This window comes from Acidiluteibacter sp. (genome assembly GCF_055129545.1).
This window is the reverse complement of record NZ_JBSRUB010000023.1, coordinates 115343-225884: the sequence shown is the minus strand read 5'-3', so window position 1 is coordinate 225884 and position 110542 is coordinate 115343. Positions and strand designations below refer to the sequence as shown.

The following is a 110542-nucleotide window of genomic DNA, read 5'->3' as shown; positions in this document are numbered from 1 at the left end:
CATTTTCATCCATTTTAAGCCAATTGAGCACAAAAGTGACGCTATAGAATTATTCTTCGTTCATCTTCAAATCAATATCAAAAATTCTATATTTACAAAACAGCTAAGTTCGTTTTGAGACGAACTGCCGTTAACGGGCATTAACAAAACGAATTATTGTAATAAGTTTGATAGTATTAAAAAAAAATTGGATTCATCAATTTTATTCCTACACTTTTATCAAGTTGTCTATCATTGAATACCCTTTAATCTGGGAAAAGTTTAGGTAAAGACAATTTGGAAATTTTAGCATCTGGAACTTCAGGAAAATATTCACAAAATTCACTCATAGATGAAGAAGGAGATTCTGATTCAAAACCTATATTTAGCTTAAGAGGACGAATTGGAGTTTTTGATAAAATCGATATCGGTTTTCACATAGATCAAACTTCATTAATTGGTACAAGTTTAAACTATGAATTTATTGATGACGCCAAATCAACTTTTGCAAGCAGCGTGGGATTAGATGTAGGTTTTAACTTTGGTTCTGCCTTGTTTGGCAATTTCAAACATTACATATCCATTCCTCTTTATACTTCTATTCACCCATCGGATAATATTTCAATCTATCTATCAACACGCTATTTGCATGTATCCAAATATATCTTTTTACAACACCAAATGGAGATTCAACAGGACCAAAAGGTCATCGAAATAGATTTGGAAGCTTCTATGGAATAATCGTTGGGAAGAACAATAAAATTGGAATAGAAGTTTCTAATTATGAATCTGAATTTTATAAGCCTTCACAATTTATAATAGGATTTATACATACCATTCGGAATAAATAAAAACGAGCCGATAACGATAAATATAGTACATAGTGAATCAGCATTTTAAAAAACTGCATATGCGCTTTGATACTCCGTAAAATTCGCAAGCGAATTTTGAAGAAAAAGAAAATGTACCTGCGAAAGACAGGATTTACAAAGCCGCTTCGCTGGCTTTTGTAACTTGGTAAAAGCTTATCCGTCAGTTATCAGAAAAGTGTTAATTTCATCAACTTCTTTACGAACTATTCTTGAACAATTAAAGTATTCAACAATCAATGAAACAACTCAATTTTATTAAATTACTTTTAGTTTTTTGCCTCTATTACTCCAATTTACAAGGACAGAATGAACGAAAACAATATGACTTTACGAATGTAAATCTCGATTCTATCGATAAAAAGGAAATAATTGCCAAACTGGATAAGATAAAAGCAATCAATGATTCTATCAATAGCGAATTAAAAACAGATTCCCTTTACTATTTATATTCAAAAGTTAGTAGAGTTATGACTAAAGATTATAGCTCATGGTATTTTGGAATTGGACCATCCTATGCAGATCTATCTGCGTTAAATAATGGCCTACGCACAAATAACTTATCTACCATATCAGAGACTGCAGTTGGATTAACTTATTTGATCTCTTTTGCATATCAAAGAAATCGGTTTGTCCATGACTTCTCGATAGGCTTTGCCCTTGGTTCTAAATCTAATACCAATGGAATATCTATAGATTATAGTTTGCTTGATTTATTTTCATACAAGTTTGGTTATGCCATTCTAAACGAGAAAAGATTTAATTTATTCCCTTTTATCGGAATTAATCCACAACTATCTTCATTGACTTTTGAAAACAATAACGTACCAACTCTCGATAATAATACTTCTAGCTTTAATAATCTTATTGGGTTTGTTGCCAATAATCCTGGTTCAGATGCCCATTACTTCAGTAGATTTGAAATTACAACTGACATAGGTGCACAATTAGACTATCATATAAAATACTCAAAAAGAGCAGGTGGTCTCATGCTTGGAATAAGAGCAGGAAAAACAATCCCAATGGTTGATTTTTCTTGGACAACTGATGGTAATAAATATGCGAATCTAGAAAGTATTAGTTTACGTGAATCTTATATTTACTTTATATTGAAATTTTATTGGAGAAAACAAGATAAAAACAAGATATATCCCTACTCACACCCTTAAGAAACATAAAAAGACACAGAAATTTAACACTAAACTTTGTCTCCATTAATAGAGAGACTATTGAACTGACCCAAGAATTGGTCATTAATTTAACTCCACCTTAGCTAAATTTTGGTTCATAAATATAATCCGTTATTTTGAGATTCAAAAAATACCAAATACCCTTCATTCATACTAAGGGTAATCAGTTTAACTTTAAATGCTGTCTATCTTAAAAGATCAATGATATAGAAATTTTTATTTACTCCATTTTCTCTACTTTCTTCTATCTAATGTTTCAGGCCAAGTCTATATTGATACAGTAATTTATACCCCAATTATATGTGATTCCACATCAAACCCAACTAAATGTTCAGGAGGTGCAACTTATCGACATATGGAAGGGTTCAATAGAGTGTATAATACCACTGGATTTTTACTAATGGAAGGTTATCTGAAAAAAAAGCTAAAACTTGGATTTCTATTTCATTTTGGCACTCTTAAGCATTTAGTTAGAAGTGGACTATGGACTTTTATTGCAATGGAAATATTGTTGGTCACATCGCTTATGATAAAAGAGGAAGAGAACTAGGAAAAATATCTTATTATGAAAATGGGCAGGTTCATGAAAAGAAATATCGAAAATCTGGAAGTGATGGTTGGGAACAAAGTGAAACGTATGTAAAAGATGGGCAGACTTTAGTTACAGATAAGGACTTGGAGAGATATATTAATGAATTTAAAGAAGATGATTGTTTACGCTGATAAACCTGAGTAGTTTGTAAGAAGTTTTTATTAAATAAAAGCGATGTTTCAGATGAGTATAATTCATCCTATTTATTCCTTAACGTCTATGCTATTTTCATTAATTGGAACTACTCCCCATCAATAATGAAGTAACCAATTCAGCCGTTAATGGTTTGTTATTTGCTTTTTCACGGATGGCATCAAAACTATACCTAAAATCACAACCATCTTTATACGCACTGCATCCATAGGCCGTTTTTCCTTTTATCACCGTTCCTTTATTGCACAATGGGCAATTTAGGCTAGCAGTTGCTTTTTTAGTTGCTACAGCGATCTCTGTTTTCTTTTCTTCCAATTGAAGTTGAAACTCATCATTGAAACGGATCAATCCTTCCTTATCGCCTTCTGATGTTTTAAATCCTTTTAAGTTGACTGTGCTCCCTTTTTGCAACAATCGCAAATACTGATTCTCAGAAATACTCTTTCCTTCGAAAGCGAATGGAAGTAGAAAGTTGCACCCATCTTTATAAGCGCTACATCCATAACTCGATTTTCCTTTGAGTAATGTTCCCTCTTTACATTTTGGACACGATTGACCAACAATCTCTGTTGTTGATTTTTCTTTTGTTTTTTCAGTCTCCTTTGTTTCTGTAGTGTGTGAAATCTTTACATTGGTCTGCTCCATGCGCACATCGTAAACCAGATGCTCCACCATATTCTTCATGTTCTTCACGAAAGAACCAGCATGAAATTTTCCTTTTTCTATTTCTTTCAATTGTTTCTCCCACTGCCCGGTTAGCTCTGCAGAGGTCAACAAATTATTCTTAATGATATCAATCAGTTGCACACCAGTTTCTGTAGGCAAAATTTGCTTCTTATTCCGTTCAATGTATTTTCGTCTGAACAAGGTTTCGATAATATTCGCACGAGTAGAAGGTCGACCAATGCCATTCTCTTTCATTAATTCCCGCATCTCTTCATCGTCCACTTGTTTTCCAGCGGTTTCCATACCTCTTAATAAAGTTGCTTCAGTAAATTGGTTGGGTGCTTTGGTTTCTTTCTCTAAAAAGGAAGGTTCGTGAGGCCCCTTTTCCCCTTTCTTAAAGTTAGGTAACTCATCTTTCTCCTTTTTATCCTTACTGTCAGGTGTTTCAAACACAATCCTCCACCCTTTCTCAAGTATTACTTTTCCAGTTGTTTTAAATGGAACTGTATCCACTTTGCCTAAAACGGTGGTGTTGGCCACCGAACAATCGTCATAAAACACAGCGATGAAACGCTTTGTAATGATGTCGTACACTTTTAGGTAATTCCCGTGCAAACTAGCATGTATTCCAGTGGGAATTAATGCATGGTGATCGGTTACTTTTTTATCGTTAAACACCTTGGCGGATTTTTTTAACTTCTTCCCCAATAGCGGTTGAGTCAACGACTGATAATCGGTCAATTTTTCTAATATTCCAGGCGCTTTGGGGTAAATATCATTGGGTAAAAAAGTGGTGTCTACTCTTGGGTAGGTAATCACTTTCTGTTCGTATAATTTTTGTGCTATTTTAAGCGTATCATCGGCCGAAAGACCAAACTTATTGTTGCAATACACTTGCAATCCAGTCAAGTCAAACAGTTTAGGGGCGTATTCCTTTCCCTTTTTCTTGGCGATTGAGACGATTTCAAATTCATTTTCCTTTACCACTTTGGCAAAGGCCTCTCCATCTTCTTTCTTTAAAAATTTTCCTTCTTCACAGTTAAACAGCGTTTCTCTATAAACCGTTTGCAATTCCCAAAATGATTGTGGCTGAAAGTTCTGAATTTCTTTAAACCGATTGACAATCATTGCCAATGTTGGCGTTTGAACTCTACCCACAGACAATACTTGTTTGTATCCACCATGTTTCACGGTATACAACCGAGTGGCGTTCATTCCGAGTAACCAATCCCCTATTGCTCTGGAATATCCAGCATAATACAAATTATCGTACTTGGCAGAAGGTTGCAATTTTTCGAAGCCTTCCTTAATGGCTTCTGTGGTCAAGGAAGAAATCCACAAACGCTTGACTTCCCCTTTGTACTCAGCTTGTTCGATTACCCACCGTTGAATCAGCTCTCCCTCTTGGCCCGCATCACCACAGTTGATAACAAGTGTGGCCGTTTCGAATAACTTCTTTACAATTTCAAATTGCTTCTTGATTCCTTGGTTGTTAACGACTTTGGTTTTAAACTTTTCGGGAAGCATCGGCAGGTAACTGAGGTTCCAGCTTTTCCAATGTGGTTCATAATCGTTTGGTTCAAATAAGGTACACAGGTGTCCAAAAGTAAAAGTCACCACATATCCATTCCCTTCAAAATATCCATCGTGCCTATTATTTGCACCTAATACTGAGGCTATTTCACGGGCTACACTTGGTTTTTCGGCAATACAAACTTTCATCTGAAACAAAAATAGTTAAAATAGAAGAAGCTAGGCGGACAGATGGAGCAATAAAATACTAGAAAAAGTAAGAAAGGCAACAGTAAAAATATTCAACGTGATCGAATAGAAACACAGAAAACGCAATATTTTAACAAAAGTGAATTGTAAGTCAATAAATTAAAATGTTTTATTACTTTTAACCTCCAAGTTATTAAGTATATAAAACGAATCCTATGAAATTAATTTACCTACTTGTTCTCCTCCTTCCATTTGGTCTTGTTGCGCAAAAAATAAAAATCCTTGACCTAAAAGTTAATGATATAGTTTACAGCAAACTTGACGATAAAATCTACGCTACATTACCCAGCAATGCAGGTACTTTTGGTAATAGTATTTGTATCATTGATCCATACACTGCTGCTATTGATACTACTATATTTATTGGAAGTGAACCCAACAAAATTGCCGTTTCTGACAATGGCAAAATGATTTATGTTGCTTTAGATGGAGCTGGTTCTATTCGCCAATTTGATGTAAAAACCAGAATTCCGGGACAACAATTTTCTTTAGGTATAAATCCATATTATGGTCCATACAACGTAGAAGATATGGAGTTTATCCCAGGTACTGAAAATAGTGTTGCTATTTCTAGAAAATCATCCGGCATAAGCTCTAGTCATAGAGGGGTTGCCATTTATGATTCAGGTAACCTCAGACCTAATGTCACTTCAGATAATAATAGGATTAATGTGATTGAAATGGTTCACTCCGGCTTCATAATAGGTTACAATAACGAAACTTCTGGATTCCAGATTTCAACGATGAGTATTGGACCGACCGGCGTATTACTTCAAAACCAATACAGAAATATATTTAATGGTTATTATCAAAACATTCACTACTCTGAAAATAGATTATATTCATCCGCAGGAAGAGTTGTAGATGTTTCAACCGGCATCCCAATTTTACTAGGAACATTTTATAATGCATTAGGACCTGTTGTGGCTGACACTTCAGCAAAACTAATTTGTTTTGCACATAAAGAAAGTCAATCAAAGGATGTTTATTTAAAGAGATATTCTAAAAATAATTTCATTTTACAAGATTCTGTCAAAGTAAGTAATGTATTGGTTACAAGCAATTATAATGCAAAGGTATTGAACTTAATTTCTTGGGGTAAAGAACAACTCGCATTTAATACTTCTAATGGCAAATTGGCAATTATAAATTACGAACCTATTGGCATAACCGAATCTAAAATAAAAGTAAACTTTAATATTTCGCCAAACCCAACGACTGATTTTGTGACTATCAATGCTTCAGGTCTAACTGAATTTTCTGACTTTCAACTTATTTCAATTAATGGAGAAGTTTTACAAAAGAAAACGATCAATCAATTTCCATTTTCTGTGGATATGTCAGCTGTGGCTCCAGGCACCTATTTTATCGTCATCACTTCTAAAGAATTTAGTAAAGTTGAAAAAGTCATAAAACAATAGCTAACTTTCTAACAACAAGCGGTTAGTTGTGGAAATAAATCTTATTCATTTGTTAGTAAGAATTGAAAAATGAGAATTCAACTTGACCATTGGAGTAAAAATTAAGAAGCAAAAGGACTTTTTAATGCCAAAGGATTCGAGTATTTCAATCACCGAATGAAAAAAATGCTAAAAGAGTAATTGAAGTTATTTCAACACACCATTTTTCAACAACTGATTTTAATTATAAGATTATCTATTATCTTGGTATTCGTTAAAAGTTAATTACTTAATAAGAGAATAAAGGTGTTTGTGGTTCAATTCATTTGCAAGCCAACTTATTAAAAACCAAAACTAATTGATATGACAAATTGGTTAAAAAATACAGAATTGGAAGGCCAAAAAATAAGGTTGGTTCCGATGTCGAAATCGCATAAAGACGAGTTATTAAAAGCAGCTGCAGATGGAAAACTGTGGGAATTATGGTATACTTCAGTACCTTCAATAGAGACTATTGACCGTTACATTCAAAAAGCAATAGACGATTCCCAAAAAGGAACTGCCCTTCCATTTGTGGTACAAGATAAAAATAGTGGGGAATTGATTGGCTCAACACGGTTTTGCAATGGGGTGCCTGATCACAAAAGAGTAGAAATAGGCTTTACGTGGTATGCCAAAAAATACCAACGAACAGGTGTAAATACAGAATGTAAAGCCCTTTTGTTGAAATATGCTTTTGAGGAATTGGGTTGTATTGCGGTTGAGTTTAGAACCAACTGGTTTAATATCCGCTCTCGGGCAGCTATAGCAAGACTTGGCGCCAAACAAGATGGAATTTTGAGAAATCACTTATTGAACCCAGATGGAAGCTATAGAGATACCGTTGTTTTTTCTATCACGAATCAAGAATGGAAAGGTGTGGAACAATCGCTAGTATATGAAATGAAAAAATACAATAATTTACATTGAATATCAATACACTACGCTAAATTCCCGAAAAATTAAAAACCCTTACTTTTAAACAACTGATAAAAGTAAGGTTAGTTTCACACTGCCTTATCCCTTCTCCCAACAGCAATGCACATTCTTTCCAAGTTTGCAATGCCCCTTTTCATTCCTCATCATTTGATTTTTCGTCTTAAAACGCTACTTGCGTATAACTACCTGAATTTATAAATCAGGTAGTTTCTACCTATGGAGTCCTCTAAGAACAACGGACATTTGACACATCATCAAAAACAAATAAAATCAATATTCCCATCAGGGATTTTAATTCATTCGCTACACAGTAGCATAATCTTACAAATTATCATGTCAAATTTAACAACCAACTTTATTCCAACCATCAAAAAAGCTGCAGGGCGTATTGAAGAACTACACAACTTTCTATTGAAGTTGGCGGAGCTTGACGGTCCTTATGAAAATCCAATCGGCGATGCAGAGCCATTAATCTCCTTCAACGGTTACTATTCGCTGAATGATACAGGCGCATTTCTTACGGTTGATACCAACCTATTGGTAAAAAACGGTGTAGCAACTCCTCACGTAGCACTCATCTATTCAAAAGATGGTGTTGCTTCTAAAGTGTATCACCTTACTGGACCTAACCGGGATTTCGAAAATGTAACTTGGTCAGGAACAACCCTAACAGCTCAAGCTGGCATTGATAGTGGTGTACCGAATTTTACCCTAACCTTTACACGTGAAGACAACGATCAAGAAATTACCTCTACCTTTCAAGGTACAATAACAGAAGGTGCCGCTGAAGTAATCGTGTCGATTAGTGGGAAAACCTACAACAACCCTATTCCGATGGCCATGTATGCTGGTACATACTACAAAGACAAAGGACAAGGGGTAAAAATCCTAGAGATAGGAACGGACAACACCCTTCAATACAACTACACCAACACCATTGGCAGTGGAGGAGAACTTCAAGAGGTTAAGACTTTTATTTACAACCTTAATATGTATGTATTCTCTTTCAGCGCACTTTTCGACAAACTGAATTACAGCATCATTATGGGCACCTCGGCAGAAGGAGGCATGGTGTGCAACGATCTATTTTCGATGACTAACCCAAAAATAACCATCCCCCGCTCATTGCAGACGGTGACGACTCCTGCTGTAAAGAAACCGGTGAATGGAACAAATCCCATGAGCGAGGCGCTAGCCAATTTTGCAGGGTTCTACCACCTTTCTTCCAATTCCGAAGTCTTCAACAATGCTTTTATATCCATTGAAGGAGAATACAAAACCACAGTAGTCGACAATAAGATAAATAAGGCTTATACGGTAACCATTGGCGTTTCTTTGGATGGCACCTCCTCCACTGTGTACACTTTTGACAGCACCATGACATTTGCACAAAGTGGAAACAGTTGGGTACTTACTATTCCGATTACTGATCCTGTAGGCGGAAATCTAACCATCAATTTTACACGACAATACGAAAGTGCTTACCCAAATGCAGGTAGCTATTATGGATCGGTAGTGAGTATTTCAGGCAGCTATAACGTTGCTAAATTTACAGGAACCACCTTGCTAAACGTAGTGCCTTTAATGGCTTTTTCTGGCGCTCCTTTGAAAGTAACTGCGGCATCAACTGGAACTATCGTGATTAAAAGCGACTCAGAAATCGAATACTTGGGCGTATCGTATAAAACGTTATCCATTGTGCCTTTGATGTACATTGTTGGCTTTATCGATCAAAACGAAGACGAAGTAATCCTTTCTTTGGGAACGGACGGTGGCAAAGGAAATACCTGCATCACCACAGTAACAGGCACCAAACTAGTTGATGGAAAGCGAGTGGCAACAGGCTTCCCAAAAAGCATTGAGCTATATACAGCCATTCCTGATGGTGACTCAGGTGCACCTAAGCACTAATAACCGAATAAATAATTGAATGAAAAGCTTGGTCTTGTGCCAGGCTTTTTTTTGTTTCTGCTAGTCCCTAACCAGTTCAACACTTTATTTTTCAACAAGCTGTAAATATTTAGAGAATTTATTCTATATTGGCGGTTTGAAATAGACAGTTTATTATTTAAAATACTTTTACTACCCCTCCACCCACATAAAATTACTTTCAAAACGTAAAGACAATTTGATATTAAGTTAATATATTTGCGCAAAACACAAATAAATTGGCTAAAGTGGAAATTAACAGAATTAAAGTAGCTCTTGCCGAAACCAGACGAAAAAATAAATGGTTGGCAGAACAAATTGGCAAAGATGAATCTACTGTTTCTCAATGGTGTACAAATGCTCGTCAACCGTCTTTAGAAAGTCTATTAAGAGTCGCTAATGCTTTAGAAGTAGACATCAAGGATTTACTATATTCATCAAGTAATGCAAATAAATAATCATGATTGAAAAGAAAACATATATAGATCTCTTTGCAGGTTGTGGTGGCTTATCACTTGGGTTACATAATTCAGGAAAATGGAAAGGTTTATTTGCAATTGAAAAAAGCGGAGATGCATTCAAAACCCTAGAACATAACCTTATTGATTCTAAAAAGCATTTTAGATGGCCAACATGGTTACCAAAGAAAGAACATGATATAAATGAAGTAATTAGTAACTACGGAACAAATCTTAAAACACTTAGAGGAAGCATTGACCTAGTAGCGGGAGGTCCTCCATGTCAAGGATTTTCAACCGCTGGAAAAAGACAAGAAAGCGATAGTAGAAATAAGCTAATTGATTCCTACATTGAATTTATTCAACTTGTTCAACCAAAAGTAATTTTCTTTGAAAACGTAAAAGGCTTCACGCAAAAATTTGATAAAAATAAAGCAAAAGGACTTGTCTATTCTGAATATGTAAAAAAGAAACTTTCTGAAAATGATGACAATGGAGATTACAAAGGATACGATGTTTTTGGAAGGTTAGTAAATTTCTCTGAATTTGGAATACCACAAAAACGTACAAGATTCATTTTAGTTGGAGTTCGTAAAGATTTGAATTCACCTCAAACACCAGAGTTGTTTTTTGAAAAGATATTTGAAAATAGAGATACTTTTTTATCTAATAAAAATTTAAGTCTCACTACATCTTTAAAAGATGCTATTTCTGATTTACTAAGAATTGAAGAAACTGTATCACCAGATACACCATCATTCCAAGCAGGAATTTATGGCAGTATAAAGTCTCCTTATCAGCAATTATTGAAAGGAAAAGTAACTAATGAAATAGCAGATAGCCACCGTTTTCCTAAACATACAAAAGTAATTACAAAGCGACTTAACTTCATATTAAAATACGCCGAAAAGGACAAAACAGTATCTCCAAAGATTAAAGAGAAGTTTGGTATAAAAAAACGAACTCTAATTCCACTATCAGGTGACTCTCCTACCCCAACCATAACTACAGGTCCAGACGACTATGTTCACTATTGTGAACCAAGAATTTTTACCGTTCGAGAATATGCTAGAATTCAATCATTTAATGATTGGTACGAATTCAAAGGAAAGTATACAACAGGTGGTAAAAGAAGAAAAATTGACGTTCCAAGATATTCCCAAATAGGTAACGCAATACCACCTCTTTTTGGTGAACAAGCAGGTATTACTCTAAATCAAATTCTTACTTAATGAATGTAGCAAACGAATTACATTTTAAAACAAATGTTCAGTTAAAAAGCATTATCGGTAAAGACCTTATCAATGATGATAATATTGCAATTCTTGAGCTCGTAAAAAATTCATTTGATGCAGATGCTAAAAGAGTTGACGTAAAATATTTAAATCTAAAAAATAATGATGATGACATTACTTCTTCTTTTTCAAATAATACATCTAGATTAATTATTCATGATAATGGTCTGGGGATGAATCTAGAGGATATTCAAGAAAAATGGTTAAATATTGCATATTCAGAGAAAAAATCAAATAAAACACAGCATAATAGAAGAATGGCTGGTGCTAAAGGAGTTGGTAGATTTTCGTGTGATCGCCTAGGAGAATATCTCAACTTATACGCTAAAACAAATAATGACAATCGATTTCTAAAACTGACAATCAATTGGAAATTATTTGAAATTGAAGATAATAAAAAAGAAATCCAATCTATTCCTTTAAAGTATGAATATTTATCAATAGAAGATATTGTCGATTTAGGTTTTGAAACATTTGAGCATGGAGTTTTATTAGAAATAATAAAACTTAGGAGTTCATGGGTATATCCTATAAAAGATAAAAAAGGCCATATTATAAATTGGGACACTGAAAAATTTGTTGATTTAAAGAAATATTTAGAAAAACTTATAAACCCAAATCAGGCATTTCAAGATGATGATTTTGGTATATATATGGATGCTCCTGAATTTCGAAAAGAAAATGAGTTAAAAAGAGAATATGATAAATTTATAGGCAAAATAGAAAATAGAATTTTTGAAAAGTTAGATTTTAAATCAACAAGTATTGAGTCAGAAACTCAAGAAAATGGAAAAGTAATTTATACTGAACTTAAAGATAAAGGAGATACCATATTTTGGTTAAAAGAAAAAAATCCATTTTATCCACAAGTCAAAGATGCTAAGCTAAAAATCTATTATTTAAATCCATACGCTAAAGCTTTTTTTACAAGACAAACAGGAATACAATCAGTTAATTATGGTTCAGTTTTTTTATTTATTAATGGTTTTAGAATTCCTCCATATGGAGATATTGGAGATGACTGGTTAGCGTTAGATCAAAGAAAAGCTCAAGGACACAGTAGATACTTAGGAACTAGAGATTTAATTGGACACTTAGAGCTAAATGATGAGAATAATGATTTTCAAATAATCTCAAGTAGAGAGGGTATAGTTAAAAATGAAAACTATATAAAATTGACATCTAAAGAGAGAAATGAAAGTTTTTATTTTAAAAATCATCGAAGATTAGAAAAATACGTTGTCGATGGTCTTAATTGGGATAGTGCTATATATGATGGGCAAAACAAAGAAGAGGCAAAACTACTGAAAGAGTTAGAGCAAAAAATTGTAGATGGAGGGATTGAAGAGTCTGAGTTAATTTATAGAGAAGATATTCATGTTAAACAAAAAAGAGTTTACAACGTAATTCATTCAATAATCTCTGCAAAAATTGATGATGTAATTGAGTTATATATAAATGAAAATTTAATTACTCAGAAGATTGAACAAGAAAGACAAAAGTCAGAGAAAGAATTCCAACAACTCATTGAAGATTTCGGAAATAAAAAAATTGACTCAGAAACATTAAGTCGAATTTTACAACGAAAGGCGGAGCAGAATGCTGATTTAGATAAACAACTAAAAGAATTTTCTAAATACTCTACAAATGAAGCTACAACAAAGGCAATTTTAGAATTACAGCATTATAAAAAGACAATAGAAGATCAAACCTTACTAATTGAAAAGCTCCAATTTGAACTTGAAAATCTAATAACTCAAAAACAAACTGCTGAGAAAACAGCTGTCGAATATAAAGTAAAAGCAGAAAGAGCAGAAGTAGATTTATCGATTGAAAAAGAAAAAAACTTATATCTTCTAGCAACAAGAAGAACATTAAGTCCTGATGCTGATGGTTTAATTCATACCATAAAAATCAATAATATTGAAATAAGAGATGGAATTGATAATATTATTGACGATTTAACTGAAGATGATTTTGATGTATTAAACTTAATTAAGAGGCTTGGTTTTCTAAAAATAAATGCAGAGCGCTCTTTAAAAATGGCCGAATTTGTTACAAGGTCAGACCTTAAAGAAGATATTGAAAAAAAAGATGTTGATCTAGTATCTTATATTCAGGAATACATCTCACTATATGGAGAAACATTCTCTGATAAAGTATCATTTAACTTTATTGTTAATGACTCATACCTTAACAAAAATATTAGTGTATTAAATCTTTCAATAATACTAGATAATCTTATAAGTAATTCAATAAAGTGGGGAGCGGAAAACATTTTAATTGAGTTTAATAACACAAATGAAAAACAGCTCGAATTAACCTTTTCTGATGATGGTCATGGCTTATCTAATAAATTTTTAGATAAGCACAAACGTATTTTTGAGCTATCAGTTCGTGATACCCCTTCTAATGGCATGAATGGGTCAGGAATAGGATTATTTTTCACTAAGAACCTTTTAAATGATATGAATTCTGAAATTGATTTTATAGGGAATAATATAAAATTACCAGGAGCCTCTTTCAAACTTATTTTCAATACAATATGAGCGTAATTAGATTATTATACATAGATGATAGTAAAATAAATTCTCAAATAGATAGACTAAGAAAAAAACTTAAAAATGTAGGTTTTGACCTCGATGAAACCTTCTTAGATCTTAGTAATGAAGATTTTAAGAAACGAGACGATTCTTCTAAAAAGGTAATCCTTGATAAAACTAAAATCCAATCGTTTGTAAATAATAATTTTATGAATGAAAATTTCGATTTAGTTGCATCAGATTATGATTTTAAAGATCCTAATTTAGATGGATTCGAATTACTTAAATGGATTAAAAATGAGTGTAATTCTAAAAAACATAAACTAAGAAGAGCTAAATTTTGCCTTTATTCATCGGAGCAAGATAAAGTAGCAAAAACATTTGACACACCAAAAAAAGTCAAAAGTTTAATAAAACTTAAGATTGATGAATTTATTGATAGAGATAAAATACCAGAAGAGCTAACAAAAATATCTATCGCTCCAAAAGAGACATATAAACATAAAGATCATCTGATAAATTTTTTAGAAAAATACCCTGACTTAGTTTTCAATAATGTTTATCCAAAATATAGCGGTAAAAAACTTTCTGATATAGCTCATGAAATCGATAAAGATTTACCAAATGGAATTGACTTCCAGAAGAATTTGATTGAACTTACTATATCACATCTAATTAATTTAAATAAATACGAGGTCTAATGATAATTATTATTATTTCAATAGATCCCTCAACAGACTTTCTATTTGACATTGTAAAAAGTCTAAAATCAAATTCGATAATCTTTAGATTGATTGAAGTTCATCCAAACAATGAGTCCTACAATACTTGCCTAGAAAGTATCAAAAAACTTTCAGGAAATTCCACAATTCTTTTTTTCGGACATGGTCAAGAGAACCAAATTTATGGAGGAGAGTCACCAGACAATTACCCTAAACAACCTTTAGTAAGAAGAAATGAAATGGGAATTTTTAAAAATCAGAACTTATTTTTGCTGTCTTGCGATTCTGCTAGTTTAATAAAAAGTTCATTCCGAATTTCCAAAACAAAAAAAGCTATAGGTTTTGGACCACTTCCAACAGAACTTAAAGAAGTAAGAATTGATAAAAAACTTGCTAATGAAGGCATAACAATAGATACTATTGAAATCTTCAAACAAGCGATTAATGAGATAGTAATTATAAGCTTAATAGAATACTTTAAAGACGAATCTAAAGGCTTTACGTTTTTAAAGGATTACCTCTACTTACAACTAAACAAAAGAATTAACAAGGCAATACTTGAAGAAGGTAATAGAAATTTAGCTGACTTATTGTTCAATATGAAAAATGATATGGTAATATATTAAGCTATTAATTAATATATTAAAAATATGATCAGACCTTCTAAAAACCTTCCTCCTATTAACTTTCATGAATGAGCGTAGCCTAGATATGATGACTAACTTTATAAATATAAAATGAGTTAAATTATAAAAATATACCGATAACGACAAAAATAACTTATTTCTAAACTTAGTCTAGTCAATAAATTTCCAGCCTTAAAGATACTACTAATGCTAAAACACTCATTACAATCACTTAATAATGTGTTGGTTCATAAACATTGAAATTATACCCAAAGAAGGACTTAAGATTTTTAAGGCTGATTTTTTGAAAAGTTTAAATCCAAAAATCTCTTTCGATGGAAACTTCCCAAGATACAGTATACATGATGGACATTGCCTTTGTGACTATTTAATAAACCAATCAAATTGGGGTATAATTACTCCCATGATTGAAACCATTTCAAAAAATGAGCAAGTCAAAAGAGTCAAAGTGATCAAATACTGGAGCGAAATACCACAAAAAACTGTTGAACATAAGTTATCTCAAATAGAGTTTAGCCAATTGGATAGTAAAGTACAATTACTAGACAATACTTGGTACAACATAATTTACTCTAATAAATTCCTTTATTGAAGAACTAATCAACCTACAAATCACCCCCTCATGAATCACACCCAATGGGTACAACTCTACCAAGATTCGCAGCAGCTCAAAAAGCCAGCTCGGATATCAGCGCTTATTTCACCAACCGATGTTGAAGTTCTAAAAGTATTATTACTGGAGGTTATCCAAGCTTACATTGAGAAAGGAGAACTTCATTTGGGTTTGAAAACTTACATCAACAGTGAGTTAAGAAACGACTACAATGAACGCCTCTTGTCGCATCCACCCAAAAAGAAGGACACCCTAGAATCATGGTCGAGCGAAGTTTTCGGGGAAGAGAAATTTGGTCTAATTTTTAACTATTTGGAAGAATTTAGCAATGATTTCGCTGAGAAAGCAGCTGAAGTGGTTCGTCCTTTTATAGCATTGGCAGGATTGCCTTTGGAAGGCATTTCGTTTTTGTTTTTCATGGGAAATTATGGGTTTACTCCTTTTGGGATTCACAAAGATGCCGTCGGAGAAGATGGGGTATTGTTTCACCTTGGGCCCGCCAATAAATTGTTTTACACTTGGGACGATCCGGAGCACAATGCGATTCAACACCACAGCAAAGTATTTCACAATGTGAAAGAAAAGCTTCCTGAAGCCCAATGCTATGAATTAAAAGCCGGTGATGCTCAATTCATTCCTCATGCAGTTTATCATATTGCAGACACGCCCGAATTTTCTGTGAGCTTTGTGATGGATTATGTGAGCCCTCCGATAGATCAATTTGAGAATCGCCTACTCAAAGAGGCCGGAGCAGAAAATAGCATTGGTCAAAATAGTTATGTATCACCAATTAATGCTGAAAATCCGCGAAGTGAGTGGAAACAATTGTTGAATCAACAATCACTTCAGCAAAAAATAGAGATTGCTTTTGAAAGAAAGGTATTGGCTTTAAAAAGTAATGGCGGGATTCAGAGAAAATCGAACCTGAAAAGGGATTTTCAATTGCCGAACGGCCCATTTGCTGTAAAGGGAAAAGCCATTTTCCCACTAGTTGTAGAAAATATAAGTGAGGAGAAGAATCTCATTTTCGCCAGAGGACATCGCTTGGAAAGACCCCACCACTCCAACTTATCGGAGTTGATAGAAAAAATAAATAGCGGTGAAACCGTAAAATTTGAAACAATTAAAGCATATTTGGAACCTGCTTGGGATTTAATTGAAATCTATGGCTTTATTAGCGAATTAATAAATGTAGAAGCGATAGTCCTAGCGGAATAAAATACCATGACTGCTAAAAAGAAAGGTGATTAAATTTAGCTGCGATGCACTCCAAACCGTATTTACCCATTTTTTCTAGCTAATAGTAATTGAATTCAATTATATCAATTATCTTGCTCCCTTCTTAAAAACATAGAGTTAACCTAAACTACTACAACATGAAAGGACTATTACTAGGGATTGCAATTATCTGTTTATCCGTCAATTTGAATGCACAAATTACACAGGGGTCGGTTCTATTCAGTGGAAAAGCTCATTATAACAAATCGCAAGAGAGTCATTCTATTCCATCCAATCCAATTAGAGAGTCAAAATTTGAATCCTTTTCTGTTCTTCCAAGTTTTGGACTTTTTGTGAGTAAATCCATTCTAATGGGTGTAGGCCTAAAAGCCGAATTTAACTCAAATAGTTACCTTGTTCAATCAGTTCAAACTAATTTCCTAGGTCAATTCAGTACTATAAGTTCATATGATGAAAAATCTAAGATGTTTTTCATCAATCCATTTTTTACTAGGTTCAATAGTTTAACCGAAAAACTTTACTTCACTACAGCGTTTAATTTATTAATCGGAAAGGGAGAAGTTAGAGGGGGATACAACCCCACTTATACATCAAAAATTAAAGAATTGAGTCTAAATTTTACTCCTGGTTTAACTTATTTCTTTTCTCAAAAATGGGCTATTAGTGGTACCATTGGACGTATCTATTACAGTGAGAGAAAAAAGACAATCCCTAAATCAAATACTGGCTTTATTTCTAACAGCGAGTCTGAAGATACCGGTTTTGGAGTAGATGCTAGTTGGAATTCATTTTCTATAGGGTTACAATATTTAATAAATAAAAACAATAAAAGTAAAGATTAGCGATCACGCTCCCTCCCCATTCAACTCTTGCATAATTTCGGCAAATAGTTGGTAAGATTTAATGCGGTCTTGTCCATCGTAAATGTTGGTCACTGCGATTAATTCATCCACTTGTGTGGCTTCCATAAAGCGGTTAATTTGTTGTTTCACTGTTTCTTTGCTTCCGATAAAGGAATACTTCAACATTTGCTGCATGGAAGGATGTTGACTCAACTCCCGCAATTCAGGCGTCATTTCAACAGGTGCTTGCATTCGATCTCTTTTACCGGTGAGCAAACTAATGATCATTTGATACATAGAAGTTGAAATGCGTTCCGCTTCTTCATCTGTATCTGCCACTATTATATTGACCCCAGCCATTGTATACGGCTTTTCCAACACATCAGACGGCTGAAACTCGCGTCGATAAATGTCGAGTGCATTCATTAAATGGGTAGTTGCAAAATGACTTGCAAATGCATACGGCAATCCTTTTTTAGCTGCCAAATGAGCGCTGTCGGTGCTCGAGCCCAATATGTACAGCGGCACATCAATTCCTTCAGCTACATTTGCACGCACTTTCTCGGTTGCATTGTCGGTCGAAAAGTAATCTTGAATCTTTTGAACTTCCGCTGGGAACGACATCGCAGCTTGATAAAAATCAGAACGAATGGCATTTGCTGTTGCTTGATCGGTTCCTGGAGCTCGTCCTAAACCCAAATCAATACGATTGGGATACAAAATACCTAAAGTTCCAAATTGCTCTGCAATGATTAAAGGAGAGTGATTGGGCAACATAATTCCTCCTGATCTTACTTTGATTCGTTCAGTTCCTTCTGCAAGTTTTCCTATTAAAATAGACGTCGCACTGCTGCCAATGGCATCTGAATTGTGGTGCTCTGCCAACCAGTAGCGGGAGTATCCAACTTTCTCGGCAGCTTGCGCCAATGCCAATGAATGATCGAATGTTTGGCTTAAAGATGCTCCTTTGGATACTATAGCGAGGTCCAATATAGAATATGCTATTTTTTTTGTGGACATGAATTAATTCATTTATATATTTAAAAGTTTCAATGTATTTTAGCAAAAAAATACTAGAGGTTTTCCAAGGTTCGTTTGTACAAATCCCAAACAACGTGGTTCAACGAATAATGATAATTTCGTCCTACTTTATGCTGGTTAATCAGCTCTGCTTCTACCAACTTTTTAATGTGATGACTGATGGAAGGCTGAGCAATGGTTAATAAATTACACGCTTGTGTACATTCTACTTTTCCTTGATTTTTTTGCATGTACTGCAAAATTTTTAAGCGATTAACATCACTCAACGCTTTGGATATTTTCTCAACTTGTTTCAGTTCCATAACTCAAAAATACATTGATGAATGCAAATGTATCGATTGTTTTTAATCTGTGTGTTCATTTGACAATACTTAACAGTTCCGCCATTAATTCACCACAAACCGATACCCTACTCCTCTTACGTTTATGATTTTTACATTGGAATCCGCCTCTAGCTTCTTGCGCAATTTGGGGATAAACACATCCAACGTTCTTCCGACGTAATCGCCTTCGTCGCCCCAAACCACATTTAGGATGTATTCCCGCTCTAGCGTTTTATTCTCATTAGAGAAAAGCAAATACAGCAAATCAGTTTCTTTACTCGAAAGCTCAATGGTTTGTGCTTTTAAATTCAGCCGCATGCCTTTTTGATCAAACTGAAATAGGCCAATATTCACGACATCGGCATTCTGTTTTGACCTACGTTTTTGTTTGATTAAAAATACTGCCCATCCTCCAACCGCTACTATAATGAGGAGGATGATCCAAAGTTCCCATCCTGTTGTGGCCTTTACTTTTGGTTGTTCATTTTCGATCACTGTAAAGTAAAACACATAACAATCAGCAGGAAATGCTCTTAGTTTACACGCAATCCCTTCTTCATCTTTAGTTAAACTGGCTTCAAAACTGTGAATCACTTTTGGAGTATCGCATTCTTCTACCTCCACGATATAGCTGTCTGTTATTTCGGATTCTTCCAAAACTTTGAAAGTGGCAAAAAATAGAAAGTCTGGTTCAAAGGAAAATTCCTTTTCAAATTTTAGGGCGTAGCGTCCGTCTATTAGTTCAATAGGCAACACCTGAGAAGTGCTGTCGTTTAGTTGCAATAAAAATTCGTGACCAATGGTTCGAAGCGCAACTTTGATGTGTTGATCTTTCGTTTCAGCCTGAAGGGCAGAAAAAAGAAAAACAGCAAGCAATAGCAGAAATTGGTGTTTCAGGGTTTTGATCCAGTTCATTTAACAAATCTATTTGAATAGATGCTGGTTTAAAATTGTTTTGGAAATAAATTACACCAAATTTACATTAATTTACACTTTTTAAAACGAATTCAATTGAGCTCCAACTACTTTTATGACTGTAATCAAAAAACACACATCATGAAAAACTACACATTCAATGCACTTGTCGCCATCAGTATCACTGGATTAATGGCTTGTTCGCAGAACAATAAAGCAAGCAATACGAAAGAGGCTGAAGCATCAACACTGAAATATCAACCCATGAAGGTGCCCACACACCGATATGGTGGATGGTATTGTCCCGATAATTTAAATGGATTTCCGGCAGTAGACATTGCCGAATGGAAAAATGTACCAGTTATCAATGGAAGATTAGCAACGAAAGAAGAAACACAGACTGAAGCTTCACTTATTTTGGTGGATACTGAAAAATATCCCAATGCAAAACCGTTGGACATGACCATGCCACGATTGGCTAAATTTAATAGTCCCTATTCTAAACGAGAAGAATTGATCATTGTGATTCAAGCCTTGAATATAGACAACGACTCGGTGGTTGGATTTAGGTATTTAAATGGCGGAAACGGCAGTTCTCGTTTGGACGAAATCACTTTATTGGATGAGAATGAAACGACCAATTTGGAAAATGCCAAATTCTATTCACAAACGATCAGCATTAAAGCCACGCCTGCTGCGATAAAAGCAGTATTAGTGAAGCCTGACAATTTACTTCAATTTCAATCTATTTTGGAAAAAGGACTGCCGTTGAAATCCGATTGGAGAAATACCACTAATGTCAATTACCATTATCCAAAAGCCGGAAAATTAACTTCCTCATATGCCGATGAATTGTTCGGAAACTATTACATCCAAAACGATTACGACACTCACTCTTTTACCGAGAAGTTTTTGGTGTTGGGAAATGAAGAAACCAATGAGACCGAACTAAAAATAATGTGTGGTCCTTTTGTAGAAGATTTTGAAACTCAAAAGCAATTGTTAGACCAATGGGCGAAGCAATTAAAAGCGATGAGCGAAAATGGTTAATCAATTTTTATCCGATTTTATTAAATGATTTAAACGGTTTGGGTAAAGGCTGATACAAAGAGATTTCTTATTTGAAATACTAAATGTTTATACTTAGTTGTCCCATGAATTAATTTCCCGAAATTTTCGAAGGTTTTTGGTTAAATGATATGGCCTGAACGAATTTCGACATTAGTCGAAAAAGATGCCATATCATCAAAAAATCTAGAATTAAATTTTTAGAAATTAATTCAAAGGACGAGTTTTTCTTTGTTTCGTTTCTTTTCACGGAGAAAAGAAATGAAAAAGTAGTTTAGCTCAATTTAGATTCCACATTCTTATCTTAAAACGGTTTGGGCAATGTCTCAGACCGTTTTTTGTTCCTAAAACAAGCGCTTTATCACTAACTTTGAAACGAAATAGATCCATTCTCTCCATGACTCACCGCCATTTCATCGTTAATAAACCTGCAGGGATGATCAGTCAGTTTATAAACAACCGAACCCGCAAGAAGAAGTTGTTAAGTGAACTACACAACTTCCCAGAAGGCACCATGGCCATAGGAAGGTTGGACTCCAAAACGGAAGGGCTGCTTTTACTCACCACAGACGGAAAGGAAAGTACTCGAATAACAAGTTCTGCGGTGGAAAAAGAATACTGGGCTCAAGTAGATGGAACCATTACCGACGAGGCCATAGAGGCGCTTAAAAATAGTGTCACAATAGGCAACCAAGGATCATTGTACGAAACGAAATTGGCTCAAGCCAAACGGCTGCAGAACGTGAGTGATTTGCCCAATTCTGAATTCAGAATAAGAGACGAACGACACGGCCCCACATCTTGGGTTTCGATTACTCTGACAGAAGGCAAATTCAAACAAGTCCGTAAAATGACTGCTGCTGTGGGATTTCCAACGCTTCGATTGGTGAGAGTGAGAATTGGCGATTTGCATTTGGGTGATTTAAAAGTGGGCGATGTGTGTGAAGTGAATGCGTTAAAGGTGTAATTTAGTCATTGATGACAACCTTATACAAAGAAGTTCAGAATTTCTCCCAATGGTGGCTGTGGCTGATTTTATTAGCCGTTGGCGCTATTCCTGTTGTTGGAATCTACCAACAAATAATCTTAGAGAATGAATTTGGCGATAACCCCATGACAGATGAAAGACTGCTAGTTTTTGCAGGGTTGACTTTTCTCATGATTATTCTATTCGCTTTTATCCGATTGATCACAATTATCAATGAAAAAGAAATCAAAATCACTTTCTTTCCTTTTGTGAGCAAACGCATCAAATGGGAAAACATTCAACAAGTGACTATTGTAGATTATGGTTTTGTAGGCGGATGGGGAATTCGGTGGTTTACCCCTTATGGAACGGTTTACAATACTAGTGGAAGTATGGGTTTGGCAATAACCCTCAAGAATGGAAAACAGCTTTTAGTGGGCACTCAGCAACCAGAAGAATTGAATAAAATCATTACTCAAATGACTTCCAAGAAGTAATCTTGGTTCCTCAATGGGGTAGTTGAAAATTCTATCTTTGCCATTTTATGGATAACAATAATTAAATCATTACACCCTCAAAACAAAATTATTATGAAATACATCTTGATAATAATCACCACATTACTCGCCTTTGTTTCATGCAAAAAAGAGGATTGTCAAACCTGCACAAAAACGATAGGTGGAGTTGCCGGTAATTATACTGAAGAAGTTCGAGAAGTTTGTAATGATAATGAAGCTGTCCGACTTGAAGAATCCTCTTCCGGAACAACAGTTTGGACTTGTGAGTAGAATTTTGAGGTGGAATTAGATTAAGAACAAAATACAACGCTTTGGCTCAGTGAAAACTTGAACTTTTATCATTTTCTTCTGCCCTACTTGCCATATAATAAACGTTGGCGTGCATTCCCCACATTAAAAAAAATCAATTAATAACTAATATTAACGCCATTTTTTGAAGATTTAATACAATAAAATTATAGTTATTTTTATGACCAAAATAGTTGACTTTTGACAATTAAATTAAGCATTCGTAATCATTGAGAAAATTGCAATGAATAAAATCTACCTAATTATCACTTTTATATTTTTGGGCTCATTCCAAGTTTTAGCTCAAAAAGAAATTACCGTATTAACCAACACAAAGGCAGTTGGACAAATTTTTTTGACTGGCGAACCAGTTCAGGCCAAAGAATACACATTCCCAGAACGAGTACATGATTTCCAAATAGATACAGCAACCAACGAAATCATTATTCAATTAAGAGGATTGAAAAAAGAAAAATGGCTTTCAAACAAGGGTCAAGTGATTAGATATGATCTCGATAATAACAAAGTTCTTTGGTTTGATAAAATCATGTATCAAACGGAAAGTATCGAACAATTCGGCGGAGTAACTCTTCGTTCAACTGCTGGTAAGAGCTATTGTTTAGATAATGAAACAGGAAAACAACTTTGGGAAGTTAAGAATTCTCTAATATTTGCCGATCCTATAGAAAATATTGGCATTGGGTATAAATTCCAATCTTCTAAGGGGAAGCAAAACACACTTGAAGGTATTAATCTCAAAACAGGCCAATCAATTTGGGAAAGAGAAATCAATCGTGAGTACAGCTGGAACAGCTCCTTCTATTTAAATGATTCAACTTTATTAGTAAGCGCTGCAGGACTTCACACAGTAAATATTTTTGACGGTACTGGTTGGGATTACAATACAGTAACTGGAGAAAAGGATTATACTGCTTCTGCTGTTGGAACAGGTTTAGGAATTGCCGCAGGTTTATTAACAGGAATGTATTCAGTCTCTACCGGTAATAATCTAGTCAGAGATGTGGTCTCAAATATCATAGTGGATAGTCTTCACATTTTTTATGCTTCAAAAGAACACATTGTTAAACTTGACAAACATGGCCAAATCATTTGGCAAAAAACTCTTCCCAATGATTTAACAAGTAGATCATGGATCTTTAAATCTAACGATAACCTAATCATGGTCAATAGAGGTTACGCTTATATGGGTTATCGACAACTGGATTTTGGAACGCCATTTATTGCCTCTTTTGATTTAAATTCTGGTGATCAGAACTATCTGTTAACGGTGTCTAATGAAAAAAAGGAAATCATAAAGGGACTGGATCAGTATGATGACGTATTACTCTTTGTCTATGAAGACCATGTTTCAAAATACACTATACGCGATGGTCAACAGATTATTGATCGCCCATTTAACACAGAAGAATACGGGAAACTCAATTATTTCATTGGTGACCAAGTTTTAGTCCTGCAAGACTCTTTATTTCTAAGCTTACCTCAATTGGATTCTTCCAAAAAATACCTCTACACCAATAATGGAACTGTATTAATTTTAAATTCTGACTTAGAAATTGAGAATAAAATTGAATCGAAGGATTTCTATATCCACTATTTGAACAAGAATGGTAAGAAGTTTATTGCCAAAGAAAATCAAACATACGTTGTAGATGTCAGCGGCAAAAAAATAGCTGTATTTTCAGCTTCTAGCAAGTCAACTTTCTTGAACGGTAAACTCTACAATGCTCTAGGAAATAAATTTATAGAGATCGATTTAGAAAATGTTTTAACCGAATAAAGCACCCTAATCAAGCAAATAGCTCCAACTAAAATAGCCGGAGCTTATTATTTTTAGAAAATCTCTCAATCCTTACAACTTAATAATCTTCTCCGTCTTCACTTCTTTTCCATCTTTAAATTGAATGTGGTAAACTCCAGGAGCTATTGGTCCAAACTGTTGGCTGTTCCATTCTAAAATTGTTCTGTCTTGGCTTTGCTCTTGGTAGATTACTCTTCCCAATTCGTCTACCAAAGTAACGGTTGTATTCTCCTCCATTTCGGCAGGTACCGTTAAGTTGATTTGATTGTAAAATGGGTTCGGATATACTGCTGCATTATTTCCCAATGTTGCTATGGTCGTAACAAACTGACTGCAATCAACCGTTTGATTGGTGTTCAATACAAATGGTTGATTGGGCGCTCCGGTCAATCCATTCTTTTGGTAAGCCAATGTTTCTATTAAATCGAAGGCTTCATTCGTTTTAGGGTTCAACAGTACAAAATTGAATTCTTCCTCCGCATTTCCATAAACCGTCATAAAGTATTGAAAACCGATTTCGGCATTCAATTTATCGGCTTTACTCACCCACCCTCTCAACTCGTTGTTGTAAAATGCTGCCAATCCAAAATCTTCATTTGCTACCAATGCTTCACAGGTATTAACGGCAATAATGGCCGACGTACTGGCTTCGTATTCGTTCGGGTTCAAATTGTAATTCACTGGTAAAGTACTTGATAAGTCTGCATCCAACTCAGGTGCTTTTAACCTCAGCAAACCTGTTCTAGGATAAGTAAACGTGGCGTTAGTCGCTGACTTTAATAAATAACCTTTAGTCGGCTCTAACGTCTGCAAACTACCTACCCAGCCGATCTGCTGATCGTAATATGCAAAGCGCTGCAGACTTTTTAGTAGATCTCCATTAGTTGCATTGAAATTGGCCAATGCCGTTTGAATGGATAAGTTTCTCAGTGAAACAAAACCAATTCTATTCCAGCCCGCAACTACATCAATTGGCTCAGTTGATGGATCAATGGCAAAACCTCTCAAATTGAGCGTATCCAATTGACCAATTTTTATCAAGTAGGATTGAGCAGGAGAAAGACCTTGAGTGGTTAAATTTCCAATCCATCCGTTTGTAGGGCTATACAGTGCATTGCTATTATTGCCAATGGTTTTAACTACATCGCCTTCTGCGAAAGTGATATCGCTAAAAAAGTGATAAAAGCTATTCATATTGTCTGTCAACAATGGAAAAGAAACCCAATTCCAACCCGGATTCAAGACAATTGGTTTAAACACTTTATCTTCTACATCAAAAATCTGTGGGGCAGCAGGTGTCCCAATAATGCTATCACTTGCAAAAATGATTCTAGGCGTCACATCGATGTGCAATTCTCCTTTTGAAGCATTCCACACTTGGAAGTCGATACTGTCGGCAGTGTTGCTGTATACGTCTAAATAAGCAATGTATTTATCGTACCCTGCTTGGTATTGCAGATTTGCCACACCGCGAACTTCACCATTTATCAACGCCACCAATTGATCATCTGGATTGTAAGACACACTTCCATTAATTCTAACTTGCCCAATGATGGACATATTACTCTGATACAAATTGGGATTAAAAGCAAACGCCGGAGCAGTTTTTGAAACCTTTAAGTTGACCGCCAATTTCTCATCAAATCCAAAGTTGGTGGACAACAAAATGTCTTCCCTATATTGACCAATATTGATTCCTGAATTCACCGTAAACTTTATTGTTTGAGTGCTCAATGGATCTATACTTCCTGAACTGGGCTGAGCCGTCAACCAAATAGGAAGGTTGGATAAATTGAAGCTTTTAATGTCTCCTCCGCTGTTTATTATTTTAGTGGTGAAGGTTAACGTATCGTTAAACTCCTTAGTCAGGTTCTTTTGTGCATCCTGCCACAACACTTGATTCTTATTGACAAAAGCTATCCAAGTTTTAGGAGACTGCATTTTATTCCCTCTTAAATCTTCGATATTCTTTATCGCCACGTTAAGGGTTACATTTTCAATAGCTGCAGGAGCGTCATTTAGATTAAAGACGATTTTATCGTTGTTGACAATCCAAGAAAAAGCTAAATTTTGCACTTGGCGTTCCAATGCAATGGCTGCAGATTCTGTTGTCACAACTGATCCCATTGCAGTCAAATCTAAATCATTTGCCGTTTTATCCTCGAATGTTGGAACTGGCACCGCTTGCAAGCTGACAAATTTCTCAAATGGATAATACGCCAACAATCCAAATTCATCTCCTTTTAATCGATTGTATTGATCCAACACGAGGTTGTCTCTCAAGCGAGCAGAATTCCAGATTCTGACCTCATCTATGTTTCCTTGAAGAGGTTGATCGTAAGTAAAGAGTGTTCCATTTTGAAGCAATCGACTTCCTATCACCAACTTCTCAGCTCCAAAACCATATAAAGAATCCGAACTAATGCTATTTTGCTGAACTCCATCTACAAAAGCCGTGGAATTGGCCAATCGATTGACTACTAAAGCAAAATGATGCCAATTGTTATCCGAAAAATTAGTACTAACGGCCTCAAAGTCTTGACCATCGTTTTGAACTCGAATGGTATTATTGGCTGCCAACTCAATGTTCCAACCACTTCTATTGATATCATTGGCACTAAACAATCCAGAGCCATTGGATAAAAATGACATGGTATGATTCCCAACAGTTTTGAACCAAAACTCTATGGTCATGTCCATTTCTTGTGTAATGCTTAATGTCTGTGCCATATCTAGCACTAGATAATCATCAATGCCATCAAAGCTAACTGAAGAACTCTTTGGATTCAATTCCCAGTTGGCAAATACTTGCGCATGTCTATATCTTGCCACATCTCTTGCGATGGAACCTCGTCCCTCATTCATTGGCCAATAACCCACCAATCCGGCTTCTCTCCCTGTTAACGACTCCGCTTTTCTTGAATTCACTTCAATTGGAGACAAGGCTTTGTTCCATATTCTAAATTCAAATAAAGAACCATTGAAGAAGTCAGCATCATTCAACGCATTCTTACCGAAATAGGTTTTTCCGCCACTCAGGAAATTGGCGTAAAAGTTATTATTCGTGCTGGTTTCAGTGGTTACTCCAAATCGGTTGGTAAACTCTGCCGTTGTGCTGTTCTTATCAAAAGTAAGGGTGTAATGGTGCCAGCTACTTAAATCAGTTACAATAAAAGTAGACGCGTAAGTTTGATCTTTTAGTGTCACTTCTAATTGATTGGCTGCATTAAATCCTAAGTTGAAAGTGTTATTGCCATCTATTCCTTGCGAAAGAATACTTTGCGGTGTACCCATAACATTTCGCTTGGCCCAAAATTCGATGGTAAAGCTTTCTGAAGCAAAATCAAATCCATTGGCAATCTCTAAAAAGTCCGCCATTCCATCAAAAGAGATGGTTTTGTCATAGCTTAAAGGACTTCCATTTAAAACTCCAGTCACTTGAAAATTATCTGGGCTTAATTTTCCTGAATTGATTGTTTCATTGAATTGAATAGAGATGTCGTCATTTGGATCTAACACTCCATCACCAGGACTAGGCGTTCCAAACGGTTGCGGATACACTCGATCCACTATCCCTCCAATCACTCCCGAAGGTTCATCTTTATCCGGATTGCCTGGTATTTTACAAGTTGATACTGCTCTGAACTGATAATTTTGATCAGGCAACTGATCCACCAAAAAGTCGTAATTGATATACGCTTGGTTGGTGGGAATAATGATTGGCGCTGGGTGAGGCGGAACTAATCCTTTAAAGCTGCTTGAATCTTTAAACCATTCCTCTACTGTAGGAATCCATTGGGATTGAGAAGAAGGACGATACTCTAAACGCAATTTCTCTAAACCGCCATAGTTAATGTCATAGTTTGAAATTTCTATTGGAATGACATTGTTAAAATTAGTGTTGATTACAAACAAATCATCAGGTGAACTCACCTCAACCTCAGTACAAGAAGGCAAGAAATGAACCGACAAATAAAGTGTATCAGCAATATTCTCAGAACCAATCGTTCCAATATCATACTGACATTGGGAATGCAACACCAATGCTAAACTGTCGTAACCAATGTGAGTGGCTCCTTTTCGGATAGTGACCTGCTTATTTACGGGTGCTAACTTAGGTACTATAAAGGCTCTATTCGGATTGATCCCGTCTATTCTAATTTCTGCACCATTTGGGTTGGAAGATTCCAATACTCGTAAATCGAAAACCACATCTTCTTGCCCAAGGTTAGCCAACTTAATGTTGAAAGTCGCCACTGCATCTGCAGGAACATTGTAGAGGCTCGAACTACCAATAGCCGTTAATTGAGGTTCTTCTAATTGAACGGTTTTCGCATTGATAACTGCTCCAGGTCGGTAATATTTGGTCACATCTTCATCTTCATAAGGACAAGAAGATTCTCCTCCTCTCGTTTTAAAAATAGGCCCATATCCATCCTTTGGATTGAAGATATCCACCGTAAAGTTGTTGGCGATATCTGGCTCATCAATGGTGTAACTAAATGTATTTTGTGTGGTATTGGTGGTTGAGTTATCCGCAATGCGGTTATAATCTAAATTAATGGCTTGAGTAACTTCAACCCCTACGCCACCTATTTCAGCTCCAATTTTTAACGCGACTTCTTCCGATAAATTAAAATGAACCACTGTTGCATCAGTAGTGTCTCTAGTGGTGCTTTCTGTGAAAGTTACGGAAGGGCCACCGATGAATGATTTATTGCTCTTCAATGGAAACAATAAATCAGCCAATACTTTTTCTCGCTCATTTCTTTCTATGGCTTCTTGCCATATTTTTATTTGTCGATTATACCACCAAACACTGTCTACACCTGTTACAATTTTGATGGTTTTGGAAGTAATCGGCAATCCCAAAATTGAAGTGGTAATCACTGTGTCTTTTAAATTATATCCACTAAAGTTATAACTCGGCCCATACCCATCTGTAGGTGTATTTCTCAACGGATCTGGCGTTTGTAAAATATTACCTGTAAAAGCTTCATCATCGTTGCTTTTTCCATAGTTGGGATCAGTTGAAAGAGTGACTAGCGTATAATTGCTATTGGTAGTCAATTGTTGAAGTTTTAAACCTTCTAACCTCGGTATAATCGTTTCCTCTATGCCTTTTTGGGTGTAAAAAAATTCAGTTCCGTAACCTCCAGGAACAACGGTCATTGTTTTTGTAGATCCCAACCGAAAGCTTCTGTTGTTATAGGTAAATACACTCCCTGTGCAAGTGGCGTTACCACCTGAGCATTGTGCTACATCAATCAATGTAATCACTTCGGCTAACCCAAAATCCATGTTGAACGATTTTCCATAAAATAAATCTGCGTCGGGTCCAACGGACTCTCGAGAACTGCCGGTCGATAAATTGATACTATTGGTTGTGGTTTCAATAAATTCTTCTTTGTCATTTATCTCAGTCCGAGAAGTAGTGATTGAATTAATATTGTTTTCAACTTTCGTCTTGGTGGAATAACCCAATCCAATGGTAAATTCTGTTCCTGCTTTTATCACCTTATCGAATTTACCACCTATTCCACCGGCATTTTCAATAGTCGATTTAGTGGTAAACGTGGTGTTTTTTTCCCAAGTAGAAAAGCTATTCGACCCTGGAGGATCTCTTAAGATCATAGTGACTACTTGTGGTCCGGCTGTTGCAAAAGAATTCCCCAAGGACTTCCCTCCAAAAATAATCCCCCTAAATAGACTTGGTGTTCCCATATCGTCTATTTTATAAGAAACTACAGACCCTGTAACCGGAATTAAATCCAATTCAAATGTTTTTGTATAACTCAATCGAGGATCTACATCTGGTGCCGTATTCGCTTGGCCAGCAGAAAAAGTATATTCCTGAATTCCTGAAAAGTTATCATTGGGACTGATTACAAATTCGGCTGAAACATTACTTGCTAAATTGTTGGTTATTTTTAGTTTGCCATCGCTAAAAGGAACACTATCCAAAACAGATCCACCACCATCTTTATTTTCATACACCTCAAAAGCAGTGATCTGCCACGTGTATTTATCGTTCTCCTCAAATATGGGAAATGGAAATCCTAAGATGGCTGTAGGAACATCAAATTTGGATACTTTATCGGAATACTCCACTTTAGCAGCACCATAGTTTGACCCAAAATTTTCGTCCAACACATTTATTACAGGCGACTTTGTATAGGTGTAATCATTTCGAATATGATACTTTGTTGAGTCATTTTGTTTGATTCTTTTCACCCCTGCTATTGTCTCAAAAATGGTATCATAATGAGTGATTAGCGGTCTAATAATCGTTAAGTCTTGGGTTTTACTAGCAAACTTAATCCCTAAATTTGAATTTACCTTAAACTCAGGAATGGTATAACGCATCGGTGGTAACTTAATCCGATACAATCCTTCATTCACAGAGGTGGAAATTGTGGTATCTAAACAGCCACCGCCTTGTTGTGACACAAAATTGATATCTGCCACTCCAATATTGTTCTTCCCTCTTAAACCAGGAGGCATGGCTTTTTGAATTCCTCCACCAGCAACTCGACCAATAACCGTGATTAACGTACTGTCAATAAAATAAGGCCCTAGATTAACATTGTTTTGAAAATCGGTGGAATAACTGCCCACCTCAAAGGAGTGCCCTTGCAGTTCTACGCTTACCGTATGTTGACCTATGGGCACACTAACTACAAAACCAGTATTGCCCAGTGCATCCGTTTCAGTGACTACCAAACTTTTGTCGGCTTTAAATTGCCGTTGCCCATCCACTAACACATATACATCCTTTACAAAACAAGATGTATTCTTAAACTTAACTGACCCTGTTACCGTAAAATTAGATTCATCTGAAAAGTTAATGTTTGAATAATTGGGTGAACTACCGCCGATATACAAAGTGGTTGTTTTGGGTAAAAATTCGTGAATCCCTAAGAAAGGGCTAATGATAAAATTATCTCCATTACCCAAATAAGGCACAAATGGAATAAAGTAACTCCCATTTACATCCGTATAAGCACCTGCCGACAATTGAGTTGCTGATGGTTTATCAGAATTGAAACTAACTGCATTTAGTACCGCATGATTTCTGTTGGAACTCAAGAACGTTTTCGAATAATCATAAGCGGTCTTGCCAAACCCTTCATCAAATCTCCAATAGCCCACCAACCCATTCATAGACGGATTGATATACACATCAAAACTTTGCTTCACCTCTTTTTTATTCAACGGTCGGTCGAACAACTTTACTTCGTCGATTAATCCATTAAAAAAGTGAGTTCCATTTGTTCCAATTTTTAAATCATCAACCGTATTTAATGCGGTTTGGGCTGAAATCTTTCTCAAGATTGTGTCTCCGTTTACTAACAATTTAATGCTATCGTTACTCAATATAGCTCCAACAGAAATCCAATTACCCGCAACGATTGCCGCATTGGAAAAGGAGTGGATTTGTGTACCTGCCTTAAATTCTAGATTAGCTCCGTTTAAACTCAAGCTCCATCCTGTAGTTCCACTCAATTTTGAAACAATGGGTTGAATCCCCGTCAATGTCGTTGGTTTTACAAAAGCGAGTACACTTAACTCATTGGTTTGTATTGAAACTGAATTCGCAACAGTTGCATAACTTGTAATTCCATCAAATTGACCTGATTTCCCACTAGAACCAGAAGCTGCTTGGGCAATAACTTTCACACCTTCCACTGCGGTTCCCGAAGCTCCAGAATAAGTCACTTGTCCGTTTATGGTTCCAAACGCCAATCGAAACCCAATGTCTTCCGATTTATTGGAAGAATCAATATTATTGGCGCAATCTACTACCCCTTGAATGATGTATTTGTATAAGGTATTTGCATTTGCAGTTAAATCTGAATACGATTTTGTTTTGCCATCCACTGAAGGTAATGGAACTGTATCCAGCGTCAATGGATTGATTCGAATAATGTTCCAATCATCATTTTGTCGGTTCAAGGTGCTCCATTTTAAATCAATTCGTTCACCAAATTCCCCATCAGTGGCTTCTATTTTATGAGTGGCATCAAAAGTGGTTTTTATATCTACCGGAATGTAATCTGAAAAACTCGTGGTGGATAAAACACCCGACTGTTTACAGAAATTATAGGTTTTTACCAAATAAGTGTAATTGGTGCAAGTTTCTGCTGAATTATCGGTGTAGCTTGTTTGATTGGCTGCCACATCAAACTCCACTTGACCAGTACCAGATTGGCGAACCACTTTAAACCCATCTTCCATATTGGAATTGTCTATCCAATTGACCGTAATTGATTTTCCTATAATATTTTTTGAAATAGAAGTTACTACCGGAATTGGTGGAATCCCTAACCCAATTACATTTTCAGTAGCAGTTGGTGCAGAAGCAGACTTTATATTGGGATCATTCGGGCAATTATCTTGAGCATAAACTCTATAATAATACTTGGATCCAATGTTTGTTGAAGCATCTCTTGTTGATCGATCTGATCCTGAAACTTGAGTGGTGGTTAGGTTAGAGCTAAATGCTGAATTATCTGCTCGCTCTACAATAAAATTGTCCGGATTTGATGCGCTGCTCCAATTCCAATCCACTTTCACATCTCCATTGCAATTGACTTGATCTAAAAAAAGTCCAGCCGTATTCCCGGGAGGTCCATAAATCCGACCATCAACACTTTTTTCTGCACCATAAGCCCTTCTGCCATCTAGATATTTAATAACCGGTTGGATGTAATACGTCTGGGTAATTCCTTTAACTGCATTCACATCATAGTAATGCTCGGAAGTATACTCTGTTGCAATTTTAGTTCGAGTGGCTGCATCCCCTTTCTTTTCGCGATAGATATCGTACAACAGATCATAATAGGTTGAAACATTTGCTCCTCTAGTATAATAGATATTAGTTCGGTCGCAATAGGCATCAAAGTCTGCGGTTAGATTTGTTACAGCATCTACTTTATTCAAAAGTGTTTTAACAATGCTTACCACTTGGGTTGGTTCTCCACCACACGCAGATCCGGATAAATTAATTTCGTCATAATTCCCCGTTAACCTTACTTCAGAAGTTTGTGAGTAAAAAGCCGCGGGTAAATTGCCCACCACTATTTCCCGTTGTATATTTCCACTTGCAACTGTTGACAATGTTATGACACCTGAATACCCATTTCTTAAAGTTGCGTAAGCAGATGAGTACAATGTAATCCATGAACCGCTTGTTCCTACTCTGTATTCAACCTTTTCAGAAGTAAGAATATCATCACATCCTGTCACATTCTTATCTACATAAGTAATGGTTGTAATTCCATTGAACATATCGACAGAAACTAGAAACCAACCAGCATCGTAAGCTGGACTAGGTTGCGCATTACTGTAAACAGATAAAAAAGACAATAAAATAAAAAGTAACTTCTTCATAAGAAAATAATTAAGATCTTATGTGAAGGTCGTTTTTGATTAAACTGTAAATGGTAAAAATGTTGTATGTCTCACTTTATTGTAGCTTACTTGCATCAACAAGTTGAATAGTGAGGCCTCCTTTTACATCCGATTCAACAAGTCTTTTTTGAACGTTCTGCTGAGTGGAACTTCTATTTTATCAATGAAAACAGTGTTGGCATTCAATTTACGAATGTGCTGAATATTTACCGCATAGGTTCGATGCACTTTTATAAAAGCAGTATTGTTCAGTAGTGCCAGAAAATTCTTGATTGAATCTCTATACAAATAGCACTTCTCTTTGGTGTAAATCTCAATGTATACATTGTCCGATTTTAAATACAAAATTTCGCTGTGACGGATGCGGAAGTAATTCCCCCCATCTTTTATCGTTATGAATGGATCTTCTTTTTGGGCTTGTTTTCCGATCGTCAATTCGATGGCACTGTATATATTCCCTTGCATAAAAGGCTTCGTCACATAAGCTCCTGGAGCGGTTTCTAATGCTCGATCTAACGTGCTTTTATCGGTATAGCTAGAGATATAAAAGAAAGGGATATTCCGATCCCAACAACCCATTGCCAAATTGATTCCCTCTTCTGCTCCATTCAAGTTGATATCGAAAATCGCTAAATTGAATTGATGAGACGACATAAGCTCCAAGGCCTTACTTTCTGAATGGGCCAGTTCTATTTTTATATAGCCCAGCTTGATCAAAATCTTTTTGATAGTCAGTGCAATCAATGGTTCATCATCAACTACCAAAATTCGGAGCATTGCATTTTCTTTTATCACAATTGAATGGTTATTTGAGTGAACTCATCCTGCTTTTCAATGATTAAAGTTGCGTTTAATTGCCCAATAAAAGTCGAAATCAATTCAAACCCTAAACCAGTAGAAATGACTTCTGGGTCAAATCCAGGTCCGTTATCAGAATAAATCAAGGCGTTATTAGCGTATTGAATGGAAATTTTTGGTGCATTTACATTCGCAAAAGCATACTTAAAACTATTGGTAATTAATTCATTAAAAATCATCCCTAAAGGAACAGATTCTTTTAATTCAGGTTCAAAACCGTTCACCTCTATTTCTGAATTGACTGCTCCTTTTCCTTGCCAATAAATTTCTTTCATGTGTTCTAGCATACTTTCCAAGTAATCTTGAAAGTTCACTTTTTCCATGTCTTCCTGCCGGTACAAACTTTCGTGAATTAGAGAAATGGAATGTATTCTCAATTGACTATCATTCAACGCATTCTTCACTTCTTCATTTTCTGCACTATCATTTTGTAAAAACAACAAACTAGACAATACGGTCAGGTTATTCTTAACACGATGGTTCATCTCTTTCAGTAGACTTTCTCTCTGATTCACCAAATCGTTTAACTTCAAATTGGCAACGACGATCACTCCTTTTTGTCGCTTTTGATTTCGCACAAAATAGATGGAAATGACGACAATTAAAAATGCCGCAAACAGCAATAAGTATAAATACCTTTTTTCATTTTTAGCGGCAGCCAATGCGGTTTCACTCAGTTCAATTTCCAATTGCTTTCGGAGCAACTCTTCTTCCTTCTCCTTAACCTTAAAACTGATGGAATAAGCCGTTAGTTTATCGTGAAATTTAGCCGTTTCTATCTCTGTTAGTATTGCATTTGATTGCTGTATAAAATGCATGGCTTTTTTATATTCGCCCTTCTGTTCATACAACCTGCCCAACGCCCCATAAAAGCCTCCTTTTTCCCATCCCCAGTCTGAGCTATCAACAAGCGCCAATTGAGGAACCAACAACTCAATTCCTTTATCGTATTGGCCATTCATTTGATAGTAGCGCACTAAATTTATTCGAGCATTGGTCGCATAAATGGCATAACCAATTTCATCCCAATTGGCGATGGCTTTTAAAAAGTAAAATTCTGTCTTGGAATTTGACGAATCAGTTTCTAAATACAAATAGCCTATAGAATTACATGCATTGGCCAATAAATCTTGATCCTGATGCAGTTCTGCCAATTCAATAATTTGCTTGGTTAATTTTTCTACCGAATCAGGAAAGACTTTAGCTTGTAGAAAAATAGCCGCCCGTCGGTCATACAGTCGAGCAGTTAGCCGCCAATTGTCCTTCTTTGAAAATTGGTTGAGCAATCGTTCTGCCTCTTCCAAATTCTCATGGCCTTGTTTATAATTCTGAGTAGCTCGAAACAGTTCACCAATGGAAATTTTTGAAGTAATCAAAGCGATAGTGTCCTTGTATTTTCGTGCCAAAAATGCCGCTTTTTCAATACTTTCTAATGAGCCTTGGTAGTCTAGCGAACTAATCTTCTTTTGTTCTGAAAGCACCATCAAGAATTTCATGTACAGGACGGAATCCTGTGAGAAATCCATTTCATCAAAAGCGATTTGAATGATAGAATCTACTTTATCGAACTGACCCAACCTTTCAAAAATGAAAGCATTCAAATAAGCTTGTTGGATCCCACCAAAATGCCGAAAATCATTCGACTTTAATTTTGCAAAAGCTTCATTCGGATTTTGCTGAGCCAATTCCTCTGCTTGAGAAAACGAAACCTTGCCTTGGGCAGTATTGGATGACGGCTGCGCAACAATTGTAGGAAAGGATAAAAGTACCAGAAGGCAGAGCAAAAGCACCCGTAATGTCATGGGCTAAAGATTGCATTTTAATTTGATTCTACCTCATTTCTAACGATAGAATTGAATTCCGGATCTAACGATTTAATTTTAAGCAGTCCAAGACTATGCTTTCGTTTTTTTTGGATTATATTCGGGATTTACAATTGGAAGAAATCGTGAATTATGCGATTTATTGCCATCAGAAGTATTTCGATTGAGTATTAACTAAAAATACAGTATCACGATATAAAGGAGATGAATGATTCTTTTCGCTTTATTCGGATATTTGGCAAAATAGTAAACAATATGAATTTTGAAAAAATAGCACATAATATTAAAAAAAACGAAAACGGTATTTATTATTCGAAATCTGATTCCAGTTTATCCTATCCTGAAGATGGTAATGAAGATAACGATGCTGGTCATTTTAAAAGATATACCACTACTGAATTAAGTGAGCTATTAAAAAAATGCGGATTCAGCATAATTCAATCAACTTATATATTTTCTATTTTACCTCTTCCCGTTTTCCTACTTAGGTCACTTCCCAGCAAATTAGGATTTAATAAAAAATCCAATGAACTACAAAAACATCAAAATGAGCACAAACAAAAAAAGGGTATCCTTAACGCCATCAAGCAAAGAATTTGGAAATGGGAATTGTCTAGAGTTAATAGAAATAAAAACATACCAATAGTCGGTAGTTTTTTTGTGATTGGAAAAAAAGTGGCTAACAATATGTAAAAGCATTCTATTCCCTATTTACAAAGTTTTGAAAGCAGTAGGCAGTCAGTTACACATTAATTCAATGCCTTTTACTTTAAGTTAACAACTTAATTGACTTTAAAACTTATAACTTTTCAGACTGACAATAAGAATGAAAATAACATTTAATAGAAGGCTATATAATACACTGTTTGTTTGGTAGTTTGATTAACATTTCTCCGCTTTCCAATCATACAAAAGATAATTGCGATTTTTAGAAAATTAAATAGTTATAAAACCACTTCGCGGCTTTTGTTATTTAGTAAATTACCCGCCCGCCTCTTTGGTAGGAAAGTTTTATCTTTGTCTACTATACAAAGCTGACAAAAGAAGCGCATACAAATCCCTTATAAAAGAAAGTTTACAATGAAATTAGCATCAATAGACAACCAAACCAGAGACGGACAATTAGTAGTTGTTAATAAGGCCTTAACAAAAGCGGTAAAAGTAGCACACATTGCAGAAACCATGCAGACCGCACTAGATAATTGGACAGATACTGAAAGCCAGCTTCAAGCTATTTACGAAGACTTAAACTCCAATAAATTAACAGATACTTTCGATTTTTCTTCGGTTAAAGTAATGGCTCCATTGCCAAGAGCTTATCACTGGGCAGACGGGAGTGCTTATGTGACTCACGTAGAGTTGGTGCGCAAAGCAAGGAATGCCGAATTGCCAGAATCTTTTTGGACTGATCCATTGATGTACATGGGAGCTTCTGATGCATTCATTGGCGCCAATGACGACATTGAGATTGAAAGCGAAGAATGGGGAATTGATTTTGAATCTGAAGTGGCTGTTTTTACGGATGATGTTCCTCCAGGAGTCGATTCAACAACTGCTTTAAAACACATCAAATTGATTACCATTATCAATGATGTTTCTTTACGGAATTTGATTCCGAATGAATTGTCGAAACAATTTGGATTTTATCAGTCTAAACCTTGGACCGCTTTTGCACCAGTAGTAGTAACTCCTGATGAATTAGACGGTAGTTGGAAAGATGGAAAGTTACATTTACCATTGAACTCTACTTTAAATGGCAAGCTGATCGGCTCTCCTAACGCAGGAGTTGACATGACATTCAACTTTGGACAATTGATCGCTCACGCTGCCAAAACTCGCTCATTGATGGCAGGAACCGTTATCGGATCAGGAACTGTAGCTAACCAAGGAAGCCCAAGTGGTTCGAGTTGTTTGGCTGAAGTGAGGTGTCTGGAAATCATTAAAGACGGAAAACCTTCCACTCCATTTATGAGTTTTGGTGATAGAATTGAAGTAGAAATGAACGATAAATCAGGCCGTTCAATTTTTGGAAAAATAAACCAAGTAGTGAAAGAATATAAAAAATAGAAAAAACTTGATAGCAGTGGTCGGATAAAATCCGATCGCTGTTGTTGATTGCTAATCCGTTCATTAAAATAACACAATCATGAAATTAGGAGCATTCTCAGTAAGCATTAGCGTAAAAGACATACACGCCTCAAAAGCATTTTACGAAAACTTAGGATTTTCAGTTTTTGGAGGAGACATCGAACACAATTATTTGATTCTAAAAAACGGCAGCACACTGATCGGTTTATTTCAAGGGATGTTTGAAAACAACTTATTGACCTTTAATCCAGGTTGGGATGAAAATGCTCAAAGTTTAGAAGAATTTGATGACATCAGAACCATTCAAGAAAAACTAAAACAAAAAAATATAGCCATTTCTAAGGAAGTGGATCCAACGACATCCGGACCAGCTAGTTTTTCAGTAGTCGACCCCGACGGAAACGTTATTTTGATTGATCAACACCGATAAGTGATTATCCTATTTAATTACCCCAATACCCTATTATTCGAGTAAGAAAGCGCCTACTTACCCCTATCTTCCATTATTACTCTATAAAGGCCATCGTTTACATTCTCTTAATTTCTACACCTTGTGCAGGAGTTTCAACAGGTTTTTGCAAAAAATAGGGCTCTATCCTTCAATTTTCGTTTTGGAACACTCTTTTCACTAACAATGGAAACTAAAAAACGAAAACAAAATGAAAAATTTAAGCGATAAAAAAGTAGCAATCTTAGTAACAGATGGATTTGAACAATCTGAATTTACAGAACCAAAAAAAGCAGTAGAAACAGCTGGTGCAAAAGTTCATGTAATTAGTTTAATCCAAGGTCCAATCAAATCTTGGAACGATGGAAATTGGGGCAGCGAATTTCAAACGGACAAAACCATTGACGAGGTTTCTGCCTCAGATTATGATTCCTTGATCTTACCGGGTGGTGTAATCAACCCAGACAAATTGAGAAGAAACAGCAAAGCGATCGATTTTGTGAGAAGTTTCGTGGAGCAAAAGAAACCTGTGTCAGCCATTTGCCATGGTCCATGGATGCTGGCAGAAGCTGGAGTATTGAAAGGTCGTAAAGTGACTTCATTCTCAAGCATCAAAACAGATATGATTAATGCGGGCGCCAACTGGGTAGATGAAGAAGTGGTAGTAGACGAAGGACTAACAACCTCCAGAACGCCCAATGATTTGCCAGCTTTCTGTAAAAAAATAGTAGAAGAAATTGCTGAAGGAAAGCACGCTCAAATGGCGGAATCGGCATAAGCAAAAATGCAAAACGAAAAGAAATTTACTCATCAAAAAATAGAAATTATGGAAACTGTAAAAACATTAAATAGCTTATTAAGTAGAAATTATGATGCAGAAAAAGGATTTCAGCTAGTTGCTGAAAAAACGGATAATGCAGTATTGAAAAACTACTTTGAAAAGAACAGTAGAATGCACAACAAATTTGGGCATGAATTAAAAAAAGAAATCACGCACTTAGGTGGCGATATTGACAAAGGCACGTCTCTAGAAGGCGACTTGCATAGAGGTTGGTTGAGTGTAAAAGCTGCAGTAGCTAATAATACCGATGAAGCATTGATTGAAGAATGTGAAAGAGGACAGTCTACTGCGATGGAAGATTACCAGAATGCAGTGAATGAATTAAAAAATCATCCATTGGCCACTAAACTTGCTGAACATAAAGCAGAAATAGTGGACGTTGTTTCAGTACTAAAAACATTAGAACTGACAGCGTAAGCTGATTAGAAATAAAGTAAAAAAGGAGAGTTGCACTACTCTCCTTTTTTAATCTTATTGTATTCAATTGCGAAATATTCAATTCAGGCAGCATTGATTAACTTACATTTGAAAAAAATAAAAAGTTTCCAATTGTTACTCCTTTATCCTTATTAATTTTAATCCAAAAAAAACTTGACGAAAGGAATTTTATCAAAAATATTATGGAGCGACATCAAAAGTAATGGAAAAACGCATCCATCACAAAAGTCATTCTTCCTGAACAATTTATACACCTATTGAACAGCTAAAAAAACTCCCTAAACTCTTTTGTAATGAATAAATTTTGCATCCTTTTTATCGGAATTCTCTTTTTTTCATGTCAATCTACCACTCCAGAATTGAAACAAGAAGCTATTTTAGAAACTACGGAAGAAATCGAACAGGCTCCAAACTTTGATTGGCTGATCGGGCAATGGGAACGACTGAACGAAGAAGAAGGCAAACAAACCTATGAAAATTGGGAAAAAATTAGTTCAACTAGCTATACTGGGATTGGCTTTACCATGCAAAATGAAGACACCGTGAAACAGGAATGGATGGAAATAACCAATGCCAACGAAACTTGGACTTTGACAGTTGAAGTGCCAGAAGACAGCGGAGCAGTTTCTTTTCAATTGACCAACCTTACTGCCAACGAATTCACCTTCGTCAACAATGAGATTGATTTTCCAAATACAATCAGATATTGGAGAAATGGCAACAAAATTAACGCAACCGTTGCCAATACAGAATTTGAAATTCCATTTGAATTTCAAAGGTTAGATTAGTTCTAGTTTATAGTAAAGAGTTAAAAAGAAGTATTTTTGTAAAATCAAACATTCAATTAAATTAAATACCTATTAAGCAATACGATAAAAATAAACTACTTAAATAGAAGCTGTTGAGCAATTGTAATTTATATCAAGCAATCATTCTCAAATTTAAAATCCTTTTATCATTAAAAAAAATATCATGTACACAAGTAAAATAAATCTATCCATTGTTTTAATTATTTTATTAAGTCTTTTAACCATAACTTCTTGCAAGAAAGATGATGATAAACCAACTACCAATATTCAAACTTCAATGTTGAGTAATATTCAAAGTGGTACTTGGAGAATTACTAAGTTTATAGACTCGGGAAAAGATGAAATAACACATTTCACAGGTTACAACTTTACCTTTAAAGGTTCAGGTGTTTTGAATGCTAACAATGGAACCAATAACTTCGACGGTACTTGGAGCATCACTGATAGCAATAGTAATGATGATAGCCAAGATGATTTAGATTTCAACATCTATTTCAACCTGACCAATGATTTTGAAGAACTAAACGACGATTGGGATTTTATTTCTAATTCATCAACAAAAATTGAATTGATAGATATTAGCGGTGGAAATGGTGGAACCGATTACCTTACTTTTGAAAAAAACTAATACCTAGAGATTGTCCAACGAACAAACAGCCATCCGAACCACCTACTTCAGTATAGCAGGAAACACCTCCTTAGCATTAATAAAAGGGGTGGCAGGATTTTTTGGAAATTCGTATGCTTTGATTGCTGATGCCATTGAATCTACCACTGATATTTTTGCCTCTATTTTGGTGCTCTTTGGTTTCAAATATGCCAAACGGCCGGCGGACGAAAATCATCCTTACGGGCATGGAAAAATTGAACCGCTAATAACCTTTGCCGTGGTGGCGTTTTTAGTGATTTCGGCAACCATTATAGCAGTTGAAAGTATTCAAAACATTCAGACACCGCACGAATCGCCAAAATCGTGGACACTCCTCGTTTTAGGAGGCATCATTATTTGGAAAGAAATCTCTTTTCAATTTGTAATCAAGAAAAGCAAACAAACCAATAGTTCTTCTCTAAAAGCGGACGCTTGGCACCACAGAAGCGATGCGATCACCTCAGTAATGGCATTCATCGGAATATCCATTGCCATTTATTTGGGACCGGGATATGAATCCGCTGATGATTGGGCAGCCCTATTTGCTTCTGCCTTTATTTTGTACAACAGTTACTTGATTATTCGGCCTGCTTTTGGCGAAATAATGGACGAGCAATTGTACGATGATTTAATCCTACTCATTCGCGAAAAGTCTGTTGAAGTGACAGGTGTAATCGATACAGAAAAGTGTTTTATTCGGAAAGCTGGAATGAAATACCACGTCGATTTACACGCCATAGTGGATGGAAAAATCACAGTAAAAGAAGGACATGACATTGCTCACCGCTTAAAAGATTATTTGCGGAGTCAATTGCCCCACCTTGGGCATGTGCTCATCCACATCGAACCAAATGATTAACCGTTAATAAAAGCATTTTAACTTAATGATTATTAAGTTCTTTTATCAATTACAATTTTAATGCCTACTAAATTGGTAGGCATAATAGATTTATTTTTATATTTGTCCCAATTAATGGATAAGCTGATGAAAAAAATTGGAATCATTGGAGGTGGGTTTTCAGGTGCAATGACCGCAGTAAACCTCATAAATAAGATCAATCAACCGTGTGAGATTGTTATCATAAACCAAGGTATAAACCTGAATAGAGGCATTGCCTATACCCCCTATTCCGACAAACACATACTAAATGTTACCACTGGCAAAATGAGTGCATTTCCAAATGAGCCCGATCACTTCTTGAATTGGGTCATGCAAAAAGCGCCCTATTGCACAACGGATCGAACCTTAATTTCGAACTCATTTCTTTCTAGAAGACTGTATGGAGAATACTTGAGTGAGGTGTGGAAAAAGGCAAAAAGAAGAGCGAAAGAAAAGCAGATCAAATTAGTCATTATTCACCAAATGGTGAGCGAACTAAATGTCGAGGAGCGCACAGTAGACCTATTGCTGAACAATAATGCTAAATTAAACTTGGATTACTGTGTATTAGCAACAGGCAATCAATTGCCAAGAAATCCGAGAATAAAAAACCCCGATTTTTACAACAGTTCAAAATATTTTCAAAATCCATGGAAAATTGAATCGGTGCTTGATGTTCAAGAAAGCCTACCTCTTCTGATTATAGGCAATGGACTAACAATGGTAGATACCGTTTTTGGATTGATCGAAAACGGATTCAAAGGAACGATTTATTCCATCTCTCCCAATGGATTCAATATTCTACCCCATCGACATAGCGGCTTAAAGTATTCGAAATTAATTGAAGAGTTGCAATTGGATACTATCACTTTGTTGCAATTGGTTCATTTGGTCAATAAACACATCAAAACAGTTCGAGAATATGGAGTTTCTGCAGAACCGGTGATTGATTCATTGCGTCCATATACCCAGCAAATTTGGAAATCCTTTTCAGATCAGGAAAAGAAAATTTTCTTGTCTCGATTACGCCATTTATGGGGTGTAGCAAGGCATCGAATTCCACTTCATTCTTACGATAAAATCCAAGAATTACGCATCAATGGGAGTCTAAAAATAGAGTCAGGTAAATTAATTAACCTCAAGGAAGACGCACAATCAATTGCAGTGGAATATTTGGATAAAAAGGACAATGCATTGAAAACCATTCACGTTTCACGAGTAATCAATTGCACAGGACCTGAAACCGATCTATTGAAACTCAATGATCATTTTCTAAATGGCTGCCTTAAAAAAGGCATATTGATTCAAGATCAGTTAAAATTAGGCATCCGTGCCAATACAAACACCTACCAAGTGTTGGATGATAATGAAAAGCCGCACAACAACTTATTTACGATTGGTTCAAATTTAAGGGGAGAGTTATGGGAAAGTACTGCAATCAATGAGCTGCGGCAGCAAGCTGAACAATTGGCTGACAGATTAACCGAACTAATATTAGAAAATAATTGATAGCGTGTACATTGCCCATGCACAAGTAAATTATTTAAAGAAACACAATGGTTTAATCCATAAGCACTGCCACTCTATTGTCCCTTTTTTTCGCTTATCTTCGGGTTAATTATTAATGAGTCAATTCTATGAATATAACTCATGACGAACAGATTTAGGGAGAATCTCTTTTATCCACTTGCAGGAAATTATTTGTGACTAACTTTGATTTAAAATAGCATTTAACAGAACAATAAATAAAGCCTATAATTTGAATACAAAAATTTTACTATCAATAAGTGCGATTTTTTTAGGATTGATTGGGATTGGATTTTCCTTTTTACCAAAAGAAATAGTGGAGTTTTTAAACATCGACTCCCAACCGATTTTAACGCTTCTATTTCAACTATTGGGTGCGCTCTATCTGGGGTTTGGAATTATGAATTGGATGGCTAAAGGATCGTTAATTGGAGGGATTTACAATAGACCTATTGCGATTGGCAATTTTATGCATTTTTGTGTTGGAGCAATTACTTTAATTAAATTATCATTTGGTATACAAGCACATGCAGCGATTGTAATTTCACTAACCGTTTTGTATACCATTCTTGCTGTATGTTTTGCTTATGTATTTCTAACTAATCCCAGTAAAATTACAGACCAAAAATAAAATTATTGGCTATACTAGCTATTGGTTATAATCGAAAAAGTTCTCAGCATTTGAGTTCAACCACTTTTTCATCTGGATTCCTTATCGAATTGGATGGCGGTTGCACCACGCCATTTTAGATTTCACTCTCTTTAAAAGGATTAGAAATCCAATGTACTGCTAGTTATTTCAAGTAAAATGCAGTAAAATCCGTATAACTTTCTAATTTTATGCGCTCTATTCTTTGGATTATCTTTGGGGTTGGAAAAAAGAAAATAAAAATGGTGATTTATCCGTTTTTACGCCTCTGCTGAGGAGGAAATGAAAACGACTTGTCCGCCGCGGAGGAAACGTTTTTATAACTAGATTTGAATTAGACAAAAATTTTTACACTAAAAATACAATAACTATATATTGCAACAAATAAAAAATCATGAATCTTAAGACACTAACTTTAATTTTAATCTCTATTACATTTTTTTCTTGTAAATCATCAAAATTTACAACTAGAAGTGACGATTACTCCAAGTTGAATTTAGATTTTAAGTCCGATAATATTTCAATAATTGATGAACGGAACACTATTTCGCAAGAAGATGATATAAAATTACCATTAGTCTCGCGCCCCGGCCAACTTTATGACTTTCATCCAAAATTAAAAGAAGCATATAGAGACATCATAATAAATACTATCAAAGAAAACTTAGATAATACTTCTGAGAAGACTTCAAGAATAACCGTATCAATTATAGAAGCAAGAAAAGAGTTTTCAGCAACGTTCTCTACAGAACAAGAATTAGTTGCTATTAAATTAAAATTAGTCATAGAAATCAACGGAGACAAAACAGAAGTAATTGAATCGGGTGATTTTTATAGAAGATCAATGGATGCCACTTATAAAAAGTTCGAGAAACTATTTCGTAGATCACTTAAGGAAGTTATTTATAATGCACTTAAAAAACAAAAGAATAATCAGTGACTAACTCGGCATATAGCAAATAGGGCGATCTGTGGTTTACGAAAGTTCAGTGCTATTTACAAACACTGTTGAACATTCATATATCTTAATAAATGAAGATACGACTCTTCCTTATGGCGACAAATACCGGGCAAGGTTAAGTTTTCAAAACATTAATCAAGAAGGTTATAGACATTATCAATCGAATTTCAAGCAACCTATAGTTAATGAGATTTTAAAACTATATCCTGAATTTTAAATCAAGAAAATTAATTTTAAAGTTGGATGCGGTGTTACTTGTTATATATTGGATTTCTTATTATTTGATACTCCGTATAATTCGCAAGCGGATTGAAAGAAAAGTAAATCATGTATCTTAAAGATACAAACCAGGTAAAGTCTTACCCCAAGGTTACCCAAACTTACCATTCAGCTCCTCAACAATTTGTTCGATCTTTTTGTTCTTGGCTGACTCATCCAACAAAATAGCCGGCGCTTTTCTGACCTCACAATTTTTAACGGCACATCGCTGACAGGTCACACCTACATCTTGCGTCACAATTTTCTCATCGCCCAAAAAGTTCAGCTTGCGCTGAAGTTGTTTATTGATTAGCAACCCAATACTGATGCTTCGGTAGTGGTTTTCTTTAAATGGATCTTTAGTGGCCGATGAAAGCACCAGGTATTTCATTCCATCGCTTTTGTAATTCAAGATTTGAATATCAAATACGTGCTCCTTTTTGCTTTTACTGATTTCGTTCAATACTTGCAACGAAACCCAACGTCTGCAGTAATATTCATTGGTTTCATTGGCGTGTGGAGAATGCTGGTGCGACAAATGCAGCTCTTTCTTTAAATTATAAACATCGCTTCCTGCCTCATGCGTAAACCTCAAAAAATAAAGATTCTGTATATTAAACTCTTTTGGCAAAATATTGGTCAATCGCTGATAAAATGATTCTGGAGAGGCATTAAAATCATTGATTGCCTTTAAGAACAAGGCAGTATCGAAGGTTTCCTTTTCAAAGATTTCTATTAATTGTTTCGTCACCTTAGCTTTTGAAAGAATCAACGCTCCTGAAAAATAGGACGCATAAAAGTTATTCAATACCTGATCAAAAGAGTCAAACTTGATCCAAGGAAACGTATACAGGCGATCTGTGATATTCAGAAAATTATAAGCAATTTCTTTGGCATAAATAAACGTGCATTGAGCTTCATCTATTTCGTTAGACAATAAAAGTGTTTTGGTTTTCGGAATGAAAACCGTTCGCAAGTTTCCCAGTGCTTCGTACTTATCCAACTCATTGGCTTGTATCGTATAGCCGTATTCTTCCACTAAAATTTCTTCCAATTCTGTTGAAGTAATGGGTTGATTCAGATCGATTTGATAAGCTTCTACAAACTTTAATACTTGCTGTTCTAATTCGTCAAAATAGTTGTTATTGGCTTGCTGAAACGATCGCACAGAAGCCAAGAAAAAACTTTCTCGACTAAAACTATAGTTTTGAGCAATTTCGATGACCGTACTGATAAAGGCATTCACCTTGGCTGGTGCATTGGCTACAATATCAATCAGGGTGCTTTCTTTAATTCCGAAAAGATCCAGAGGAATCTCCTTCAAAATTTTAGATTGCAATAAATCGCCAATGGGTGCTAAGTTTTTATCCAATTTCAGAGAGACCATTTGGTCGTAAGGAACATCTAATTTCTCGGAGAGAATTGAAATTTTATCAGGTTTTGGATATTTTTTTCCATTTTCTATTTCATTCAAATATGACTTTGACAAACCGGATAATTTAGACAATCCGAATAATGATAAATTCTTCTCAGTCCTTATCTGCTTTAGCTTCAAGCCAAAAATAATTTTAATGTAATCTTCCTGCATAAAATCAAATATAAGCTTTTTTGCGAATCTATTTATTTTGCGAAAATGTATATTTAACGAACGTTCGCTAGGATTTATTACTTTTTTGATTTAATATTGTTGAAACAAAAATTACATCAGATGGATTCAACACTTTTAAATCGTTCAACAATTAATTTTTCTAAGAAGGTTAAAAACAAGTACCCAGAAATTCTAACGGATGATGCATTGGCATTTCTAACGGCCTTGCACATTAAGTTTAACGGAGATCGTTTAAAATTGCTGGAAAGGCGCGACCACCAACAACAGGTTTTTGATACCGGAAAGTATCCTGAGTTTCCAAGAGAAACGAAACACATTAGAGAAAGTGATTGGACCGCTAAAAATATTCCTACTGATCTTCGAGACAGAAGAGTAGAAATAACTGGCCCAATTGATCGAAAGATGATCATCAATGCACTCAACTCAGGCGCCAAAACCTTTATGGCCGATTTAGAAGACAGCAACTCCCCAACTTGGCAAAACGCAATGGAAGGTCAACAAAACCTAATGGATGCCAATAAAAAAATAATCTCACTAACAGATACCAAAAAAGGTAAAAGTTACCAATTGAATGCTGAAACGGCTGTCTTGATGGTTCGTCCGAGAGGCTTGCACCTCAATGAACGACATCTGCTAATTGATGGTGAAGAATCTTCTGGTAGCTTGGTCGATTTTGGCTTATATGTATTCCACAATACTCAAACACTATTGGCCGACAATACAGCCCCATATTTTTACTTGCCAAAACTAGAACATTACTTGGAAGCTCGGTGGTGGAATGAGGTGTTTGAATTTGCACAAGAATATTTGAATGTAGCGATTGGCACTTTCAAAGCCACGGTTTTAGTAGAAACCATTACGGCTAGTTTTCAATTGGATGAAATCATCTACGAACTGAAAGACCACATCGTAGGATTAAACTGTGGCCGATGGGATTACATCTTTTCTTACATCAAAAAATTTAGGAATCACCCCAACTTTGTCGTTCCAGATCGAGATCAAGTCACCATGACTACTCCTTTTATGGATGCGTATTCCAAACTGGTGATTCAGCGTTGTCACAAAAGAGGTATTTTGGCCATTGGTGGAATGGCGGCACAAATCCCCATTAAAAACGACGAAGCAGCCAACTCTGCAGCGTTAGAAAAGGTGCGCAAAGATAAAGAGCGGGAAGTATTGAATGGTCATGATGGAACCTGGGTAGCTCACCCGGCATTGGTGGATGTTGCAATGGAAGAATTTAACAAGCACATGCCCGCACCCAACCAAATAAACGTCTCTAGAGATGATATTCATATTACAGAACAAGACTTAGTAGAATTGCCAAAAGGAACAGTGACCGAAGCAGGTATCCGAAAAAACATCAACATCGGGATTTTATATACCGAAGCTTGGCTGAGAGGTTACGGTGCTGTGGCGCTCTATCATTTAATGGAAGATGCAGCTACTGCTGAAATTTCTCGAACTCAAGTGTGGCAATGGCTTAGAAATGAGGTAAAGCTAAATGATGGAAGACGATTCAACATGAAGCTATACATGGAGTTGTATCACGATGAAGTGGACAAAATCATTTCAATCGTTGGTGATAAAAACATGCCCACTACCCGATTTACGTTGGCCTTTGAGATTTTTGACAAGCTTGTTCTGTCAGAAGAGTTTGAAGAATTTTTAACGCTACCGGCATACAAATACCTGTAAAAAAAGCAATCCTGCAATTGCGGCAACAATTGACAGGATCTAATTATTAATAATCAATAACGTTTTACGAAATTATGAAAAATTTAGCACAAAGCAATTACGCTTCCGCCTTAGAGGCAGTAAGAACACTTAAAGAAAAATACGGTACTTCTTGGAATACCATAAATCCTGAGAATGCGGCCAGAATGATGGCTCAAAATCGGTTTAAAACCGGATTAGACATTGCTAAATATACGGCTACCATTGTAAGAAAAGACATGGCAGACTACGATGCAGACTCTACTCAATACACCCAATCCTTAGGTTGCTGGCATGGTTTCGTAGCACAGCAAAACATGATAGCAGTAAAAAAGCACCATCAAACAACCAATAAAAAATACCTCTACCTTTCTGGTTGGATGGTTGCTGCTTTGCGCTCTGAATTTGGTCCACTTCCCGATCAATCCATGCACGAGAAAACGGCCGTTTCTGATTTGATCAAAGAGATTTATGATTTCTTGCGTCAAGCTGATTCCATAGAATTAAATGACTTATTTCGAAGATTGAAAAATGGTGAGGACGTTCAGGATCAAATTGACAACTTTGAAACGCATGTAGTTCCCATCATTGCAGACATTGATGCAGGTTTTGGAAATGAAGAAGCCACGTATTTATTAGCAAAACAAATGATTCAAGCTGGAGCTTGTGCCATTCAATTGGAAAACCAAGTTTCTGATGCCAAGCAATGCGGTCATCAGGATGGCAAAGTAACGGTGCCTCACGAAGATTTTATTGCTAAAATAAATGCCGTGAGGTATGCCTTTTTAGAGTTGGGAATTGAAGATGGAATAATCGTAGCAAGAACGGACTCAGAAGGAGCTGGATTAACTCAAAAATTACCAGTTAGTCAAGATCCAGGAGACTTGGCTGCACAATATTTAGCTTTTGTAGAAGCAGAAGAAATCGCTATTCAAGATGCACTAGAAGACGATGTTTTACTGAAAAGAGATGAAAAATTAGTTCGTCCTGTTCGATTGCCAAACGGATTGTATAAATTTAAGGACGGCAGCAACATCGACCGAGTGGTTTTAGATTGCATTACCAGCCTTCAAAATGGAGCAGATTTATTGTGGATTGAGACACCTACGCCTAATGTGAAGCAAATTGCGCACATGGTCAACCGAATTAAGGAAGTCGTTCCAAATGCTAAATTGGTGTACAACAACTCCCCTTCTTTTAACTGGACGTTGAATTTCCGCAATCAAGCCTATGAAGAACTGTTCACTTCAGGAAAAGATGTTTCTATGTATGATAAATCTAACCTGATGGATGTTCGATACGATGGGTCTGAATTGTGCCAATTGGCAGATGAAAAAATTAGAACGTTTCAAAGAGATGGAGCTAAAGATGCTGGCATTTTTCATCATTTAATCACGCTACCAACCTACCATACCACGGCGCTTCACATGAATGATTTAACCGCTGGATATTTTGCTGAAGAGGGCATGTTGGCTTATGTAAAAGGCGTTCAGCGACAAGAAATCCGCAAAGGCGTTTCTTGCGTGAAGCATCAACGCATGGCTGGTTCAGACTTGGGAGATGATCATAAAACATTCTTTGCAGGAGAAAAAGCAATGAAAGCTGGAGGAGAAAAAAATACTTCCAATCAGTTTGAAATAAACGCAAATAAACCTAAAGCTGAGCTTGTTTAGACCCATCATCATTTTCATTGGTTGATTGCGATTAACAAATTATAGTACAATTGTTATTCGTCGAACCCATAAAATGGACTACATTTAATTTTATAAAAAACAAATCGATGCAAAATAAAATTTCAGGAACAGGAAGCTATATTCCTACGGTAGTTCAAAAAAATGAAGACTTCTTAACTCAAGACTTTTACGATGAGCGTCAATTAAAAATACCTACATCAAATGAAATCGTCATTAAAAAGTTCCAAGGGATCACTGGAATCGAAGAACGACGGTACGTTTCTAATGAATTAAAGTCTAGCGATATTGGAACAATTGCAGCGCAAAAAGCAATAGAAGACGCGGGAATAGATCCTGAAGAACTCGATTACATCATTGTGGGTCAGAATTTTGGAGATGTTGATTCAGGCAATACGCAAATCGATATGTTGCCGAGTATCGCTTCCAGGATTAAATTCAATTTAAAGATCAAGAATCCGAATTGTGTGGCTTATGATTTAATTTTTGGATGCCCTGGTTGGCTGCAAGGAGTAATTCAGGCCGATGCTTTTATTAAAGCAGGCATTGCCACTAAATGCTTAATTATCGGTACGGAAACTTTATCGCGTGTGGTTGATCCCTACGATCGTGACTCCATGATCTATTCAGATGGTGCAGGAGCTTGTATTTTAGAAAAAAGTGAAGGAGGTTCTAGTGGAATATTGAGTGCTGCCAACCAGTCGTTTACTCACGATGAAGCCTATTTTTTATTCTATGGAAGTTCTTACAACCCTTCAGAAAATCAGCAAACGAAATACATCAAAATGCACGGCCGGAAAATATATGAGTTTGCACTCAATGCTGTTCCTTTAGCGATGAAAACAGCCGTTGACAAAAGCGGTGTGGGGATAGATGACATTAGTAAGGTATTGATTCATCAGGCCAATGAAAAAATGGATGAAACCATTATTAAACGATTCTATTTACTTTACGACAAGGAAATGCCGAAAGACATTATGCCTATGAGCATTCATAAATTGGGAAATAGCTCAGTCGCTACCGTTCCTACTTTATTTGACTTGATTGTGAAAAACAAACTAGAAGGACATCAAATTGTAAAAGGCGATGTATTGCTGATTGCTTCTGTAGGTGCCGGTATGAATGTAAATGCAATAGTCTATCGCTATTAATGGATTCTGATCAAATTCAAAAAAGTTAGCATTCCACTAACTTCTTTTTATTAGTTAGTACAGAAATAGATTCGCATGAATACAATTTCATGTGTAATTTTCGGTGGAGTAAACTACCTTTCAAATTGTAAATGGAACCGATTAAAACATACCAGAAAGTCAACCCGAACGATGCGTTTGTCAGTTTTAGCATTTCCAAAATGGAGGATATTTACCTCAAAAGAAATGGACGCGTTGACGAGCCACACCGCCATAACTTTTACACCGTATTGGTAGTCAAAAAAGCCAATGGGATTCATAAAATCGATTTTAACGCTTATGAAATGGGGCCTCAACAAATCTATTTTGTGGCGCCAGGTCAAGTACATCAAGTGATTGAACACGAACAATCGGTTGGTTTTGCCATGACATTTTCGACTCAGTTTTTGATCGAAAATTCCATTCAATTGTCCTTTATAGAAAGCTTGAACCTGTTCCAAAATTATGGACAGAGCCCTCCCCTTTTGCCATCTAAAGAGCAGTTTGAAAAAATAGTTGGATTTGCCAATGAAATTTACACTTTGTACAACGGCAACAGCAACATGAAGGCGCTTTCGACTGGAGCGTTTCTAAAGTTACTGTTGATTGAATGCAATAATATTTGTTCCATTAATCCAATAGAATCCAACATTGACAGTACTGGAAATCACATTATAAAAGCGTTTAAGCAACTGGTGAATGAATCGTATAAAAAAGAACATTCTACCTCTTATTATGCAGAACAGCTCCACATTACGCCCGACCATTTAAATCGAATCATCAAATCGAGCATTGGCAAAACAGCCAAGGAATACATTCAAGCGCGAATCATCACAGCAGCCAAACGATTGCTTTTCTTTTCGGATTTATCCAACAAAGAAATTGGTTTTGAATTGGGCTTTAACGAGCCCGCTAATTTCAGTGCTTTCTTTAAAAAATGTACCGACCTTTCCCCTTCTCATTTCAAAAATAAAGAACACATCGCCTAGCACATCGGATTTTCATATGTCTATCCCGATTTCTCATATTTCAGGTGCTTTCAAATAGTCTCAACTTTGTTTCAACAATTAAAACAAGGGCTTATGGAGCGCAAAGAATTTATTAAAAAGTCGATAATGACTGGTGTCATTGGAGCAATGGCTCCCCAACTGCTAAAAGCAGAAAATACAGCAAAATCCAGTTCCACTTATGATAAATTAATTGAGCAAGTAGGCTTCAATCATTTACCCAATAAAGAATATAAAACGATGAATACAGTCATTCACAAAGCAGCAACAAGAGGACATGCCAATCACGGTTGGTTGGATTCTCACCATTCTTTCAGTTTTGCCAATTACCACAACCCAGATCGAATGAATTTTGGAGTGCTCCGTGTATTAAACGACGACCAAGTAAACCCAGGAATGGGATTTGGAACACATCCACACGACAATATGGAGATTATTTCTATTCCTTTGGAAGGTGATTTAGAGCACAAAGACAGCATGGGAAATGTGGCAGTAATCAAAGAAGGTGATGTGCAAGTGTTGAGCGCAGGAACCGGAATCTACCACAGTGAATACAACAAGAATGCAGATAAAACAGTAAAATTTCTGCAAATCTGGGTTTTCCCAAAAGCGAAAAATGTAGCACCGCGTTACGATCAGATTTCAATTAGAGACATTGAAAAAGAAAACACATTCTATCAAGTGCTTTCGCCCAATAAAGATGATCAAGGCGTTTGGATCAATCAGGATGCTTGGTTCCATATCGGGAAGTTTAAAAAAGGAAATGCCGACGAATACAAAATTAAAAAATCAGGAAATGGAGTTTATGCCTTTATCTTGGATGGGGAAGTAGAAATCAACGGTGAGAAACTCTCTAAAAGAGACGGGATGGGAGTTTGGGACACCACTTCTATTCAAGTTAAAGCTTCCGAGGATGCACGCGTTTTGCTGATGGAAGTACCAATGAGCTTATAATTAATTACAAACACTAAAATATAAAACCACATGAGCAATTCAACAAACAACTGGAAAATAGATGATACGCATTCAGAAGTAGCATTTAAAGTAAAACACATGATGATTTCAACAGTAACCGGACATTTCGGTGAGTTTGATGCTTCAATTGAAGCTGCGGACGATAGCTTCAAAAATGCAAAAATCAACTTTAGTGCAAAAACAGCTTCTGTAAATACAAAAAATAAGGATAGAGATGCGCACTTGCAATCGGATGACTTTTTCAATTCAGAAAAATACCCTGAGATGACTTTTAAGTCCACTTCTTTTGATGGTGAAGAATTGATAGGAGATTTGACCATTAGAGACGTTACCAAAAAAGTTACTCTAGAAGTTGAGTTTAATGGGATTGCAGAAGATCCTTATGGTCAAACTAAAGCAGGTTTTGAAATCAAAGGAGAAATCAACCGAAAGGATTTTAACTTGACTTGGAGCGCTGTAACTGAAGCGGGAAGCATCGTCGTTTCTGATAAAGTGAAACTGATTGTAGATGCTCAATTTGTAAAGCAAGCATAGAAATGAATCAATAATTGGTTGTCAAACTACACAACGACGTAACACAATTTTGATGACCTCGAAACCTGCCTTTAGCGATGCTAAGGGTGGGTTTTTTAGATTATGTTTTATGCATTCTATCATTCAAAACGAGTAATTTTAATGATTCGGATTTTTTCAACATTCTCTCATGAAAAGAAGTGATTTCATCAAAACCATGGCATTATTGCCATTAATTTCCAAATCTATGCAACTAAATGCCTTGAGTAAATTAGCTGATTCATTTATGAACACCGAAAAAATGCCTGTACTTTTCCTTGGACACGGCAGCCCGATGAATGCAATTGAAGAAAATGAATTTGTCCGTTCATTCCGAAAGTTGGGAACTGAGATACAAAAACCAACGGCCATTTTATGTATTTCGGCACATTGGGAAACCAAAGGCACCTTCGTTACTGCCATGGAACATCCTAAAACCATTCACGACTTTGGAGGCTTCCCACAAGCGCTATTTGAAGTGCAATATCCTGCACCTGGTAGTCCAGAACTTGCCATGGAAACCAAAAAGATAATTACTTCTACAGAAGTTGGATTGGACGATAAATGGGGATTGGATCATGGTGCTTGGAGCGTAATAAAACATTTGTATCCCAATGTTGACATTCCTGTGATACAAATGAGTATTGACTACACTCAATCGCCTAAATACCATTATGATTTGGCAAAACAATTGAGCAAACTTCGTCATAAAGGAGTATTGATTATTGGCAGTGGAAACATGGTTCACAACCTTGGCCTTGTGGCATGGAATAAAATGAATGAAGAATTTGCATTCGATTGGGCCAAAGAAGCCAATGAGAAAATGAAAAGTTATATCCTAAGCGGAGATCATGAAAAGTTGATCAACTTTAAAGCACAAGGAAAAGCGTTTGAGTTGGCCATTCCCACACCAGAGCATTACCTTCCACTAATTTATGCTTTGGCCTTAAAAGAGGAAAAAGAGAACCTTCACCTATTCAACGACAAACCCATCGCCGGTTCATTGACCATGACTTCTGTAAAAATTGGATAATTGTACCATTAAAAAAACCCTTATATTTGATTGAAAACTCAATAACAACTTCTAAAAACTGAAATATGAACAAATTAATACTACCAATCAAAGCATTCACTTTAGGTCTTTTCGGAATATTTGCAACCCTTTCTCTGATACACTTTCCATTATTAATAGGTAGTTCTAATTCAAATGACTCTATTATTGGTTACTCTTATCTAGCGCTTTTATTGATTTCAATTTCTGTGATTTATAAGATTGCCAAGAAGATTTAGATCACAATTGTGTTTAAATGCACCAAAGCGGGGAAATGTTCATCCACATCGAAAAGAATGATTAATATTTTTATATAATCCTTTCGTTTTTAAGCACTCCTACTCTATTTATTAAAACTTTTAGATTATCTTCGGGTTTGGAAATACAATTTGACGAATTGATAGTAAACATATATCCGTTTTTACGCGTCCACCTTGGTGGAAACGACAACAAACGACTAATACGTGTCCGCCGTGGTGGAAATGTTTTTACTACTAGTTTTAAGATAGATACAACTTTTTAAACTAAAATAAATATCATAACTATATAAAAGATATAAGTGCCATTGCACTTATACAGTTGTTGTAAGCAATTGAAAGAATGAAACTATTACTAACCTTAATACTTTTTACAGCACTCATCTTATCATCGAATGCGCAAACATTTGATAAGAATATTAAGGGTACGTGGAAGTTAATTGAAATTATGATTGACCCAGGCGACGGGAGTGGAAAGTTTCACGAAGTTAAATCTGAAAAATATTTAGAAATCAAATCAGACGGATTTATTGAATCCAACGGTAATTTATGCAAGCTATCTAAAGAAAGTATGAAAACCACAAATGGCCAATTAATTCAAATTGAAGATAAAATTACCTTACAGGGTTGTCAAGAACACTTCAAAGTATCATATAAATTTAAGAATGACTTGCTATTTGTTTACTACCCCTGTAAAGAAGGTTGTGCTGAGAAGTATGAAAAAATAGAATAACATGAAAGTCAAAGTTGGAAATTGGAGAGTAGACTCAAGGACTTTGATTAGGTTAGAATGGAGAAAATATTATCCAAAACTTGTTATCCATGAAAAATATGAAAACCATGTAAAGTGGACTCTAAGGATATTAACATTTTTAGGAATCATTCTATGCTTTCTTGTGTTTCCATACTTAGTTGGTATTATTGTTTCTCTTAGTTTATTAGCAATTCAGACTCTAATAGAAAATACTCTTTTTGAGTATACTATAATCATAGTTCAGCCATTTCCAGATTTTGAAATTGATTATGACCAATGGCTTACCAATGGTTATTTTCTTGTCAATAATGATGTAACCGGACATGAAGAATATCCAAACTATTTTGGCCCAGCATATAAAGATGAAGAGTATGCTTTTAAGTTCTTCTCCTACCTCAAAGAATGGAATCAAAATAAAGATATTGACACTGAAAATAATATATGCATTTCTTTCATTTACGAGAGTGACATTAGTTATACAACTTATATATATGCTAACCAAAATAGAAAATGGTTGAATGATGCTTTTCAGAGCTCTGAAAAAAAATCCCAACTAAAAAAGTACGGAAAAAGTCAACAATCAATGGTTTTTCAGATGATTTATTGGAAAAACTTAAAGTTTAAAGAAGGAATGTTTTTCACGCAGTTTATTGATTCACAGAAAGACAAGAAGAAAAAAGATTTCTACTTTGCTCCATTTATTCTCAAAAATGGAAAACTTGGATATATAGACTCAATGAAAATTCTAAAAACTTCCTTCAAAGTTAAGGGTAGATCAGAATTAACTGAGAATGATATTGAGTATCATCATAAATAAAAAACTGCTTACAACATTAAATATAGTGCATAGTGAGTCAGTAAGTTAAGACGTTTTTGTGGCTCTTTGAAAGTCCGTAAAATTCGCAAGCGAATTTTGTAAAAAAAGAAAATGTACAAAATCGCTCTGCGATTTTTACTATTTAGTTTTAAGCAAATTGTATCTTTACTTACCTCACTACGCACCATATTTGGGCGCTAGGCAACCAAAAGAAGATGACGAGTAAGTACGACAAAATAGGAATCAATTAGAATCTGATATTAATTCTAAAAAAATAGTTAAAATTATTGATTCTTTTAAAGACGATATTGGAGATTACTTTTTCATAAAGGCAGACAAATTAAATGAATAGTGGAAAAAAACATATTGGTGTATTTGGAGTAGGAGCAATTGGAAGTGTCGTTGCATTCGAACTTCAAAAAAACAATACACCAAACAGATTGCACTATTATAGTCGAACTTTAAAAAATAGCATCAAACTAATTAACGAAAGAAAAAGGCACGAAATCCCAATTCAAATAAAGATACCGCCTTTCGAGAATGATTATTTAGATTGGCTATTGGTCTGCATCAAAGAACACCAATATCCTGATGCAATTGATTCAATTTCAAAACTAATCAATCCACAAACTAAAATAGCTGTGATTAGAAATGGACTAAGATTGAAAGATCCTTTTTTAAATTTTACTGATAAGGAGAATATTTTAGAATGTTCAATTGATTGTCCTACTCAACCTGCTAAAGATGGATTCTATGAGGTATTTAAAAGTCCCGTGATTACAGTTCAAGACTGTAAATTGGCAAATGATTTCAGTAAACTATTTCAAAATACCGAAACTAAAGTCAAACAAGTGATTGACTATAAAACTGAAAGTTGGAAAAAGGTTTGTGAAAGTTCTGCTCTTGGTTCGATACTTTGTTTAAGCGGTGAGACTTGTTGGATATTTGAAAATGAAAAACTTAGAATTCTTTTCACTGACATTTTAAAAGAAGGAATAAAAGTAGCTCAAGCAGATGGAGCAAAAATTGAAAGTGATTTTGAAAATAAAATGTTGACCAAGCTTTATAATTATCCAAAAACAAAAGGGAGTTCAATGTTAACAGACCGATTAAATGGAAATCCAATTGAATTAGGAGCAAAAAATGAAATCATATCCAAAATAGGAAAATTAAAAAATTTAGAAACTCCCTTAAATGATTTAATCATAACATTATTAAGTCATACAAATAAGGAGGCAGCACACAATAAAACCCATAAGCAATAGCACCCATCGGTACGCTACTACTCAATGCCAAAGCGTTGGCAGTAGGTTGAAAAACAATAAGTATAAACATGAATCAGAAATGTCGGAAAAAAAATTTATCATACTTAAATCGAACGATACAGAACATTTTGAACTGATTGCCAAATGGTACCTGAATGAATGGAATATACCAGTCACTAAGACAATGGAGAATCTTAAGAAAATTACGAAAGATAAATTCCAATTTCAGGTTTTAATGACACATAACGGATTGCCCATTACCACTGGCGGAATTTATAATCATGTAGGATTACTTGATAAAGAACCCAGATATAAAATTCATAAGAATTGGTTAGCACTAATTTATACAATCCCAGAGCACAGGAAAAAAGGATACGGAGCATTAATCTGTGATTTCCTTCAAAACTATTCACAAGAATTAGGACTTGAACAACTTTATTTATATACAGACACAGCGGAAAGACTTTATGAAAGACTTGGGTGGAATATGATTGAAAGACTTCAAATTGGAAGTAGAAATATTATTGTAATGGATAAAAAATTGAAAAATAAAAAACCTACTACCAATCGAGTAGATGGCTCCGACTAATTTCGATAGCTAACGACATACTGTATTTGACTCTAAATTAAATTATTAAATAAATACCTAAATTACTACAGAACATGAGTTTTTTCTACAGAGAAAAGAGTGGATTAGAAGAGCAATTGATAAAATATGCCGTCAAATTTCAACCCAACCTTATCAAATTAGAGGTTGTAATTCTATTCATTCTACTAATCGGAATGATGCTAAAAAGTATGAATCTAGGAATAGGATCACAGCTAATAATTGTTGCATTTTCAATTTTGTCCTTAGTGTATGCCTTAATGTCTTACAAAGGGTATCAGGTTGAAAGTAAATTTGATTCATTGTTAATTCGTTTAATATACTGGTCATATAGTATGGCTATTACAGGAATTCTTTTTTCAATTCAAAGGTGGCCTGGGGCGTATATGATGTTGTCAGTAGGATTGTCGATGATGGCATTAGGATTAATAGGGTTAGTGGTAATAAAAAACAAAAAACGGATGGATCAAAAAATGATTCATATTGATTTTTTAAGAACCATCATCATTTTATTCATTGGTGTTGGCTTTCTATTATATGGAAATTTAAAAGAATTAGATAATCCAAACAAATTAGCTTATTTTCACACACTACACTCACAAACAAACCGTTGACATTAATATGCCAAATGAGATAATCACACCCCGAAAAGCAATTAGAAGAGGCCAACTGCTAGTTAATTTCCCTGTTATGATTATAATGTTCGCTGTGGCGGTTGGACTTTATTTTCTATCTAGTACAAAACTAATCCACCCTTTAGTATTCTTACCTGGATCGTTTTTATTCTCACCATTAGTAGCATGGATCTATTGGAGTTTCGCTATAACACATTGGCGAATTTGGGCATTTAGCAGAATAGATGACCCTATTGAATTGAAAGTATTAGCAGTGGAAAGTGGGTTAATATGGTCTGATGGTAGTTTTTTTGAAAAAACCGAAATTCGAACATCAAAACAAAAGGCTATTATTATTGAACTCGAAAAGAGAATTAAGGAAGAACGAACAAAGAAGTTTAAAGACGATTCCAGTATTCCTAGGTTTTCAGATTTCAAACATTCAAAATCAAGTCTTTATTCCAAACTATTTCAGAACATTTTATTCATTGTTGCAGGAGCATACTTCGCATTAACATTTGAAAAATCATACATCGGTTGGATTTTCGTTGGAATTGGAATTCTCTTTTCAATACGTCCACTTAGTAAACTCTCAAAATTATTACCAGTTCTAACTATAAGTAATGATGGGATAATAGTGGACGAACACCTATATAAATGGAACCAAATTAAAAATGAAAGTGCTCAAATGAAAGGAATTGGAAAGAGAAGATCTGCTTTTTTATCATTTCAAATGGACGGAGTAATTCACCAATTTCCGCTTGATGACTATGATGTAACACTTCCTATACTTCGAAAACTCTTAAAAATTTATAGGGGACGGAACACTATCAACAACAGTAGCTACGAATAAAGTAGCCATTTCTCAAAAAGGTTAAACAAGAAATCCTTTTCTCATACGAAGTAAAAACTCCCAATCGGAATACCTCTCCCACTCCATTTGCCAATTCTTTGAAACTTCACTACTTTTAAAACCTATCCAGTTTTGACAAGCTCAAAGCTTCACTAAAAGTAGATTCAATGTTTCGGAAAATTCTAAAATGGTCACTCAAAATACTAATCGGTACACTATTATTCTTTGGAATCCTGTATGGTGGATTTCACCTTTGGGAATATGCTTCAGGTGGCAAATATATTGAGTATTTAACTGCGAATAGCGAGACTGTCCATTTGGATGAAACGTTCAGTTATGAAACCATAGGAAAGGACATAGCAGATAAAAAAATGATTTTAGTCGGTGAGATTCACGGATTTGATGAGCCTTCAAAATTCGATGTTGACTTCTTCAAGTATTTACATCAAAACCACCAGGTCAACCACTATTTGGCAGAATTGGATTTTGTACAGGCTACGCTGCTCAACGATTTTCTGAAAACAGGTGATGAGGAAATTCTAAGTGCTGTATTAGCCAAATGGGTAGTAATACAAGGAAGAAACAACCAAGATTATTTTGACAAATACCTCTCACTGCACCAATATTACCAAGAACAGTCAGAAGGCAATAAATTCGAATTTATCGGAATCGACAAAATTCAAGATCGCTCGTTACTGCAAGAATACATTCAGTCACTTGCTCCTGAAAACACTTTAGAACCTTCTGAAACCGATGAAATGGGTGCGCTTTTAAATCAGATTGAGCAACTAAGCGCTGTATACAGCCAATCCCCCGACACTTTATTTCTACTTTCTCACTTGAAATCTAATGTACAATATGTTCTAGAAAAGCTAAACCGAGAGGAAGTACTGTTTCAGAACTTTAGCCACTTATACAAAGAATGCAATTTAGAGGATCATAAATTATATGGCTTTTTTGGTCTGTATCATGTGTTTCAGTACCGTATAAATGGCAACCATCCATTGGCTTCCAAGATAAGAGAATCTGACTTAGGGTTAGCTGACAAAATTCTCTCTATCAACATCATGATGAACGACAGTTATATGGTGATGCCAAGCAATCAGTTGCCTGAATTTATGAGTGATGGAAGTGACTACGTTAAAATGCCTGTTTCGGCTGACAACATGCTTTTTATGTACATCGTCGGTATTAGTGATTTCAAAAGAATGACACCGGAGCATCATAAATCATTAATCAAAATGAACAGTGACAATAGTCCTTATTCTAACACCATACGTTTGAGTCAAACCATCCAATTGTTGCCAGTGACTGACAAAATGGAAATGACCGATGAAGGAAAACCTTATGCGCAGTATACATTGTTTGTAAGAAACTCGGATTGGGCGGAACCGATGGAAAAGTAGCTTAAATAATAATCCAAATTCCCAATTATAAACAATATGACCTACTCCCAAGTAATTGATCGACTTTACGAATTGAAGAACCCCGACAAGGTGATCTTCAAAGAGCAAAAATTTGGCATCATTTCAAACAATTCGTTGGGGATTTATCACAAAGATTTAAAAGTAATCGCCCAAAGCATAGGCAAAGACAATGATTTGGCGTTGAGGCTTTTTGACAGTGTCATCTATGAAGCTCGGTTGCTGTGCAGCAAAATGTTTCGCCCAAAAGATGTGACTGAACCATTAATGGAAAAGTGGGTAAAATCGTTCGAAAACTGGGAAATCTGTGACAGCTTCTGCATGGGATTGTTTTCTAAAAGTAACTATGCCGTTCCCAAAATACTGGAATGGTCAAAGCTAGAAAGTGAGTTTGAGAAAAGAGCAAGCTTTGCCACATTGGCTTCCTACTGCATGGCAGATAAGAATGCTAAAAATGAAACATTCGAGCAGTTTTTTACCCTTATAAAACATGAAGCAACCGATGAGCGGCTGTACGTTAAAAAAGCCGTTAATTGGGCATTGAGAAGTATTGGCAAACGAAACCTTGACCTCAAAAAAAGAGCAATAACAACAGCTTATGAGATCTTAGAATCATCAACCGTTGGACAAGTTAGTCCATCAGCAAAATGGATTGCAAAAGACGCATTAGCAGAGTTGGAAAAAGAGCAAATTAGAATGTCGGATTATCCAAGAAGCATCTATCGAAAAAGTTAATCTTTCAATTATTAAGATAGTTAGCGATTTAGTTGTTATTTTTAAAGCCATAAATTAGTCACTACTGTCCGATAAAATTTCAATAAAGTTTTATGTAATGTTGAAACGAATGATTAAATAAATGATATTCAGAATATATAATCTCAATCATTTTGTATGAATCCGGATGTTTTTATTGTAGGACTGCCATTTAGCAAAATGCAAGAAAATCAGAATAATTGCCTTAGAGAAACCGGAAAGCTTCGAGGTGGACCGAGAAGATCATCCGACTGAACTTAGGTAATTAGAATATTTTCTTTCATTTTGATAAGGGCTGAGTTTTTTGCTTTACTTTTTGCTCACCAAAAAGTGAAATAAATAACCCAATAAAATGTCAAATTAAAAGATTGTCGGTCAATACTATGAATTAATAATTAATATAAATCACTTACCATGTCTACCAACTACTCTTTTGGACTCCCACTCAAACACAACTTTGCAGAATTTGTATACTATCAAGGACTGTTTCTTCCGCATGAAGTGGATCGAATCCTGAACTTTTGGGACGATGAAAAAACGATAAAAGCCACAGTAAGCGGAGAAGAAGAATATGACGACGAGCTTCGAAAAAGCTCCGTGATGTTTATCGAGAATAACCAAGAAAATGAATGGATCTACAGCAAACTAGCAGGACTTGCAATCAACTGCAACAACGAGCGCTACTATTTCGATTTGTTGGGTTTTCATCAAGAATTGCAATTGACAAGGTATTCCGAAGGGGATTATTTCGATTGGCATTTGGATTTTGGCAACGGAGAAATCTCTGCTCGAAAGTTGAGCATGACCATTCAATTATCAGATCATGATGACTATGAAGGAGGCGACCTTGAGTTTATGATCAATCAGAAAATAGTGAAAGCCCCACGAGCAAAAGGAACCATTGTTATCTTTCCTTCGTTCATTATTCATCGGGTCACTCCAATAACTAACGGCACTCGCCAATCCATTGTGGGTTGGGTTTCAGGACCTCCGTATAGATAAATGTAAATCTCTATCAATTATCTAATTTTTAATAGCTAAACAACACCAACTCCCCAACTTTTGATGATTCAAGAAAAAATACTTACCACCATTCAAAAATTCACAAATTCAGTTCTAGAGGACTCAATAAATCAAGCGGAAGCTGAAAAAAGTCTCAATGAAATTCATGCTTACTTTCAACCCATTACTGAAATATCAGGTTTTGAGACAAAAATAGAATTCTTGGCTGCTGTTCCTGCTGCTAAAGGAAAAGCATTGGGACTAAACCACGCTGCTCAGTGCTTATTAGATTACAAAAGAACGGTTAAGTTTGTAAAAGCGATAGTGCTTGCTATCCGTGAAAAGCAAAAGACAAATCCGAACGAAGTAATCTCTATCTTCTATGCAGGATGTGGTCCTTACGCTACTTTACTTACTTTGGTTGCGCCTCTTTTTCAAGCTTCTGAAGTGCAATTTTCTTTGCTGGAAATCAATAAAAATTCCATTGATTCAGCTAAAAAGTTGATTGATTCTTTGGATTTATCTGACCACATCCAAGAGATCTATTTAGCCGATGCGGTAACTTTTGAGGTTCCTAATCCTGAATCATTTTACATCCTAATCAGTGAAACCTTGGATGCGATGCTTTATCGAGAATGTTATGTCCCTATTCTGTTCAATTTGCTGCCGCAATTCAATAAAGAAATTATCCTAATTCCTGAGAATGTAATCATAAACCTTTCTTTATTAACCCATTCTTCTGAAAGTTCAATTGATTCTGAATTTGATTTGGGTACTGTTTTGAATGTACGTGAAGCCATTTCATCTAATCCGATTCAGTCAACATTACCGGACAAAATAATAGATTTTAGCACATTAGAAATGGAAAACTATACAGCTATCCTACTCGACACGAAAGTTCACGTCTATGATACCATTTGGTTGGAAAGGAATGAATCTTCATTAACGATACCTCTTGAAATTAAATTGGAACAACCATTTAATCACCAAAGCATTGTTTTTACCTACTTTTTAGAACCAGAAGTAGAATTGAAATGTCGATTTGAATAATAAACCTACGCCCTAAAATTCTTTTTTACAGCGATTTATAAGTTTATTAAATAATCTAAGCAGCGTTTACTCTTCCTCTTCAAGACCTTTAACTAAACCGATTACCTTTATTTCCGTTCGTCTATTCTTAGCTCTTCCTTCCGGGTTATCTGTTCCATCCGCATTCTCATTCAGTGCGATAGGCATAGATTCTCCATAACCTTTCGCTTTCATTCGGTCTTCTCGAATTCCTTTTTGTATCAAATATTTCACAATACTTTCTGACCGCTTTTGCGATAAATGCTGATTGTAAGCCGTCGTTCCTCGATTATCGGTGTGCGATCCCAACTCCACTTTTATTGTCGGATTATTCTGTAATAGCGGAAGCAATAATGAATCAATGGATCGTTTTGCTGTTTCCGTCAAAAGCTCCTTATCAAATTCATAATTGATGTTTTCAATCACGAATGCTTTGTCGCTAAATGGCATCAAGTTAGCATCCCAAATTAAATTGGTTTCTGTAAACCCATCTGATATTTTCATTTCGTGGGTTTCTGTAAATGCATCCTCATAGGTGGCTTCTACGGCATATTTTCGTCCTGGTTCCAATCGAAGTTGGTAATTGCCATTTGCATCACTTCTCGTTCGTTTATTGAATACCTTCTCGCCTTCTGAATCAAAATAAAATAGCTCCAACACCACGCCTGATGTCACTTTCCCGTCTAAAGTCGCTTTTCCACTTATCACTACTTGAACACTATCGATCTTTTTGTAGGCATACAAATCATCACAGCACGTTTCATTTTCTAATGCTACTCCTCCAGGCCGATTACTGGAAAACCATCCATCTATTCCATTGGGAAAAGCAGTAAAAAACAACTCATCTGATGATGAATTAATTGGCATTCCAATGTTCATCGGTTCCACCCATTTACTTTTAGCACCTTCGGTATAAAAAACATCCAATCCACCCAATCCAGGATGGCCTTCTGAACTGAAAAACAACTTGCCACTTTCATTGTCATAAAAAGGTGTCAACTCGTCCTGTGAAGTATTTATTTTCATTCCAGCATTCCGCGCTTCTCGATAGGTATTCTTCCGACCATCATAAATGCTGTACCAAATGTCCTTGTCGCCCTTTCCATCCTTTCTGTCACTCACAAAGTAAATGATCGTTTGAAAAGCTTTACTTCCATCGGCTATCGTGGGCTGTGTATTGGAAGTTCCTGTAGCATTTACTTCTTTGGGCAATGCTTGAGGATTGCTCCAATCAGATCCATCTCTGGTCAATTCAAATAATTCACAACGCATCTTCCGATTTTCATCTGGTTTGCAAGCAGAAACGATCATTCGGTTGCCATTAGGCGCTATACTTCCACTTGATATTTCATAGGTATCAAAAAACGAATCAAACTTCAATTGGCCTTCAAAACTCCATTTTCCATTTACCAGTTTGGCAATGTAGAATTTCCGTTTCGGAATGTCTTCCCCTTCTTTTCCTTTAAATGAAATCAAGGAATCGGCCCTCAGTGCTACATAAATCACTGTATTTTGATCTATAAAAATCGGGGACTGTTCGATGTATGCTTTATTAATATTTCTATCTAAATGCTTTAATGCAAATTTTGGCTCATTCTCTAAAATCGATTTTGCAGTGTCTATGGCTTCAGCTTTATCCTTTGCCAATTTCCGCCATTCTCGTTCGTCACTTTCGCCTTTGTATATCTTTCTAAAAGCCTCGTAATTTGTTTTAGATTCATCGTATTTGCCCAAACGCATTTCCATCTCGGCTTGATAAAAAAGTGCCTTAGGATATTCATTCAATTCCACTTCAGCGACATACTTATAGGTATTGTATGCTTTTTTATAGTTTCTTGAAAGTCTGTATTGGTGTCCCAATTCATAATATAGCTTGATGTCTTTGGGCTTTTCTTTCAAGTACAATTCGAGGTAATGAACGGCTGCATATGAATCATTTAGTCGGATGGCTTCCTTGGCACTTCTTTTCATTGAAGCCGCTGATTCATTGCCACTTTGCGCGACACCACAAAACGAAATAAATAGACAAATGAGGAAAAAAGGAAGCTTATAAACGTTCACAAGGGATGGTATTAAAATTCAATAATGTGGATGGGCCTTTCAGAATGACAGAAAATTCTAGTGCTCCTCTATATCCGGAAACTGATCGCAAACCTGATAAGTTGATGTCATAACTCACGCCTGCTTCTACTCGCTTAAAGCCCAAGCCAACTTTTAGAATTGCTGCATCAAAATTTCGATTAAATCCCATTCTGCTATAGATTCCGCCAATGACATACTCCATTTTTTGGAGTTGATTTTCTAATTTCATTTGCACATCTGATCCAAGTAATAATTGAGAGGCTTTCGACTCAAAACTATAAGAAATAAATGGCAAAATGGTGTATTTATAATTTAAGGAATACCTCCCAAACGATTGCCAATTGTAGTATGCTTCTCGCTTATTTTCAGTTCCCGTAAAGGATTCATTGGGCGTATTGATATGATAATTGGTCCAACCAATTCCCAACTCCAACTTATCTGATAACTTTCGGCTAACCAGCACCCCTAAAGTTATATCTAAATAACTACTTGAGGCACTAGCGAACGATTCATTGCTAGTAAATTGATTGTTAAATCCACCTTGAGTTCTATCGTATTGATCTGGAAAGGTGAGTTTATTCTTATCAAATTGTTTCATCACAAATCCTGTTTGGAATCCTCCTCTTAACTTGAACCCAGCAATATTTTTTTCATAAGCCGCATTCAAATAAATCGAAAAATTTTCTAACTCTCCTGCTCCACTTCTATCATTAATGATTACTCCTCCAAGTCCAATCTTTTGATTGAGAATATAAACACGTTTATCTGCTGCCAATATGTTGGTTACAAATGGGTCACCCAAACTTCTCCATTGAGTTCTGTAATTGTCCATTAATCTCCAATTGGCATTCGAATTGGCTGTTTGAGCAGGATTTATGAAAAGTGGGTTGGTTAATTGCTGAGAAATATGCACGTCCTGTGCTTTCATTTGATATGAAAACAAAAGTAAAAAGGCCGTAAGTAGTAGCTTACTAGTATGACAATAGGGATTGTGCATCGACTAAAATTAATAAATTAAAGTAGTTGTGAAAGAATACATTGATTTTTTATTCGGTTTCAGTTTTTAATATGAAATTAGGACGTGACAAAGAACAAATTAGTTGTATTGGTGGTTAATTAATTAGACAATGAAACCAATGATCATTCAATTCTTCCTTGCAAATCTTCTTTTTATGAATTCAACACTGGTTAACCTAGATGTATCCAATTGGAAAATAGTAAACGACACAGTAATGGGTGGAGTTTCAACTGCCGAAATCAACAATTCTAAAGAAGGAAGTATCGTTTTTACCGGAGTCGTTTCACTAGCTAACAATGGTGGATTCTGTATGACGCAATCCAATTTAGAACAACCCACTGCTAACAACGTGTCAATTTGTAAAATCGAGCTGAAAGGAGACGGCAAAAAATATCAAATCAGATTAAAGAAGAGCCGATTTGATCGTGAAAGCTATGTGTATGAAATCCAGACAACGGGAAAAAATCAATCAATTGAGTTGAAAATAAATGAGTTTAAACCTCAATTTAGAGGACAGTCACTAAATTTACCTCCATTGGTGAATGAATCCATCGCTCAAGTTGGGATTCTCATAGGAAATAAAAAAGAAGAATCGTTTGAGCTGACCATTCAACGGTTCAGTTTAGAATAACTTTCCCAGCCCATTATTGCAAACAATTTTTTAACCTATATCACTAAATTCCATTGACTTAAAATTTAATCTCTACTTGCATTTAGATATTAAAGGACAATAGTGTATATTTTTTAAAACTCCGAGTAAACTAATTCAGCATTATAAACGTCTGCAAAAAGAATGTTGGATTGATGGAGTTTTAAGTGACGGATTAAAAATCAATTACAGAAAGTATAGCTGATTGTAAAATCTTCAATAGTTCCCCATTTTGACATTCAAATCAATCAAAAATGGTATATTTAGTTTCCTAAATGACAAGAACTTTCTATGAATCTTATTGAAAAACTTTTCCTCACTCTTTTTATATCGATCCTTTCCACTGCTAGTTATGCGCAACTTTCTGCTAACTTTTCAGCGAATAAAACCCAAGGATGTGATGTGTTGGGAAATGTCAACTTTACCGATTTATCAACAGGTTCTCCGACATCATGGTTGTGGGATTTTGGAAATGGAAACACCTCTACATTGCAGAGTCCAACTGCCAATTTTAGTAATGTGGGGAACTATAACATTAAACTTACTGTTACCAATGCCAATGGAAGCAACAGCACCACAAAATCGGCCTATATAAATGTATTTAAAAGCCCCGAAAGTAGATTGGTAGCAAATCCTTCTGCAGGATGTGGCCCACTGACGGTAAATTTTCAAGACAATTCAATCAAAGGGAGTGGCACAATCAACCAATGGCTATGGGATTTTAATGACGGTAGTCCTGCTGGAACTTCTCAAAACCCAACGCACACCTATCAGACTGTTGGGAGCTACAATGTGTCATTAAAAGTCACCGATAATAATGGCTGTTCCAACACCAAAATAAACAACAATATGGTGACGGTGACAAGTTCGCCAGTTGCCCGCTTTAATGCTACTTCACCTACATCAGCCTGTTCTGCACCTCACAACGTAAATTTCGTAAGTACTTCCACCGGAAATGGATTGACCTATTTATGGGATTTTGGAAATGGTCAAACTTCCACACTAGCAAATCCATCAACCACATATAATGCATTTGGTGTATATACTGTTTCACTCACTGTTAGAGATGCTTCAGGCTGTACAAACACACGAACAAGCAATGGTTACATCAGCATTCAGAACATTGAGTCTAAGTTTATAATTGATCGAGATAGCATCTGTCAAGGACTCACAGCTACTTTTACCAACAACAGTTTAGGTTCAAATTTTACACTATGGGAATTTGGAGATGGACAATCAGCTGTTGCATTTGAACCAACTCACGTTTATAAAAATTACGGAACTTATCGTGTAAAACTAACAGCTAGGTTTGGTTCTAGTTGTGTCGATACAAGCTCCAAATTAATTTACATTGATAGCTTGGATGCCAAATTTGGCATTAGCCCAGTTTTTAGTTGTCAATTGGCAGGAAAAGTAAATTTTACAAATCAATCATTTCACTCAGATTCTACCCATTGGATCATAAATTCCAAAAATTTATTCAATAGAGATACCTTTTCCATTAATAATTTAACAGATGGATTTTTCACAGATACTTTAATTGCCACAAATAGGTTTGGATGTATTGATACGGTGATTCGAACCGATAGAAATTCTTCTATAACGCAAGTTTCACTTAGTTTGGAGCCAAAAGATGGAGGCTGTATTCCACTTCCAATAGTCATTAAATCTAATACTATTACAAGCTCTTCAATAGTTAGTTACAGATGGCTAGTGGGTGATAATGGTGCTTTTGGAATATTCACATCTAGAGATTCTTTGAATTATACGTTAACTAAAGACACAACTCTTTTTGTGACATTAATTGTGACAGATGCTAATGGATGTACCGCCTCCGCAACCATTGAAATTAAAGGTGGATATCCAGCCTTTTACGATTTAAATCAACTTCAAGATACTGTTTGCGCGTCTGATACTTTATTTGCGATTTTCAAATTCCCTGAAGAAGAAATGTATGTAGATAAAGTTGTCAACATAACAAATCAAAGGGATATTCCATTTATCTTTAGTGATACCTTACTCAGCGTATTTAATTTTCAAGACACAGGAACAACGCGTATCAAGTTGGTTATTGACTATTTGGGCTGTAAGGTAGATTCGTTCATTACCGTTCATGTCAATGGCCCATTAATTAAACCATTAAGTGATTCAGCAGATTGTTTTGATTTATTGACGCATTACTTCAAATCTGAAATGAAGGATTATCAACGTTTCTATTGGGATTTCGGCGATAGTACTGCACTGGATTCAATTCAAATAAATCCCTCTCACACCTATGCTTATCCCGGATTGTTTACTGTTACGTTAACAGCATATAATGATTCTACTGGTTGTAGTTATAAAAGAGCAATAGACGTTTCTTCATCACCTTACAAAACTTTTATTAGGGCCAGTCAAGCAATCATGTGTGCCCCATTTAATTACGTTTTAAGGCCAGTTTTCCCAAGCCCTGTTGATGATTTTTATTGGCTGATTGGAGGAAATACTATTCGTCAAGACAGTATCTCTGGTGGTTTTACTGTTCCTGGAACACGGTTGGTTCAATTGGTTTCAACCAATTATTTGGGTTGTATTGATACCGCTTCTTTAAATCTAATCGCATATGAAGTAAAACCTACCTTTTCAGGAATCCCTACTCGGTTCTGCGATCCAAGCACGGTAGTTTTTACAGACACTACTACTGGTTATCAGCAGCTAGTTGAATGGACATGGAATTTTGGAAATGGAAAGTCATCTAAAAAAACAACCGACTCATCTAGGTATTCACTTGAAGGCGACTATGATGTATCGTTAACTATTCGAGATACTTTGGGATGCATCGGAACCACTAAAAAGAATAATTACGTTCGATTTCTTAGAAATACACCTCGTTTCATCGCTTCAGATAGAACAGCTTGTGTGGGAGAAATCGTATCATTCTCAAATATAAGTACTGGTGACTCTCTCTCTTACTTGTGGAATTTTGGAAATGGAAAAACAAGCACCACTCGCAATGGTTCGGTTGTTTATGATTCGCCTGGGGTATATACTGTTTCCTTAAGAACGACCAATACATTGAATTGTTCTGAAATTCTGACTCAACCCAATTACATTACAGTGGAAGCCAAACCTACCGCTGACTTTACTGCAGATACCACCTTCAGTAGCTGCTATCCTTTAGCTGTTAATTTTACAAATACCAGTCCAGACAATAATTTAGTCAAATGGAGTTGGGATTTCGGTGATAATTCTTCAGGATCATTGTTTGAAGATGCATTCCACAATTATACCTCATTGGGCGATTTCGACGTCACACACAGAGTAGAAACTAACTCTGGTTGTAAGGATACCATTGTTAAAAAAGCATACATTAAAACTCGTGGTCCTTCAGCTGAAATTCGTTTTTATCCAGATTCCATTTGTATCAATGAGGAAATTACATTTGAAATTGTTAATCCAAAAAGTGTCGCTTCCTATATTTGGGATTTTGCCGACGGACAATCAGCAACTACAAGCCCTGTGACTCATCGATATACCGACAGAGCAGGAACACTCTACCCTACTCTGATTTTAAACGACAGTGCCAATGAATGTAATATTGGTGTTCGAGATACGATTTACATCAAAGAAATGATTGCTTTAATTGGTATTTCAGACTCTAGTGGCTGCGAACCATTAAAAGTAGATTTTAGAAACAATACATTGGGCGACGATGATTCTTATTGGGATTTTGGAAATGGAGAAACATCAAGACTCGATAACATCACCAAAACATATAACGCTGGAACATACCCGATCAAACTATTTGCGAAAGGACTAGGTTGTGTAGATACGACTCAAGTGAACCTAGAAGTATATCCTACCCCTGTTATTTCAGTGAGCAACGACTCCTCCATTTGTGAAGGTGATAGTCTCCAACTATTTGGAAGTGGTGGTGATACCTATCTATGGACTCCTAGTACAGGACTAAATGATGCGACTTTACCAAATCCAATGGCCTCCCCTGATTTTACAACCAATTATCAATTGACCATTACAGATACTAATTTGTGTACCGCTTCTCAAAAAGTGAACTTGATCATTTACAATCAACCACGAATTACCCTGTTTGATGACACATTGATCTATTTAGGTGAAGATTTAAAATTGATTGAACGAAACAACAACGCGAACGTCATTTACAGTTGGACACCAACTACAGGTTTAAGTTGTTCCAATTGTCCAAACCCTACAGCAAAGCCATTAGTGACAACAAAATATACCTTGAGAACTACTGATCTATTGGGTTGTTTTGAATTTACTGATTCAATTACTGTAGATGTATATGATGGTTTTACGGCTGATATCCCAAAAGCATTTTCCCCAAATGGCGATGGAACAAACGACATTATTTATGTGCGAGGTTGGGGAATTAAGGAGTTAATTGTATTCGAAATATACAACCGATGGGGAGAAAAAGTATTTGAAACCAACGACCAAACCATTGGTTGGGATGGAACTTACAAAGGTCAACCACAAGCAATAGACACCTACATCTTCGTCATTAAAGCTTTGGGCTATAACGATAACATCATCGAAAAGAAAGGAAACATTACATTGCTGCGCTAATGAACTTCTACTTCATGCGCATCTTTTATGTAGATTAAACTTCCTTTTACTGTTTTATTTTCAACGGATTGAATTAAATTCATATAATTCTTTAACTGAATTTCATGTTGTTCTGAAGCTTGACCGGTTTTGAAATCGATCACACGAACGTGATCATCAAAATAAACCACCCGATCAGGACGAAAGGTCGTCCCATCAGAAGTCAAAATATCACATTCTACTTTCACTTTATTGTTAGGAGCAAAATACCGCGAGATCTTTTGATCACCTAGAATTCGCTCAACATCCATCTGATAATCCATGCGTTGAATAGCTGAAATTGATCCTTGATTTTGCATTCGATCCAACACCTTATTTACCTCACTCGCCGATTTTATCATTGCCAAAATCAAGTGGATGGTACTTCCATATTGACGAGCAGTTTCACCCATATTGATGTCCCAATAATCAGGTGCTTGCAAACTCAACTGCAATTTATCTTTCCAGTCGGTTGAAATAAAAGTATTCATCTCAATGGCATTTACTTTCAACGCTTCTGAAACTGTGGCAACTGAAGCTCCAAATTCATAGGTCGATTCGTTTAAACTCCACATGCCCTTTTGAGATAAAAATCCACTTAAAATAGTAGATACACTATTATTGTTGGGTGTTTTAGGTGGCTGATCTGTAAAAATGTACAATCGATCTTTAGGTCGAGTAACTGCTACATAAAACGTATTAAAAAAGTCGATCAAGGACTTGCGCTTCTCCTCTTCATAAACGGAAGCATATTCCGTTTGTTCCAATGATGTATTTAACGTGAGGTAATCCGTTTTGTAAATCGGTTCTTCTGCAGAGGTATTTTCAACCCATTTTCCGCCGTCAATTTTCACCCTTTCATTGGAATACGGCATGATAACCACTGGAAATTCTAACCCTTTTGATTTATGGACGGTCAAGATATTAATGGCATTCAATCCATCAGGTATAACAATTGCCTTCTTAGATTTATTGGTTTCCCACCAATCCAAAAAGCCTTGAATATCATTGTTGTTGGTCTGTGCATACTGAAAGACTTCATCCAAGAAAAACTGAATGTATGGATCAGCAGTTTCAAATAATCCCACCATTCTAAAAACCCCTTCTACAATCTCATACAATGGTCGTTGCCTAAATTGATCGATGGATGTTTTTGATCCAGACAAATTCAATTCCACCCAAAACGAGTGTGCTTTATCTTGAATTAAAAAGGTTTTATAGACTTCATGAAGTGATTGATCTCCAAAATAATCATTGAAATATAAGGCATCTAAAATTTCCTTTTGATACATCAACTCCTGTGGATAAGCAATGTGATACAACACATTAACTGCCAAACTTACAGCAGCAGAGTTGGAAATTAAAACAGATTCTGCAGATGAAATCGGATAATCCAATTCCAATAATTGTTTGGCAACTGTATTGGCAATTCTGTTGTTTCTAAACAACAAAGCAATGTCTTTATACTGATAACCATCACTTAAGCAATTCTCAATGGTGGTTAACGTTTTGGTAAAATGTTCCGATTCCTTTTCAGAACCATCTTCCTCCTCTTCATCAGAGTTAGAAGAACGAGCTGCCTTTTCACAAAAATGAAGCTGAACAAGTCCGCCGGTATTGTTGGGATTGGGTTCTTGTGCCTGCCCTTCGTACAAGCTAGCAATCTCTGGAGCCACCTCCTTGCAATAGTCAAACAACTCATTGTTAAACAACACAACCTCTACTTTGGATCTAAAATTCTTCTTTAAAAAAGATTCATCTATTTGGTCATCAAATAATCCTTGACTGGCGGCCACACTTGGATTTTCTTCCGATTTATAAATTTTGGGCAAGGCGGTAAACTGCTCCACTTCTCCACCTCTAAATCGATAGATGGATTGCTTGGCATCGCCCACCAACATATTGAAAAACCCTTCACCCAATGCGTTAGTAAACAATGGAATCAAATTATGAAACTGCATAACCGAAGTGTCCTGAAACTCATCTATTAGGTAATGTTTATACTTTTCACCAATTCGCTCATAAATAAAAGGAGCAGGTTCTGAAGAAATGACCTTAGAAATCCGTTTATTAAATTCAGAGATGTGAACTCGATTCTCCGTTTTTCGAATTTCTCCTATAATTTTATCCAACTCATTGATTAAAGCCACTGCGTAAAGATTTTTCAACGCAATATCTCGCACAATAAAAGTGGCGTAATACGTATCTACTAATTGTTGCGCTTTTAAATGCAAATCCAATAATTGGCCTGAAATTCCTTCAATTGCCGCTTTCTGTAACTGATCTTTTGCCGCTTTAGCGCTCAACCATTTATCTTCTTCAAAAGAGGCTTTGTGGTAGGAGTTTGGCTGTAACTTTTCTGACTCAAAACTAGCTAAGTATTCAAAGTATTTAGGAACACCTGAATTGCCTCTTGCAAAACTCTCATTATTAATTCCATTAACTTTTATCAATTCTAAACCTTGTTGCCCAATGGCTTCAATTTCTTTTCTAAACTTTTGATTTTCTGCCTTATAAAACTCTATTTTTCGCTGAAAATCATTAAACTGAAATCGTTTAAGATTGTCTAGGTATTGCTCACCCTCTTCTTGTAGCAATTGCTTTGCAATGGTTAAAATATCGCCTTCCAATTGCCATTTTTTCTCTTCTTGGATATTGCTTTTCGTGAATTCAACCAGCAATTCTGTTAATAATGGATCTACTCCTACTTTTGCAATTAAGAGGTCAATTGCTTTATTCAATAATGGATCTGACTCCAACTCCACTTCGAAATTTGTAGGTAATTTTAAATCTCTTGCAAAGGTTCTTACGATTCGATGTGTAAATTTATCAATGGTTCCAATTGCAAAATCAGCATAATTGTGCAAAATAATTCGAAGTACTTTACCAGACTTTTCTTTTAGCTGAGCAGCATCCAAGCCCAATTCTTTTATCAGATCTTGTTGTAGAAAAACAATGGAACCTGTCAATTGCTCGTCAGAAGACAATGCAGAAAGAGCCTCCACCACTCTAGATTTCATTTCATTGGCGGCCTTATTTGTAAAAGTGATCGCCAATATTCGCTTGAAGTGAAACTCACCACTTGAACTTAAGGCCAACTTTAAGTATTCCTTTACTAAGGTGAAAGTCTTACCGGATCCTGCCGAGGATTTATATATCTTAAACTGTTTCAATTTCTTTTATTTTTTGTTGAATTACAGCAATCTTATCAGCTAATGAAAGCTCCACTGGAATCCAGTTGATTTTAGTTCCCTTCTTTTCCATCCGTCTATACCAAGTCATTTGTCGTTTGGCGAAAGCAGAAATGGCTTTAAACAATTCTTCAAATAACTGATTTTTATCTATCTCTTGAAGTAAATACTGACTGACAAATTTATATTCTAACCCGTAGTATTGTAATTTTTCATGTGAAACTCCACCAGCAATTAATTGTTCTACCTCTTCTATTAATCCACCCTCCAATCTTTCTTTCAAGCGATTGTGTATATTTTGTTTAATCACCGAACGTTCAGCTTGAATCCCAAACACCAATCGTTCAAAGTGTGGCATGGGTTGAACAGGGTTTTTAAGTTCATATTCAGCTATTTCTATGGACCGAATTAATCGTGACCGATCTTGTGTATCGGACTGATTGTGCAATGATTTTAGCTTTTCTAAATATTTTACTAATTCTTCCATTGAGAGACTTTCCAATTGATTTCTCAACAACTCATTTTGATCTACTTTCAAAAATTGATGCTCACTCAATGCGGCCTCTAAATACATTCCTGTACCACCACATAATATCGGCCAAGCATTTTTCTGTTCAATGGCTTCCATGACCCTTAAAAAGTCTTGTTGAAAAGAGAATACATTGTACTCCTCACCAGCTGATCTAATATCAATTAAATGATATGGAATCGTTTTCCCATCTATTGTGAAATCTTCTAAATCTTTACCGGTTCCAATGTCCATTCCAATATAAACCTGTCTACTATCCGCAGAAATAAGCTCTCCTTCAAGGGTATTTGCCAAATGACAAGCTAATTTAGTTTTCCCAATTGCAGTTGGTCCCAGAATTACAATAAGTGGTTTTTTCATAGAAAATCATGAAATGTAACTTTTATCACATTTCTAATGTAAAATTAAAGCTAACTTTGAATGAATGTTAAAAGTACTCCAAATATTAGGCACCTACCTATTACTACCACTTTTTTTAGTGGGTACTCTCCATTATTCCATCGTTACATTCAATTTTCAGCTGAACCAAGAATCCATCACTGAAGAGTTTTGTGTGAATAAAGACAAACCTGAGCTAGCTTGTGGTGGACAATGTCATTTTATGAAACAAATGACTGATCTTAAAAAGGCGGATGAAGGACAACATGGAGATAAAAAAGCCACTCATGATGACCGAACCGTTATTCTTTATTATGACACCATCTCCAAGATGGTAAATTTTCAACTATTCAAGAAATTCTTATTCCCTTCTTTTGACTCTAAATTGTTAGAAGGTCATACTTATTCTGCACTTGCACCTCCGGACTCTAATTTTCTAGTATAATCCGGAGTGGTTATTTAACCACTAAATAGTTCGTATACAGTAGAAATGAGTAACAATGAAAGTTAAAAACCAATTGAGTGTTTTGGCTTTTGTGGTATTTCTTTTGATTTCCGAGGTAGCACTATCCTGCGACTTATGCAGTATATATGTTGGCATCCGCCCTGATGACTATAAAAGTTCATTCGGCATGGTGCACCGCTACAGAAGTTTTGCGAAAGATTTTGAAGCCACTGTGCCTATAAGTACACTTGATAAGCATGGAGCACAATTCTCCACAGAGCCTTACAGTTTAGAAGAGGTTTACAACAGCTATGACCTTTGGCTCAAGTATTTTGTAAACCCAAGAGTCCAAATAGATGCTTCATTGTCATTCTCAGATAATTATTTGGGAAAAAATGACAGCATGACCAATTCCATTTCAGGACCAGGAGATCTTTTAATACTAACTAAATATCAAGTATATAACAGCAAGCTATGCAAAGATACCAGCGATTGGGTAAAACGATTTACGGTGGGAGCCGGTATAAAATTACCGACTGGAACCTACAATAAATCGTATACCAATTACCCTATTACTAGTAAAACAAAAGGCATCTCATATGGAGATCCAGAAACAATACTAGATCCTCACATGCAATCTGGTTCAGGATCTGTTGATTTTATTTTAATGATGGAAGGTATTCTAATGATTCATAATGTGGGAATTAACGCCAATGTGAGTTATAAAATAAATACCATTAATAAAAATAATTTTCGCTTTGCCAACCGATTCAATTTTAATCCGTCTTTGTTCTATATTCAACAAATCAAAGACGCGAGATTGATGCCAACCCTAGGAGCAGCTTATGAAAGAAGTAATAGAGATACTGACAATGGTCAGGAGTATTTTGCTTCAGGTGGTGAGACGTTATTTGGAAATATGGGATTAACTTTATTCTATAAAAAGGTTTCTATTGGAGCAACTTATTTCACTCCCCTTTACGAGTCGTTGTATGACAACCAGTTGAATAACAAAATGCGATTAATTACTGAATTGAACTATTATTTTTAAACCTCATGATGAAATCAACTTTTCAATTAAAACACATTTTTGGGATAGTAATTGTTTGCTTAATCTTTCTCCTACAGGGATGTTCACCAGATGATGAGGACGATGATGATATATATGTTGAACCAATTTATTCCACTTACATGTGCTAAACTTTGATCATCAAGTGGATGGAAAAAAAATGGAGTTAAATAGCACTAATAAGCCGTATACCAACGCAATGGGTCAGTCGTACAATGTTTCTAAATTAAGGTATTTAGTGTCAAACATTACATTGCACCAAGTCAATGGCGCTCAGATTAAATTAGACGATTACTTTTTTGTAGATCTTTCTAAACCAGAAACATTCGAGTATACTCCATCAATTCAGGTACCTTATGGGAGCTATAGTGGAATCTCCTATACTTTTGGATTTGATGAGCAAGCCAATATCAGTGGAAAATACACAGATCTGAATGCTGCAAATTGGAGTTGGCCGGAGATGTTAGGTGGTGGATACCACTTTATGCAGTTGGAAGGACAATTCATTGATTCAAAAAATAATAGTGCTCCGTTTGCCACTCATATGGGGACTGCTAAAAAAGTAGATAGCTCAGGTACTTCATTTGAAGCAAATCATTTTACACACTTCATTCGAAATTCAAATTTTGAAGCGAATAAGCCGTTAAATATTGTTTTAACAATGAATATAAACGAGTGGTATACGAATCCAACAAATTGGGACTTTAATAATTACGGAGCAGGTGTTATGCCGATCTATGAAGCCCAAAAATTATTAAACTCAAACGGTAAAAGTGTTTTTACCGCAACAATCAATTAAATTAACGACAATAAAATTATAGATATGAAAACTTTTAAATTCAAATATTTAGCAATATTTCTGACAGTAGGAGCTCTAGTTTTTACGGGTTGTAAAAAAGAGGATAAAGATACTCAGTTTTACAAATCAACAGTTTCTTTCAACCATGTGTCAGGAAGCAATGCAGTAACATTGAATGCAGCAAACACTCCATACACCAATGCGATGGGACAGAAATACAACGTTTCTAAATTGAGGTATTTAATCTCTAACGTTACCTTACATCATTCTAATGGATCAAGTGTAGAGTTAGCACAGTACTTTTTTGTTGACATTTCTAAATCCGAAACATTAACGTTTTCTCCTTCTGAAGACATTCCAGAAGGAAATTACACTGGAATTTCATACACCTTTGGATTTGACAAAGAAGACAATGTAAATGCGGCTTACCCTGAATTAAATGTAGCCAACTGGAACTGGCCTGACATGTTAGGTGGAGGATATCACTTTATGCAGTTGGAAGGAGGTTTCATAGACAGCTCTAATTCAAGTGCTGCACTTGCAACACATATGGGAACTGCTCGAAAATTCGATTCAAACAATGATCCTATTTTTGAAGAAAATCACTTTACTGTTACAATTCCTAATTCAAGTTTTGTAGTAAATGGAAACTTTGAGATCGAATTTACAATGGACATCAATGAATGGTATACCAATCCAACGAATTGGGATTTCAATCAATATGGAGCAGGGATTATGCCAATTTATGATGCTCAAAAATTGTTAAACACCAACGGCAAGGATGTTTTTACTGCTGTAAAAAAGTAAGTTAGAAGTCGCTCATTTATAAAGCATAAGTGAGCGACTTATTATTATCACAACCAATTGAAATGATCTTTGTTATATATAAAAAAGTTTATATTAAATGAAGTAATCTTACATTAGTTAGAGTAATTAATTTTTTGAACATGAAGATAGTCGATACTAAAATACCCTTAATAATGGCGATGATCGGGATACTATTCGCGGTGAGTTGTGTAGATGATGATCCGATTGAACCAATTCAGCAACCTCCTTGTGATACATGCGATCAGAATTATGTTCCGACTCCGTATAATTTGAAATTACCACCTTTCTTCTCTGTGGTTCCTGATCCAAAGATTCCAAAAGATAATCCATTTACAGTGGAGGGAATAGCTTTAGGAAAGAAGTTATTTTATGAAAAGAAACTATCCATAAATAATACAATTTCATGTTCTAGTTGTCACGATCCTAATTTTTCATTTAATGATCAAGGGGTTGCATTTAGCCTTGGTGCGATGGGACAACAAGGTATTATCAATGCTATGCCCCTGTTTAACCTTATTTATGCTGACAGCTACAACTGGAATGGAAATGCAGAATCATTAGAGCAACAGATTTTTGGACCAGTTAAACATCCTTTAGAAATGATGGAGTCTTGGCCAAATGTTGCTAACAAACTTCAGAGTGATCCTGCGTATGTCAATTTATTCAAGAAGGCATTTCCAAATCAAGCCATTGATTCCAATACAACGGTGAAAGCTATTGCTCAATTTTTGAGAACCTTAATCAGTGGCAATAGTCCTGCTGACAATGAGTTTGGGAGTCAATTGGGTTACCCTGTAACAGGAAGATTGTTAACTGCTGAGGAAAAAAGAGGCTTTCAAGTTTTTAGTGACCAAGAAGGTGGAGATTGTGAGCATTGCCATGGAAATCGTTACAACCCTTTATGGACAGAGTACACTTTTAAAAACAATGGATTGGACGCTTCCCCAGATTCGGGACGTGCTGCAGTTACTAAGTTAGCCTCTGATGTTGGAAAATTCAAAGTCCCATCACTGAGAAACCTTATTTACACTGCACCATACATGCACGATGGTCGATTCAATACACTGGAAGAGGTGGTTGACTTTTATGATCAAGATGTTGAACCAAATTCACCAAACATTAGTCCAGATATGTTTCACAGAACTGGAGCTAATGGACACATTATAAACTTATCCCCTCAAAATAAGCGCGATTTAGTGGCTTTCTTGAAAGCATTGTCTGATCCTTCTTTTGTAACAAATCCTGATTACAGGCCATAGTCTCTATATAAACAATAAATATTAAAACAGGCTGACTCATTTGAGTCAGCCTGTTTTGTATAATAGCTTAAATATTATTTTTCCTTCTTTTGAATAAAGTAGTACATTTTAATTGAATATCTTTATCAAAATCAGACAATCTATTAAAGGATAGAGTCTAATAAGTATGATCTTAAAAAAAGGATTTTCCAAATTTATTTTCACGTCAGCAATAGTATTAATACTATTTACCAGCAGTTGCATAGATGACGACCCTATTGAACCAATAGAAATTACTCGTTTAACAAATTGTGATACTTGTATAAATGAACCAACACCATATACTTTAAAGACACCTCCATACTTCGATGCTTTTACTACAAAACCAAAAATCCCAAAAGAGAATCCATTTACATTAGAAGGAATAGCTTTAGGAAAGAAACTATTTTATGAAAAGAAACTATCCATAAATAATACGATTTCATGTTCTAATTGTCATGATCCTAATTTTGCATTTAATGATGCAGGAAAAGCATTTAGTTTAGGTGCAATGAGACAGCAAGGCATAATCAATGCTATGCCATTATTCAATCTCATCTATGCCGAAAGTTACAACTGGAACGGTAGTGCTAAAACATTAGAAGAACAGATTTTTGGACCTGTTAAACATCCATTAGAAATGATGGAATCTTGGCCAAATGTTGCTCTAAAACTTCAGAGCGATCCTATCTATATCAATTTATTCAAAAGAGCATTTCCTAAAGAGGCCATCGACTCCAATACAACTGTGAAAGCTATTGCTCAATTTTTGAGAACCTTAATCAGTAGTAACAGTCCTGCTGACAATGAGTTTAGTGCTTATGAAGGATTCCCCGTAAATGGAAGGTTACTAACGTTAGAAGAAAGAAGAGGTTTTCAAGTGTTTATTGATCCAAATGGTGGAGATTGCACACATTGTCATGGCGACCAGTATAATCCTTTATGGACGGACTTTTCTTTTTCTAACAATGGTTTAGACACCTATCCAGATTCAGGAAGAGCAGCAATTACTAAGTTAGCCTCTGATGTTGGAAAATTCAAAGTTCCATCACTGAGAAACCTTATTTACACTGCACCATACATGCACGATGGTCGATTCAATACACTGGAAGAGGTGGTTGACTTTTATGATCAAGATGTTGAACCAAACTCGCCTAATATTAGTCCTCAAATGTTTCACAGAACTGGAGCTAATGGACACATTATAAACTTATCCCCTCAAAATAAAAGGGATTTAGTGGCTTTTTTGAAAGCATTGTCCGACCCTTCTTTTGTAACAAATCCTGATTACAGGCCTTAGGAACATCATTTACCATATATCAAAACAGGCTGGCTCAAATGAGTCAGCCTGTTTTGTATAGTGAAATAAATTAAATTTATTTGCTATTGTCTAATTCTGCAATATCATCCACCACCTTATGATGAGCGATTACATTTAGTGGAATCCGTTCTCCATTTACCAATCGGTAACACTTTAGTTTGTCTTTAAAGACCGAGGACTTATAAATACTTTTTCCTAAAAGCATCCGAACACATTCTTGAATTCCTTCTACAATGGATGGATGAGGGTGAATCATATGTGCCAATTCTTCAATCCCTTTACCCATATACATTAATAAAGCGATAGACTGAATCGCACTAGAGGCATGTTCACCGACAGCACGCATCCCTAATACTTTCATTTCATCGTCATCAGAAACTATAATTTTAAAAAATCCATTGGTTTTTCGCATGGCAATCGCTCGAGCGATGGTGGAATAATCCACTTTAGAAACTCGTATTGGAATATTCTGTTCAACTGCTTGTTGAACATTTATTCCAACCGCTGCAACTTCAGGATTCAAAAACATTATGGTAGAAATGTTGGAGTATTGGATTGGTTTTACTGCAAAATCTGCAAACATCCGCACAACAGCATGACGAGCTTCTCTTTCTCCAACATTTACCAACGCCAAATTTCCTGATACATCCCCAACTGCATATATGTGTGGAACATTTGTTTGTGTATCTGTATCTCCGATGTGAACTCCACGTTTGCTCATTGCAACACCAGCATTTGAAAGATTTAAATTTTCAATATTAGGCACTCGTCCAATTGAAAGCATCGCCTTATCCACTTGGATTACTTCTCTTGTTCCATCATTATTTTCTAATTCATACTCTACACCGCCATCCTTGTGTTCCATACGAATCAACTGAGAACCACGGTGAATAACTACACCATTCTCTTCCAAGTTTGTAGCTACCATATCGGCTACATCATCGTCTTCAAAAGGAAGAATTCGTTCAGCTTTATCAATCAGGTATACCTTCGTTTGTCCAAAGTTGGAAAACATTGCTGCAAATTCACAACCGATGACCCCTGCACCCAGAATTACCATGCTTTTAGGGAAACTATCAATGTGTAAAATACCATCAGAAGTCAAGATGTTCTTTTCGTCAACATCAATATTAGGGATGACTCTTGGTCGGCTACCGGTAGCAATAACAGTATAATCTGCGAAAACTACCATTTCATCACCATTTGGCTTTTTGATTAGAATTTCTTTGGATGTTTGGAAACTGGCATCTCCTCTTTCATAAGTAATGAGGTCTGTTTCAGAATGAATAATTCTTAAATGACAAGAGAGTTGGAACTTTCGTTCAAATAATGCTTCTTCGATTATATTTTTGACTTCATCAAAAGTCATGTCAATCCGTCTATCCTGACCTATGGTTTCTCTAACTGTTCTTATTTTGTTAGAGAGTTCCCACATCGTTTTTGAGGCTAGAGCTCCATCATAGATGCCATATCCCCCTAATTTAGATTTCTCTATTAAGATTACTTTTTTACCGAAATCTATTGCTCTCATGGCGGCGGCATAACCTGCAGGCCCTCCTCCAATAACGCATAAGTCATATTTTTCCATGAACAAATAAGCTAATTCACATTAAAAAAATCTTCTCTTTCAAAGGTATGCATTCATTTTTAAAATCAATAAATTGAAATTAAAACATTAAACACTTAATTGTTGATAGCCTTAAAAGAAAAAGGTCTTGGTTAAACCAAGACCTTTTCATTATTTTATATCCACCAATACGACATCAAAAATTAAGGTGGCATTTGGCGGTATCACCTTGCCTGCTCCTCTTTCGCCATAAGCGAGTGATGCAGGAATTATTAATCGTGATTTATCTCCTTTGTGCATTTTTAAAATGGCTTCATCCCATCCTTTAATTACACTGCCGTTACCAACAGGAAACTCTATCGGTTTTCCTCGGTCAACAGAAGAATCGAACAATTTACCATCTACTAAATATCCAGAATAGTCTACAGACACCATTTGACCTCTATTGGGTAAAATACTATCTGTATTCTCTATTATTTTTATCATTTTGAGACCTGAAGAAAATGAGGTTGTATCTAATCCTTTTACAATAAAAGGTTTCGCTCCATCTTTCACATTCAACACATCGACATCAAAAATCAAAGTAGAATTTGCAGGAATACTTCCTTGAGCTTTGCTTCCGTAGCCAAGTTCAGCAGGAATAGTGAACGTTGCTTTGTCGCCTACTTTTAGGTAACTCAAGCCTTCATCCCAACCTCCGATAACCATACCACCACCAACTTTAAACGTAAATGGCTCATTTCTATCTTTAGATGAATCGAACTTTGTACTGTCCGTTAAAAAACCAGTATAGTGAACGGTAACCACTTTACCAGAATCTACTGACTCTCCTGTACCCAATTCATTTAACACATAACTTAACCCCGAAGGAGTAGTGATGACTTTACCAGTTTCTCTATTTTCTTTCTTGGTAGAATTTCCTTTGAAAACACTACAAGCAGTCAAAACTGACAAACCGATTGTTAAAGATAAAAATGTTATTTTTTTCATTAGTCTACTACTTCAATTAATTCTACTTCAAACAATAAGGTAGAAAACCCAGGAATTGGGCCGTTGTCTTGTGGTCCATATGCTAAACTTGATGGAATAATCAATTTTGCTTTTCCACCTTCTTTCATCATGGCTACACCTTCATCCCATCCACGGATAACGTTTCCTACACCCAATTGAAATTCAAATGGCTCACCTCTATCTACAGAAGAATCAAATTTAGTCCCGTCTAAGAACATACCTGTATAATGTACTTTCACAGTTTTACCTGATTCAGCAGCTTTTCCTGTTCCTTTAGTTTCAGAAATGAAGTATAAACCTGAAGCAGTTGGTTCTACTGTAACTTGATTTGCTTCAATGTAAGCGGCCATAGATTCTTGTTCTTTCAACGCTTTTTGAGCATTTCCAGCTTCTGCTTTTTGTCTTGCTTCTTCTTCTGATTCTACTTCGTTCAATTTAACAGTAAAGTATAACACTTCAGCTGAATCAATAAATTCAGGCATTGGCGCTCCAACTGTTTTTGTGAAGAAGTCATAAGCACCAGCAATAATAACTGCACTATCTCCTACTCTTAGGCTTCTAAATCCGTTCATAATATCGCCAACGAAAGCTGCAGTATCCAATTGCAATCGGAATGGTGCTCCATTATCTGCGGTATTCATTAACGTAGAATCTTTAGTACCGTATTTCAAACTCATTGTCAAGATATCACCTTTTTGGGCTTCTCTTGCGCCTTCTACTCTACTTTCATATTTGATGTATAAACCATCTTCTAATTTTGTAAAACCGGGAAATTCTGATTTTTCACCACATGCTACTAAAGCTGATGATACTACTAAACCTGCTGCAATACTCTTTAAAAATTTGTTTTTCATTTTAATTTGTGTGTGTTACTTTTTTAACGAAAATTTTATAGGCTACTGGAGTATAAGGTGGAACGATTCCTTTTACCGATCCCTCTGCTCCAAAAGCAAGATGCGAAGGTAATATAATTTTCACACTTTCTCCTTCAGATAAACCATTAATTCCTTGCTCTATTCCACTGATAACTTGATCGCTCATTCCATAGGTAATCTCCAGAGAATTATCTCCTTTTTTTGAGTCAAATACATAACCATCAAGAAACTGACCATCATACTCTAATGTCACTATATCGCCAAATTTAATAGGTGTTTGGGTACTCTTTATTTCTGACTTTTTATATATGCCTTTATCCTTAATATAAGCATCTCGATCTGGTTGTCTAGAAAGGTAATTTTTGATGTCAACATCTTCATTATTGAAACGTTTTTCTAATCCTTCCAGCAACTTATTTTTTAAATTATCTTCAGTTATAAAATCCAATGCTCTGATTCTTAATTCAAGTAACTTTTCACTATTTTCAGTTAATCGATCAAACCCAAATGCCTCAAAGAGTAATTTTTCTTGAATAATCAAGTGAAAAGAATCTCCTAAATGCAAATGATTCAGCGCTTCATACAATGGTGACTCTTTATAGTATTCAACAAAATAGGGAAAGTTCGGTACATAATGTATCGTATCGCCCATAGTATCTGCAATAGTGATATAACACAACAAGTACTGAGTCAATTGAATGGAATCTATATTTTCACCAAATGCCATCAATTTAAATTGGGTACCATCTGGCAAAATATCGACCTCTTTCTTAGGCTTTTTGCACGCAAGGACACTTAAAATAATTGCAAGAATTAATAGAAATTTTTTCATCTTAAAGCTAATAATTCTATGGTGTAAATTAAAGTAGATTGTGGTGGTATTCCATTCCTGTCGCCACTCATGCCAAATGCTAAATGAGGGGGGAGAATAAACTCTGCCTTCTCTCCCACTTTCATCAGCTGCAGCGCTTGATGCAATCCTGTTTCCACATCTGATTTCTCAATAAAAAACTCCAAATTCCGACCCTGCTCGTATTCCATTACTGGCTCTCCATCCAAAAATCGAATGGTGTATTTTATCTTGACCTGATCACCTACTTTGGGAATGACTCCAATTCCTTCATTTATTACTGCATGTCGCAATCCGGTTCCAGTGGTTTCAAATGTGTATTCGGAACTCTCAATATAGGTCGCAATCTCATCGTCTGATTTCTGAATAAATTTCTTGTGCGATTCAATCATTGCCTCCTCAAAATTCTTTTTGCTTGAATACTGCAATTCTTGCTTTTGCTCCTGGCTATTGCACGAAGTAAAAAGAAACCCAAAAACAATAAAAATCAGAATTGATTTCATTCTATTATTTAGTAACATTTGGAAATTCTTCCTTTAATATGGTTATTAATTTTTCTATCGTTTCTTCTAAAGAAATATAAGAGATCCCGCCTGCAGCATTTACGTGTCCGCCGCCTTCAAAATAGGTATTGGCGATTCCATTTACAGCAATATCTCCCTTAGATCGAAAAGACATCTTCACTTTATCATCTTTGGATGAAAGAAAAACAGAAACTTTAATTTCTTGAATAGACAATGGGTAATTCACGATCCCTTCAGTGTCTCCTTTTTGATAATTGAATCGTTGCAATTCTTCCTCAGAAAGTCCAATAATTGAAAACCCGTGTTCTTTGAATAATCGCATTTTATCACTGATGGCATACCCCAAGAGTCTCAATCGTTGCTCAGTAGAGCTATCATAAATATTTCGATGAATGGCTGCATTGTCAATTCCTGTGGCAATTAGATTCGCAATAACATGATGTGTAGACGCTGTTGTAGACGAGAATCGGAATGATCCTGTATCAGTCATAATGCCCACATATAACGCTTGAGCGATGGCTGGATTCATCAAATCCAAGTGTGGAGTTTGAGCAATTAACTCATATATTAACTGAGCAGTTGAGCTGGCATCTGTTTCAATGTATTCGAATTCTGCAAAATGCTCTGGCTCTTGATGGTGATCGATGTTAAATTTCTTGGCTTTTGAATTGGTCAACAATTCTGTCAAATCACCTACTCGATTTAATCCATTAAAATCCAAACAAAATAACCAATCTGCATTTTCAATAGCAGAAGTTGCTTTCCCTGATTGATATTCGAAATTGATAATTTGATCACTCCCTTCTAACCAATTCAAAAAACTTGGTGGGCGATCAGGAGTAATCACACTAACTTGATGACCCAATTGATTTAGAAAATGATACATTCCTAGAGAAGAACCGATCGAATCTCCATCAGGAGATTTATGAGAAAGTATACAAATCCGTTGTTTTTTTCCTATTAATTCACTGAAATGACCTAAGTCAACGTTTTTAAAATCCATTCTTCAAAAATAAGATAAAATAGAGTAATTCAGGAATCGAAGTTGTAAGTTTCAACTTTCTACTTGCTTCAATCTCCAAGATTTTTTTTATTTAAAATCAATTAATGGGATTGAACTGAATAGATGCTCTATCTAATGAATTATCCGTAATTTCACTGCAAAAATATTTGCACTTTGAATTTTACTGATTTTGGCTTACATCCTACTGTAAACGAGGCCCTCGAAGCGATGGGTTTTGAAAACCCTACTCCTGTTCAAGAAAAAGCCATCCCCGAAATATTGAAAATGAAAGACGTTATTGCTTGTGCCCAAACAGGTACAGGTAAAACTGCTGCATTTTTGTTGCCCATTATTCACAAAATCGTGAGCGGTGAAGGTGGTAATCTAAATACTATAATTATAGCGCCAACAAGAGAATTAGCGCAACAAATCGACCAGCAACTGGAAGGTTTTAGTTATTTCAGCGGCATCAGTTCTATCGCCATTTATGGTGGTGGATCTGGAAGTGTTTTCGACCAAGAAAAAACAGCGTTAACTACCGGTGCTGATATTATTGTAGCGACTCCGGGGCGATTGTTGTCTCACTTAAATTTAGGTTATGCTAAATTGGATAATGTGAAACATTTGATATTAGACGAAGCGGATCGCATGATGGACATGGGATTCAACGATGATATTAAAAAAATTATTGAATACCTTCCGAAGAAGAAACAAACCATTATGTTTTCGGCGACTATGCCTCCTAAAATTAGAAGTCTGGCAAAAGAAAGCATGATTGATCCTGTAGAAATTAGCATTGCGATTTCTAAAATGGCAGAAGGTGTAGTTCAAGAAGCATACTTAATTGATGATTCTCAAAAAATTGGATTACTTGAGACCTTAATTAAAGGAAAAAAAGACTTGAGAAGCATTGTCATCTTTACTTCACGAAAAGTGAATGTGAACGACATCAAACGAAACTTAAGAAAATTAGGATTAGATGCGGATGGGATCCAATCTGATTTGGATCAAACACAGCGAGAGGAAGTATTGAGACGCTTCAAAAATCAAAAATTAAAAATTCTGGTTGGTACTGATATTATTTCAAGAGGAATAGATATCGACAGCATTGATTTGGTAATTAATTACGATGTTCCTGGTGATGCTGAAGACTATGTACACCGAGTAGGAAGAACTGCAAGAGCTCAATCTACAGGAACTGCATGGACATTTATCAATAGTAGAGATGTTTACAACTTCAAGAAAATTGAGCAATTGATTAATATGGAAGTTCCGAAGATTCCTTTACCAGAAGGTTTTTCTGCAGGACCAGCCTATGATGCTAATTCTGAAAGACCAAAGAGCAACAATAACAACAAGAAAAATAACAACAACCGAAATAAGAAGAAGAGCTTTAAGCCGAAGAGTGATCAATCAACGACTCCTTCAGGTGAGAAGAAGATTGCCTATCCGATGAAGAAAAAGCCGGAACAAGAATAAACGAAAAGCGCATTGAAAAATGCGCTTTTTTGGTTTTAATTACCTGTTTCTTTTTTCATTAATACCACAATCGCATTGCTGTTTTCGCTACTGATAGAGACGGCTATCCATCCTTCAGCTGCTAAATCATTAATGCGTCCTTCAAACTTTTCGATGCTTTCGAAGAGTCCTTTTTTAATGATTCTATAGGTCAGTTTCGGCATTGTAAGATATCTTTAATTGAGCATTAAATGTAGAACAAATTCTGAATATAGAAGCGTGTTAAATGGTAAAATATTTCAATTAAACTATTTAATTCAATTACCTTCGAATTTGAATTAATAAACACTTTTTAAACTTAATTCTTCAATAAAACTGTGATATGTCAATGCTAAATTTGGAAGTTATAGAAGAGAACAACGATTACATTGTTGTAAATAAAACAGCAGGTCTAATTAGTGAGAAAAGTCCATTCGAGGACATCACAGTGGAGAACCAAGTTTTTCAATACCTTTTAAAGCATAAACCCAAGCCTTATGTTGGAGTAATTCATCGATTAGATCGTGTGACGAGTGGAATCTTGATTTTTGCGAAGAAAAAAAGTGTGTTGGTCAAATTTAATGAGCTATTTAGCAGCCGAAAAGTCCAAAAGACCTATTTGGCAATTGTGGTAAAAAAACCACCAAAAACCAAAGGGACTTTAACCCACCTTTTGGTGAAAAACCAACTAGAAAAAAGAGCGGATATTGTCAAAACAAAATCAAAAGAGGCTCAAGAATGCATGCTTAGCTATGAATTAATAGACCAAAATGAGTTTGGCTATTTATTAGAAATAAAACCCAAGACCGGCAGGTTTCATCAAATCAGAGCTCAATTGGCTCATATTGGATCACCCATTATTGGTGATGAAAAATATAGTTCGGATAAAGAATACATGCCACTTTCCATTGGTCTTCATTCTTGGAAATTGACTTATCAAAACTCAGCATCTAAAGAATTTAAAACTTTCAAAGCTCCTTTACCCAACAACGACTATTGGCAGTTTGGGGCTGTTTGATTCTTTTAAAAATTACTTTTAGTATTGAATGGGTGATATAATCTTCCCTACTTTTACAAAAAAATAAAAACCATTGCAGTTTACAGATGCAGAGCTTCAGGCGATACAGAACCAATCCTTTTTTAAGGTAAAAGCAACTGCCCTTGAAAAAATAGAGCAGCAATTTGCAGAAATAGTGAATGAAATGGAAATCATTTATTCACAACATGCCACTTCCATTTCGTATGCTCCCAAAAAGGTATTTTCAAAGATTAGTAGGGGAGAAAATTTAAATCTACTGCCTTTTTTGATTCTTGACTTTCCCAAAAAATTTACTAAATCCGAGGTCTTTTCATTTCGATTGCTTTTTTGGTGGGGAAAAGGGTTTACTCTTTTTCTACATTTAAAAAATAATGAACTTCAATCTGTTATCGAAAAGGCGCTGCACTATTCCGATCAACTGGCAAAGTTGAAAACTAAAATTTCAACTCGAGGAGACGAATGGAGTCACGATATAGAATCAGATAATTATCAAACTTTAACCAACGTTTCTACCGTTCAAGATATCGATTTTGTTAAATTTGCATGGTTCCTTCAATTCTCTCATTATTCTGAATTAAAGGACTTTACCAATCAAAGAATATCACAAATTTTAAGTATAATCTCTCATCATGAGTAAAATAGACTTTTCGCTTTTCAAACATACCACTGAATTCACTGTCCGATTTATGGACATAGATGCACTCAACCACGTTAATAATGCGCGTTACTTAAACTACTTAGAAGAAGCGCGTATCAATTACTCTAGAGATGTATTGAACACATACAAAAACATTAGTGATGTAACTGTATTGGTTGCTCGTGTTGAAATTGATTACCTCTCTCCAATTATGTTTGGCAGTATCGCCAAAGTCTACACCAGAGTAAGTCGTATGGGGACTAAGAGTTTTACTTTTGAATGTGTCATCGCTGGCATTAGAGATGGGAAAGAAACCATTGCAGCGCATTCTATTGTCACGATGGTTAGTTTTGATGCAAAATCTGGCAAGTCTGTTGAAATACTGCCTGCTGTAAAAGAAAAAATAAAATCGTTTGAAGGTAATTTGGATTAAATTTTATTTTTAGCCAATTATTTTTATCTTTCTATCCATTATGAAGTATAGATACTTAACCGACGAAGAATTAAAACTACTTGAAAAAGATTTCATCCAATTTCTTGTCGCTAACGGAATTGATAACGACGAATGGGTTCGAATCAACAAAGAGAGCAAAGACAATGCGTTGGAAATTGTTGGGCTGTTCAGCGATGTAGTCATCGAAAAGGCATTGGAAAATGTATCCTATTTAGAGCATAGAACGCCAAAAAGCTTAAAACTATTTCATTGTAAAAAAGATCAGATTTCATTGATAGGATTAGATATTGATGAGGCGAGCAGTTTAGATTTTACTGTAAGAGATAGCGCTGAGAATGCATTAACAACAGGAACAGACGCCATTAAAAGTTATAAAACATCAAAAGAATACGCAGGAAGCAGAGCAGAAGAATTGTTTAAAATGATGGATGCCGGCTGCTACATTGTAGATGGTAAATTCTACAACAGTCTAAACCACTTGCGAAAAGCGCGACAAAATTAATTGTTGTCTACTTTCCTATAAGCCAGTAATAAATCATGGCTATTATTTGGATTATTGGCCACCTTCAGTACCGTCAATAATTCCTTTGCCACTTGATGGATCGACTCATTTGGATAATGATGATCTCGAGCAAAGTGTACATACTTTAGCAATTGAAAGGCATCGAACCACGCATAAAATCGCTTGATAAAAGTAGGTTCACTCGCCGACTCTCGTTTGATTTCTGTCAATTTTGTCACCAAATACTCCTTGCCAAAAAAGGAAATAATAGACTTTGGCAATTGATCCACTTGATCGAAAGATTGATAAAAGCCCGCCACACGACAGGTCAGTTTCTGCAAATCGTAAAACGATTGCATGCTATAAGTTAAGAATTGAATTTCTTTAGAGGCTACTCGTTCTCCAATGGCTCTACCAGTCCCAAAAGGCACTCGATCAGAAACTCGAGGAGAGGGATAAACACAAGTGGTATTTAACTCATAAATAGGCCCTAATTGAATAAACTTCTGAAGAAAGTAAAAATCCTCTCCTGCTTTGCGCTTATTCATTCCGCCTTGCTTGCAATAATCCAATACATTTACAGCCATAGACGAACCAACCGTATGGTATCCGTATGGCAAACCAGCATAGGTAATTAAATTTTTATACACTCTTAAATGCAGTTCATAATCAGTAATGTAAGCGTAAATCTGAGCACTGTATTCTTCTCCATTTAACGGATGCTCAAATCGAATACTCATTGCCGTTGGAGAATGCTTTATAAATGCTTTCTCAATCTCTTTTAAATAGTTGGGAGCGCATGTACAATCGGCATCAAAACAAACAATGATACCTTTTTCTTGATTGATTTTAGCAAAACGAGCGACCGCTTCATCCATTCCTATTTTACGGGCCAACCCAACTCCTGCATGTTTTTTAGGCAGTTCGTTATTAAGAATACAGTGAAACTTTAGCTGTCCATCATACGTTGAAACAAAATCATGGAATACATCCCTCGTTAATTGATTTTGCTGTTTTATTGACTTTTCGGCCATTTCAGATGCATTGATCACCAAAATTACTTCGACTCCATTTTGGGTCGGGTCGCAATTAGCTAATGCATTTAGAGTAGGAAGAATATCAGGTTCATTGTGAACAGGAACAACCACAGACAACAATAAATTGTTCTCAGGAGCTGACTGAATCAAATCGGAATACAACCGTTGCTTGGAAAGGTAACGCTCTAAAAAAGTCATAAATTAGGGAGCCAATCGATCAATTGTCCATTTACCATTCACTTTCTCGAAATGCAAACGATCGTGCAAACGAGAAGCCCTGCCTTGCCAAAACTCATACCTATCCGGTATGATACAGTATCCGCCCCAATGTTCTGGTCGTGGAACTGGTTGTCCTTCAAATTTGGTTGTAAAGTGGGCTACATTCTCTTCTATCGTTGCTCTTGAAGCAATTTTTGAACTTTGATTGCTTGCCCATGCTCCAATCTGACTTTCTCTTGGTCTGGAGTTGAAATAGTCGTCACTAACTTTAGCGTCTACTTTTTCTGCTGTTCCCGAAATCCGAACTTGACGATCTAATTCTATCCAATAAAAATTAACCGCTACATCTTGTCCATGAGCAATGTCATTTCCTTTTTTTGAATTGTAATTGGTAAAAAAGGTCAATCCATTCTCATCAAAATCCCGCAATAACACCACTCGAGAATCAGGTTTCCCATTGTGCACTGTAGAAAGTACAAATGCATTTGGGTCTTTGTGTTGTTTTTCAAATGCATCTTTAATCCATTCTTGCATTATCTCAACTGGATTATTTGGAACATCTGAGAAATCCAATGTTCCAAAATTAAAGTCGCGGCGCACCGTTTCTACTTCTTTTCTTATATCAGCCATCATTTTTAATTTTAGTCTATTCTTAATCTAGAAATGATCGATTTATCACACTTGTAAAGGTCGGAAGAAATAAAAACTGGAAGAAATTAAAAGCAATAAAATTCAGAATTATTACATTTGAGAAAACCTTGAAAATGGAATTGAATCCTTTAAACTACAGTATCAAGAAATTGAATGCGTTGCCGATCGAGCAAGGAAGGTTATTAATTGCAGAACCTTTTATGCAAGACCCTCATTTCAAACGTTCAATTGTACTTATTTGTGAACATAACTCTGATGGTACTGTAGGAATGGTGATTAATAAAACGGTTGGACTTAAAATAAACGAGGTCTTAGAAGACTTCCCTCCTTTTGATGCTGAAGTATTTTTGGGCGGACCTGTGCAAGCTCAGCGATTGTTTTTCATTCATACGAAAGGCGATTTAATTCCAAAAAGCATTCACATTCAAGAAGATCTGTATTGGTCAGGAGAATTTAATTTTTTAAAAGAACTGATTAAAAAAGAATTGATTACAACGAAAGACATTCGATTCTTTTTGGGATATGCGGGTTGGGAACCAGATCAAATCAAAGAAGAACTGAAAGAAGAATCGTGGTTAATTATGTCAGCAACGAATGAATTGCTTTTTGGAAATACAGATGCTGACGATTTATGGGCAACTGTTTTAAAGGAAAAAGGAGATCAATTTGCGATGATGGCTAACTTCCCCGAAGATCCATCATATAATTAGCAATTCATTTGATTGCTTTAAATTTGCTTTTATTTAACCTCCATTGATGTCCATTTTTCAAGTTATTATTGCTTCCATAAAGGATTATAGAAATTACAATCCACTTGCATTGGCATCCTCTACTGCGTTTTTCTCTTTGTTTGCCTTACCTCCTATTTTAATCATAATCAGTAAAGTATTAGGTACGTTCACTACTCCAGATTTGATTAGTGGAGAATTATTTGGCCAATTATCTAGTTATTTTGGCGACAAAACTGCTAACCAAATTAAAGTGGTATTTGAAAACTTCCAATCCATTGCAGACGCACCCCTTACTTCTATCTTAGTGTTTGTGTTCATGATGTTTGTAGCGACTACCTTATTCAAATTGATTAAGGATTCCATCAATTTATTATGGGGATTTAAACCAAAAGCGAATCAACCCTTTTTAACAGCCATTTTTGAGCGATTACTCTCTTTTTTTTTATTAATTATTGCAGGGGTTATCTTCCTGTTTTCCCTAGTATCGGACACCTTTTTGACTTTTCTAGGCAGTTTTGTCGCGCTATACAATCCAGATTGGAACATCTTACTGATTAAAAGCATCAATGCACTATTTTCCATTCTCTCCATCTCATTGTGGTTTAGCCTACTGTTTAAGGTTTTGCCAAATGCCAAAATAAAAATAAAACCTGCTGTTATAGGCGGTTTCTTTACTTCTATTCTTTTTACCATTGGAAAATTTATTCTAGGGAGGGTCTTAATCAACAGCAACATTGATTCCATATTTGGAGCTTCAGGAAGTGTCGTTTTATTGCTATTGTTTGTTTTTTATTCCTCTTTAATTTTCTATTTTGGAGCAGTTTTTACAAACAATTATGCTGCTGCAATAAACCAAGAAGTAAAACCAGGATTTTATGCAGTAAAAGTAAATACTAGCGAAGTGAAGTTGTAACTTTATTGGCATTTAACTTGCAACGTATTGCATTCATTTAATACCACGTTATCCTTGGTCATCCTTAAAAAAATCGCCCGTATTCTCTTTTTTGTCCTCTTTGCGGTGATTGTAATTTTTGGAGTTTTAGTATTGGCAATTCGAACCGAGAAAGCACAAAACTTTATTACTCAAAAGGCTATCGCTTTTGTTTCCGATAAAACGCAAACTAAAATTGAGTTGGATCACATTTATTTGGGATTTTTCGATTTGATTCAATTACAAGGGCTCTACGCCGAAGATCTTAATCAAGACACGTTAGTTTATGCTGGAGAGTTGAATGTTTCCATCAACCTATTTTCTTTAATGGGGAAAAAAATCAACATTTCGTCTATAGAGTTAAAGAATACAACTGCTAACCTGAAGACCAATCCTGAAAACGGAGATTTTAACTTTCAATTTTTTATTGATGCTTTTGCGAGCGAAGATACAACCGCAACAGAAGAATTGCCCAATGATACATCGGCCGCCTGGGGTTTTGGTGTGGATGAGTTAAAACTGACGAATGTTCGGTTTAAAATGGACGATCCGTATAATGGAATCACCGTAAATACTACCGTTGGAGAATTGGCAATTGAGATGAATCAATTTGATCTGAATGAAGAAATCATAAAAGCAGACCACATTGAAATTAATCAACTTCAATTAGCGCTTGAATTATTTCAAGGAACATCCACAGAAGTTTCAACAGACTCAACAGAATTGACGTATCAATTTGGAGCAAATACCATTGCAATTAATGAAAGTAATGTCACTTTTATCGATCAATTGGGAGGAATCAATTTGAAATCTGCCATCGGAAACCTTGAATTGGAGGTCAATGATTTTGATTTAATCAACCAAAAAATAGATGTTAACTCTTTAAAAGTAGCAGCAACCAAATTTGACTTCAATCAAGAACCAACAGCAACAAAAGTTACTGATGAAGTTTCGCCCAACGACTCCACTTCCCAAGATTGGTTAGTGGATTTAGGAGAAGTCAATTGGACGGATTTTGAATTTAACTACAACGATAACAATGCAGCACCAACTAATGAAGGCATAGATTTTAGTCATATAGGAATAACTATCAGCAATTTGGAAGGAAGTAAACTCCATTACAATGGCATCTCTGATATTAAAGCTTCTTTTGCTGAATTAAGCGTTTCCGAGAAAAGTGGATTTGAAATCGATCAATTGCAAACTGATGTTACCTTGGAAGCGCAAAAAGCGACACTTTCAAATCTGCTATTTAGAACTAAGAATGGAACAGAAATCAAGGAATATGCTTCCTTGTCATTTAATAGTTTGGAAACCATTGGCGATGATTTAAACGCATTAGATTTTGACATTCAATTGAACAGTTCAAAAATTGCGGTAAAAGATTTGTTCTATTTCAGTCCGGAGCAAATCAACAATGAGCTCATTGCCAAAAATCGGAATCAAATCCTGACATTGAGCACTGATGTTAAGGGAAATCTGAAAAAAATTTTCATCAATCAGCTTTATTTAAGTGGATTAAGAGATACCCGAATTTCGATAAATGGAGTTGTGAAAGATATCTTGAATTTTGAGAAATCGTATTACGATTTAAAAATTAACACCATTAATACCACTCAGTGCGATTTAAAATCAATGCTTGGTGACAGTTTATTTCCAACCGGAATTACCTTACCGAAACGCATCACTATCAGCGGATATGCAAAAGGAACTCAAAATGATTTAACTTCAAAAATCAATATAAAGAGTGATTTAACAAATGGAAGCATAGCATTAGACTTAAGCAATTCAACAGATAGTTTAGAAAATTTGGCGTACAAAGCAGCACTTAAATTATCTAAAATAGAATTGGGTAAAATCATACAAGACACCACTTTTGGCACCTTAAATCTAGAAGCTTTTCTCGATGGAAAAGGGTTGAACTTTGAAAGTATTGAATCTATTGTTCGAGCCAACATTAGTGACTTTACTTACAAAAATTACACGTATAGCGATTTAGTGATTGATGGAAAACTCATGGATCAAACATTTATGGGCAATGCATCCATGAACGACACCAATTTGATTTTTAAGTTTGATGGGCTTGTGAGCATGAATGATTCTATTCCAGAATATAAATTCAAGTTTGATTTGGAAGGAGTAGATTTACAACGACTCCATATTACAGACAAGGATTACCGCATTCAAACAGCGATAACTGCAGACCTAATCGGGAATAATATTGATGACATGATCGGAGATTTCCAAATCCGTAAATTTCAGATTAAACAGAATGATGAGTTTTATAAAATAGACTCCTTACTTTTCGTTTCGTTTAAGGATACTTCCAATTCGAATATTTCCATTGATTCAGATTTATTGACCGGAAACTTCAAAGGGAATATTGCCTTTTCTGAATTGGGTATTTCGATGCAAAAATTCTTTCAAGAGTATTACAACGATACCGTTAATTCTAGTTTAACGAAAGAGAATCAACAATTCAGCTTTGATTTGACCATCCGAAACAACCCCGTTCTTAGTGAAATATTGCTTCCAGATTTACAAACTTTTGAAGGTGGATACATCAATGGAGAATTCAATTCCAATAAGGATTTATTCAATATCAACTTGTCTGTACCCAATGTTAATTACAGCAATATTCAAGTTGACAGTCTGGATATCAATGTCAGAGCAAACAACAGACAACTTGATTATGAATTGAGCTTAGATCGTGTATCCTACGACCAATATTTGTTGAAAAACATCGCCCTCTATGGAAAAGCAGAGAACGATACTTTGACCAGTACTTTCCAACAACTAAACGATAATGACACGCTCAACTATTTCATTGAAGCGATTAGTTATCGAGCTAAGGATGCTGTTATCGTTCAATTTTTAAATGACAATGTAATTCTTGATCAACAAAAATGGAAAATCAATCAAAACAATAAATTTACTTTCGGCGATTCTACAAAAGTTGAGAATTTCAAGTTAACGCATGGAAAAGAAACCTTTAAGATTAGTAATCCACAAGAAAACTTAGCTGCTTTAAAATTTGATTTCAATGGATTTAGAATCGAAAACCTGCTCAATTTAGTGGAAAATACAAAGAATGATTCCATTGAATTATTGACCGGATTGCTCAACGGAACGACTAGTATTTGGACTAAAAAGGAAAGCTTCCAATTTGAAGCCAATTTAAAACTGGACAGTTTATACTTTTTGAATCAACCAGCTGGTAATTTGAGTATTTCTTCCAACAACACAACGGATAAATTAGCCTTCAACGGTGCATTAACAGGCCACGAAAACGACGTTACCTTTAAAGGCAGCTATTCTGATTCCATAGCCCCATTTGACTTATTAATAGATATCAAAAAACTGCAGCTAAAAACGTTGGAGTCTTTTTCTTTCGACCAGTTGAAAGAGTCTGAGGGCTATCTTTCAGGGAAAGTATCAATGAAAGGAGGCGCAGAAAACCCCGATATAACCGGTGAGATACAAATGAACAATGTAAAACTTCGTTCGACATACTTGAATAGTTTTTACGTGTTTGGTAATGATAAAATTGAATTCAATAAAAATACCCTATTGTTTAAGCAATTCAGTGTGAAAGATAGCACAGGGAACTCATTTTCTATCGATGGCAACATCGCTTTCGAAACGATTGACCAGTATAATTTTGACTTGGTGATCAAGAGTAAAAACTTCCAAGCTCTGAACACAACTAAAGAGAGTGACAATGATTTATTTTATGGAAAAGTATTGTTTAGCAGCAATATAAAAATAAAAGGAGATCAAGATAAACCAATCATCGAAGCGGATTTAAAACTGAATGAAGGCACCGATTTTACTTTTGTACTTCCTAGTGATGATCCATCAGAAATTAGTCGAGAAGGTGTGGTCGTATTTGTTGACAAAAGTGAAGATCTTAACTCCATTTTTGGAAGAGACAAAACTTCTGATACTGCTACTTCTAGTATTCTTGGACTTGACGTTACAGCGAGAATTGAAATCGATGAAAAGACCAACTTCAATATTGTAGTCGATCCAATAGCAGGAGATAAACTAAACTTATTGGGTGGTGGTGTTATTATTGCTCAAATAGATCAAAGCGGAAAAGTGACATTAATTGGAAGGTATGTGATCAATAGTGGTTTTTATGACTTGACCCTTTACGACGTTGTGAAACGGAAATTTGAAATCAAGCCAGGAAGTTCAATAACATGGTCTGGAGACCCACTAGAGGCAGAAATGGACATCTCAGCAATCTACAATGTAAAAGCATCTCCGTTGGATTTATTGAGTCAGCAGAGTTCAGCATTAAGTGAAAGTGAGCGATTAGCTTATCAAGAAAAAATTCCTTTTGATGTGTATTTAATGATGAAAAACGAGTTATTAAAACCTGAAATTTCATTTAAAATTGAACTGCCTGATGACAATAAATCCGCTTTAAACGGCATTGTTTATGCGAAATTACAAGAGCTAAATGAACAAGAAAGCGAATTGAATAAGCAAGTATTTGCATTGATCATTTTGAGACGATTCATTGCATCGAATTCATTCAACGATCAAAATGATGGTTCAAACTTAGCACGAAACTCAGTTAGTAAGGTTCTAAATCAACAACTCAACAGATTGTCCGATAGATATGTAAAAGGAGTCAATTTAGACTTAAATGTCGATTCTTATGAAGATTACTCAACTACATCTGGAGGATTTGAAGGAAGAACTGAATTAAATTTAGCAGTGAGTAAATCATTTTTGAATGATCGAGTTTCTGTGAAAGTAGGCGGAGATGTAGACTTAGAAGGAGAACGCGCCAAAAGAAATACAGTAAGTGACTTTGCTGGAGATGTTACCATAGAATACTCCATTACTGATGATGGCAGATACAAAGCAAAATTGTATCGAGACAATCGATTTGAAGGAATTATTGAAGGTGATATCGTAGAAACAGGTGTAGCACTAATTTATACAAGAGATTATGAAACTTTAAAACAACTGTTTAAAAAACCTGAAAACATAAAAAAAGAAGAGGAAGTAGAAGTTCCAAAAGCACCTTTAAATGAAACAGAAGAATGAAAAATAAATCTCCATACCTATTCCTTTTAAGCATTGGATTGTTGTTTTTATTTGGCTGTAGTAATACCAAGTATTTGAACGAGGGTGAAAAGTTATATACTGGAGCCACCATTAAAATTAACAAATCAGACGACAGTGAAATTAAAGGAAAAATCGAAGAGGTAATTGTACCAGTGCCGAATAAAAAAGCGTTTGGTGCATTGAGAGCGAAACTTTGGATTTATAACGTAGTTGGTGAACCCAAAAAGAAAAAAGGAATTCGATATAATCTGCGTACAAAAACTGGAGAGCCTCCAGTACTGCTGAGCGAACTGAATGCGGAGCGAACCACTTCATTAATAGAGAACAGATTGTATAACAACGGCTACTTTTTCCCAATTGTAAAGTATGATCTAAAAATAAAAGAAAAAAAGAAAAAAGCGAGTATTACCTATACCATTACACCTGGAAAACAGTATAAAATAAATTCTGTCACCTATCCTGAGCCGGTGAATGTAATTTCAGCTGTAATAAAAGATGCCCAAAAGGAAAGCATCGTTAAAACAGGAGATGCATACAACCTAGAAAATTTGAAAAATGAACGTTCTCGTATAAATGTATTCCTAAAAGATCGCGGTTTCTTTTATTTCAATGAAGAGTTTTTACTTTGGGAAATTGATTCTACCATAAATGGAAAAGTAGATGTGTTTTTGACCTTAAAAAACAATGTCGATAAAAAGAACTTAGAAGTTTATAGGATCAATCAAGTATACATCAATCCTCAGTATGACCTAACAAATGAAGAAAATTTTAAAAATTACGATACGCTGAAGATAGATTCAGTTTATTACTTGGAAAAAGACAGCACATTTCGACCTGAAATCATCGTCGATGAGTCTGCATTCGAAAGAGGAAGTCTTTACTCTAGAAAACTTCACGATCGAACCATTAGAAAGTATACTGGATTAGGCCCTTTTAAATTCGTAAATGTTAAATTCCTAGAAGATTCTACAGATTATCATTTCTTGAACACTTATATTAACCTTACTCCACTACCGAAAAAATCCATTCGATTGGAAGTGTCTGCTACTTCCAAGTCAAACAACTTCGTTGGGCCCGGATTTGAAGCTACTTTCAGAAATCGAAACTTACTAAAAGGCGCAGAACTCCTAACAGTGAATTTGAATTCTGGATTTGAAACTCAAATCACTAAAAATGCCAAAGGATTGAATTCTTATGAATTAGGAGCTGAAGTGGAATTGAGTTTTCCACGATTTATTGTTCCGTTCAATATTAAAAGTAGCTCAACTAGATATACCCCTAAAACAAGTTACAAATTCAATTACCGATTGTTAAATCGAGTTCAATATTATAAAATGAATTCATTCGGTGTTTCTTTTGGATACCGTTGGAGGGAGACGGAAACAAAATCACACGAATACAATCCCATCAACATTAACTTCTTAAAGTTGTCAGATACAAAACCTGATTTTGAACTCATTCTAGACAAAAACCCATTGATTAGAAGAAGTTTTGAAGAGCAATTTATCATTGGATCCACCTATTCCTTCAAGTACGACAGCCGATTAGAAAAAGAGAAACGACACAACTTCTTTTTTCAAGGAAATATAGACCTTTCGGGAAATATAGCTCAAATAGCAACCGCTATTACTAAAGGAGAAGCTCCTTCTGATTCAAGTAATTATAAGCTTTTCGGCGCTACATTTAGTCAATATGTGAGAACTGATTTAAATTTCAAATACTTATTTAATATTGATGAAAACAACCAAATTGTCACTCGATTAATAACAGGAGTTGGTATTCCAATTGGAAATTCTAACGCATTGCCCTACATCAAGCAATTTTTTATCGGTGGTTCAAACAGTATTCGTGCATTTCAAGCAAGAACTTTAGGGCCGGGAACTTATTCTATCAGTGAACAAGAACAGCGGAACTCTTTATTTCTAGATCAATCTGGTGATTTAAAATTAGAGGGGAACCTAGAATACCGATTTGACATCATCAGCTTTTTAAAAGGAGCCATATTTGCTGATGCAGGAAACGTATGGTTACTGAATGAAGATCCCAATAAGCCTGGTGGTAAATTTGAAGTTGATCAGTTTCTAGATGAAATAGCAGTTGGCACAGGAGCCGGTCTTCGAGTTGATGCTACTTTCTTCGTCATCCGCTTCGATTTGGCTTTTCCAATTCGTAAGCCCTTTTTACCAGAAGGTGACCGATGGACATTTGACAGTATTCAATTGGGTTCTAAATCATGGAGACAAGACAATTTTGTGTTCAACATTGCCATTGGTTATCCTTTCTAGACTTTCAATTTAGCATCTAAACTAATTTTCCCAGGACCAGAGATCAATAAAACCAAAAACGGAACCAAATAGAGAATAGCCATTTCTTTTTGTGCCAATGGATCTGCTCCATGAATTATAAATATTGCAACAAACATGGTGATAACAACAGGAATGGAAGCATATCTTGTAAATAATCCAAGAATTATCAATACAGGACAAAAGACCTCTCCGAATAGTGTCAATCCATAACTGATCTCGCTACCCACCCCTAGTGGATCTGGAAACGAATGAAACTTCTCTTCAAAAGACAACACTTTGGGCCAACCGTGGTTCAAAAATAGTAATCCTCCAAAAGTCAATCTCAATAGTAAAAGACTAAAATCGATGTATTTAAGTTGAAAATTTTTCATTAGTCAATGTATTCTTTTTTGATTACCAAAGCATAAGTCCCATCGTCTAATAGCAAAAAGCCTTGATCGTAAACATATTTATAAATTGCACCATTCTTGGTGATGTACTCACTTGTGAAATAATTGAAATTAAATCCTTTTGATTTTAGTTTGGCTGCTGTACATTTCGACTTTCCATTGGGATTTAAATCTGCCAGCACTCGTCTATTCTTTCGTAAAATATAGTTGGTGCTTCGAACTATTGAATTGGCATCCTTATTTTGTCGGTTGTTGTATGTATTTCTGCATTGGTCTGAACAGAACTTCTTATCCACTCTACCTTCAAATTCATCTTGGCACTCCAAACATTGCTTTACTTCCATTTTCTAAATATATGATATATCTACATAGAATGCAACCACATAAGAACTTTAAATTACTTTAAGATGTCTAACAATTCACTCTTTTTCTTTCTAGAAACAGGAATAATTGATTTATCAGACATCACTAACTGACCATTATCACCTCTCAAATATTTATTGGCATGATTTAAATTAACCAAATGTGAATAATGCACACGAACAAAAGTGTTCCCTTCCAAAATCTCTTCGAAATGTTTTAGCTTCTTGGTTACTAAGATAGGTTTACAATTTGTTAGAAACACTTTAGAGTAGCTTCCATCTGCTTGTATATGAATAATATCATCTAAACTAACTAACTCTAGACCAAAGTTAACCGGCAATGCGATTTTTCTAAATTGATTTCCATCAAACATGTCCTTCAAGTATCTTTCTTTCACTGTTTCGGTTTCCTCTGTTTGCTTAATGACTTTACAAACTGCATCCACAAGTTCAACAGGATCAATCGGTTTTATTAAATAGTCGGTTGCTGAATACTTAAAAGCCTTCAAGGCATAATGGTCGCTCTTGGTTGTAAAAATAATCTTGAAGTCACGACAGTTTTTACATACATCACTATTGAGCAATTCAAAGCAATCACCATCTGGAAATTTAACATCTAAAAAGACAAGGTCGACTTTTTTACAAACCAGCATCTCAGCTTCTTTGATATTAGAAGCGACTCCAATTATTTTAATATCAGGACAAAAATCTGTAATAATAGTGTTTAGGTAGTTACTAGATTTCTCATCTTGATCTATAATTATCGCTCTTAACATGATGGTAGTAAATCAAAAGATGAACTTAAAATGGAGATCATTGATTGGGATTTAGTTTCCTCAAATTTATCATAATAATTTGATAAAAATTGTCATAAAAACCTTGATTTTATTGCCTACTTGTTAGATACCGTCTAGTATTCTCATCAATCGAACATTGAATTGAAAAAAAATAATCATAAAATTAGCCTAGTAAAAAAGGGTTATTTACTTTTAAATATTAACCCATTTTAACTCAACCCCTATTGATTCCATTACGCAGAGATCGTGTTTTCATTGTATTCTCTATTATTACTGCAATCCTGCTGTTTATTTGGCTCGCTATTCATCAAAATTTAGCAATTGACGACTATTATTTTGCAGATCAAGTCCGAAGATTAGGTGTTTGGAAAGCCATGCTTTTTGAAAGAAATACATGGAATAGCAGATGGACTTCATTGCTCTTGAATCATTCCATTCTTTGGGGTTATCTCAATGCATCTCAATCTATTTTAATCGGATATAGCCTATTCAATGGTTGGTTACTGTTTATGCTTACCAAACAATTGCTTTCTACCTTTAAAATTCAATCTAACACCCTTAGTTTTTATGTCACTTCACTACTATTCTTAGGTACTTTTCAAATAGGAGAAGTTTGGTTTTGGTTGGCAAGTTCCACAACCTACCTTACCACTACCCTATTATTAGCAATTCTCTTCTTTAAAATTCGTGCATCCGAGTTGACTAACAAGACTGGTTTGGCATTTATCCTACCAAGTATTTATATTGGAGGTTCTAGTTTGCCCATCGCCTTAATCGCCATCTATCTGCTGTTAAACACACTCATCAAAAATTTGAAACGAGAAAAGCCCATAAATATTCAATGGAGTATCCTATACTTGATTTTGATGTTACTGTCATTGCTCCTCTTATTGAATGGAAAGGGAAGCAACAATAGAATGATGCATTTTGAGCAGATTGGGGCAATAGACGCTTTTCTACTCAATTTTAAATTGACAGCACTCGATATTTCGCATTATCTATTGCCCATCGTTCCAAAATTGTTGTTGCTAGGTTTGCCATTGATTTTTGTTCAGATGGAAGGTGAAGCAATCAATTCAAGAAAGCTAACAGCTGAAATCATTTTTATTTCAATCAACTTATTGGGAATTCTATTTCTCTATCAATTGATAATTACATACATCACTCAAGATATTGGAGCCGCAAGAACGCTTTTCCCCATCAATTTGATTTTATTATTTGGCTACCTAAAAATTTTATACTTCATCAATCTATATCTAAAAGGTAAAAACATAAATAAATACGTTTCCACTGCAGTAGCAGCAATGATTGCTTTTATAGCGATTGGATACATTTCGATTCAATTCAGTATAATTTCTACCTATTCAGAAGGATTACAAAGCAGAACAAGGATGTTAGAAAAAAATACCAACGAGCCGATAGTTTTAGATTCTCTGCCGCCCTCAGGGTTTCTTTATTCTTCCGAAATATCAGTGGATACCACTCATTTTAGCAATCAACATTTAAAATTGTTTTACCAATTGAAATACTCTCCAACATTGAATAATCACTAAATGAAAGAAATCGATTTATTTTACGAAAATCAAGAGGAACCACTAAAAGGTTGCTTTTTAGCTTTACGATCTATTTTAAAGGTTGCTCACCCAGCCATCACTGAAGAATGGAAATACAAGCTCCCATTTTTCTATTTGAATAAAAAAATGTTCTGCTACCTATGGAAAGATAAGGTGACAGAAGATGCCTATGTCAGTTTTGCTGATGGATACCGACTGCATCATGCAGCCTTAGAAAGTGGTGATCGCAAACGATTTAAAATCTATAGAATTAATCCAAAGGAAGATATCGATGTTGTGGAATTGGCTGAGATTTTAGAAGAAGCATTCGCCCTGTATTCGTAGTCCATTTATTTATTCTGCAAGCATAATAGTTAGTCAATTATTACATGCATTTACTTATTATTGTATGCAGAAAGATATAAGCACTAACTAGCTTTAACTAATTATTTCAGGCGTGATGGATCTCCATCACGCCTTTTTCATTTAACTGTTCAACTTTTATAACTCGAATACTTGAATCCAATAATAGAAATGTGCTTGATTTTTGATGAGAATAATTCCTGGGAAAAGGACTTGATGATCAAAAGAAATCAATACATAAAACAAGCCGGTGATAAGGAAACTCATGTATATTTCATCGTTTCAGGAGCCGTTCGTGTGTTTTATTTGGATGAAGAAACAGAACACAGCATTCGATTTGGCTATCAAAACAACTTCATCACACTATTGGATTCTTTTTTGAGTGGAGAAGTGTCCAATTTATCCTTACAAGCATTAAAGAAAACGGTGGTAAAACGAGTCTCCAAATCAACCATTGATCAATTAATCTTGACTCATCCTCCATTTAAAGATTTATGGTATTCGACGTTAGCTGGTTTAGTTCATCAACAAATGGAACGGGAAATTGATTTGTTGACTGCATCTCCTCTATTGCGCTATCAAAGAGTCTTGGCAAGAAGTCCACAGCTTTTTCAAGAGATTCCACATAAATTTATCGCTTCCTATTTGCGCATGACGCCAGAAACGTTGTCTAGAATTAAAAAGCTTGATTTGAATCAAGATTTATGAATTGTATTGAGGCCAACTTTGTAGAAAAAAAATGATGACTCAAAAATCAGAAGACTTAATTATAGATTTGACAAAAAGGGTGAATGAATCCATTGAATCGGTAAAATCATTGCAGCAACTCGATCAAAACCTCTTAAATGCCCGATTGAATGAACAATCATGGAGCGCATTGGAATGCATTGAACACTTGAACCGATATGGAGAATTCTATATTCCAGAAATTAATGATCGATTAAAATCTGCCAAAAAAGAAAACGCCGAAAATTTCAAAAGTACTTGCTTGGGAAATTATTTTGCAGTTAGCTTATTGCCAAAAGAAAAGCTAAACAAAATGAAGACCTTTAAGTCGATGAACCCAATGGGCAGTCAACTAGATCATTCAACAATTACTACTTTCTTACAGCAGCAAACTGAACTTTTAGGGCTGCTAGAATTGGCTAAAACTGTAAATTTGAATCGAGTTAAAACCAATATTAGTATTTCGAAATGGATTAAGTTGAAATGTGGAGATACTTTTAGAGTGGTCATTTATCACAATCAACGACACCTCGAGCAAGCACAAAGAGCAATTAAAAATGGTAGAAAATAGTTTTGAAGATCAAATATTTAAAAATAAAACACACCTAGAAAAAGGAGAATATGACAACTGCACTTTTGAAAACTGTTCCCTTTCTCATTTTGATTTGGCTGATTTCGTTTTCGTAGAATGTACCTTCATTAATTGTGATTTAAGTCTTTCAAAATTAATCAACACGGCCTTTAAAACTGTCGCCTTCGATAAATGTAAATTATTGGGTTTGCACTTCGAGGATTGCAATAAATTCCTGTTGGACCTTGAGTTTACTGATTGTACCATCAACCTCAGTTCATTTTATCAGTTGGTGCTCAAAAAGATTCGCTTCACCAATTGCAACTTGCATGAAGTAGATTTTACCGAAGCCAATCTAACGGCTGCTAATTTTACCAACTGTGATCTATTATCCGCTATTTTTGAAAACACCAACCTAGAAAAAGCCGATTTTAGAACGTCTAACAATTATGCCATCCGCCCAGATATGAACCGCATAAAAGGAGCTGCTTTTTCTCGCGATGGATTGGCCGGTTTACTTTATCATCATCAGATTAAAATTTCGTGAAGTAAGAAAAATTAGATTCATTATAAAACGATGTAATATTCTTGCCTTGTTGTATAGTTCGCACGAAACAATTTCTCACATACTGAGATAAAAAACACTTAATATAACACCCTTCTTGACTACTACAATTTCAATTGTTTATAACTTTTTGACTTGATGAACCTTAATGTTTGTAAGGAATCTAATATTTTTTGATCGTTTTGTTAGCGGTTAAAAATTAAACACTTGCAAATGTATTGGTTTTTTAACTATTTTTAGGTTTCAAACCTAACCTACTTTTATCAAGTTGAATTTTAGCCCCTTCATTCCAATTAACTTCTCTACTCTTAAAGGGCTGAATCTTAATGTATCCTTCACTTTCTCTCCAATTTTTTACATTGAATTTCTAGTTAACAACACCACCAATTATCTCTTTTTAGGTAAAGGCAATTATGTTTAACGAAGGAGATACTAGTAAAAAA

The 110542-nt window shown here is 35.5% G+C and carries 93 protein-coding genes; 69 read left to right on the top strand and 24 right to left on the bottom strand.

The window, feature by feature from the left end:
• Window positions 1-276: 276 nt before the first annotated feature.
• The 3 genes from ACTB0X_RS11720 to ACTB0X_RS11710 all read left to right on the top strand — a co-directional run bounded on the left by ACTB0X_RS11720 (window position 277) and on the right by ACTB0X_RS11710 (window position 2761).
• Window positions 277-720 carry a hypothetical protein gene (locus tag ACTB0X_RS11720; RefSeq protein WP_463025211.1) on the top strand — a complete coding sequence of 148 codons (444 nt, stop codon included), beginning with the start codon at window positions 277-279 and terminating at the stop codon, window positions 718-720.
• 367 nt (window positions 721-1087) lie between these two features.
• Window positions 1088-2017 carry a hypothetical protein gene (locus tag ACTB0X_RS11715; RefSeq protein ID WP_463025210.1) on the top strand — a complete coding sequence of 310 codons (930 nt, stop codon included), beginning with the start codon at window positions 1088-1090 and terminating at the stop codon, window positions 2015-2017.
• 504 nt (window positions 2018-2521) lie between these two features.
• A complete protein-coding gene (locus tag ACTB0X_RS11710) occupies window positions 2522-2761 on the top strand; it encodes a hypothetical protein (RefSeq protein WP_463025209.1) in 240 nt (79 codons plus the stop codon).
• Between the two features lie 100 nt (window positions 2762-2861).
• Here the strand turns inward: ACTB0X_RS11710 and ACTB0X_RS11705 are convergent, their stop codons facing one another.
• Window positions 2862-5171, bottom strand: a complete 2310-nt coding sequence (locus ACTB0X_RS11705) for a DNA topoisomerase 3 (RefSeq protein ID WP_463025208.1) — start codon at window positions 5169-5171, stop codon at window positions 2862-2864.
• Between the two features lie 215 nt (window positions 5172-5386).
• Between ACTB0X_RS11705 and ACTB0X_RS11700 the strand changes: the two genes are divergently transcribed.
• The 10 genes from ACTB0X_RS11700 to ACTB0X_RS11655 all read left to right on the top strand — a co-directional run bounded on the left by ACTB0X_RS11700 (window position 5387) and on the right by ACTB0X_RS11655 (window position 17897).
• A complete protein-coding gene (locus tag ACTB0X_RS11700) occupies window positions 5387-6652 on the top strand; it encodes a T9SS type A sorting domain-containing protein (protein WP_463025207.1) in 1266 nt (421 codons plus the stop codon).
• 342 nt (window positions 6653-6994) lie between these two features.
• Window positions 6995-7600 (top strand): GNAT family N-acetyltransferase, encoded by a 606-nt coding sequence (locus tag ACTB0X_RS11695; RefSeq protein WP_463025206.1) that lies wholly within the window; start codon window positions 6995-6997, stop codon window positions 7598-7600.
• 342 nt (window positions 7601-7942) lie between these two features.
• On the top strand, window positions 7943-9520 hold the full coding sequence (locus ACTB0X_RS11690) for a hypothetical protein (RefSeq protein ID WP_463025205.1): 1578 nt from the start codon (window positions 7943-7945) through the stop codon (window positions 9518-9520).
• 266 nt (window positions 9521-9786) lie between these two features.
• Window positions 9787-9996, top strand: a complete 210-nt coding sequence (locus ACTB0X_RS11685; RefSeq protein ID WP_463025215.1) for a helix-turn-helix transcriptional regulator — start codon at window positions 9787-9789, stop codon at window positions 9994-9996.
• Between the two features lie 2 nt (window positions 9997-9998).
• Window positions 9999-11228, top strand: a complete 1230-nt coding sequence (locus tag ACTB0X_RS11680; protein ID WP_463025204.1) for a DNA cytosine methyltransferase — start codon at window positions 9999-10001, stop codon at window positions 11226-11228.
• A complete protein-coding gene (locus ACTB0X_RS11675; RefSeq protein WP_463025203.1) occupies window positions 11228-13840 on the top strand; it encodes a sensor histidine kinase in 2613 nt (870 codons plus the stop codon). The genes ACTB0X_RS11680 and ACTB0X_RS11675 overlap by 1 nt, the downstream gene beginning before the upstream one ends.
• Window positions 13837-14535, top strand: a complete 699-nt coding sequence (locus tag ACTB0X_RS11670) for a hypothetical protein (protein ID WP_463025202.1) — start codon at window positions 13837-13839, stop codon at window positions 14533-14535. The genes ACTB0X_RS11675 and ACTB0X_RS11670 overlap by 4 nt, the downstream gene beginning before the upstream one ends.
• An 89-nt stretch (window positions 14536-14624) precedes the next feature.
• Window positions 14625-15182, top strand: coding sequence for a hypothetical protein (locus tag ACTB0X_RS11665; protein ID WP_463025201.1), 558 nt, complete (start codon window positions 14625-14627; stop codon window positions 15180-15182).
• Window positions 15183-15825: 643 nt separating this feature from the next.
• Window positions 15826-17034 carry an RNA methylase gene (locus ACTB0X_RS11660; protein ID WP_463025200.1) on the top strand — a complete coding sequence of 403 codons (1209 nt, stop codon included), beginning with the start codon at window positions 15826-15828 and terminating at the stop codon, window positions 17032-17034.
• A 158-nt stretch (window positions 17035-17192) separates the two neighbouring features.
• The gene (locus ACTB0X_RS11655) at window positions 17193-17897 is read left to right on the top strand and encodes a hypothetical protein (protein ID WP_463025199.1); all 705 of its coding nucleotides are present in this window, start codon (window positions 17193-17195) and stop codon (window positions 17895-17897) included.
• A 3-nt stretch (window positions 17898-17900) separates the two neighbouring features.
• Here the strand turns inward: ACTB0X_RS11655 and ACTB0X_RS11650 are convergent, their stop codons facing one another.
• The 3 genes from ACTB0X_RS11650 to ACTB0X_RS11640 all read right to left on the bottom strand — a co-directional run bounded on the left by ACTB0X_RS11650 (window position 17901) and on the right by ACTB0X_RS11640 (window position 20176).
• Window positions 17901-18917 (bottom strand): LLM class flavin-dependent oxidoreductase, encoded by a 1017-nt coding sequence (locus ACTB0X_RS11650; RefSeq protein ID WP_463025198.1) that lies wholly within the window; start codon window positions 18915-18917, stop codon window positions 17901-17903.
• A 53-nt stretch (window positions 18918-18970) separates the two neighbouring features.
• Window positions 18971-19240, bottom strand: a complete 270-nt coding sequence (locus tag ACTB0X_RS11645; RefSeq protein ID WP_463025197.1) for an ArsR/SmtB family transcription factor — start codon at window positions 19238-19240, stop codon at window positions 18971-18973.
• Window positions 19241-19324: 84 nt separating this feature from the next.
• Entirely contained in the window at window positions 19325-20176 is an 852-nt protein-coding gene (locus ACTB0X_RS11640; RefSeq protein ID WP_463025196.1) for a winged helix-turn-helix domain-containing protein, read from the bottom strand.
• 141 nt (window positions 20177-20317) lie between these two features.
• Here ACTB0X_RS11640 and ACTB0X_RS11635 point away from each other — a divergent pair, with 141 nt between their 5' ends.
• From ACTB0X_RS11635 to ACTB0X_RS11615, 5 genes are all read left to right on the top strand, one after another.
• A complete protein-coding gene (locus tag ACTB0X_RS11635; protein WP_463025195.1) occupies window positions 20318-21226 on the top strand; it encodes a hypothetical protein in 909 nt (302 codons plus the stop codon).
• Between the two features lie 415 nt (window positions 21227-21641).
• The gene (locus ACTB0X_RS11630) at window positions 21642-22211 is read left to right on the top strand and encodes a pseudouridine synthase (protein ID WP_463025214.1); all 570 of its coding nucleotides are present in this window, start codon (window positions 21642-21644) and stop codon (window positions 22209-22211) included.
• Window positions 22212-22222: 11 nt separating this feature from the next.
• On the top strand, window positions 22223-22708 hold the full coding sequence (locus ACTB0X_RS11625) for a hypothetical protein (RefSeq protein ID WP_463025194.1): 486 nt from the start codon (window positions 22223-22225) through the stop codon (window positions 22706-22708).
• Window positions 22709-22801: 93 nt separating this feature from the next.
• On the top strand, window positions 22802-22999 hold the full coding sequence (locus tag ACTB0X_RS11620) for a hypothetical protein (protein WP_463025193.1): 198 nt from the start codon (window positions 22802-22804) through the stop codon (window positions 22997-22999).
• Window positions 23000-23261: 262 nt separating this feature from the next.
• Complete coding sequence (locus ACTB0X_RS11615) at window positions 23262-24815, top strand: outer membrane protein assembly factor BamB family protein (protein WP_463025192.1); 1554 nt, start codon at window positions 23262-23264, stop codon at window positions 24813-24815.
• A gap of 72 nt (window positions 24816-24887) precedes the next feature.
• Here the strand turns inward: ACTB0X_RS11615 and ACTB0X_RS11610 are convergent, their stop codons facing one another.
• The 3 genes from ACTB0X_RS11610 to ACTB0X_RS11600 all read right to left on the bottom strand — a co-directional run bounded on the left by ACTB0X_RS11610 (window position 24888) and on the right by ACTB0X_RS11600 (window position 36910).
• The gene (locus ACTB0X_RS11610; RefSeq protein ID WP_463025191.1) at window positions 24888-34229 is read right to left on the bottom strand and encodes a LamG-like jellyroll fold domain-containing protein; all 9342 of its coding nucleotides are present in this window, start codon (window positions 34227-34229) and stop codon (window positions 24888-24890) included.
• A gap of 123 nt (window positions 34230-34352) precedes the next feature.
• Window positions 34353-35027 carry a LytR/AlgR family response regulator transcription factor gene (locus ACTB0X_RS11605; RefSeq protein WP_463025190.1) on the bottom strand — a complete coding sequence of 225 codons (675 nt, stop codon included), beginning with the start codon at window positions 35025-35027 and terminating at the stop codon, window positions 34353-34355.
• Window positions 35028-35041: 14 nt separating this feature from the next.
• Complete coding sequence (locus ACTB0X_RS11600; protein ID WP_463025189.1) at window positions 35042-36910, bottom strand: tetratricopeptide repeat-containing sensor histidine kinase; 1869 nt, start codon at window positions 36908-36910, stop codon at window positions 35042-35044.
• Between the two features lie 276 nt (window positions 36911-37186).
• Between ACTB0X_RS11600 and ACTB0X_RS11595 the strand changes: the two genes are divergently transcribed.
• The 11 genes from ACTB0X_RS11595 (at window position 37187) to ACTB0X_RS11545 (ending at window position 46200) form a co-directional block, all read left to right on the top strand.
• Entirely contained in the window at window positions 37187-37624 is a 438-nt protein-coding gene (locus ACTB0X_RS11595) for a hypothetical protein (RefSeq protein WP_463025188.1), read from the top strand.
• Window positions 37625-38011: 387 nt separating this feature from the next.
• A complete protein-coding gene (locus ACTB0X_RS11590) occupies window positions 38012-38998 on the top strand; it encodes a fumarylacetoacetate hydrolase family protein (RefSeq protein WP_463025187.1) in 987 nt (328 codons plus the stop codon).
• 79 nt (window positions 38999-39077) lie between these two features.
• On the top strand, window positions 39078-39449 hold the full coding sequence (locus ACTB0X_RS11585; RefSeq protein WP_463025186.1) for a VOC family protein: 372 nt from the start codon (window positions 39078-39080) through the stop codon (window positions 39447-39449).
• 229 nt (window positions 39450-39678) lie between these two features.
• The gene (locus tag ACTB0X_RS11580) at window positions 39679-40245 is read left to right on the top strand and encodes a type 1 glutamine amidotransferase domain-containing protein (RefSeq protein ID WP_463025185.1); all 567 of its coding nucleotides are present in this window, start codon (window positions 39679-39681) and stop codon (window positions 40243-40245) included.
• A gap of 48 nt (window positions 40246-40293) precedes the next feature.
• The gene (locus tag ACTB0X_RS11575; RefSeq protein ID WP_463025184.1) at window positions 40294-40725 is read left to right on the top strand and encodes a ferritin-like domain-containing protein; all 432 of its coding nucleotides are present in this window, start codon (window positions 40294-40296) and stop codon (window positions 40723-40725) included.
• A gap of 314 nt (window positions 40726-41039) precedes the next feature.
• On the top strand, window positions 41040-41534 hold the full coding sequence (locus ACTB0X_RS11570) for a DUF6265 family protein (RefSeq protein WP_463025183.1): 495 nt from the start codon (window positions 41040-41042) through the stop codon (window positions 41532-41534).
• Window positions 41535-41718: 184 nt separating this feature from the next.
• The gene (locus ACTB0X_RS11565) at window positions 41719-42183 is read left to right on the top strand and encodes a hypothetical protein (RefSeq protein ID WP_463025182.1); all 465 of its coding nucleotides are present in this window, start codon (window positions 41719-41721) and stop codon (window positions 42181-42183) included.
• A gap of 10 nt (window positions 42184-42193) precedes the next feature.
• On the top strand, window positions 42194-43063 hold the full coding sequence (locus ACTB0X_RS11560) for a cation diffusion facilitator family transporter (protein ID WP_463025181.1): 870 nt from the start codon (window positions 42194-42196) through the stop codon (window positions 43061-43063).
• A gap of 126 nt (window positions 43064-43189) precedes the next feature.
• The gene (locus ACTB0X_RS11555; protein ID WP_463025180.1) at window positions 43190-44593 is read left to right on the top strand and encodes an FAD/NAD(P)-binding protein; all 1404 of its coding nucleotides are present in this window, start codon (window positions 43190-43192) and stop codon (window positions 44591-44593) included.
• A gap of 250 nt (window positions 44594-44843) precedes the next feature.
• Window positions 44844-45242 carry a hypothetical protein gene (locus ACTB0X_RS11550; protein ID WP_463025179.1) on the top strand — a complete coding sequence of 133 codons (399 nt, stop codon included), beginning with the start codon at window positions 44844-44846 and terminating at the stop codon, window positions 45240-45242.
• A gap of 412 nt (window positions 45243-45654) precedes the next feature.
• Complete coding sequence (locus ACTB0X_RS11545) at window positions 45655-46200, top strand: SRPBCC family protein (RefSeq protein ID WP_463025178.1); 546 nt, start codon at window positions 45655-45657, stop codon at window positions 46198-46200.
• A gap of 391 nt (window positions 46201-46591) precedes the next feature.
• On the opposite strand, the gene ACTB0X_RS11540 is transcribed toward ACTB0X_RS11545, so the two are convergent.
• On the bottom strand, window positions 46592-48067 hold the full coding sequence (locus ACTB0X_RS11540) for a helix-turn-helix domain-containing protein (RefSeq protein WP_463025177.1): 1476 nt from the start codon (window positions 48065-48067) through the stop codon (window positions 46592-46594).
• Window positions 48068-48187: 120 nt separating this feature from the next.
• On the opposite strand from ACTB0X_RS11540, the gene aceB reads away from it, so the two are divergent.
• The 18 genes from aceB (at window position 48188) to ACTB0X_RS11450 (ending at window position 65645) form a co-directional block, all read left to right on the top strand.
• Entirely contained in the window at window positions 48188-49786 is a 1599-nt protein-coding gene (gene aceB / locus ACTB0X_RS11535; RefSeq protein ID WP_463025176.1) for a malate synthase A, read from the top strand.
• Window positions 49787-49860: 74 nt separating this feature from the next.
• Entirely contained in the window at window positions 49861-51477 is a 1617-nt protein-coding gene (locus ACTB0X_RS11530) for an isocitrate lyase (protein WP_463025175.1), read from the top strand.
• Between the two features lie 107 nt (window positions 51478-51584).
• The gene (locus ACTB0X_RS11525; RefSeq protein WP_463025174.1) at window positions 51585-52646 is read left to right on the top strand and encodes a 3-oxoacyl-ACP synthase III family protein; all 1062 of its coding nucleotides are present in this window, start codon (window positions 51585-51587) and stop codon (window positions 52644-52646) included.
• Window positions 52647-52777: 131 nt separating this feature from the next.
• Window positions 52778-53653, top strand: a complete 876-nt coding sequence (locus tag ACTB0X_RS11520; RefSeq protein ID WP_463025173.1) for an AraC family transcriptional regulator — start codon at window positions 52778-52780, stop codon at window positions 53651-53653.
• A 258-nt stretch (window positions 53654-53911) separates the two neighbouring features.
• A complete protein-coding gene (locus ACTB0X_RS11515; RefSeq protein ID WP_463025213.1) occupies window positions 53912-54625 on the top strand; it encodes a pirin family protein in 714 nt (237 codons plus the stop codon).
• Between the two features lie 30 nt (window positions 54626-54655).
• Window positions 54656-55180, top strand: coding sequence for a YceI family protein (locus ACTB0X_RS11510; protein ID WP_463025172.1), 525 nt, complete (start codon window positions 54656-54658; stop codon window positions 55178-55180).
• Window positions 55181-55406: 226 nt separating this feature from the next.
• A complete protein-coding gene (gene ygiD / locus ACTB0X_RS11505) occupies window positions 55407-56231 on the top strand; it encodes a 4,5-DOPA-extradiol-dioxygenase (protein WP_463025212.1) in 825 nt (274 codons plus the stop codon).
• A gap of 65 nt (window positions 56232-56296) precedes the next feature.
• A complete protein-coding gene (locus ACTB0X_RS11500; RefSeq protein ID WP_463025171.1) occupies window positions 56297-56488 on the top strand; it encodes a hypothetical protein in 192 nt (63 codons plus the stop codon).
• A gap of 361 nt (window positions 56489-56849) precedes the next feature.
• Window positions 56850-57239 carry a hypothetical protein gene (locus tag ACTB0X_RS11495; protein WP_463025170.1) on the top strand — a complete coding sequence of 130 codons (390 nt, stop codon included), beginning with the start codon at window positions 56850-56852 and terminating at the stop codon, window positions 57237-57239.
• Window position 57240: 1 nt separating this feature from the next.
• Entirely contained in the window at window positions 57241-58077 is an 837-nt protein-coding gene (locus ACTB0X_RS11490) for a hypothetical protein (protein WP_463025169.1), read from the top strand.
• A 344-nt stretch (window positions 58078-58421) separates the two neighbouring features.
• Window positions 58422-59342 (top strand): ketopantoate reductase C-terminal domain-containing protein, encoded by a 921-nt coding sequence (locus ACTB0X_RS11485; RefSeq protein WP_463025168.1) that lies wholly within the window; start codon window positions 58422-58424, stop codon window positions 59340-59342.
• Window positions 59343-59421: 79 nt separating this feature from the next.
• Window positions 59422-59931, top strand: coding sequence for a GNAT family N-acetyltransferase (locus ACTB0X_RS11480; RefSeq protein ID WP_463025167.1), 510 nt, complete (start codon window positions 59422-59424; stop codon window positions 59929-59931).
• 74 nt (window positions 59932-60005) lie between these two features.
• On the top strand, window positions 60006-60563 hold the full coding sequence (locus ACTB0X_RS11475; RefSeq protein WP_463025166.1) for a hypothetical protein: 558 nt from the start codon (window positions 60006-60008) through the stop codon (window positions 60561-60563).
• 76 nt (window positions 60564-60639) lie between these two features.
• Window positions 60640-61416 (top strand): hypothetical protein, encoded by a 777-nt coding sequence (locus tag ACTB0X_RS11470; RefSeq protein ID WP_463025165.1) that lies wholly within the window; start codon window positions 60640-60642, stop codon window positions 61414-61416.
• A 167-nt stretch (window positions 61417-61583) separates the two neighbouring features.
• Window positions 61584-62822, top strand: a complete 1239-nt coding sequence (locus ACTB0X_RS11465) for a TraB/GumN family protein (protein ID WP_463025164.1) — start codon at window positions 61584-61586, stop codon at window positions 62820-62822.
• 36 nt (window positions 62823-62858) lie between these two features.
• The gene (locus ACTB0X_RS11460; protein ID WP_463025163.1) at window positions 62859-63575 is read left to right on the top strand and encodes a DNA alkylation repair protein; all 717 of its coding nucleotides are present in this window, start codon (window positions 62859-62861) and stop codon (window positions 63573-63575) included.
• Window positions 63576-64007: 432 nt separating this feature from the next.
• Window positions 64008-64595, top strand: a complete 588-nt coding sequence (locus ACTB0X_RS11455; RefSeq protein ID WP_463025162.1) for a 2OG-Fe(II) oxygenase family protein — start codon at window positions 64008-64010, stop codon at window positions 64593-64595.
• A 63-nt stretch (window positions 64596-64658) separates the two neighbouring features.
• The gene (locus ACTB0X_RS11450) at window positions 64659-65645 is read left to right on the top strand and encodes an SAM-dependent methyltransferase (RefSeq protein ID WP_463025161.1); all 987 of its coding nucleotides are present in this window, start codon (window positions 64659-64661) and stop codon (window positions 65643-65645) included.
• A gap of 66 nt (window positions 65646-65711) precedes the next feature.
• On the opposite strand, the gene ACTB0X_RS11445 is transcribed toward ACTB0X_RS11450, so the two are convergent.
• Entirely contained in the window at window positions 65712-67634 is a 1923-nt protein-coding gene (locus ACTB0X_RS11445; RefSeq protein WP_463025160.1) for an OmpA family protein, read from the bottom strand.
• 76 nt (window positions 67635-67710) lie between these two features.
• Window positions 67711-68742: a PorP/SprF family type IX secretion system membrane protein gene (locus ACTB0X_RS11440; protein WP_463025159.1), complete on the bottom strand. Its 1032-nt coding sequence runs from the start codon at window positions 68740-68742 to the stop codon at window positions 67711-67713.
• Window positions 68743-68917: 175 nt separating this feature from the next.
• Between ACTB0X_RS11440 and ACTB0X_RS11435 the strand changes: the two genes are divergently transcribed.
• Window positions 68918-69394, top strand: a complete 477-nt coding sequence (locus ACTB0X_RS11435; RefSeq protein ID WP_463025158.1) for a CIA30 family protein — start codon at window positions 68918-68920, stop codon at window positions 69392-69394.
• 309 nt (window positions 69395-69703) lie between these two features.
• Window positions 69704-73999, top strand: a complete 4296-nt coding sequence (locus ACTB0X_RS11430; protein WP_463025157.1) for a PKD domain-containing protein — start codon at window positions 69704-69706, stop codon at window positions 73997-73999.
• On the opposite strand, the gene ACTB0X_RS11425 is transcribed toward ACTB0X_RS11430, so the two are convergent.
• Window positions 73996-77190 carry a UvrD-helicase domain-containing protein gene (locus ACTB0X_RS11425; RefSeq protein WP_463025155.1) on the bottom strand — a complete coding sequence of 1065 codons (3195 nt, stop codon included), beginning with the start codon at window positions 77188-77190 and terminating at the stop codon, window positions 73996-73998. The two genes, ACTB0X_RS11430 and ACTB0X_RS11425, sit on opposite strands and share 4 nt — an antisense overlap.
• Complete coding sequence (miaA, locus tag ACTB0X_RS11420; protein WP_463025154.1) at window positions 77177-78097, bottom strand: tRNA (adenosine(37)-N6)-dimethylallyltransferase MiaA; 921 nt, start codon at window positions 78095-78097, stop codon at window positions 77177-77179. The genes ACTB0X_RS11425 and miaA overlap by 14 nt, the downstream gene beginning before the upstream one ends.
• A 64-nt stretch (window positions 78098-78161) precedes the next feature.
• Between miaA and ACTB0X_RS11415 the strand changes: the two genes are divergently transcribed.
• From ACTB0X_RS11415 to ACTB0X_RS11390, 6 genes are all read left to right on the top strand, one after another.
• Window positions 78162-78560, top strand: coding sequence for a hypothetical protein (locus tag ACTB0X_RS11415; protein WP_463025153.1), 399 nt, complete (start codon window positions 78162-78164; stop codon window positions 78558-78560).
• A gap of 55 nt (window positions 78561-78615) precedes the next feature.
• Window positions 78616-79611, top strand: a complete 996-nt coding sequence (locus ACTB0X_RS11410; RefSeq protein WP_463025152.1) for a hypothetical protein — start codon at window positions 78616-78618, stop codon at window positions 79609-79611.
• Between the two features lie 142 nt (window positions 79612-79753).
• A complete protein-coding gene (locus tag ACTB0X_RS11405) occupies window positions 79754-80428 on the top strand; it encodes an MbnP family protein (RefSeq protein WP_463025151.1) in 675 nt (224 codons plus the stop codon).
• 24 nt (window positions 80429-80452) lie between these two features.
• The gene (locus ACTB0X_RS11400; protein ID WP_463025150.1) at window positions 80453-81235 is read left to right on the top strand and encodes an MbnP family protein; all 783 of its coding nucleotides are present in this window, start codon (window positions 80453-80455) and stop codon (window positions 81233-81235) included.
• A 140-nt stretch (window positions 81236-81375) separates the two neighbouring features.
• Entirely contained in the window at window positions 81376-82515 is a 1140-nt protein-coding gene (locus ACTB0X_RS11395; RefSeq protein WP_463025149.1) for a cytochrome-c peroxidase, read from the top strand.
• Window positions 82516-82681: 166 nt separating this feature from the next.
• Window positions 82682-83833 (top strand): cytochrome-c peroxidase, encoded by a 1152-nt coding sequence (locus ACTB0X_RS11390; RefSeq protein WP_463025148.1) that lies wholly within the window; start codon window positions 82682-82684, stop codon window positions 83831-83833.
• A 76-nt stretch (window positions 83834-83909) separates the two neighbouring features.
• Here ACTB0X_RS11390 and ACTB0X_RS11385 read toward each other — a convergent pair whose 3' ends face one another.
• The 6 genes from ACTB0X_RS11385 to ACTB0X_RS11360 all read right to left on the bottom strand — a co-directional run bounded on the left by ACTB0X_RS11385 (window position 83910) and on the right by ACTB0X_RS11360 (window position 89684).
• Entirely contained in the window at window positions 83910-85442 is a 1533-nt protein-coding gene (locus ACTB0X_RS11385) for a dihydrolipoyl dehydrogenase family protein (protein ID WP_463025147.1), read from the bottom strand.
• A 150-nt stretch (window positions 85443-85592) separates the two neighbouring features.
• Window positions 85593-86411: an FKBP-type peptidyl-prolyl cis-trans isomerase gene (locus ACTB0X_RS11380; protein WP_463025146.1), complete on the bottom strand. Its 819-nt coding sequence runs from the start codon at window positions 86409-86411 to the stop codon at window positions 85593-85595.
• Entirely contained in the window at window positions 86411-87286 is an 876-nt protein-coding gene (locus tag ACTB0X_RS11375; RefSeq protein ID WP_463025145.1) for an FKBP-type peptidyl-prolyl cis-trans isomerase, read from the bottom strand. The genes ACTB0X_RS11380 and ACTB0X_RS11375 overlap by 1 nt, the downstream gene beginning before the upstream one ends.
• 1 nt (window position 87287) lies before the next feature.
• Window positions 87288-88139, bottom strand: coding sequence for an FKBP-type peptidyl-prolyl cis-trans isomerase (locus ACTB0X_RS11370; protein WP_463025144.1), 852 nt, complete (start codon window positions 88137-88139; stop codon window positions 87288-87290).
• Window positions 88136-88660, bottom strand: coding sequence for an FKBP-type peptidyl-prolyl cis-trans isomerase (locus ACTB0X_RS11365; RefSeq protein ID WP_463025143.1), 525 nt, complete (start codon window positions 88658-88660; stop codon window positions 88136-88138). The genes ACTB0X_RS11370 and ACTB0X_RS11365 overlap by 4 nt, the downstream gene beginning before the upstream one ends.
• Before the next feature lie 4 nt (window positions 88661-88664).
• Complete coding sequence (locus ACTB0X_RS11360; RefSeq protein WP_463025142.1) at window positions 88665-89684, bottom strand: DHH family phosphoesterase; 1020 nt, start codon at window positions 89682-89684, stop codon at window positions 88665-88667.
• Between the two features lie 174 nt (window positions 89685-89858).
• Here ACTB0X_RS11360 and ACTB0X_RS11355 point away from each other — a divergent pair, with 174 nt between their 5' ends.
• Window positions 89859-91163: a DEAD/DEAH box helicase gene (locus ACTB0X_RS11355; RefSeq protein ID WP_463025141.1), complete on the top strand. Its 1305-nt coding sequence runs from the start codon at window positions 89859-89861 to the stop codon at window positions 91161-91163.
• A gap of 35 nt (window positions 91164-91198) precedes the next feature.
• Here ACTB0X_RS11355 and ACTB0X_RS11350 read toward each other — a convergent pair whose 3' ends face one another.
• The gene (locus ACTB0X_RS11350) at window positions 91199-91366 is read right to left on the bottom strand and encodes a hypothetical protein (protein WP_463025140.1); all 168 of its coding nucleotides are present in this window, start codon (window positions 91364-91366) and stop codon (window positions 91199-91201) included.
• A gap of 158 nt (window positions 91367-91524) precedes the next feature.
• Here ACTB0X_RS11350 and ACTB0X_RS11345 point away from each other — a divergent pair, with 158 nt between their 5' ends.
• From ACTB0X_RS11345 to ACTB0X_RS11330, 4 genes are all read left to right on the top strand, one after another.
• Window positions 91525-92199: an RluA family pseudouridine synthase gene (locus ACTB0X_RS11345; protein WP_463025139.1), complete on the top strand. Its 675-nt coding sequence runs from the start codon at window positions 91525-91527 to the stop codon at window positions 92197-92199.
• A 73-nt stretch (window positions 92200-92272) separates the two neighbouring features.
• The gene (locus tag ACTB0X_RS11340; protein WP_463025138.1) at window positions 92273-92857 is read left to right on the top strand and encodes a hypothetical protein; all 585 of its coding nucleotides are present in this window, start codon (window positions 92273-92275) and stop codon (window positions 92855-92857) included.
• Window positions 92850-93290: an acyl-CoA thioesterase gene (locus tag ACTB0X_RS11335; RefSeq protein ID WP_463025137.1), complete on the top strand. Its 441-nt coding sequence runs from the start codon at window positions 92850-92852 to the stop codon at window positions 93288-93290. The genes ACTB0X_RS11340 and ACTB0X_RS11335 overlap by 8 nt, the downstream gene beginning before the upstream one ends.
• A gap of 40 nt (window positions 93291-93330) precedes the next feature.
• Window positions 93331-93813, top strand: coding sequence for a DUF6495 family protein (locus tag ACTB0X_RS11330; protein ID WP_463025136.1), 483 nt, complete (start codon window positions 93331-93333; stop codon window positions 93811-93813).
• On the opposite strand, the gene ACTB0X_RS11325 is transcribed toward ACTB0X_RS11330, so the two are convergent.
• Window positions 93810-95048, bottom strand: a complete 1239-nt coding sequence (locus tag ACTB0X_RS11325) for a glycosyltransferase family 2 protein (RefSeq protein WP_463025135.1) — start codon at window positions 95046-95048, stop codon at window positions 93810-93812. The two genes, ACTB0X_RS11330 and ACTB0X_RS11325, sit on opposite strands and share 4 nt — an antisense overlap.
• Before the next feature lie 3 nt (window positions 95049-95051).
• Window positions 95052-95699, bottom strand: a complete 648-nt coding sequence (pdxH, locus tag ACTB0X_RS11320) for a pyridoxamine 5'-phosphate oxidase (RefSeq protein ID WP_463025134.1) — start codon at window positions 95697-95699, stop codon at window positions 95052-95054.
• 134 nt (window positions 95700-95833) lie between these two features.
• Here pdxH and ACTB0X_RS11315 point away from each other — a divergent pair, with 134 nt between their 5' ends.
• The 4 genes from ACTB0X_RS11315 to tamL are packed head-to-tail and all read left to right on the top strand — an operon-like array spanning window position 95834 to window position 104752.
• The gene (locus ACTB0X_RS11315; protein ID WP_463025133.1) at window positions 95834-96430 is read left to right on the top strand and encodes a YqgE/AlgH family protein; all 597 of its coding nucleotides are present in this window, start codon (window positions 95834-95836) and stop codon (window positions 96428-96430) included.
• A 46-nt stretch (window positions 96431-96476) separates the two neighbouring features.
• Window positions 96477-97364, top strand: a complete 888-nt coding sequence (locus tag ACTB0X_RS11310) for a YihY/virulence factor BrkB family protein (RefSeq protein ID WP_463025132.1) — start codon at window positions 96477-96479, stop codon at window positions 97362-97364.
• 27 nt (window positions 97365-97391) lie between these two features.
• Window positions 97392-102446, top strand: a complete 5055-nt coding sequence (locus ACTB0X_RS11305; RefSeq protein ID WP_463025131.1) for a translocation/assembly module TamB domain-containing protein — start codon at window positions 97392-97394, stop codon at window positions 102444-102446.
• The gene (gene tamL, locus ACTB0X_RS11300; protein WP_463025130.1) at window positions 102443-104752 is read left to right on the top strand and encodes a translocation and assembly module lipoprotein TamL; all 2310 of its coding nucleotides are present in this window, start codon (window positions 102443-102445) and stop codon (window positions 104750-104752) included. The genes ACTB0X_RS11305 and tamL overlap by 4 nt, the downstream gene beginning before the upstream one ends.
• Here tamL and ACTB0X_RS11295 read toward each other — a convergent pair.
• From ACTB0X_RS11295 to ACTB0X_RS11285, 3 genes are read right to left on the bottom strand one after another with little or no spacing between them, the layout of a single operon-like run.
• The gene (locus ACTB0X_RS11295; protein WP_463025129.1) at window positions 104749-105144 is read right to left on the bottom strand and encodes a DoxX family protein; all 396 of its coding nucleotides are present in this window, start codon (window positions 105142-105144) and stop codon (window positions 104749-104751) included. The genes tamL and ACTB0X_RS11295 overlap by 4 nt on opposite strands.
• Window positions 105144-105506: a hypothetical protein gene (locus ACTB0X_RS11290; protein ID WP_463025128.1), complete on the bottom strand. Its 363-nt coding sequence runs from the start codon at window positions 105504-105506 to the stop codon at window positions 105144-105146. The genes ACTB0X_RS11295 and ACTB0X_RS11290 overlap by 1 nt, the downstream gene beginning before the upstream one ends.
• Before the next feature lie 53 nt (window positions 105507-105559).
• Window positions 105560-106300 (bottom strand): LytR/AlgR family response regulator transcription factor, encoded by a 741-nt coding sequence (locus ACTB0X_RS11285; protein ID WP_463025127.1) that lies wholly within the window; start codon window positions 106298-106300, stop codon window positions 105560-105562.
• A gap of 245 nt (window positions 106301-106545) precedes the next feature.
• Between ACTB0X_RS11285 and ACTB0X_RS11280 the strand changes: the two genes are divergently transcribed.
• The 5 genes from ACTB0X_RS11280 (at window position 106546) to ACTB0X_RS11260 (ending at window position 110081) form a co-directional block, all read left to right on the top strand.
• Window positions 106546-107874 (top strand): hypothetical protein, encoded by a 1329-nt coding sequence (locus tag ACTB0X_RS11280; protein WP_463025126.1) that lies wholly within the window; start codon window positions 106546-106548, stop codon window positions 107872-107874.
• Window positions 107875-108219, top strand: coding sequence for a DUF1801 domain-containing protein (locus ACTB0X_RS11275; RefSeq protein ID WP_463025125.1), 345 nt, complete (start codon window positions 107875-107877; stop codon window positions 108217-108219).
• A gap of 171 nt (window positions 108220-108390) precedes the next feature.
• Window positions 108391-108945 carry a Crp/Fnr family transcriptional regulator gene (locus ACTB0X_RS11270; RefSeq protein ID WP_463025124.1) on the top strand — a complete coding sequence of 185 codons (555 nt, stop codon included), beginning with the start codon at window positions 108391-108393 and terminating at the stop codon, window positions 108943-108945.
• 31 nt (window positions 108946-108976) lie between these two features.
• A complete protein-coding gene (locus tag ACTB0X_RS11265; protein WP_463025123.1) occupies window positions 108977-109534 on the top strand; it encodes a DinB family protein in 558 nt (185 codons plus the stop codon).
• On the top strand, window positions 109521-110081 hold the full coding sequence (locus ACTB0X_RS11260; protein ID WP_463025122.1) for a pentapeptide repeat-containing protein: 561 nt from the start codon (window positions 109521-109523) through the stop codon (window positions 110079-110081). The genes ACTB0X_RS11265 and ACTB0X_RS11260 overlap by 14 nt, the downstream gene beginning before the upstream one ends.
• Window positions 110082-110542 lie beyond the last annotated feature (461 nt).

Bases quoted from the DNA above. Each gene is read 5' to 3' on its own strand.
- ACTB0X_RS11710 (WP_463025209.1), top strand. From the start codon at position 2,522: ATGGACTTTTATTGCAATGGAAATATTGTTGGTCACATCGCTTATGAT.
- ACTB0X_RS11370 (WP_463025144.1), bottom strand. From the start codon at position 88,139: ATGAAAAAATTTCTATTAATTCTTGCAATTATTTTAAGTGTCCTTGCG.
- ACTB0X_RS11435 (WP_463025158.1), top strand. From the start codon at position 68,918: ATGAATTCAACACTGGTTAACCTAGATGTATCCAATTGGAAAATAGTA.
- ACTB0X_RS11630 (WP_463025214.1), top strand. From the start codon at position 21,642: ATGACTCACCGCCATTTCATCGTTAATAAACCTGCAGGGATGATCAGT.
- ACTB0X_RS11515 (WP_463025213.1), top strand. From the start codon at position 53,912: ATGAATACAGTCATTCACAAAGCAGCAACAAGAGGACATGCCAATCAC.
- ACTB0X_RS11610 (WP_463025191.1), bottom strand. From the start codon at position 34,229: ATGAAGAAGTTACTTTTTATTTTATTGTCTTTTTTATCTGTTTACAGT.
- ACTB0X_RS11285 (WP_463025127.1), bottom strand. From the start codon at position 106,300: ATGTTAAGAGCGATAATTATAGATCAAGATGAGAAATCTAGTAACTAC.
- ACTB0X_RS11375 (WP_463025145.1), bottom strand. From the start codon at position 87,286: ATGAAAAACAAATTTTTAAAGAGTATTGCAGCAGGTTTAGTAGTATCA.
- ACTB0X_RS11385 (WP_463025147.1), bottom strand. From the start codon at position 85,442: ATGGAAAAATATGACTTATGCGTTATTGGAGGAGGGCCTGCAGGTTAT.
- ACTB0X_RS11690 (WP_463025205.1), top strand. From the start codon at position 7,943: ATGTCAAATTTAACAACCAACTTTATTCCAACCATCAAAAAAGCTGCA.
- ACTB0X_RS11380 (WP_463025146.1), bottom strand. From the start codon at position 86,411: ATGAAAAAAATAACATTTTTATCTTTAACAATCGGTTTGTCAGTTTTG.
- ACTB0X_RS11450 (WP_463025161.1), top strand. From the start codon at position 64,659: ATGATTCAAGAAAAAATACTTACCACCATTCAAAAATTCACAAATTCA.
- ACTB0X_RS11495 (WP_463025170.1), top strand. From the start codon at position 56,850: ATGAAACTATTACTAACCTTAATACTTTTTACAGCACTCATCTTATCA.
- miaA (WP_463025154.1), bottom strand. From the start codon at position 78,097: ATGAAAAAACCACTTATTGTAATTCTGGGACCAACTGCAATTGGGAAA.
- ACTB0X_RS11540 (WP_463025177.1), bottom strand. From the start codon at position 48,067: ATGCAGGAAGATTACATTAAAATTATTTTTGGCTTGAAGCTAAAGCAG.
- ACTB0X_RS11700 (WP_463025207.1), top strand. From the start codon at position 5,387: ATGAAATTAATTTACCTACTTGTTCTCCTCCTTCCATTTGGTCTTGTT.
- ACTB0X_RS11715 (WP_463025210.1), top strand. From the start codon at position 1,088: ATGAAACAACTCAATTTTATTAAATTACTTTTAGTTTTTTGCCTCTAT.
- ACTB0X_RS11310 (WP_463025132.1), top strand. From the start codon at position 96,477: ATGTCCATTTTTCAAGTTATTATTGCTTCCATAAAGGATTATAGAAAT.
- ACTB0X_RS11670 (WP_463025202.1), top strand. From the start codon at position 13,837: ATGAGCGTAATTAGATTATTATACATAGATGATAGTAAAATAAATTCT.
- ACTB0X_RS11490 (WP_463025169.1), top strand. From the start codon at position 57,241: ATGAAAGTCAAAGTTGGAAATTGGAGAGTAGACTCAAGGACTTTGATT.
- ACTB0X_RS11650 (WP_463025198.1), bottom strand. From the start codon at position 18,917: ATGTCCACAAAAAAAATAGCATATTCTATATTGGACCTCGCTATAGTA.
- ACTB0X_RS11580 (WP_463025185.1), top strand. From the start codon at position 39,679: ATGAAAAATTTAAGCGATAAAAAAGTAGCAATCTTAGTAACAGATGGA.
- ACTB0X_RS11365 (WP_463025143.1), bottom strand. From the start codon at position 88,660: ATGAAATCAATTCTGATTTTTATTGTTTTTGGGTTTCTTTTTACTTCG.
- ACTB0X_RS11500 (WP_463025171.1), top strand. From the start codon at position 56,297: ATGAACAAATTAATACTACCAATCAAAGCATTCACTTTAGGTCTTTTC.
- ACTB0X_RS11460 (WP_463025163.1), top strand. From the start codon at position 62,859: ATGACCTACTCCCAAGTAATTGATCGACTTTACGAATTGAAGAACCCC.
- ACTB0X_RS11585 (WP_463025186.1), top strand. From the start codon at position 39,078: ATGAAATTAGGAGCATTCTCAGTAAGCATTAGCGTAAAAGACATACAC.
- ACTB0X_RS11695 (WP_463025206.1), top strand. From the start codon at position 6,995: ATGACAAATTGGTTAAAAAATACAGAATTGGAAGGCCAAAAAATAAGG.
- ACTB0X_RS11410 (WP_463025152.1), top strand. From the start codon at position 78,616: ATGAAAGTTAAAAACCAATTGAGTGTTTTGGCTTTTGTGGTATTTCTT.
- ACTB0X_RS11680 (WP_463025204.1), top strand. From the start codon at position 9,999: ATGATTGAAAAGAAAACATATATAGATCTCTTTGCAGGTTGTGGTGGC.
- ACTB0X_RS11510 (WP_463025172.1), top strand. From the start codon at position 54,656: ATGAGCAATTCAACAAACAACTGGAAAATAGATGATACGCATTCAGAA.
- ACTB0X_RS11640 (WP_463025196.1), bottom strand. From the start codon at position 20,176: ATGAACTGGATCAAAACCCTGAAACACCAATTTCTGCTATTGCTTGCT.
- ACTB0X_RS11265 (WP_463025123.1), top strand. From the start codon at position 108,977: ATGATGACTCAAAAATCAGAAGACTTAATTATAGATTTGACAAAAAGG.
- ACTB0X_RS11705 (WP_463025208.1), bottom strand. From the start codon at position 5,171: ATGAAAGTTTGTATTGCCGAAAAACCAAGTGTAGCCCGTGAAATAGCC.
- ACTB0X_RS11605 (WP_463025190.1), bottom strand. From the start codon at position 35,027: ATGCTCCGAATTTTGGTAGTTGATGATGAACCATTGATTGCACTGACT.
- tamL (WP_463025130.1), top strand. From the start codon at position 102,443: ATGAAAAATAAATCTCCATACCTATTCCTTTTAAGCATTGGATTGTTG.
- ACTB0X_RS11325 (WP_463025135.1), bottom strand. From the start codon at position 95,048: ATGACTTTTTTAGAGCGTTACCTTTCCAAGCAACGGTTGTATTCCGAT.
- ACTB0X_RS11475 (WP_463025166.1), top strand. From the start codon at position 60,006: ATGAGTTTTTTCTACAGAGAAAAGAGTGGATTAGAAGAGCAATTGATA.
- ACTB0X_RS11485 (WP_463025168.1), top strand. From the start codon at position 58,422: ATGAATAGTGGAAAAAAACATATTGGTGTATTTGGAGTAGGAGCAATT.
- ACTB0X_RS11545 (WP_463025178.1), top strand. From the start codon at position 45,655: ATGAATCTTAAGACACTAACTTTAATTTTAATCTCTATTACATTTTTT.
- ACTB0X_RS11345 (WP_463025139.1), top strand. From the start codon at position 91,525: ATGTCAATGCTAAATTTGGAAGTTATAGAAGAGAACAACGATTACATT.
- ACTB0X_RS11295 (WP_463025129.1), bottom strand. From the start codon at position 105,144: ATGAAAAATTTTCAACTTAAATACATCGATTTTAGTCTTTTACTATTG.
- ACTB0X_RS11445 (WP_463025160.1), bottom strand. From the start codon at position 67,634: ATGAAAAGAAGTGCCAAGGAAGCCATCCGACTAAATGATTCATATGCA.
- ACTB0X_RS11590 (WP_463025187.1), top strand. From the start codon at position 38,012: ATGAAATTAGCATCAATAGACAACCAAACCAGAGACGGACAATTAGTA.
- ACTB0X_RS11335 (WP_463025137.1), top strand. From the start codon at position 92,850: ATGAGTAAAATAGACTTTTCGCTTTTCAAACATACCACTGAATTCACT.
- ACTB0X_RS11395 (WP_463025149.1), top strand. From the start codon at position 81,376: ATGAAGATAGTCGATACTAAAATACCCTTAATAATGGCGATGATCGGG.
- ACTB0X_RS11400 (WP_463025150.1), top strand. From the start codon at position 80,453: ATGAAAACTTTTAAATTCAAATATTTAGCAATATTTCTGACAGTAGGA.
- ACTB0X_RS11390 (WP_463025148.1), top strand. From the start codon at position 82,682: ATGATCTTAAAAAAAGGATTTTCCAAATTTATTTTCACGTCAGCAATA.
- ACTB0X_RS11465 (WP_463025164.1), top strand. From the start codon at position 61,584: ATGTTTCGGAAAATTCTAAAATGGTCACTCAAAATACTAATCGGTACA.
- ACTB0X_RS11260 (WP_463025122.1), top strand. From the start codon at position 109,521: ATGGTAGAAAATAGTTTTGAAGATCAAATATTTAAAAATAAAACACAC.
- ACTB0X_RS11595 (WP_463025188.1), top strand. From the start codon at position 37,187: ATGAATTTTGAAAAAATAGCACATAATATTAAAAAAAACGAAAACGGT.
- ACTB0X_RS11600 (WP_463025189.1), bottom strand. From the start codon at position 36,910: ATGACATTACGGGTGCTTTTGCTCTGCCTTCTGGTACTTTTATCCTTT.
- ACTB0X_RS11470 (WP_463025165.1), top strand. From the start codon at position 60,640: ATGATTATAATGTTCGCTGTGGCGGTTGGACTTTATTTTCTATCTAGT.
- ACTB0X_RS11625 (WP_463025194.1), top strand. From the start codon at position 22,223: ATGACAACCTTATACAAAGAAGTTCAGAATTTCTCCCAATGGTGGCTG.
- ACTB0X_RS11660 (WP_463025200.1), top strand. From the start codon at position 15,826: ATGAATCACACCCAATGGGTACAACTCTACCAAGATTCGCAGCAGCTC.
- ACTB0X_RS11315 (WP_463025133.1), top strand. From the start codon at position 95,834: ATGGAATTGAATCCTTTAAACTACAGTATCAAGAAATTGAATGCGTTG.
- ACTB0X_RS11415 (WP_463025153.1), top strand. From the start codon at position 78,162: ATGTTAAAAGTACTCCAAATATTAGGCACCTACCTATTACTACCACTT.
- ACTB0X_RS11555 (WP_463025180.1), top strand. From the start codon at position 43,190: ATGAAAAAAATTGGAATCATTGGAGGTGGGTTTTCAGGTGCAATGACC.
- ACTB0X_RS11330 (WP_463025136.1), top strand. From the start codon at position 93,331: ATGAAGTATAGATACTTAACCGACGAAGAATTAAAACTACTTGAAAAA.
- ACTB0X_RS11570 (WP_463025183.1), top strand. From the start codon at position 41,040: ATGAATAAATTTTGCATCCTTTTTATCGGAATTCTCTTTTTTTCATGT.
- ACTB0X_RS11430 (WP_463025157.1), top strand. From the start codon at position 69,704: ATGAATCTTATTGAAAAACTTTTCCTCACTCTTTTTATATCGATCCTT.
- aceB (WP_463025176.1), top strand. From the start codon at position 48,188: ATGGATTCAACACTTTTAAATCGTTCAACAATTAATTTTTCTAAGAAG.
- ACTB0X_RS11645 (WP_463025197.1), bottom strand. From the start codon at position 19,240: ATGGAACTGAAACAAGTTGAGAAAATATCCAAAGCGTTGAGTGATGTT.
- ygiD (WP_463025212.1), top strand. From the start codon at position 55,407: ATGCAACTAAATGCCTTGAGTAAATTAGCTGATTCATTTATGAACACC.
- ACTB0X_RS11530 (WP_463025175.1), top strand. From the start codon at position 49,861: ATGAAAAATTTAGCACAAAGCAATTACGCTTCCGCCTTAGAGGCAGTA.
- ACTB0X_RS11455 (WP_463025162.1), top strand. From the start codon at position 64,008: ATGTCTACCAACTACTCTTTTGGACTCCCACTCAAACACAACTTTGCA.
- ACTB0X_RS11350 (WP_463025140.1), bottom strand. From the start codon at position 91,366: ATGCCGAAACTGACCTATAGAATCATTAAAAAAGGACTCTTCGAAAGC.
- ACTB0X_RS11275 (WP_463025125.1), top strand. From the start codon at position 107,875: ATGAAAGAAATCGATTTATTTTACGAAAATCAAGAGGAACCACTAAAA.
- pdxH (WP_463025134.1), bottom strand. From the start codon at position 95,699: ATGGCTGATATAAGAAAAGAAGTAGAAACGGTGCGCCGCGACTTTAAT.
- ACTB0X_RS11655 (WP_463025199.1), top strand. From the start codon at position 17,193: ATGAAAGGACTATTACTAGGGATTGCAATTATCTGTTTATCCGTCAAT.
- ACTB0X_RS11525 (WP_463025174.1), top strand. From the start codon at position 51,585: ATGCAAAATAAAATTTCAGGAACAGGAAGCTATATTCCTACGGTAGTT.
- ACTB0X_RS11440 (WP_463025159.1), bottom strand. From the start codon at position 68,742: ATGCACAATCCCTATTGTCATACTAGTAAGCTACTACTTACGGCCTTT.
- ACTB0X_RS11520 (WP_463025173.1), top strand. From the start codon at position 52,778: ATGGAACCGATTAAAACATACCAGAAAGTCAACCCGAACGATGCGTTT.
- ACTB0X_RS11480 (WP_463025167.1), top strand. From the start codon at position 59,422: ATGTCGGAAAAAAAATTTATCATACTTAAATCGAACGATACAGAACAT.
- ACTB0X_RS11615 (WP_463025192.1), top strand. From the start codon at position 23,262: ATGAATAAAATCTACCTAATTATCACTTTTATATTTTTGGGCTCATTC.
- ACTB0X_RS11620 (WP_463025193.1), top strand. From the start codon at position 22,802: ATGAAATACATCTTGATAATAATCACCACATTACTCGCCTTTGTTTCA.
- ACTB0X_RS11575 (WP_463025184.1), top strand. From the start codon at position 40,294: ATGGAAACTGTAAAAACATTAAATAGCTTATTAAGTAGAAATTATGAT.
- ACTB0X_RS11290 (WP_463025128.1), bottom strand. From the start codon at position 105,506: ATGGAAGTAAAGCAATGTTTGGAGTGCCAAGATGAATTTGAAGGTAGA.
- ACTB0X_RS11360 (WP_463025142.1), bottom strand. From the start codon at position 89,684: ATGGATTTTAAAAACGTTGACTTAGGTCATTTCAGTGAATTAATAGGA.
- ACTB0X_RS11675 (WP_463025203.1), top strand. From the start codon at position 11,228: ATGAATGTAGCAAACGAATTACATTTTAAAACAAATGTTCAGTTAAAA.
- ACTB0X_RS11565 (WP_463025182.1), top strand. From the start codon at position 41,719: ATGTACACAAGTAAAATAAATCTATCCATTGTTTTAATTATTTTATTA.
- ACTB0X_RS11635 (WP_463025195.1), top strand. From the start codon at position 20,318: ATGAAAAACTACACATTCAATGCACTTGTCGCCATCAGTATCACTGGA.